This window comes from Anaerorhabdus furcosa (assembly GCF_900167375.1).
Classification (GTDB): domain Bacteria; phylum Bacillota_I; class Bacilli_A; order Erysipelotrichales; family Erysipelotrichaceae; genus Anaerorhabdus; species Anaerorhabdus furcosa.
In genome coordinates this window covers 1-115343 of the sequence record NZ_FUWY01000005.1, presented here as the reverse complement: position 1 = coordinate 115343, position 115343 = coordinate 1, and the positions used below count along the sequence as shown (strand labels likewise).

The following is a 115343-nucleotide window of genomic DNA, read 5'->3' as shown; positions in this document are numbered from 1 at the left end:
ATGGTACAAAAGAAGTTGATCAAGATTATGAGTCGAAACGTATTGTACCTGGTTTCTTAGATATCCATTGTCATGGAGCATATGGTTTTGATACCAATGATGCAACTGAAGAAGGATTAAGAAACTGGCTTAAGAATATACCTAATGAAGGTGTAACTGGACTATGTCCAACTACAATTACACAAAGTGTTGATGTTTTAACTGGTGCTGTAGCAAATGTAGCCAAAGTCAATGATGAAGGTTATGAAGGAGCAGAAATCTTAGGAATCCACTTTGAAGGACCTTATCTTGATATGGTATACAAAGGAGCTCAACCTGAACAATACATTGTTCCACCAACTGTAGAACAATTCAAGGAGTATCAAAAAGCGGCAAAAGGTCTTATTAAAATTATGACACTTGCAACAGAAACAGATGAAGATTTTGCATTAACTCATTATTGCAATGAAAATGATGTTGTGGTAAGTATTGGACACAGTGCTGCAACCTATGAACAAGCAGTTCTTGCAGTTGCTAATGGTGCTAAATCAATGACTCATATCTACAATGGTATGTCACCTTTCAACCATAGAAACAATGGATTAATTGGTGCTGCATTTAGATTTAGAGATGTATTTGGTGAAGTTATTTGTGATGGTAACCACTCAACACCTGCTGCATTAAATATCTTATTCAATTCTAAAGGAAGAGATTATACCATCATGGTATCTGATGCTTTAATGGCAAAAGGATCACCTGCTGGTAGTAAATTTATCTTTGGTGGTAACGAAATTGAAATTTATCCAGATGGAAGTGCTCACTTAACATCAACTAAAAACTTAGCAGGTAGTACATTACGTATTAACGAAGGCTTGAGAATTCTAGTTGAAGAAGCACAAGTTCCATTTGATGCTGCATTAAATGCTTGTACGCTAAATCCTGCACGTTTATTAAAAATTGATCATCGTAAAGGAAAGATTGGTGCCGGTTATGATGCTGACTTAGTTGTATTAAATGATGACTACTCAGTTGTACAAACATATTGTAGAGGTAAAGAAAGCATCTAGCCCCTTTTCAATTCAATAAATTTAAAGTATGATATTGGGGTACGGAGGGAATCAAATGTCTACAAATAAGAAATCTAGTATTGTCTCAGGGAGAAATATTTATCAAGATGAAAAAGGTAGAAACATTCTTTACAACAAAAACACAGGTATCGGATACTTGATACAAGCCAAAGATGAGAAATCATTTAGTCTTTATAAGAATCGTTATCTATATATCATCATTGGTATTATTCTAGCAGTAAATTTTCTAGCTAATTTATGGGTATGCCTTGGTGTTGGAGCATTATTTGCGATTTTCTTGGAATATAGATATCGTGCTAAATTCATTCCTTCACTGGTTCAAATCACTAATTTTAAGCCTTATGAAAACCTAACATTCATTGATCAAATGGTAAAAAATGGTAACCCAAATAAAATACTTTTATCTGGAATACTCTATATCGCATTTGCAATCTTATTGGTAATCAATGGTTTACAAATGGAATTATCAAATATATTAATGATTGCTAACATTGCATTAGCCTGTGGCGCATTAGTTTTCTCAGGGATTCACTTCATTGCTTATGCAAAAATGAAAAAAAAATAACATAAAAAAATGGTATCTCACTTAAATTGAGATACCATTTTTATTTATTCATTTTCGTGTGCTAAGTTACTAGACCATTTTCCAATAATTGGTAAACGATAAGAAACCCATCCATATGCCTTTACTGCTGCAATAATTTCTAGAATTGCGATGATGATTGAAATAACTCCAACTACCAAGATAATACCCATTCCAGAAACAACTCCTCCAGCACTTCCAGCAATAATTGAAGTAATTGAAACTGTTGTTCCTACTACTGTTGTAATTACACCTAATGCACCATAGAATAATGTCATTAATAATGCTTGCCAAGCATGGAATTTAACTAATTTACTATCTTTTTCAAAGATTAATGCAAGCAAAGGAATAATCCAAGTAAAGTTACCCCAGATACCTCCATATGAGAAAACTCCAATTAAAAATGGTACTAAGTAAATTAATAAACTTACTACATTTGCTTCTAATCCTAAGATTGATGATTTGTGTTCATCGTATTTTTTATTCATATCCTTCTCCTTATAGTTTAATCAAGCTTAATTGAACTTTTTGGCGTTCTGTATCAATAGCACTTACCCATACTTGAACAATATCACCAACTGATACGATTTCACTTGGATGAGATATACGTTCTGTACTCATCTTTGAAATGTGTACTAAGCCATCTTCATGAAGTCCAATATCTACAAAGGCACCGAAATCAACTACATTTCTTACAACGCCTTCTAATTGATCACCAACATGCAAATGTTCAATTTCAAGAACATCATTTCTAAGTAATGGTCCATCATATTTTTCACGATAATCACGTAATGGTTGACGAATTGAATCAACAATATCTTGTAAAGTGTATTCATCAATTCCAAATGTTTTCGCTTCTTCAATGATGTCAATGTTCAAGTTTTCTGCTTGACCTAACTCATTTATATTATATTTCTCCATAAGCTTTTGTGCAACTAAATAACTTTCAGGGTGTATTCCGGTTTGGTCTAACGGGTTATTTCCTCCTTGTACTCGTAAGAATCCAGCACATTGTTGGAATGTTTTATCTCCCATTTTCTTAACATCTTTAATTTGCTCTCTGGTGTTAAATCTACCATTTTGATTACGGTATTCAACAATTGCTTTTGCGCTTGTTTTATTAAGACCTGAAATATGCATCAACAATTCTTGACTAGCTGTATTGATATCAACTCCAACTCGATTTACTGATTTTAAAATCGCAAAATCCAAACGTTCAGTTAATTGTTTTTGTGGTAAATCATGTTGATATTGACCAACCCCAATACTTTTTGGATCAATCTTAATTAATTCAGAGAGTGGATCGAGAATACGACGACCAATTGATACAGCAGAGCGTTGTTCAACATGCAAATCAGGAAATTCTGCACGTGCAAGTTCACTAGCACTATAAACAGAAGCTCCTGCTTCACTTACAAGAGTGTATTGTACATTTAATTTATTCTTACTGATTACATCTGCTACAAAACTTTCAGATTCTCTTGATGCTGTACCATTCCCAATCGCTACAATCTCAATTGGGAATTCTTTAAATAACGCTAACAATGTTTTCTCTGCTTCTTCTTTTTTATTGACAGGAGCATGAGGATAGATAACAGATATCTTTAATAATTTTCCAGTATTATCTAATACAGCAAGCTTACAACCAGTCCTAAATGCTGGGTCAAAACCAAGTACCATTTTTCCAATTAAAGGTGGTTGCATTAATAATTTTTCAACATTCATAGAAAAAATTTCAATGGATTGATTTTGTGCTTTTTCACTTAACTCATTTCTAATTTCACGTTCAACACTTGGGAATAATAAACGCTTGCATCCATCAGCAGTTGCATCTTCTATTATCTCTTGCACAACTGTTGCTTTATCGCGAGTAATACCACGAATCGCATATTTAATTAAATAGTTTTGATCATAATCCATAGAAACTGTAATTACTTTTTCTTTTTCTGCACGATCTATTGCCATGATACGATGACTTGCAATATATCCTACTCGATCCGTGAATTCATAATACATTTTATATACTTTATTCTCATCGCCATGTTTCTTTTTCGCCTTTGTTACAATTTTTCCATAACGATTAACTGAATCTTGAACTTTCCAACGCAACTTTGCATTATCACTCACACGCTCAGCTATTATATCTTTAGCACCTTGAATCGCTTCCTCAACAGTGTCTACTTTATCATTGATATACTTTTGCGCTTCTTCAAGTACATTCCCTTGCGTAGGACATTTATAAATCCAATCCGCAAGTGGTTCTAATCCCTTAGCGATTGCATCAGTAGCACGTGTCTTACGTTTTTGTTGATATGGACGATAAATATCTTCTACTTGAGATAATTTGGTACACGCTAATACTTCTTTTTTAATTTCTTCAGTTAACTTACCTTGTGTTTCAATAATACGTAATACATCTTCTTTACGTTTTTCTAAGTTTACTTGATAATCATATTGTTTTTGAATGTATTGAATTTGTTCTTCATCCAATCCTTTAGTCATTTCTTTTCTGTATCGTGCAATAAAGGGAACAGTACTTCCCTCTTCAAGAAGTTTCAATGTATTTTTTATTTGATCTACTCCTATATTTAATTCTTGCGCGATCGGTGTTATTAAATGTTCCATTTTTTTGTCTCCTTTAGCCACGTATTATCATACCATATCTTCCTCTAAATTTGGTTTTAAATTTATTGAACTATGCTATAATTAAATTGAGGTGAACATATGAACATAAATTTCAGAGATAAGAAAACTATCGGCCTTATGGTTGCAGCCGGAATACTAATATTATTAACGATTGCCATTGTTGCAATATTCTTTTTATTCCCTACAAAAAAGATTGAGATACCTGACTTTACTAATAAAACAAAAATTGATGTAGATGCTTGGGTAGTAGAGAACGATTTAACAACCGATCAAGTTTTATTCAATTATGAATTCAATGAATCAATCATTAAAGATCAAGTTACTTCACAAAGTATTGTTGGAGGAGAAACTTTAAAGAAAGATGATGTTCTTACAATCACATTATCAAATGGACCAGATCCTGATTTAATCGTAACCCTACCTGATTTCAAAGATATGACTCACGATCAAATCGAAGCATGGTTCCTTGAAAATAAATTCACAGATGTTACTTATGAATATATTCCAGATCCTAAAATCAAAAAAGATTATTTCATTAAGAGTAATATAACAGAAAAAGAAGTTCGTAGAAGCACCCCAGTATTAATTTCTATCTCAGTTGGAACAGAATCAGTTGGCATTGAAGTAACAATGCCAGACTTCAAAGACTATACAAAAGCAAACATTCAAGCTTGGGGTAAAACAAACAACATAACCGTTACATTTAAAGAAGAAGCAAGTGAAACAATCGCTTCTGGTAAAGTAATATCACAAGATCCAAAAGCTGGAGCAACTACAAAGACTGGTGGCAAAATTACAGTAACAATGTCAACTGGTAAAGGTACTGCTGCTGTGAAGTTTGATGGAAAAACTAAGAAAGATGTTGATGCTTGGGCAAAAACAAACAACATAAAAATTTCATACGAAGAAACTTATGACAATAAAATCGCAAATGGTACTGTAATTTCTAATACTCCTAATTCAGGCAATATGAAATCTGGTGCTACAATGACAGTTAAACTTTCTATTGGCAAACCTATCATAGAGAACTATACAAATAAATCTAAAGATAGTTTCAATGCACACATTGATTCATTAAATAAAAAATCAGCAAATTTAAAAGTCACTGTCACTGAAGTAGATAGTGATAAAACACCTGGAACAATTATTGAACAAATCATCAATAGCAAAACTGTATCTAGTGCAACAACTGTTGATACAGGAACTACAATAACAATTAAAGTAGCACGCCTTAAATCAGTAAATGTTGAGAGTAAGGCTGGTGCATCATATGATGATTTCAAAAAATATGTTGAAGGCTTAGGCATGAAAGTTGGTTCTAAAGGAACTGATCGATATAGCGATTATACATCAGGATATATTGTATCAAATGATACTGGATCTAAAACAGTTGGAACATCTATTAATTATGTATTATCAAGAGGAAAATATGATCCTGATGTTTCTACATTTGATGGTAAATCAACAGCTGATGCTAAAGCAATTATAGATACTGCAAATGGTATTGGAGCAGGATGGTCAATTACTTTCTCTGCACCTGAACAAAATACTTCTGTAAAGAGTGGCTTAACATTTGGATGTACTAAAGGTTCTAAAACAGTAACATGTAAAGTTTCAAAAGGTAGTCCAATTACTGTTGAACTCAAAGAAAATATGAGTGAAACAGACTTCATTAACTATATTAAGGGACTTGGCTTAACAGCTAGCAAAGTTGGCTCTGAATATTCTGAAACGGTAGGTAACGGTAATATTATTCGTAACCAAACAGGTTCTAACTTCTGGCCAGGCCAAACAATTGAATATGTAACATCAAAAGGAAATGATCCCGCTAATGCAAAAGCAACATTCCCTAATTACAGTCTTTCAACATTGAATGGCTCAACACTTGATGAAACTAAATCAAAAGTTAAAACAGCACTAAGTCCATTCGCAAATATTTCATTTGTAACAGAATCTACCACGACTGAAGATCCAAGACCAAATTTCATGGTTCTTGAAATCAGTATTGCTGCAAATACACCAGACGTATTAATTTCTACTCAAGTCACTGTAAAAATTTTAGTTAAAGAATAAAATAAAAAGTTGGAATTTAAATTCCAACTTTTTTATTGCTTCTCTTCACCTATAAATACTGGTGCACTCATAGGTAACATTTCATCATTTGGAACATCTTTTATTTCTTCAGCGCTATCTGGATTGTCTGTGATAACAGGTGTACTGTTTTCATCAGAAATAGTAAGTGTTAAACGACAACGAATAGATGATACTTTAATTTCATAAACTTTTCCATTATATGTGACTTTTTGGTTAGCTCTATTGTAATAATCATACATTTCAATAATATCTCGATAACTACTTGCAGATAAATCTAACATGATTGTGTATGTTCCATTAGCAAGTTTACTTAAATCGTATTCACCACTGAAACATGCATCTGCTGTGCTATATTTATATTTCAATGTTTTGCCATAATCAACTGCACAAGCTTTGTTTGTAAGTGCGTTTTCAACGATTGCTCCACTCTCGTCAACAAGTAATAATTTATATGCAGGATTATTTGTTTTAATGGTATCCACTCCACTAATCCACGATACACCTTCAACACTTAATTTTGAATCTGTTAATTTCAAATTTGTAAAATCAAATACTGTAGGATTAATTGTTGGTTTCTTAATTATTGAAGCGTCAATCTTGATATTATCATTACGCATTTCGTATCGGAAATTAAATGAAGGGCTAATTAAGAATCTAATATTCTTATTATCCGTAGTAATATTTTCTGGTACTACCGATGTATAATAATTCACCACTTCCGCTTTTTTCTCAATGTTATTCTCAGTTACCTTAACGTAAAGAACAAAATTTCCAGTTGGTAATGTTGATGTATCAAATGTTCCACTAAATCCAATCTTCGAATAAGTATAGCCATCACCAAGTGCAATAGGTGTACTTAATGTCTTCGTTTCTGTAACAAATGGCAATACTTCTTTTGTTTCTAAATTCATGAAATAAACTTCATGTTTAATATTTACCTTATCGTCTGCATTAATACCAGTAATAAATGCAAATCCTTCAATCTGTAAATTATTATCTACACGATTGAACTTACTTATATCATGTTTTAAAACATTAGGAACTTCTGCTGGTATGGTTGGTGTAGGATCTGGGGATGTAGAAGATTGTCCTACAGATAATTTCACCATATCACCAAATGCATACAATTTATACTTAACATTGTTAAATGTAAATTCTTCTGGATAAGTGCTTAGTTTTTCAATACCAATTTCTTGATTGTATTCAGTAAGTGTTGAATACTCAGTTCGAATTTTAAAGTAATAATCTCCTTTAGTTAATTTTGATAAATCAATCGTTGCACTGTACTTAACTTTATCATTATCTGTTACAGTTGAAGTCAATGCCATCTCCGTTTTATTAAACAAATTGTCATTAACAATCAATGTTTGTTTAACTGTATTTTTATCAGTAACATAAATACCTGGACGATACGCATTACCCTCTAACACTAATGTTCCATCTTTAAATGTTGCTGTATTTATTGCATTTACAAAATCTCCAGTCGGCGTTGTTCCACTAGGTTGAACTGGAGCACTGTTTCCTGTCATGCTTAAATAATTTGTTGGAAGATATCCAACACTACTATTCCAATCATAAGTAACTAAACCTTTTGTTGAACCAGTTACAATATTTCCACCCGATACAGGATTGGTTGATTGTATCTTATAATGATTCGATTCATTACCCAAAATTGCTACAGTAAAGTTTTCTTGATATGTTGCACCATATGCTGAGTTAAATAGTGTTGCACCTCCTGGTGATTTTAAAATATTGACACCATATGTATTGATAACACCAATCGAATATTTATTTAAATCCGCAAATCCTGCTGCTTTATCAATACTATATGCAATCGCTGCTATTTTATATCCCCAGTATGGATCTGCTGCATATTTAACATTAAATCCAGAACCTTTGTTTCCAACATGAGAACCAAAGAATCTTGAATCTTCAATATTTGTATAACCCCTTAAATTAATCCCCATATGCTCATTAATTGCCGCTTCAACTGAAGGAAAGCTTGAAGCACTTCCAGGACTACTATCAAACGCATTCCAACCAAACAAATTATTTCTATCCATCGCAAAATTACTAGTTCCATATGCTGATTCTAAACATGCAAGTGAATATATAAGTAACGCATTCATTCCATATGTATTTTGCGCATTAATGAATGTTTGACCTTGGTTCTTCATTTTACTGTTAGTTCCAGAGCCCTTTACTGAAATCAAGAAGTTGTCAAAAACAGATGCAGGAATATTAGATTTTGTTCTACTTGGTAAAAATTGATAATAATTATAATAGGTTCCTACTTTATTTCTATACTTTGCATCTGAATAGAAATTATAACCATCGTAGCTATAGTACGTAGTTCCATCAGTCATCCAATCTGCAGCTAAACCAACAGTCATCACATATTTTTCTGGCCATCCATTACCTGACCACCCGCTATGAGCTATAAAAGTTAATTCTTTGTTAGATACTGTATAATGCGTTTGATAAATACGCGTCCAAAAAGGTTGCTCATTAGCTGCAGTCGTATCATTCCCACCCAAAGGAATTGTAATATTTCCACCTAAAAATGCATATGGAACAAGATCTACATTAATTAAATCAGCTAAACCACTAAATCCAGTAAGATTAACCTTAATCGTACCATTTCCAGAACCATTGTAGCTGTATGTTCCTTCATATCGCATTTCTCTATGTTTCGTCACATAAGAAACCTTACGATATTGATGATTTACATCTTGTGTAATGTTCATTGTTGAACTTCCAGAACGCATTGGATATGTAATTGCAACTCCAGTACTCATTGCTACAATTTTCATTGGGCTCTTGCTTGCATGATGTCTAACTACTGCATCATCACCATAACCCCACATTGTGTTTTGGGCATCAGAGAAAGAATTATGACAAGACATTTTAGTAAATGTTCCATTAGTATTTGCTACTGCAACTTCATATTGTGTGCCACACGCAAGACTTGTAACATCTGCTTGAACTTCAACTGGTGTTATAATTGGACTTTGTAGCATAACTAAAGAAGAAAACGCTAATGTCATGCTAAGAATATACTTTGCTAATTTATTCATGTTCTATCCCCCTTAGTTAAGATCTACATTGATTGTAATCCAAGAATCTTGTCCTTGAACTTTTAGTTTTAATACACCTTTATATGTAACAGGACTCTCAATTGGACTATATGCCACAAAGAATAAGTCGCCGCTATCCTTTTCATTAATTTCTTTGCCTATGATATTTGAATACTTCATTGATTGAATCGAACTATCTAAGGCTGTAAATGTTTCTTTTGAATCTGTAGGTATATATTGTGCTTCTTCAATCACAATTTTATCTCCCCATAAAGATACTGCTTCAATATTGAATGAGTATACCTCTACAGTAGATGGTAATAAGAACTCTTGTCCATTTTGAGTCATTGTATCTCCTGTGATTGGATATGCACTTGATACTGTCATTTGATATGTTCTACCATCCGTGATGATATCATCTGCTTTGTATTGAAGCATCTCAGCGGTACCTTTAGCAGTTGATAAATTAATTGTAATTTCATCTGCACCTAAATCATTTTTAAGAATGATTTCTTTTGCATTTTTATCTTTTACTGGAATGAAGATATTTACCATTGTTGTAGGTTCATTGGATAATATTTCGAACCATACATTTTGTTTTCCTAAGAACAAAGATTTATCTTCAAGTGTTTTAATGTAAGAATCTACTTGATCTAACGCAATTCCTTCACTTGTTGTAAAGTGATTTAATTTTAAGTTGATAGCATTACTTGATTGAACTCTTATTTTGGCAATCACAAATTTAAAATCAGTATCTTTTAAATTAAATACCACTGAATTCATTAAATCGATTTTGTATTCACCATCTGTTATTTCACCTGGTTTATTTTGACTACCCTCTGCCATAGTAACATCACCAATTAACTGATTATTTGGTTTTGTAGGTTTACTATTTAATTGAATTATAAAAAACGCGCTAATTGCGATAATAAGTATTGCAATGCCGATACATAGGTATAGTTTTGATTTATTGAATTTATTATTTTCCATAAACATACCTCCACACAATAATTATATCATAATCCTTATTAAGTATACTGAAATTTATGTGAATTTTATTCAAAAAAAAGTAAGAGATTTTACTCTCTTACTCAATACCGTTTGGATTCTTTAGTGTGAAGTTCCAACCATCTTGACACATTTCATCAATACCATATTGTGCTGTCCATCCAAGAACTTCTTTCGCTTTTTCTGTATCAGCATAACATGTAGCAATATCACCAGGTCTTCTTTCCATAATTTGATATGGAATTTCTTTACCACTTGCTTTTGCAAATGCATCTTTTACTTGAAGAACTGAATAACCAATACCTGTTCCTAAATTAACTTTTTCAACACCTTTGTGTTCTAATGCATATTCAACAGCTTTAATATGGCCCAAAGCTAAATCAACAACATGGATGTAATCACGTACACCTGTTCCATCCACCGTATTATAATCATTACCCCATACACGTAAGTATTCACGTTGCCCTGTTGCTACTTGTGCAACATAAGGAACTAAATTATTTGGGATACCATTTGGTGTTTCTCCAAGCAATCCTGTTTTATGTGCACCAATTGGATTAAAGTAACGAAGTAACATAACACTCCATTCTTCATCAGAAGTTGATACATCTTCTAGAATTCTTTCATTGTATAACTTCGTTGTACCATATGGATTTGTAGTACTTAATGGAAAATCTTCCTTAATTGGAACAGAAGCAGGATCACCATATACTGTTGCACTTGAACTAAATACAACTGTCATAACTCCAGCATCTTTCATTGCTTCATAAAGATTTACACTACCTGAAATATTGTTTTTATAATAAGTAAGTGGAATAACACATGATTCTCCCACTGCTTTGTATCCTGCAAAGTGGATTACTGCATCAATTTTATTTTCTTTAAATACTTTATCTAACCCAGCTCTATCTAAAATATCAACTTCATAAAATTTTGGTTTCTTTCCTGTAATTGTTTCAATTCTATCTAGAACTACTTTTTTAGAATTGTATAAGTTATCTAACACAACAACATCATAGCCAGCATTAATTAATTCAACACATGTATGGCTTCCAATATATCCTGTACCACCTGTAACTAAAATTGTTTTCATATAAGAATCCTCCTTGTATTAGTTTAGCACATTGAAGTTTAGTTAAAAACTAAATTCAAGTTAAAACTATATCATTTTCTTGTATTAGTAAAATTAGCCATGCAATCCTCTTGATTGCCTATCCATATCTTCTACAACAATATCGTAGATTTCTCCTAAAGTACTGCAATATTCTAAAACAAGCCATGGTTCATTTGTATGAAAATGAATTTTGATTAACTCTTCATCGCCTACTGCAAGTAAGCAATCGCCTTTAAAATTATTATTAAAATAATCATTGATACCATCTTCATTTAAATCATTACCTTCAATTAATAATTGTACATCATAACGAAATTCTAACATTGTTTCGCCTCCTAATACTTCCATTATAAACGAAAAAACACATGTTTACACACGTGCTTTATATATTTATTTAGTTGTAGCTTCTTCTAACCTATCTCTTTTCATTTCTTGTGATGAGAACCAGTAGATAATTGTAAATGTGATTACTGCAACAACAAGTGAAACAATTAGTGTTGTATTGATTTCAAGTACAATGCCACTTAACATATACAATTGTACAAATGAGCCTAGTAATAAACCTAGAATAGCCATATAAGTTAATTGTTCATATTTGCTAAGTAAGTATCGAACTACTTTAGCACCACCCAGTATCCCTACTACAGCACCTAATCCACAAGGAATTAATAATGGGATATTAAATTCAGCAATTGCGAAACCATAAATAGTTCCATACATTCCCATAATAATTAGAATTAATGAGCCACTAATACCTGGAATAATCATTGTAACTGTTGCGATAGCCATGGCACCAAAACAAACAATGAATGATTCAAAATTCAATGTTGTATATCTCACTAATGCTTTAGCAGATTCTTTATCACCATTCATAAATGCTAGATAAATCATTAAACCAAGTGCTATAACAAATGGAATCCAGTTTGCTGGTTTAATTTTCTTTGTAGGACCTTTTGCTTTATAAAAAATTAAAGGTAAACTTCCAAGGACAATTCCAATAAAACCAAAATAGGTTTGTGTTGTAAAGTTATTTAATAAATAAGACATAATTTTACTTAATCCAACGATACCAATCGCAAGACCTAATGCTAGCGGAATCAAGAATGGTAAATTTCTCTTAATAACTTTAAAGTTTAGTGTAATAGATTCCATTAGACGATCATAAAAGTTTAATATGATTGCAATCGTACCTCCACTTACACCTGGAATTACATTTGCAATCCCCATCAAAATCCCAAAAACTACATATTTGATTGTTTCCATGTTCTCTCCTAATTAAATATTCTTAAAATATCTTGCCAAGTTGCAAAAATCATCAACCCGAACAATAATACCATACTTGCTGTCATAATTCCAATTTCAAATTTCTTGTTTAGTGGCTTACCTATAACAATTTCAACAAGCACTAGAAGAATTCTACCTCCATCAAGTACTGGCAAAGGTAATAGGTTAAATATTCCCACATTTAATGATAATAGTGCAATAAGAAGCAATAAATTAGGTAGCCCTTGTGAAGCTTGCTGAGCAGTTACCTGATAGATTCCAACAGGTCCTGATAATTGATCCAGACCATTTCCTTGCACTAGACGTGATAAAGATTTGAAAATGTCTTGTGTCATACTCACCATATAATCAAAACTATATTGCCCCGCATTAAGTAGATTGATTTTTACAACTTCTGATGTTGGAGCTCCAATGCCGACTATATATAGTCCCATTTCATTTGGTACTCCTTGTACTTCAAAATCCATTAATTCACCATTTCTATCAATTGTGTATGTCATTTTTCCTGAATACATTTGTGTAAAAACAGTCAAATCACTAAATTCTTTTGGTTTAATCACAGTTCCATCATCAAATACAACTTTTTTAATAATGTCACCAGATTCAATTCCAGCTATTTCAGCAGGACTATCTGCTACAACTGAATCAACAATTGGTTTTGGCGATATAGCATAAGCACCATTGTTCAATAAGATTCCACTCACGATAATCCAACAAAGAAAGAAATTCATGACCACTCCCGCAATCATAACGATAATTCGTTTCCAATGAGCAATGCCTTTGATTGAACGATTTCTCGGTACATCGATATTTGGATATAATTCCATGTCGTCTTCTTGTTCACCAGCCATGGCAACATAACCACCAATTGGTATTAAACGAAGTGTATATTTTGTTTCCTTACCTTGAATCGAAAATAATTTAGGCCCCATGCCTAATGAAAATTCATAACAGTAAACACCAAATGCTTTTGCAGCAAGTAAGTGTCCTAGTTCATGAATGATAATAATTACTGATAATACAAGGATAAAATAAATTATTCCCATTAAATGATCAACTCCTTTAAAGTATTCTACATAAGTTTAACATAACCACAAAACGAGAACAAATGAAAAACAAAATCACACAAAATTCCCATAAGAAAAGAAATAGAGCTGTGCGTGTAATTACATATTATATTTGAAAATAGCTAGATAGACATGATGAGTAGCGATGAGCCTAAATGAAAAGGCAAGAGCGCGTACTCTTGCCTTTTCTAGTACGATGAAGTTCGTACACTATTATTTTACATTATTTGTATTTCAACTCAACAGACAAAATTTATTTTCCTTGTCCATATCGCTCAAAAACTTCTACAGCAGTTTGAATTTGTTCATCATTCATTAATGCCATTTCTTTGCTGCAAGACTTAGCAGCAATAATAGTTTTACATGCTTCCTCTAAGTAAATACATGCATATAATGCTTGTTTAAGTGTATCTCCTACAGCAATTACGCCATGATGTTTTAAGACTACAGCTAATTTACCATTTAAATTATCTACTGCTTTAATACCCATATCCAAGCTAGCAGCAGAACTATATGGTGCTACGGTAACTGTACCTCTAGTTGCATTAGCAAGCGTTGTTAAATTGCATACAATTTCATCTTGAACTAAACCAAGTGCTGTAGCATAGGGTTGATGGGTATGAATTACTGCATTAACTTCTGGCATTTGTTTAAACACATACAACAATGCTTCTGTATCGACACTAGGCTTGCGGTTACCTTCAATGATATGTCCATCAATATCCATAACAAGTACATCATCTTCAACCATATCTTCATAAATCATTCCACTTGGTGTAACTAAAATTTTACCATCTGGTAAACGATGACTTACATTACCACCAGATAGTGCGATCAGACCATAACGATCTAATTTCATACCCGCTTTAATGACTTCTCTTTTTTCTTTATCTAGCATGGTTCTCTCCAATTCTATTTTCCAAGGATGCATTTTGTTTTGCTTCTTTCTTCGCTAACTCTTTTTGATGCTTAACACGAATGTATTCTGTATTTACTGTTCTAGCGCGAGACTTAAGCGTTTCTGGAAATAATTTATATTCCAAGTCAATTAACTTTAAGAATAATTCTTTTCCATCATTAAATTGTGCTGTTTGAATCCAATAACGTCCTTTTATCGCATTGTAATCATTGATTCTTAAATACATCTTTCCAGAAGATGGGAATTCACGTATTTTAAAAACTTTTAAATCTTGTATTGGATAAGTTACTACTTTTCCAAAAGTTTCGAACTGGATTTCATTTTCACCCATTCTTACTATTTCCACAGTGCTTCTTGAAATAAATGTATTCCAAGCGGTGTAAAGGGCTACTAGACTTAGAAAAATCATAAGCGGTGCATATGTTCCAGTTAAACCAAATACAAGTGTTGTTACAGCTATAGCAATACAAAACCAACCTGTAAACTTTACTTGTATAAAAAATGATTGACGATTATAACGATATTCTTTCATGAACTTTCTCCTTGAAAAATAGACTCGCACAATGACTGCACGAGTCTAAATGTGTTTTAATTTATTCAGCGTGCATTTCAGCAGCTTCTTTTTTAATTCTAATACGGTTCCAGAATGCCAATGCAAGAGCTCCTGCAGCAGCAATTACAGTACCAATCATACCAAAATCATGTAGACGAACAAGAATCCATGTTAATGGGTTTGCACCATCACAAATTGATGAGATCATGCTTGCACCCTCTGGCATTGCAAAGTTTACATTTAATGCAGCTGTAGTGATTAATGGTGCTAAGTTAGTAGCAATTAATAGACCAACAGCTAAAACGATGATACCAATAATAATCCCTCTAAATCCATTACCACGAACGATTGGTGTTATTAATACAAACATCCAAGGAACTACTGCTAAGTCAGCAAATGGTAATACTTGGTTTCCAGGAATGATAACTGCTAAGAAAATCATCATTGGAACTAATACGAATGAAATTGCTAATGTAACTGGGTGACCAACCCCTACTGCTGAGTCAAGACCAATATAGATCTTTCCACGGTTTTTAAATTTCTTTGAAACGAAATCACTTGCAGCATCACTAATTGGAATTAAACCTTCCATTAGTAAAGCAGCCATCTTAGGAATAAGAACAAGAACTGCTCCTAAAGAAACACCTAATACAAGTAATTTAGAAATATCATATCCAGCAAGAGCACCAATGATAAATCCTAAAGCTGTACCAATTAAAATTGGTTCACCAAATACACCGAAACGTTTTTGAACATTATCCATGTTGATATCAATATCACGAATACCAGGAATCATGTCAAATATTTTGTTAAAAAGCATAGCAATTGGAGCATAAGCTGTTGTAAATCCATGAGGTAGAGAAACGCCTGGTAAACCAAGTGATTCTTCAACCATTGGTGCTGTGTAATCTCCAAGAACCATGATTATAATCATGTTGATAACAGCTGCAATAATTCCAAGCCCTAAATTATCTGTTAAGATAGCAACTAAAGCACCTGTAAAAGCAAAGTGCCAGTAATCCCAAATATCAACGTCAACTGTTTGTGTTGTATTTGTAAGAAGCATCACAATGTTTACAACTAATCCCAACGGAATAATGATCATACCTACTGTTGATCCCATTGCAATTGCTGCTGAAGCTGGCCATCCAACGTCAATTACGTTAAGATTTAAACCAAAGTTTGCTACCATTTGTTGAACTGCTGGAGCTAAGCTTGTCCCTAATAAGTTATTAATTACTAGGTTTAAACCAATAAAACCCACACCCACTGTTAAACCAGCACGTAAGCTTTTACCAAATCCTGATCCTAGCGCCATCCCTAGTATTGTGATCACGATTGGCATTACTACAGATACCCCTAGGCCTTGTATAAAGCCGAAAAAATCAAGAATAATATCCATATATACCCTCCTTATTTGTTAATGGAATTATTGTTTCATCAGATCAAGAATTGCATCAATACTCGCTTGAGTATTAACACCAGTAAGGAAACATACCCCAGGAACAAATGGGCACTTTAAATTTTGTGGTGCCATTGTTGTTGCGATTAGGAAATCATAATTCACTGACATCGCTGCTGCTTCCCCTACTTTACATTGGTTAATTTTATACTTGCCAGCATATCCGCTTTCATCAAGAATTTTTTCAATTTTTCCACGAACTGCTGTTGAAGTACAAATACCAGATCCGCATGCTAATAAAATATTTTTCATGTGTTTTCTCCTTTCCTTTTATAACTCCTCAAAAAAGCCTTTAAAACATTCTGCAACTTCTTGAGTTGTTTTACATTTTGCAAGTGTGCTTAGTTTGTCTTTTGACATAAACGCAAACATCAATGCTTGTAAGAAATCCATTTGTTTGTGTGGTTCTTTAATAGCTAACATGAACATCACTTTTACATCAACCATGTCACTCTCTGTCCCCATTTGAACAAATTGTACTGGTTCTTTTAGAATCGCAATCGCAATTGCTTGCTTATTTACATGTTCAGCATCAGTGTGAGGAATTGCTACTGCTAGCTCTTCACACATTAAACCTGTAGGATACTCTTTTTCTCTTTTTAGAATTGCAGGTGTAAATGAATCTTTAGCTACACCTTTCTCTTGGAGTACTGATGCAAGTTTAGTTAATGCTTCTTCACTCTTCTTTGCTTCTAAATCCAACACAACTAAACTTTCATCAAAGTACATATCATTTAGTAAATTACTCATGTAACTACTCACCCATTACCATGACATGACATTTACGATCACGTACTCTATTTTGGTCCCAGTCTATGAAATAAATGTAGCCAACCGCACCTGTTAACATTTTTTGATTTTCAATAATGAATGTTTCACTAGCTCCAAAGAAAGAGGCACGTATGTGGGCATCTCCATTAAGAATAGTTCCTGGATCTTTTGGAAATGTTGGATCTTCAAAATCAATTAAGAATTGTAGATGTTCTGGACCTGGATAACGATAATCCATATTGTCAGTTAGTTCTCTTGGGATAATACGATCTAGAATACGGTTCAAATCAACTTGTAAGTATTCATCACCGTTATAATCTTTATCATGAACATATTCTTCAAAGATAACTGAACATGTCGTATGTTGAGATTGAACAACTACAATTCCATTTTGAACACCACTTTTCTTTACAATTTCTTTTACTTGATCTGTAATGTTGTGATACGTTACCCTTTGACCATTTGATGTTAATATGACTGTCTCTTTATAAGTTTTCATTTTTTACTCCTTAATATCTGTACGAGCTTTATCCAAAGCTTCAAACATTTCATCTAATGTTTTAAATGGATCATCTGCGGCAACAATACCACTTGTTCCACCCGTGCCATCAGCACCAATCACAATTGCATCATATACATTTTGTCCTGTGCTAATTCCTGCTGCTTGAAGAACTTGGGTTGTTGGGGAAACACTTTTAACTGCTTCATTTGTTGATTTCATGTAGTTGGCATCACTTACTTGTCCTGTACCAATAAGGCTTGTAGGTTCACACACCATGACATTTGGATTTAATTTTGCTATTGCCTTTGCTTCCTCTACACTATCTGCACAAACTATCGTTAATAATTCAAGTTCATCCAAACGATGCATCGCAAGTGCTAACTCGTGCATTGTCATTGGATGCTCAGCATGGTTTAGAAAGCTTCCTTTTGCACCAGCAGCAATACAACCCTCTGGTAGAATGTGCCCCATACCTTTACCTGCTTTAATTCCATCCATGTGTTGCGCAATTACAATCAACTTTGACGTGTTTTCACTAATTAATCTCAAATCTGCGTGCTGTGCAGTAAATAGAACATCAAAGTCATACTTTGCAGCCAATTGATCTGCATACTTTGCAAGTTCTAAAATTTTGTCACCATACAAATATGATTTAGGATTAATCACAAAGAATGGTCTACGTAATTGAACTTTACTCATTTCATCTCTCCTCCTATTTAGAAAAAACCTTGAAGTAGTGCTCAAGAACTTTTTTCATTCCATCATTCGCACATACTTTTAAATCAAAATACTCAGTTGGTTTCTTTTCATTGATTTCATTCATTGCTCCAACTAAGAAATCGGTAAAGATATTAATTTTACTTATACCGTTATGAGCACAACGCTTTAGGTTGTCATCTCCTGAACCAGATCCTCCATGAAGTACAAGAGGAACACTTACTGCATCTTTTAATTCATTTAATCTTTCAAAATTAATTTGAGGAATTCCTTTATATTTACCATGAGCAGTTCCAATAGATACCGCCAAAGAATCAACATCTGTTAATCCAACAAATTTAATCGCTTCATGTACCTCTGTATAAATTGAATCAGTATGATCATGATTTTCATAATTGTCACCACTACCTACATGTCCAATCTCTGCTTCAACTGTTACATTTCTTGGATGAGCATAAGCAACAACTTCTTTTGTTTTACGAACATTTTCATCAAATGTATCCATTGATGCATCAATCATGACTGAGGTAAAACCTAAATCAATTCCTTTTTTTATAAACTCAATATCCGTTCCATGATCTAAATGCAATACAATTGGTACAACTGAATTCTCAGCAATATATTTACCAATTAATGCAGCTTCTTCTAAAGAAATTACATTACTATGTGCTTGTGCAAAAGATAGAATGATTGGTTTTCCTTCTTTCTCTGCACCTTGTACATAACTGCGTGCACTATCTAAATCAATAAAATCTGGTGCTGGTACTGCATAACCTTCTTGTTTCGCTTTACTTAAGATTTCTTTTGAATTAACTAACATGTCTACCTCCCATTTAAAGATTCTTCAAGTATTTCAACTAATATCTCCTTATTAGACGCATGAACCATTTTTTCAATCGTTTGAGTTGATTCCAATATATCTAATAACTTTGATAAAACATTTTTAATACGATCCATATCATCTTTTGCTACTGCAATAAAGACAATTAAGTTCACATCTTGACTTCCCCATTTGATTTTATCTTTCAGCGTTACAACTGATATTTGTGATTTAAGTACTGTCTCTGGTGAAGCATGAGGAATTGCAGCTCCAGTGTACATACTTGTATCACCCATTTTTTCTCGCTCATAAATACTTTCAGCAAATTCTTCATTAACGTATTTTCTCTTTTGATAAATCTTGATTAAGTAATCAAGACATTCATTTTTCGTTTTAAACTTCTTGTTGTGAAAAATGAAATCTGGGTGGAAGAAATGAGCTAGCTCTATTTGATGGAAAGGGGATATGTTTTTTAACTCTCGCTCTTTCTTCACACTCGAATAGATTTCATTAATCAAATTTAAATCGTGTTCTGTTAGTAATGGTGAAACATAAACTACTGGTACATTTATATCCGGAAGTTTTACTGTTGATATAATCAAATCAATGTTCTTTAATTCCGTTTTTAGTAACTCTTCAACATTCATTGTTAGGATGTTATCTTGTGGTTGAACGTTTTGTCTAATTCTTGTAAAGATCAATTCACTAGTTGCAAGTCCTATGGGACATACAATTACAATATTTTTAAATTGAATTCCATGCCGTTTCTCCAATGATATTTGGAAGTAAATAAATAAGAATGAAATCTCATCATCGTCAAAGTGAACATCAAATTCTTTTTCTAATTCACTCGCAACAAACCAAGTAAGTGAGAACAACACAATGTATTGTTTCTTAATTTCTTGAAGTAGTGGATTACTTACTTTTATTCCACGTTTTAATCGATAAAGCATTGGTGGTAAATGGAATAGCAAGGAATCTCTTAATCGCTCATCATTGTTTAAATCTGTTTGTAAGCAACGTGACATCATCTTCATCATTCGATTGACAACATCGACGTATTGATCTTTCAAATACTTTTCTCTTGCTTGTGGTTCAATACGATGAGCATACATTTGTTGACTTAAATACTTCGTATCACTTTCTAACAAAGTTAAGCCATATTTTTTCTCGAAATATTCTTGCATCTCTATGACAATCATGTAGGGTTCCAAATAACTTAAATCATCGATAACAACATCATTCAATTGAATGTGGTGATTGTTTTTGGTTCTTGCAACCATAATGAGAATAGTCAATGTAATTGAACGTACATAATAATCTGATAATGCATTGGTAGAAATAATATAGGTTGTCACTGCTTCTTTCACTATATTGACTAACTCTTCTCCAAAGAGTTGATTCATAATATTTAAAACAGGATCAAAACTTGTTAATGTATCATAACTATCATCAATTTTGCTTATGTTTTGTACAAAATCTTTGATTGCTCTTTGAATATAGATTTCAGATCCCTTCACTTTTAATATTGACTTCGAAGTTGTACAAGTTATTTTGTAATCTCCAAATATATTTTGAAGATAATCAATATCTTTTCTTAATGCTGCTTGACTTATAAAAAATCTAGTTTCTAAATCTTCTAAACTGCATTTTTCATCATCAATTAAAAGCCATTTAATCAATTGAATTCTTCGATGTGTTGGATAATGGTTCTCTTGATGATCACTCGACATTAATTGGAGTTCTTCTTCAAATCGAACTATATTTTTTCCTAATCCAACCAGTTTTAATCCATGTCTTGGCTGTTTATCAATATATAAATCATAAGTACTCATTTGATCATTCAATGTATTTACATCGTTATAGATTGTTTTATCCGATACTCTGAAATTTACACTGAAAAAACTAGTTGGTTTGTAGTCTTTCATCTGAGATAATAATTTAAATAAATTACGTTGACGTTGCTTAATTTGCACCATAAATATCTCCATTCTTTATCTCTTTATTTGTATTATATGAGATAATTTTCACTAATTATACGTATTCAAATTTCCATATTAATGTGGAAATTTTCAATTTGGAATAAAAAAAACTGTCATTTGACAGTCTCTCTTGCTTCATACATTTGCCTTACAAATTCTCTCGAATCTAAGTCACTCGCTATTAATTCTTCTAATGAAGGGTTCTCAATAAAACGGCATTGCCTAACTGCTTGAATAACATAGTCTTCTATTTCTAAGAACTTAATTTTATCTTCAAGGAATAAGGAAACGGCTTCTTCATCAGCACCATTCATAATAGCACCTAAGTTACCACCTTTCTTGCCTACTTCGTAAGCTAATGCAAGTAAGGGGAATCTTTCGAAATCAGGTATTTGGAAGTGTAATTCTGGGTAGTCCATGAAATTAAAGGGTTTATCACCATACATCTTTAATCGTCTTGGATAAGAGAGTGCATATTGAATTGGTATCTTCATATCTGCAGATCCCATTTGAGCAATCACAGAATGGTCACGATATTGTACAAGTGAGTGCACAACACTTTCCGAATGAATAACGACTTCAATTTTATCAAAAGGTATATCGAATAAATAATGGGCTTCAATAACTTCAAATCCTTTGTTTGCCATTGTTGCACTATCAATTGTTATTCGACCACCCATTTTCCAGTTTGGATGTTTTAATGCTTGCTCTTTTGTTACATTAGTAAGTTCTGCTCTAGTTTTATCTCTAAAACTACCACCACTAGCAGTAACTATCAATCGATCAATTTCAGAAATATTATTACCTTGTAAACATTGCAATATTGCAGAATGCTCTGAATCAATTGGCAACAACATTACATTGTAATCATTCAGTGCCTTTTTAATTAATGGACCTCCTGCTACTAAACTTTCCTTGTTTGCCAAAGCAATGTATTTTACTTTTTTAATTGCTTCTAACAAAGGTTCAAGTCCTCGAAATCCAACAATAGCACTAATGAATGTATCATAACCATCAAGATTTGCTAATTGGCAAAGTCCCTTATCACCAAAATAAAATTCTATGCTTGCATATTGTTTCTTCAGTTCTATAGCATCTTTTTCATCTGCAACACCAATGTGTTGAATCATCGGAAATTTTTCTAATATTTCATGAACTTTATTTATATTATGTCCCACACTAAATGCGACCAAATCAAATTCTTCAGGATGTGATACTATCACATCTATTGTTTGTGAGCCAATGGAACCACTAGCTCCTAAAAGTACTATTTTTTTCATATAATCACCACAACCTCAATAAATAATAGAATTGCATGGAAGTACATTAAGCAGAATAATAAGCTATCTACTCTATCCAATACTCCTCCATGACCTGGAAATATTGAACCAAAATCTTTTACATGATATTGTCTTTTCACTGCACTAAAAGATAAATCACCAATTTGGGCAACAATCGGTAGTGTTAGCGATGAAAACAAGATTACACTTGGATCAAACATATTGGGTATAAAAATCATTGCGAAGGCATAAGAAGCAACAGCACCAGTTAACCAGCCACCAATTGCACCTTCCCATGTTTTCTTCGGTGATATTCTTTCAATCAATTTGTGCTTTCCAAAAAATACCCCAAAGAAATAAGCACCTGTATCACATCCAAAACAAGCCAGTGCTACATAAATCATGACTAGACCACCATAATTATAGATGTGGATAATTCCCTTAACAGCGAGTGTTAAAATCATTGTCATGACAAATACATAACTTAAATCTTCGATACTGATTTCTTTTGTGAAAATATGAATTACAAACAAGACGATAAGAAATGCAATAATTGCTGGGATATAAAAATCGATGGGTACTAGGTACATGACTAACGTACTTGCGAATAAAAACGACACCAACCCCCAACTAATTTTACCTCCTCGCACCGCCAATATCTCATAGGATGCAAGTCCACTAACTGCAAACACAAGTAAAAGTAATGGAAAACCACCAAGCACTAAAGGAGGAACTGCAATGAGCGCAATAATTAATCCAGTAACTAACCTTTGCTTCATTTCTTAAGACCTCCGAATCGTCGATCGCGTTGTTTAAAATCATCTAAACAACGATTAAACTCTTCTGGAGTAAATTCTGGCCAAGTCTCATCCACAAAAATAAGTTCACTATAGGCAATTTGCCATAATAAAAAATTTGAAATTCGATATTCGCCACTTGTACGTATTAAAAAATCAATCGGTGGATAATCTTTTGTCATTAAATATTGTTCAAAGTCTTTTTCATCAATATCCAATGTTTGTTTACCCGATTGTACATCTTGTGCAAATGCTTTAGCTGCAAGTAGAATTTCTCTTTGTGATCCATAATTCATCGCAAAGCACAATATCATACCTGTATTATTTTTTGTATCTTCAATTGCTTTTTGAAACAATTTAGCTGTTTCTTTTGGAATTCCTTCCATTTGTCCTATCATTTGAATTCGAATATTTTTTTCCATTAATTCTTTTAAGAATTTTTGAAAAAAGACTGCGGGTAATTTCATCAAATAATTCACTTCTTCTTCAGGTCGTTTCCAATTCTCAGTAGAAAAAGCAAACAACGTTAAAACTTCTATTCCGTCATCGTTTGCTGCAATCGCAATATTTCTAACATTCTCTGATCCTTGATAATGTCCTTGGGTACGCATTTTATTTTGACGTTTAGCCCATCGCCCATTTCCATCCATGATGATAGCGACATGTCTTATTTTATCCATAACATCACCTTACTCATGAAAATATTCTAGCATATTTCACAAATGAATGATAGTTCTACTGTCACCAAATTCAAAATACCTGTTTTGAAATGAATGATTGGTAATTCACAAAAAAAACGCGAAAATGCCTTTGAAAAACTTTCAAGTGTTTCATAACCATATTTGTAAGCAATATCCTTGTAATTAATACTCTCTAAAAGATGTTCTTTAATATAATTTATTGCATTTTGTAAAAGTTGTATTTGCTCCATATTCTATCCTCTTTGTCATAACTAAGCATCAAATTTTTGCAAATAAAAAAATAGTTCACATTAATGAACTATTCTTTAATCTAGATTGTCATTACTTCTTTTTCTTTTGTTACAGCGATATCATCAATCTTTTTGATTGCTTCATCAGTTGCTTTTTGAATTCTATCCAAGCAATCTTTTTCAAGATCTTCAGTTAATGTTTCATCTTTTTTAGCTGCTTCATTAGCATCACGACGTACATTTCTTACTTGAACTTTTGCTTCTTCTGCAAACTTAGATACTTTTTTACACATTTCTTTTCTTGTTTCTTCTGTAAGTGCTGGTACAGTTAAACGGACTACTGTTCCATCGTTTTGTGGTGCAATTCCTAAATCTGCTTCATTACAAGCTTTTTCAATATTTTTTAAACTTGAAGCATCATAAGGTTTAATAACTAGAGTTCTTCCTTCCACAACAGTAATGCCTGCGATTTGATTTACTGGTGTTGGAGACCCATAGTAGTCAACTTCTACATGATCTAACATTGTTGTATTAGCACGACCAGTACGAATTGTATTTAAACTTTCAGAATAGTGTGCAATTACTTTTTCCATTTTTTCTTTTGCTGTATCTAGTACGATATAAGCCATTATTTTATCTCCTTCTTAATTACTGTTCCAATTTTTTCTTGCATGACTGCTTTCTTAATATTACCACGTTCATTCATATTGAAGACAACCAAATCTACTTTATTGTCCATACACATGCTTGTCGCAGTTGTATCCATTACTTGTAATTCTTGTTGGATTAAATCCATATAAGTCAATTGTTCAAATTTAATTGCTGTTTTATCTAATTTAGGATCTGCACTATAAACACCATCAACACCATTTTTAGCCATTAAAATAACATCTGCTTTAATTTCTGATGCACGAAGTGCTGCTGTTGTATCAGTTGAGAAATATGGATTTCCTGTTCCTCCACCAAAAATAACTACACGACCCTTTTCTAGATGTCGAAGAGCACGACGAACAATGAATGGTTCTGCAACCTTATTCATTTCAATCGCTGTTTGTACTCGTGTAGGAACTCCTGCTTGTTCTAATGCTCCTTGAATTGCTAAAGCATTAATCACAGTAGCTAACATTCCCATATAATCACCTTGTACACGGTCAATGCCAAGATTTGATGCCATTTTACCACGAATGAAGTTTCCTCCACCCACAACAATCGCTAAATCAACACCTTGTTCATGAATTTCTTTTATTTCTTCAGCTAAACTTTTTAGAATCTCTGGATCAAAATTGTTTCCATTGCCTGATAAAGCCTCACCACTTAACTTCAATAATACTCTACGATACATTGAAATAACCGCCTCTCTTTCGCAAAGAAAAGGTTTCACTCATCGCAAATATATGATCAAGTAATACCTTAAATTTCCGTTGTAATTATACCTTACTTTTAGACCCTATGCAAGAAGTCAAGAATGTAAAAAGAACTGAATATTACTTCAGTTCTCTACAATAACTCTTTAATATCTCTTTCAATTGTTAAGAAATCAATTGTTGGTTCATATCTCATAATTACCTCACCATCACGGTTTAGTAAGAATTTAGTGAAATTATATTCAATTTCATCATCGAATAATCCACCTCTTTGTGTCTTTAATAATTCATATAATGGTGCTTGATTTTCACCATTGACCTCAATTTTTTCAAATTGAGGAAACTCAATGTTATATTCCTTTACGCAAAAATCGTGAATTTCAGAATTAGTTCCAGGTGCTTTACCATTTAATTGGTCAGATGGGAAATCCAATATTTCCAATCCTTGGTCATGAAACTTATCATATATTTCTTTCAAATATACGTATTGAGGAGTATGTTGACAATGAGTTGCAGTATTCACAACGAGTAGTACTTTACCTTCATAATCTTTCAAAGATACTTCTTTCCCATCATGACTCTTAACTTTTAAATCATATATTTTCATACTATTTCTCCTTTAATTTTATTATAGTCCTATCTTCTTGTTTGTCACTTGAAGTACTCTTTCAAATAAAAAGTCCTATCTAAATTGATAGGACACTCTGTTATTTATTCAACTTTATACCTAATTCTTTTAATTGTTTCTCATCCACTGAATTTGGTGCTTCACTCATTAAGTCAGAAGCACTTGCAGTTTTAGGGAATGCAACTACATCACGAATGTTATCAGTACCAGATAGAATCATAATAAGACGTTCTAATCCAATCCCTACTCCACCATGAGGAGGTGTACCATATTTAAATGCTTCAATAAACCACCCGAATTTATCTTTTGCTTCCTCTTGTGACATACCAATTGCTTCAAATACTTTCGCTTGTACCTTTTGGTCATGAATACGAATTGATCCACTCAATAATTCATATCCGTTTAATACAAGGTCATAAGCACGTGAATAACAATTTTCTTGATTACTCATTAATTTATCAACATCTTCTAAGTTAGGTGATGTAAATGGATGATGAGCTGCCACATAACGATTTTCTTCTTCATTGTACTCAAACATTGGGAAATTAGTTACCCATAAGAAATTATATAATGATTCATCAATTAAACCTAAATCATGTCCAAGTTTAGTACGCAAAGCACCTAATGCAGTTTGAGCAACTTTCTTTTTATCAGCAATAAATAATAACAAATCATTTTCCGCTAATTCAAATTTACGAATTAATTCCGCTTTTTCATCATCACTTACAACTTTAGCAATTGATCCACTTAACTCTTGATTACTATATTTTAGATAAGATAGCGCTTTTGCACCATATACTTTTGCATAATCTTGTAATTTATCTAAATCTTTACGAGAGAATTTATCGCCCCCATTTTTCAAGCAGATTGCATTAATAATTCCCTTCGCATCGATAATGTTCTTAAAGATTTCAAATGAAGTATTCTTAAACACTTCTGTTACATCATTTAGTTCTAACCCAAAACGAGTATCTGGTTTATCACTACCATAACGACTCATACATTCAACATAAGTTAAACGCTTAAATTCAGGTAAGTTTACTCCTTTTACTTGCGTAAATATTTCACGCATTAAACTTTCAACTACACTCCATACATCTTCTTCATCCACAAAACTCATCTCAATATCAATTTGAGTAAATTCCGGTTGGCGATCTGCACGTAAATCTTCATCACGGAAACAACGTGCGATTTGAAAATATCTTTCCATTCCCCCTACCATCAACAATTGTTTATAGAGTTGAGGTGATTGAGGCAACGCATAAAATTTACCATTGCTAATACGACTTGGCACTAAATAGTCACGTGCTCCCTCAGGAGTACTTTTACATAGAATTGGTGTTTCAATTTCCACAAAGCCTAACTTTGATAGAAAGTTTCTCACTAGTAAACATACCTCATGACGTAGTATTAAATTATTTTTTATTTGATTACGACGAATATCTAAATAACGATATTTTAAACGTGTATCTTCTAAAGCATCTGTTTCATCTGCAACAATGATTGGTGTTGTCTCTGCAGTATTGATAATTTTAATGGATTCAACTTTAATTTCAATTTCACCAGTTGCGAGTTTTGGATTCTTATCTTTTCTTTCAGAAACAATCCCTTCTACTTGAAGTACATATTCATTTCGTACATCTTTTACTGATTCTTCCATTGTTTCATCAAATACAAGTTGTACAATACCTGAGCGATCTCTTAAATCAATGAAGACAAGTGATCCTAGATTTCTTCTTTTTGCTACCCACCCAACAAGGGTTACTTTTTCATTTGCATGACTTAAGCGTAATTCGCCATTTTGATGTGTTCTTTTCATTTCTTATTCTCCTGTACACTCGTGACATGTGCAATCATGTTCTTCATTTAAATAATGATCCAATGTATCTACTATTTCATCTAAACTTACTATTTTTTGATTTTGTGAAGCAATGTGTTTTAATGTAACTTGTTTATTTTTAACTTCATCTTCACCAATAATGATGCACACTTTAGCAGCTTTACGATCCACTGATTTAAATTGACTCTTCATAGAACGTTCGATGAAATTCAAATCTGTAATATAACCTGCTGCTCTACAAATAGACGCTACTTGAAGTGGCATGGTACCAACTTCACCTAAACTCATCACGTATACATCTAAACTTGGTTCTGATTCAAACTCACAGTTTTCTGCCTCTGCCATTAAGAGCAAACGTTCAAGTCCAATTGCAAAACCAACACCTGACATTTCTGGTCCGCCAAAATATTGAACTAAACCATCATAACGTCCACCAGCAAAAATTGTTGATTGACTACCTGCTTCTTCATGCGTTGATACAACCTCAAAAACAGTATGTGTATAATAATCCAATCCTCTTACAAGTCTTTGGTCTACTTCATATGGAATCTCTAAAGCATCTAGCCCAGCACAAACTTGTTCGAAGTATTCTTTTGATTCTTTCGTTAAATAATCTTTCAATTGTGGTACATCTTTCATTGAAGGATGATCTTTATCCACTTTACAATCTAGTAAACGAAGTGGGTTTTGGTCATAGCGACGTTTGCAATCACCGCACAATTCATCAACATGATCCTTAAAATGCTCTCTTAGTGCTTCGCGGTAAGCTTTTCTACTTTCATCATCACCCAATGTATTTAACAAAACTTTGATTGATGATAAGCCGATTGTCTTAACTAAGGTATATCCTAGGGCAATTGTTTCCACATCTGCCATTGGACTTTTAATACCAATGTTCTCTATTCCAAATTGATTGAATTGACGTTGTCTTCCCTTTTGTGGTCTTTCGTAACGAAACATTGGTCCAACATAATAAAACTTTGCAGGCATTTCCATACTACCAAATAATTTATGTTGCACAAAACTACGCACAACTCCGGCAGTTCCCTCTGGTCTTAATGTTAGTGAATCACTACTTATTTGAAATGAATACATTTCTTTGTTCACCATATCAGAACTATCATTTTCTCTTTTAAATACACTTGTATCCTCAAAGATAGGTGTACGTATTTCTTTGTAATCATATAGTGTACAAAGCGTTTGAATTAAATCTTCAACTTGATGCCAACGATTTACCTCACTTGGTAATACATCATAAGTTCCTCTTGCTGTTTGATAACCCATATCTTCTCCTCCTTCTTTTTTGAATATAAAAAGCGCCCTAGTCTAAGGACGCTTAATTACGTGGTACCACCTTAGTTCATGTTTCCATGCACTTCAATCCTTAACGCGGAATACGATATTTCCTACTTTAGTTCAGAAATACTTCTCAAAAGTGTCAATTATTATTCAGTCTATAGAAACTTTCACCAATTGTTTCTTTCTCTACAATAGCCTTTAAATAACCTCTTTATCTTAGAATTTATATTACTATATCATGCAGTATGTCACGATACAAGATTTATTTTGTTGTACATTCAATTCCGATATTTTTGTATGTTTCAGTGATTTTATCAATGTTGAATTTTCCATCAACTTTCATATCATCTGTGAAACCAAATCCAAGTAATGTTTCATCACTCATTTTAGTAATGTCATATTTCACAGTAATTGTTGCACTTGTATCTGTAATTGAGTATTCATAAGAAGCACCATCAATTGCATTGATTTGTTCTTTAGAAGCATCTAAAGCTGTAGTTAATGCAGCAACTGCTTCTGCTTGTCCCTCAGGAATTGTGATTACTGTTACTTGTTCAAGTTTTGTTAATGCACCATCAGTGAATACAAATGTAGAATCCATTGTTGCATCAGTAGATGCTTGGTTACAAGCTAATGTTTGTGTTTTTGATCCGCTTGAGCAACCTGCAAGAACAAGTGCTACTAAAGCAACTGCTAATAATTTTTTCATAAATTTCTCTCCTATAATATTTGTCTTTCCACAGAAATGACACTATTTACCTTTTTTAGGTTTGCAATGACATTTTGTAGATGATCAATATCATCTACTAGTATATTCATTTTTGTCGTTGCGGTCAAATCTTCACTGTTTACGACTGAATTAATACCCATTAAATTGGCTTTACATTGCGATACAACTGTCACAATATCCGTAATTAAGAAATTACGATCATGTGATAAACAAGTTAAATTAGCCTCATATTGTTGTTTTGAGATATTATCATCCCATTCAACCTCAATAAGCCTACTCTTTGTACCTTGGATGTTAGGACAATCTTTACGGTGAACTTTAACTCCTTGTCCCTTTGTTATATAGCCAATGATTTCATCACCATAAACAGGATTACAACAACCCGCCAAAGACATCATCATAGAATCAACACCCGATACCTTTAAGCCAGATTTAGATGTTGTTTTCTTTGGTGTATGTTCTTTGTTCAATAATCTTGATAAAGCATTTGTTTCAAGTACGCTTCGTTTTTGATTCGTCAGTTTCTCAACAACATTTTGTGGGGAAATTGACTTCACTGCTACTGCATACATGAAATCGATATAATTACTTACTTGGAAGTGTTGGAAGATACCTTCAATCTTCTTCTTCTCCATGTATTCTTTATCATCAAAGCCACGTTTTCTTAATTCATCACGAATAATTCCTTCACCAATATCAACTTTTTCTTGGCGTCGTTCCACCTCTTTTCGCATCAAGTAGGATTTAATCTTACTTTTTGCTTGATTGGTTTTAACTACCTTTAACCAGTCTTCACTTGGTCCAGGGAATTGTTTTGAAGTTCGAATTTGAACTACATCCCCTGTTTTTAATACCGTATTCAATGGAACTAATGTTTCATTTACAATTGCTCCCACACAGGCATGTCCCACCTCTGTATGAACCCGATAAGCAAAATCGATTGGAGTAGAACCATTTGGCAAATCAATAACCCGACCATTGGGTGTCATGACATAAACATTGGCTTCAAAGACATCTTTTTGCAGACGATCCATGTATTCAACTGGATTATCATCTTCTTGATCACTTGTTAAATTTGCAAAGTCTTTAAACCAAGTTAACTTTTGTTCGATTTCTTTTTGTTCGCGTTTTGAATCATATTTTGAACCTTCTTTATAACGCCAGTGAGCCGCAACCCCTTGCTCAGCAATGGAATCCATATTTTCAGTACGAATTTGTACTTCAAAGATTCTTCCCTCATCACCCACTATTGTTGTATGCAGTGATTGGTACATGTTCATCTTAGGCATCGCCACATAGTCTTTTAAGCGACCTGGAATTGGACGATATGTTGCATGAATATGACCTAATATTTCATAACAGTTTAATTCTGTCTTCGTTACTATACGAATCGCAAGTAAATCTAGGATTTCTTCAAATCGTTTACCTTTTGTTTTCATTTTTTTATAAATGCTATACAAGTGTTTACTTCGACCGAAGATTCTAAATTCAATTTTGTTCAATGTTAATAATTCCGATATTTCTTGAATCATATGCTTAACTTGTTCATCACGTTCAGCTTTCTTCGCTTCAACAAGGTGGGCAATTTGATAATACATATCACGATCAAGATAAAAGAAACTCAAATCTTCTAATTCATTTTTAATCTCACTAATACCCAAGCGATGGGCAATCGGTGCATATACTTCTAGTGTCTCAGCTGCTATGCGTTTTTGCTTCTCCTCTGGCATGTATTGAAGTGTACGCATATTGTGTAGACGATCGACAAGTTTAATTAAAATAACACGTATATCGCGAGCCATCGCAATAAAGATTTTTCGATGGTTTGCAGCTAAATATTCTTTTTCATCTTTGAATTGAATATTACCAATCTTTGTAACACTTTCAACAAGACCTGTAACTTCTTCATCAAATTGCTTTACTAATTCTTCACGAGGAACATCACAATCTTCAAGTACATCATGAAGCAAACCTGCCGCTATCGTTCTAGGCCCGCAATGAAGTATTGCTAAAATATAACCAACATTCAACGCATGAATAATATAAGGTTCTCCACTTTTACGAAATTGACCTTCATGTTTTTCAGTTGCATAATCAATTGATTTAGAGATAATCTTCAAACTATCTTCATTATGAATATATTCTTTTGAGGCAGTTAGGATATCATCTTTTGTAATTATTTTCGTTGTGTTTGTTGCCATATTTGTTCCTCCTTTCTTGTAAAAAAACCGAAGATTCCTCTTCGATTATTTATTCATAAGACATGACCGTAAAGACATTATAATTACCCAATGCCTTACGACCTTCTAATCCTAATAGTTCAATTAAGAATGCACAACCAACTACTTCTCCACCCATTTCTTCAACAAGTTTAATTGTTGCTTCCACTGTGCCTCCAGTAGCCAATAAATCATCGACAATAAGAACTTTTTGTCCTTTCTTAATCGAATCAGCATGCATATGCAATTCATTTGAACCATATTCTAGATCATATTTATAGCTAATCGTTTTACGAGGAAGTTTACCTGGTTTACGTACAGGTACAAATCCAATTTTCATATTTACCGCAACAGGGCATCCAAAGATAAATCCTCTTGATTCAGGTCCTACAATAATTTCAGCACCACATGTTTCTGCAAATTCTTGAATACGACGAGTAGCTTCAAAAAAAGCTTCTCCATCATTCATTAATGGTGTGATATCACGAAATAGAACTCCTTCAATTGGAAAATCTTGAATCTCTGCAATGTAATTCTTTAAATTCATCGGTGTAGCCTCCTAATTAACAGTACAATTATACACTATTCTATTTACTTATTCTATTGTTTTAACAATTAACGAGCACTTTTTACGTCCTAGAAATTCATTGATTGTAACCTCGGCGTAGACAGTTTTACATTCTTCTACTTTGATACTTGGATCTACATCAAACCAGATTGCCTCAATATTATTTTCAAATTTTATTTTCAGGAATTTTTGTTTAATTAATTGTGTACTAACCACTTTCAAATCATCAACTGCAAAGATAACTTCGGCAAAGCCTTGTCCAAATGGTGCTAAATCTAAGTATTCATGAACAGCTGATAAAGATAGATCATTTGCACTAATAGTGCATGCTTCTTCAAGGATTTCTTGTTGAGGCTCAATATGAGCAAATTTTTCTTTTACTTTGTCTTTGAATTGCTCAAACTTTTCTTTTTTGATTGAACATCCAATGGCACCACTATGCCCACCAAAATTTACAAACTCATCTTCAAAACCAACAGCAAAGAAACTATACAAGTCAAATCCATTCGCTGTTCTTCCACTCCCTTTTATTAGTTCATCTGTTTCACAAAAAACAAGTGATGGTTTCTTATACTTCCCTGCAAGTTTCCCCGCAAGAAGTCCTACTAACCCTTCGTGGAAGCGCTCATCTTGAACAATGATAAAATCATCATCCAAATTCTTTTTCTCAGCTAGTACATTCATTTGAAGTGTCATCTGTTTTCTTTGGTTGTTTAATTCATTCATCTGTAGCGCAAATTGTTTTATTTCATTGGGATTGTTTTGCAAGAAAAACTTCACTACATTGTTTGGATTTGCCATTTCTTGAAGACGTCCTACGGCATTAAGTTTAGGTACAATTTGAAACGCAACGTCTTTTTCAGTAACTTTTGAATTTGTATCCAATAAAGCATCCATATGTGGTACAAGATGCTGATTGATAATATCCAAACCCAAACGAACAATCGTACGGTTTTCACCCCAAAGATTCATGATATCGCCCATTGTTGCAACACATGCTAAAGCAATATGTTTGTGATTTCTACCTACTAATTCATTTGCAACTTGCAGCGTAACTCCCGCCCCAGATAAACCTTTAAAAGGTTCTTCAAATAAATCAGGATGTAAAAGATAAGCACATTCTGGATTTTCTTCAATTTCATGATGATCTAAAATAATCACTTCGATTCCCAATTCTTTTGCAAGTTTCAATGCATCAAATGCCTTAACACCATTATCTACTGTAATAATGATTTGATATCCTTTGTCATATGCAAGTTGCACGATATTGGGATGTAACCCATAACCTTCTTTAAAACGATTGGGTATATAATAGCCATTTTCAATCTCAAGCAAATTTAGTGTATCCACCATGATGGATGTAGCACAAATTCCATCCGCATCATAATCACCACCTACAAATACTTTTTCTTTGTTCTCCTTAGCAAGAAGTAATCTTTGACATACTTCCTTTAAGGCATGCGAAGGATTCTTTGTCAAAGTTGGTTGATGGGTAAGCAATTGATTGATTTGATCATCAGTGCACTTACGAAAAGCAACCACTTTGCTTACCAAAGTGCTAGTATTTAGTCTTTGTTCGATCTCATTTGAATCGACTTCAATTTTCTTATATTTCATCATTCAATACCAATTCTTTAAATACATCCCCACGCTCTTCAAAGTTCTTAAAATAGCCATAACTTGCTGATGCAGGAGATAATAAACAAGACTTTCCTTTTGTTGTAATTTGTTTCGCTAAAGCAACAGCGCTTTGTAAATCTTTTACCCAAATTGCTTCTCTTTCTGTTTTATCTGTCCAAATACCAAACATTCTTTCACCTGAAGCATACATAAAAATAACATGAGGCACTTGTTTTTCTATCAAGAAATCAATTAATTCAACATAATCAATCCCACGATCTAACCCGCCTACTAAAACTGTATCCACATCATGAAGTGAAGTAATTGCTTGGATTGTTGATTGACATATCGTAGAAATTGAATCATCAATATAACGCACACCATGGATAGTTCCAATATTTTCTAGACGATGATGCAAAGTTTTAAATGTTGCAATCGCATCTAAAAAATCTTGATTACTCACATGATAATAATTTGATGCAATGGCATAAACAATTGCCATATTGTAATAATTGTGATGCCCTATTAGTGCTACCTTGTTTGGATCAATTTCAATTGTACCCTTTGGATTCACTAGTTTTGTACCTTCTGCATAAATATCACCAGAGGAATTAATCGATGCAAGAATTGCATGTGAACAGGTTGGCACTAAATTTAAACAATCTTGGTTTATGATTGCAATATCACTATCCTCTTGATGCCTATATACATTGGATTTGGCATGACAATATTTTTCAAAAGTACCATAATGATCTAAATGCTCTTCGAATAAATTCAATAGAACACCAATGTGTGGTGAGTCTTTTGCATATTCAAGTTGATGACATGAAATTTCAAATACAACGATTGAATCTTCATTTAATTCTGGGATGATATTAAAACATGGCACACCGATATTTCCCACTAAAAAAACTGAAGGATGAGTAAGGCTCAATACATGATAAAGTAATGAACTTGTTGTACTCTTTCCCTTAGTACCTGTAATACCAATGACTTGTTTCTTATAATACTTCAAAAACAATTGGGATTGACTAACACATTTATCAAGTGGAAATTTCTTGTCATGAATCACAATACCTGGACTTTTCATAATGATATCAAAATCATTAAAATCCGTGTTATTAGTAAGTTGTGTGACGCAATGCGGTCCATCAAATTCAATTTCATTATCATCTACTATTGTTATAAATAGATTGGGAAGATATTTTCGAATAAAAGAAAATGTTGATTTGCCTTCAAGGCCAAATCCCCAAATCGCAATTTTCTTATTTTCAAATTCTTGAATAATTCCACTCTTAATCATAGAATGCTTCCTCAACTTTTTCTTTTACTAAATTCAATAAGTGATTTGGAATTTGATGTTCATCATTCCATTCACCTTTAATTTCATCAAGTGAAATTAATTCTAGTGTTCCAACTTGATTCAAATACTTTTGATACAAAATACCTAGTGGTTTATTTTGTTTAACACGTTTTTCAATGCCAAGCGAAATAGCTGCAACTACTTCTTCTCTTGTACCTACACACTCAAAAGGTTTATTCTCACTTAATCCACATAATTCCATGAGGATTGGATAGAGTTCTTCATTATTTAGCATATCCTGACCAAAAATAGATACGCAATCTTCATCTTCTAAATAAGCAGCCATAAGTAAATAAACAAATAAACACTTAGCACAATGACAACACCAAATCTCTTGTTTACTTCCTACATTACAACTTTTGAATACCGAATGATATTGCACCGATTTAGAGAAGATTTTAGCGATTTGAAGTTCTGATAAAGGACGTAGTAAACTGAAATATTCAATTTCTGGCACTAAATATTGTTGGCTATATTCATTAAAATCTTTTTCAAACTCATAACTCTTTGAATACTGATGATTTACTGTATCATTTAAGACAGTTGATTCATTAGCACTTGCTTCATTGGATAAACAAATGTATTTCTTTTGATTTAATACTGCAGCAAGCGTCGATGCAAAAGCAACCATTGCAGAAAATGGTGTATGCCCATTTAAATAACCTTTCTTATTCAACTCTAACATTCTTGCATCTAATGAACGGCTTACATAAACCAACTTTTCTTCATATCCAGCAGCAATACTTGCATGAATCGCAGACATTACTTTATTGATAACAAACGCATCATTTTCCTCAAATAATGGTTTTAATATTTCCAAAGAAACAAAAGAATCCTTACCTCCACCAACAGGGATTAATTGTCCCACATACTCTTGTACTAGTATGTCACCTTCAATTTCTTTTCCAACACAATTCAATGTAATAAAATCATCGAAGTTTGGTTGAATTTGATTAATATAAAAGAATTCTCCTAAACCATGAAAATAAAGTTTCTTCCACCATGCAATTTGATTATCATTTAGCTTCCCACATTCAATTATTAAATGAGGGGAGCATGTGATTTTCCAATAACTAATGCATTCAACTAGACCAAGTGAAAAAACAAGTTCTCGTACTATTTTCTTATTACTAAAAACTTGGTTTCCTCTTTTTTTAAATAAGTAAGTTGGATTGAATAATTCCAAGCCTGCTATTTCAAAATCATATGTAATTCTAAATTCACTATCATTCTCTTCAATATGAAAGTCATGATAAATAAAATTAGGATATTGTTGTCTTAATTCAGTATAATTCATAGGCATACCTCTCGTACTATAGTATACCTCATAATGCTTCAAATTTAAAAATAAATACACAAAAAGTAAGTAGTTTATCGCGATTCTAACTCGATTTACTTTAAACCTACTTAGCATGTAGAATGACAAAAAAAACTATATTCATCACGAATATAGTTCTTATTATTTTATGCGTTAATACCTTTGATTGTATATTCTTCAAGTTCTTCTTTTTTGTTATTCTTCTTTTTCTTTGGTTTATCTTTCATGTGTGTACGAATATAGAACCAAATTTGCGGAGCAATAAAGATACTTGATAATGTACCAGCAATAAGTCCAATGAACATTGCAAATGTGAATGTAAAGATAGCATTTGATCCAAGTATTAATAAACAAACAATTGGAAGTATCGTAGTGATTGAACTATAGACTGAACGAACAATCGTATTATCCAATGCTTCATTTACAATTCCACGATAGAAATCAGGTGTTAATTTTGCAGTTTTTGCGTTATTTAAATCTTCACGTACGCGATCAAACACAACGATTGAGTTATTAATTGAGTATCCAATAATCGCAAGAATTACAGAAATAAGCTCAGTGTTAAATTCTAAACGGAAGATAACGAAGACTGCAATAACAATACCTACGTCATGAAGTAAAGCAACAATACAGCTTACAGCATAGTCCCATTTAAATCGTAATGTAATATAAACTAACATCGCTACCCAAGCCAATAAGCTAAGCATAATCGCATTTTTAACTAAATCTCTTCCAACAACTGGAGTAACCACGTTATCACCTGGTTCCTCACCATAGATATCCATGAATGTTGATTTGATTTCATCTAGTTGTTCTGTATTTAGGGCATCTTTGATTGTTGCATAAACTGCATTATCTCCAGATGCTTGGAATTTTACTTTATCATAACCTAAATCTTTAAATGTAGCTTCAACATCAGCCATATTCATTTTTTCAGGTGATGTTACAGTAATCTTTGTCCCACTTGAGAAATCAATTCCTAGATTAAGTGGTCCATTTCCTGATGCTGTATTAATTCCAGCCATAACAACTGCTACTGATAATATTGCACAACTTACAAGAATCATCTTCTTAGCATGCTTTAAGAAATCAATTTTATCAAATGGCCCAAAATAAGTTTGTTTTTCATTCTTAGTTACATCTGGAATCTTACTAACCTTAACTCCAAACCAACCTTTTTTATTATCTAAAACACCTGAATTAACAAGTTGATTCATTAAGAAACGAGATACTGCTACGTTAATAACCAATGTACAAATAACTGTAATCATCAACATGGTTGCGAAACCTTTAACTGCACCATTTCCAAACACATACATGATTAATCCTGCAAGCAATGTAGTAAATTGAGCATCAAAGATTGTCGAGAATGATAAATTTTGACCTTCTTTTACAGCTTTTTGTAAACTTCTACCTTTGTACAATTCATCACGAATACGCTCAAATGTAATGATATTTGCATCTACAGTCATTCCTACTCCAAGAACTAAAGCTGCAATTCCTGGAAGTGTAAATACTGCACCCATTGCACTATAAATCGCAAATACAGCGAAAATATAAACTGTTAACATAATACTTGCGATAACTCCTGGTAGGCGATAAATGAAAATCATGAATGCAAAGACTAAAGCAATACCCACAATACCAGCGAAACTAGTTGATGCTAAAGCTCCTAATCCATAATCAGCACTAACAACATTACTTGAAATTTCAGTCATTTTTACAGGCAATGAACCAGAACTAATTAAATCAGCTAATTCTCTAGCTTCTGCTTCCGTAAAGTTTCCCGAAATGATCGCATCACTATCTAAGCGTTGAGTAACACTTGCAGCACTAATGTATTTAGCTTCTCCACCATTTTGAAGCTTAATTGCTTCTTCTTTGTATGAATCACCATCTTCATAATCCAACCATGTAACAATTAGATTATTACCAGAACCCATAGTAGATACTTTTTCTGTTAAATCACCAAATTTAGTTGTATCAGCAATTTTTAGTGAAACAACAGGTTTTCCATCTTGGAATGCCAGCGTTGCACCACCCTCTTGGATGATAGAAGCATCACCAAGTAGTTCATCATTCACATCTCTAAATGTAAGATTTGCAGTTGCTGAAATCATACGACGTGCTTGATCTTGGTTTTCTACACCCGCAAGTTGTACACGAATACGGTTATCACCTTCAATAATAATTTGAGGTTCACTTACACCTAAAACATTGACACGTTTGCTGACACTTTTAGCAACAGCTGACATATCAGGTAATGTTCCACCTTCTTCTAAAGGACTTACTTCATATAAAATTTCAAAACCACCTTGTAGGTCTAACCCCAAAGTAAGATGCTTTGAAATCCCATTTGAAAAGCCCAAGATAACAGCTGCAATGACTGCAATTGTTACAAAAAATACAACTAAGCGTTTTGTCTTTGTATTTTTATTCATGACTCTTTCCTCCTATTAAATCAGTATAATCTGATAAATTCTTGTTATAACCCTCTATAATTGCCATTTTTGACAAGTATCTTACAATTTTATCTGCCGTTAAAGATAATATATCATTTACAGCATCATGTAAAGACCTTGGGGGATGATGGACCCATTTGTATTGATACAGAACATCTTCTATATTTTTATAAGTTAAATTTGGTAATTCTTCACGTTGAATTTGCTGTAATTTTAATACAATAGCTAATTCTATTTGAGAATTATGGATATCAAAATCTTGCATATTCCCCTCCTTTAACTTCATGCAATCAAAGTCTATTTATATCATTATCTTAATACTTTCCATTAGATTACCGCAATAATAAATCCTAAAGTTGCACAGATTAGTGAAAGAATCCAAAATGAGCGAACTACCTTCACTTCTTTCATCCCTTGAAGAACGAAACTATAGTGAATTGGTGTATAGCGGAATACACGTTTACCTCTTAGCTTAACTGAACCAATTTGAATGATGACACACAGAGTTTCCCAAACAAAGACACCGCCAATAAATAATAAGGCAACTTCTTGTTTTAAAACCATTGCAACAGCAGCAAGTGCACCACCTAACGCAAGTGAACCTGTATCACCCATAAAGATTCTTGCTGGATGCATATTATAACGTAAGTAACCAACTAAAGCTCCTAGTAATGATGCAACGAAGACAACAATACCAATATTTCTTGTTTGCAGTGCAAAGATTAAGAATGGAATAAAAGCAATTACACTACACCCTGCTGCTAAACCATCCATCCCATCCGTTAAATTAACTGCATTACTTCCACCCACAAACATAAAGAAGATAAGAACACCATACAATCCTCCCAATGGAACAACTGTATGAATAATAGGAATCATAATATCAAGTGATGTATGACTTTGATAAACAATAAAGAAAATAACTGCCAAGATTACTTGAAGTAAAAATTTATGTCGTGCTAATAAACCTTGATTATCTTGTTTAATAACAATGATATAGTCATCAATAAACCCGATTGCGCCATACCCAACAAACGCCAATAAGATAATCGCAACATCTAAATCAAAAATTGCACTTGGCATAAACAAGAAGGTAACAACAACAGGTACAATCACAAATAAAACACCACCCATGGTTGGTGTTTTAGCTTTCTGTTGATATTCTTCTAAGCTATATTCACTTACAGCTTGATTGAAACTTATTTTTTTTAAGAAATTTATATAGTAAGGCATTAAGATTAAAACGATTCCTGTGCTTACAAGAAATGCGCCTAGCATACTGATTATCATTTTTCTTAACCCCCTTAATTTAAAGCCTATTTATTATATCAAGAACACTATTGAAGTTCAACTTCAATTTCCGTGTCCCTTGTTACAAAAGCATCCAGAGGAACATTTTGATAAACTACTTGCCCACTTCCTGTTATTTTAAAGCCAAAATCAGTGATTTCCCATAGAGCGGTTACATCTTTCTTAGTCCATCCAGCTAAATCTGGCATGTAAAAGCCTCCTGTGTCCGTTAAGATAAAAACTTTTTGTCCAGTTGACACACTTTCTCCAGCTTTTGGAAACTGATCAATGATTGTATCGCTTGTACCCAATACATAGGTAGGTACATCCATTCCTTCAAGTTTTGATTTTGCATAATCATAAGAATGATTTACCAAATTTGGCATGGTATATGTTTGAATATCTTTCTTTTGATATTCACCTTCTTCAGGATACTCAGTCGATTCTGTAGTAGCTGCTGTTGCTGTTAAGTTTGTTAACATCGCTACTTTTCTCAACAATGTTTTAATTGGTTCTGTTTTATAGTGAGCATTACGATCATATGCTGCTTCAAATGCATAATAAACAATGTATTGTGGATCATTTGCAGGCATTCCCATCATTACTGAGGCAATGGTCCTTCCTGATGCATAAGATCCCGATACAAGTACTTGTGTTGTTCCTGTTTTACCACAAATTTCAATTTCAGGAATCATGTAATGTTTTCCTGTACCTTGAGTATCATAAACAACTCGATACAAGATATCTCTTAATTGTGAAGCCGTTTCAGCTGTTATTGGCTCTCCCACAATCGTTGGTTCTGCTTGATAAATAATTTTTTGACTATCATAGGAATCTTTTATTGTTTCTACAAAATAGGGTTTCACCATCTTACCATCACCAAAAATCGCTGAATACGCTTGTAATAGTTGAAGCATTGTAACAGTCGATCCTTGTCCATAGGAAGCTGTTACTTTTTCAGCTGGCCACTCATAATGTTTAATACCAATTTCCTCTCTTATTCCATCCGTATCAACCGCTTGGAAAAAGTGGAAACGATTCAAATAATCTTCATAAATATCTGGATTAATTACTTCTGTTAATAAATCAGCTGTAACGGAGTTACTTGATAAAATGAGTCCATAATCATATCCTACCATGCCCCAGTTTTTATAACTTGCATTGGTAATGCATTGAATTCCTCCTGATTGAACACGATATGGATTTTTATCTCTAGAGTTATAACAATAAGGACCTGAATACACTTGTGCTTCACCATCATACATACCTTCGTTAATCGCTGCTGCCCATACAAATGATTTCATGGTTGATCCAGGTTCATATGGAAGTTGTGCTCCATAGTTATTGTAATCCGTGATATTAAGGGTATTTGGATCAAATGAAGGTGATTGACCCCACGCAAGTATTTTACCTGTGTCAACTTCCATGACAGCTCCCCAAACACGATCTGCATTAAACATTTCATTGGTTTGTAAAAATGCTTGTTCAAGTGATTCTTGGATTTCTTTATCTAAGGTTAAGGTTACATCATTTCCATTAATTGAACTCACTTCTGTTACTTTCATTCCTGGTAATACGAATCCATTTTTATCTGCTTGATATGTACGATACCCATCAGTTCCCGATAAAATTTCATCATATATTAATTCGATTCCCATTTTCCCAACCGTACTACCTGATTCATCTGATTGTGCAAAGCCAACTAGACTAGATGCAAATGTACCCAGTGGATAAGAACGCTTAATTGAAGAAGTAAACTCAATCCCATTAAGTCCATAACTTTCTATTTCTTCCTTCTTTTCCTTTGATAAATTTCGTCCAATTGTACCAAGTTCAGTTTGGTAAACATCTTTTGATAATAAATTGTAGATTGTTTCTTTATCGCCACCTAAAAGAACAGACAAAACATCTGCAGTTTTGCTTGGATCATCAACATAAGCAACTTGACCTTTTTTAGCAGGCCTATTTTTATCTAGAATACAAACAATATTATAAGTCTTGTTATCTTGAGCAATGATGTTGCCATTGCGATCATAAATATAACCACGTGTTGCCTTTTTAATTTCTGTACGCATGTTTGCACTATTTGCGTACTCATTTAAATCTGTATTACTTACTGCATGTACCTTAACAACAGATACTAAAAAAACATTAGAAGCAATCAAAAGAGACACTACTAATGTAATGGTAAATATAAACAGAAGCATTCGATTGCTTCTTTTCATGCTATTCTCCGTTTGCGATGGTAACGATATTATTTTGGTCTAAACCAAGACCTGCATCATTCGCAATTGATTCTACACGGTCACGAGAACTTAAAGTTTGAATTTCAACTTTAACCGCTTCATTTTCAGTTTGATAAGAAGCAATTTCTACGTCTATTTTTTGTTTAGCCACACTCAAAGAATTGTTGTAAGAGCGTAAAAACAAGCTAGATCCAAGTGATGATAAAGCTGCAAACAAAAACAATACAACAGTAAAATTTTGTAAACGTAATTTTTTGACTTTTTTCTTTTTAACAATCTTTGCCATTATTCTTTTACCCTCTCTAATACCCTTAATTTTGCACTATGTGATCGATTATTCATCGCTAATTCATCTTCACTTGCACAAATTGGTTTTTTATTGATTAACTTGAACGCAGGAGTTTCCATTTGTTCTGGTAGTAACGGAATTCGTTTATCAACTTGTTCTACAGTTGACAATTCATTGAATAATTCTTTTACAATTCGATCCTCTAAAGAATGAAATGTAATGATAGAACATCTTCCACCAATCGCTAACATGCTTGTTGCATCTCTTAATCCCTGTTTTAGTGATTCAAGCTCTCCATTTACTTCTAAACGTAATGCTTGAAATGTTTGTTTAGCAGGATGTCCTTTCTTACTAAGCACTTTCATTGGTAGCGCTTGCTTGATTACATCCACAAGTTCAAATGTCGTTTCAATTGGTTTAACTTGTCTATTTCTTTCAATACTTCTTGCGATTTGCTTCGCAAATTTCTCTTCACCATATTGGTAGAGGATTCTTACTAAATCATGAAAGTCATACGTATTGACAACCTCATATGCACTTAACATTTGACTTTGATCCATTCTCATATCCAATTTGGCATCAAATCGATAACTGAAGCCTCGTGATGCATCATCGAACTGTGGAGATGAAACTCCCAAGTCCATCATGATTCCATCAACTTTATCTATTCCCAATTCTTCTAAATCGTTCTTCATATTTTTGAAATCATCATGAATGAAGGTTACATGATCTAGATAATCTTTTAATCTAATCTTTGATTCATCAATCGCCCTTTGATCTTTATCAAATGCAAATAGATGACCTTGTTTAAGTTGCTTAACTACCTCTAGGCTGTGTCCACCTCTGCCAAGTGTTCCATCAATGTAAATGCCATTTTCCTTAACAGCTAATCCATCAACAGTTTCTTGTAGTAATACGCTAATGTGTTCCATTATAGTAAGAAATCTGTCAATTGTTCAGCGACATCTTCAAATGATTCACTTTCCTCTTGATAGCCTTCCCAGCGTGTTTGTGACCAAATTTCCACATGATCTGCAACGCCCACGATAACACATTCTTTTTCAATAGCCGCTTCACTAATTAAGTAACTTGGTAATTGAATTCTTCCCTGTCCATCACATTCACACTCTGTTGCTTTCGATGTAATGCTACGAACATATAGTCGAGTTTCTTTTTTTGTAGATGGTAGTTTCTTTAATTGTTCAAGTAGAAGAGTCCATTGTTCCATCGTGTATACTGTTAAACATCCATCAAGTCCACGTGTCACAATAAAAAGTTCTCCTAATTCCTCACGGAACTTAGCAGGAATGATCACTCGTTTCTTCGAGTCTAGATTGTGTCTGAATTCACCGATGAACACAAATACACCCCACTATCTACCACTTTTCACCACTTACCACCACATTATAACCTACTCATAACCATTTGTTAACACCTTTTTGTGCAAAATGTTAATTTTTTCACTTACTTGAAAATCATTCAACTTCTTTGTGTGGAAAAGCATAAAAAAAGACCCTTTACCAAGGGTCAAAATACCATAAAAAAAATAGTAAGAATCTTACTATTTATTTCCACAAGCGCACATGAAGTGAGGTTTCTTAAGTTCCCCACATGAAGGACATTTTACTAGAGTTGGAGCATCTAGTTTAAAATGAGTTCTACGTTTGTTTTTTCTAGTTTTAGAATTTCTTCTTTGTTGTACAGCCATTTTGGCACCTCCTAATCATTTTCGATTTTGAAATCTTTCAGTTTTGCTAATCGAGGGTCAATCTGACTGCCCTTCGACTTTTCATAATCTTCTTCACTCATTATTTGCCAACCATTACCTTTTGGATAATCAATTGGACCATCTTTCACTACCTTTAGCGGCACTTCAAGATTAATCAGTTGGAAGATAACAGGAATCAATTCAATGATTTCATTCTTAACAACATGGACATCTACATCATCTGTATCGACAAATGAGAAGACTTCATGGCAACAGGTATCAAACGGTACATCCACTGACTCATTGGTAATGGCACACGGACATTCCATAATCCCAGTAATCTCTAATTCTACTTCAAACTCATTTGAACTAGGACCAAAGTATCCAACCCCGCTTACATGTATATCGTGTAAATCTCTTAAACGCGCATTCATTTTGAATGTATCTTTATCAAATTCTACGTCCTCATCAAATTGAATTTGGCCCTGTAAATTTAACAATTCAGTTTTAGTCCATTTCACACAACATACTCCTATTCGTTAACGCATTAATTATAGAGAAAGACACCTCTAAAGTCAATCATTTTAGCCATTCTTCTTTAAGCAATGCTTACAAATCCATCGATATATATCTTCATAAATAATATCTTGTTCTTTTTCATTAAGAATTTCATGGCGTAATTCAGGATAGACTAACTGTGCTAAATTGGTATAGCCTACCTTTTTTAGCCGATTTATCGAGTTTAGTAAACCTTTGTTTCCACCTGTGCAAGGATCATCTTCTCCAGCAATGAAGAAAATTGGTAATTCTTTATTTGTGCAATTCCATCCTTTTATTTTATGCATGTCACACATTAAGCGGAATAAATCTTCATACCCCTTATTTGTAAATGGAAATCCACACAATGGGTCATTGATATAAGCTTCTACATTCTCTGGATTCTTGCTTAACCAATCAAATTTAGTCTTGCCGCCTTCGAATTTTTTCGCAAATTGACCTGTGGCTAATTCCTCTAGAATCGGTGTTCTTGCTTTTTCACCATGTTTCTTTGCTAAGTGTTTTGCAAGCATGATTCCCAAAGGTGCAGCACCTTGATAATTTGGAGCACCACTAAGAATTAATCCGTCTAATTCATAATCATATCGTTTCAAGTAACTGCGAGCCACAAGTGATCCCATACTATGACCAAAGATGATAAAAGGTACATCGGGTGGATATTCTTTTTTAACGACATCCGTAATAAAGTGAGCATCTTCTATTAGTTTTATCCATCCATCTTCAGAGTCAAAAAATCCAAGATCTTCTTCACTTGAACAAGTTGAGCCATGACCGCGATGATCATAAGTAATAACGACAAACCCCTTTTTACATAAGTATTGAGCAAACTTCTCATATCGTTGTCCATATTCACTCATTCCATGAATAATTTGAATAATACCTAAAGCATACTCTTGAGGACGGTATATGTTGTATGATAATTCAACTTTCACTATCTTCACCTCGCTAAACTATCATACCATATTTTTATTAAACATTGGCATTATTATGATAGAATAAAGCAGGTGATAGAATGAAAATATGTGGAATCGTTGTAGAATATAATCCATTTCATAATGGGCATGCCCATCACATACAAAAAGCAAGAGAGCTTAGCCAATGTGATGTTTTAGTTGCGGTTATGTCAGGAAATTTTGTACAACGTGGAGAACCTGCAATTCTTGATAAATGGCAAAGAGCTAGAAAAGCAATTGAATATGGAGTAGATTGTGTTATTGAACTTCCTTATATTTACGCTACTCAAAGTGCTTCTCACTTCGCTAAGGGTGCAATTGACTGCTTAAAACTCGCACAAATTGATACATTAGTCTTTGGCAGTGAATCAAATAATCTGATTGAACTTCAAGAAATGGCTCAATCTTGTATTCACGTTGATCACTTGAAAGAATCTCTTCAAAGTGGCAACAGTTTTCCAAAGGCATACGGCTTATTAGCCAAGGAAATGGAACCCAATGATATTTTAGGTGTCGCTTACTTAAAAGAGCTTTTAAACACCCCAATTACTCCTTATACGATACAACGTACAGTTCATTACCACGACCAAGAAATTCATCAAGAAATCGCAAGTGCTTCTGCAATACGCAAGGCTTTCTTTGACAAGAATTCTTACGAGAACACAACCCCAATGGGAAATGAATTAACTACGTCACCCGTTGTCCGTCTAAAAGATTTTTATCCTTATTTACGTACAATATTACTCACAAGTAATCCTCAAGAATTATCAAATATCTTCTTATTCAACGAAGGCATTGAAAATCACCTTGTAAATATAGCCATGCATTGTGCAACATTTGAAGAATTCATGAATCAAGCCACAACAAGACGTTACACAACCTCAAGGATTCAACGTTCTTGTATTCAATTATTAAATCGCGTTACAAAGGAAGAAGTAAAAAAATTACCACCTCTTGATACAATCAGAATTCTCGCTTTTAATGAGCAAGGAAGAGAATTCCTCAAACATCTTTCTACATTGGAAGTAAAGGTTGCTAGTAAGTTTGCTCAAATACCTGCACCTTATCGCAAACTCGAATTTAGAACTACCCTTCTTTATACATCTATGATGAACGAAGAACATCGAAATCAAATCATCAAAAAAGAAATTGGTGGACCACAATACATAAAAAGCGCTACTCAGTAGTGCTTTCTAAATCATGCTTAATTTTAGTTGTTGATATGCCATCGGTACGTGGTAAGTAAACAATCTCACAGTATTCTTTTAAATCATCAAACTTACCTTCCCAATCATCCCCCATAACAAGGGCGTCAGCAAAATAATTTTGTATGTCGTCTTTTTTTTGTTCCCATGTATTTTCTGGAATAACCAAATCAACATAGCGAATTGCTTCTAACATCATTTTTCTTTCTTCATATGGATGGTATGCTTTTTTACCTTTTATCGCATTAAATTCATCTGTTGATAAGGCAACAATTAGATAATCTCCCATCTCTTTTGCACGCTTTAATAAACGGATATGTCCCCAATGTAATAAATCATATGTTCCATAAGTTAAAATTCTTTTCATGGTTAGCTCCTTATTCATGTATAATTATTATATCAAAATAAATTGATTGTGGAAAAAATATGAAGATAAGAAAGATTTTAGTGATTTTATGTTTATTACTGGTAGGTTGTGCAAGTAAACCATCAACACCCGATGGGACAATGCATGCTTTTTTTAGTGCCTTTAAATCATTTAATTTCAACAAAATGAATGATTTTCTTGAACAACCCATAGACGAAATAACACAAGATGATTTCAAAGCATTTATCGATTATACAAATAGCACCAAAACAACAAAAGAAGTCATGTCGATCCTAAAAAATATGGAGATTGATTGGACTGCAATTGACTCACAGATAGATACTGTCATGTATGAAGTATCCATTACTTATTACAATACGATTGAATTAAAGGAAAATTATTTAGAATATTTTATCCAGGCATTTGAAGATCATACTAACCCTGAAATATATGACCAGCGTATTCAAGAAGCCTATCATCAAGCATACATGCGAGCTAAGCCAAGTCTAACTAAAACTTTTGAAGTTACATGTGTAAAAAACGGAAACACTTGGGTTCTTCTTGATGGTTCAAACTTATTTACCTCATTTACTAAATCCATTAAAACCCAAATCTATTTATTAGGATATTAAAAAAGAGCATTCAATTGAATGTTCTTTTGTTTAGTTTTGTACGTTATGATAAATAGATTGAACATCTTCACATTCATTCAACATGTTGTTTAAACGTTCCCAAAGTTCTTTATCTTCATCGCTTGTTAATTGCACATATTCTTGAGGTAATAGTGTAATTTCACATACATCAAATTTTACATCAGGAATTAAATCTTCAATTGCTTTTTGAGCTTTACCAAAGTCTGTAGGTATCGTATAAACTGACATAACACCTTCTTCAATTTCCAAATCAGTTACTTCAACATCAGCACTAATCAAAGCATCCAACATTCCTTCTTCATCTTCATAAGGGAATGAGAACAAACCGACTGTATCATAGCTATGAGAAACACATCCAGCAACACCCATTTTTGCATGAGCTTTATTGAAACATGTTTTTACAGCACTAACTGTACGGTTTACGTTATCTGTTAGGCAATCAATTACAATTGTACTAGCTCCAGGACCAAATCCTTCATAGCGTACAGGATCATAGTTTTCATTAGAAGATCCTTTCGCTTTGTCGATTGCACGTTTAATTACATCAGCAGGAACTTGATTTGCTTTTGCTTCTGCAATTTTACGTTTAAGTCCTTGATTCATATCAGGATCTGGAACCCCCGCTTTTGCTGCCATATACAATTCTTTACCAAATCTTGAATATACTTTCGTTTTTAATGCTGCAGTTTTCGCCATTGATGCAGCTCGCACTTCATGTGCACGACCCATAATTTACGCCACCCTTCGTTTTTTAACTTGTTTATTATATCAAAAACTATCCAGAAATAAAAGAATATCTATAGATAACTGTTTTTCATGAAGTTAATATAAAATTTAAAGAATATCATAATTAATCATTTAATAATTAGCAATCTATACAAAAAATATGTCATAAAACCTCAGTAATCCCTATTAACTTAAGTATTATCGACATCTATAGAACAATCCATCATCAAAATATATTGATAAATTCCAATGAAATTATCTCCCTTTTTAATTATTGAATTCACCTTTTATCATCGTATACCTTTCAAAAGCATCTTTCCAATGAGGTAATTTACCAAATCCATTTTCTTCTAACTTAGAAGTACTTAACCTTGAATTTTTTGGTCTTTTCGCTAAACTTTTAAAATTCTCAGATGAAATAGGTAATAACTTCACTTGATTTTCCATTCTAGCAAGTATCTCAGTAGCAAAATCATACCAACTACAATAACCACTATTAACACAATGATAAATCCCATACTTCTCACTCTCTAGCATTTTCTGTACAATATTTGCAACATCTACTGTATAGGTAGGAGATCCTATTTGATCATCAATCACTGTTAATTCTTTGTGCTCCTGGACAAGTTTTATTATCTTTGTTACAAAAGAAATGCCATTATTACCAAAAAGCCATGAAATTCGAAGAATAAAGTACTTCTTTAGCTCACTTTGAATTATTTGTTCAGCAAGCAATTTGGTGTACCCATAATAATTACATGGAGATGTTGAATCATTTTCTTTCCATGGTTTATTTCCACTACCATCAAAAACATAATCTGTGCTAAAAAAAATCAATGGTATATTAAGCAACAAACAAATATCAACAATATTTTTCGTGCCTTCAACATTTATTCTATATGCCTTTTCTTTCTCTAACTCACTTTGGTCAACTTTTGTATAAGCAGCACAATGTATAATGATATCTGGCTTAATAGAATTTGCTTTATCTTGTATACTATCTTTGTTTGTAATATCAAATTCACTTTTAGCTAAAGCGAATATTTCATGTTTTGTGGATTTTAAGCACTCACTAATATCTGTAGCAAGTAATCCATTTGAACCTGTAATAAGAATTTTCATTTTCAGTCCCCTTAAACCCTATCAAAATCAATGTCACTCTCATTTAAGAAGGAGGCATTCATATCTTTTTCACTCAATATTGGAGTGAAATCTTCTAGAAAACTATTCCAATCAATTTTTATAGTTGGATCATCATACCTTATCGTTCTTTCACATTCTTTACAGTAGTTATTATTTACTTTGTATTCAATGATTACATCATCAACTAAACTAATAAACGCATGCCCAAAACCATCAGGAATAAGCACCTGCGTTCTATTGCTCTCACTTAAATCAATGCTAATCCATTCGCCAAATGTTTGACTATTTCTTCTCAAATCTACTACTATATCTTTGATTTCTCCCTTTATACACTGAACAAGTTTAGTTTGTGCATACGGTTCATTTTGCCAATGAATTCCTCTAATTGTTCCTTTTTTATATGAACTAGATAAATTGGATTGCACAAATGTGTAGCAAATTCCTAATTCACTGTATCTATCTTTTTGATAAGTTTCCATAAAAAATCCTCGATTATCAACAAAACTATTTGGTTTTATGATTAAAACACCTTCAAAACAAGTTTTAATTATTTCCATTTTATAATCTCCCTGTTATTTTTAATATTTGATTTTTAACTCTCTTTAAAGTCATATAAATTGTCATCCTTATATCACCATAAGCAAATGAATTCGATTTTATTATGTAACTAGTATTATTTATATAAGAAGAAACATTATCTTCATTCGTAATCGTACCCCATGAAACATTACATTCTTTGCAAAGTATAATTGGAAGCGAAATTTTAGCTTCAAAATCGCTTAACTTGGACAGCTGATTATAAGCATTCTTCAGTTCTAAGAAACACTTCATATCTATCCAAAATCCAAATTGTATTGGAATTGTTGCATAGTCAGCATCATCTTCCACACTAAAACCTATTTTATGCATACATGCCTTTATTTCATTTTGTAAAATTAACTTGGCAAATCGTTCACTTTCAGTACTTATATAATCAAATTGATCAATTGTGGTTACCAGCTTAAGTTTATATTCTTTTTGTAATAACTCGATTATATTATCAACATAACCTTCACACTGAAACAAATTACTAAATCTTGTATTCAACACACTATTTCTATATGAATAGCGACTTCCTTTTGTCGTGATAATTGTATCGTCTACATAGCAAAGATAATCATATTTTTTTAATTTATCTTCAAGCTTAATTAATTCAAGAATAATATTGTTATGAGTAGATTCAATAATAAAAATATCCTTTAAATTAAGTTCTTCGGCACATTTACAAACATCTTCATTTTTAGTTATAAGAAACACATCACATTTTAATCCAGTTGTATATTCATTAAATAATTCCAACGAACGAATATCATTACAATAAAACACGATTAATTTCTTAACTTTCCTTGAATTACAAGATTCTGTTTTAATTATAAAATCCAAACACAAATTATTATGTACATCAATAGCATTGTTGTTTCTAATGATGTCATCCATTATCATATCAATGTTATAATCGTAGTTTTTCTTAATATAATTTATGCTTTGAATGAGTTGAGTACTATCACACACCTCCATACTTTCACTTTTTTTTAACGAAAATATTTTTCGTTTTAATATTGGACAATTATCTTTCAATAAATCCTGCGCAGAATAAGCATAAGGATTATAATTTAATCTTATATCTGAATCACTGTACTTCTTTGTATCAACAATAGTTCCCCAACTAAATCCTAAATTTTCGAAGTAATCAGTTAATACTATTTCATGTTTATAAACAATATCGAAGTAATTATTTGTTTTGGTATTGAGGTTTCTCCAATAATCATAAAAAGCATTATCGATCAAAATTGAATTTTTAAAACACATAAAATATGTTTGAATATGTGTCTTAAAAATTTTCTTTCCATCAGTAGATTCATAATTTGCTGTTATTCCCCAAAAATCTTTATCCTTTATCCGTTCATTGTTAAACATATCTTCAAAATGATAAAAAGGTCCATAAAAAGTGTCATTAAATAAAACTAACTCTTCTACAGTTCGCAATTCTTTCTCACCAACCATATTTATGCCAAATTGAAATCCACCTGCATCTAGACCAATATTTTCTCTTACATAAACAGTTTGAGTTAATTTCTTAAAATACTCCATTCCATCATTATTAACTTTACCATTTACAACAATAATAAAATTAGTAAAACATTGCGTAATATCATTCAGCAAATACCTAAGATATTCACGCACAATTCCCTCTTTATCATAAAACACAAAAATTCCTAAACGTTTATTATTCATCCGTTGCTCTCCCATCAACTACTAAATTTTACTGATTCATCATATTTCATTGAAACATCAACTGCATTCCCATCAAGTTTTATACTTCCATCACTTATCCATATTGCTCGCGAACAAAACTCTTTAACAATTCCCGAATCATGCGTTACCAAAATAATTGTTACACCTTTATTTTTTAATTCACGAAGCTTTGTAAGACATTTTTTTTGGAAGTTAGCATCACCTACAGCAAAAACTTCATCTATCAATAAAATATCTGCTTTAACATTTATAGCAATTGCAAATGCAAGTCTAATATACATCCCTGATGAATACACTCGAACTGGAGCGTCAATATAGTCTTTAAGTTCAGAAAAATCTATGATTTCATTTAGAATCGAATCTATATCTTTCTTAGATAATCCCCAAATTGATGCATTTATATAAATGTTTTCTCTTCCTGTAAAATCAGGATGAAATCCTGCTCCTAACTCTAATATTCCTGCAACTTTTCCCTGAATATCAATTGTTCCACTAGTGGGATAAATAATATTAGTTAAAATCTTAAGCAATGTACTTTTCCCACTTCCATTAGAACCAATAATTGCTGTTATTTCACCTTTGGAAATTTCTAATGAAATATTTTTTAAAATCTCAACTACTTTTTTTTCGCCTTTCTTCATTCTTAAAATTCTTTCTTTTAACATCATCGGTTTATCATAGTAGTTCACAAAGCTTTTAAATAAATTTTCTATTTTAATTACAGTGATATTCTTCATAATTCCTCCGCAAATGTTTTATTCAACTTATGAAATACATAAAGTCCCAAAATGAGAAGTATAATAGAAACGAACAGTGAGTACATGATATTTATATTTGGCATTTCGCCATATAGCAGAATAGCCCGATACGCTTCAATTATTTCTGTCAGTGGATTCAATGATAGAAGCAATTGTATATCACTTGAAAAACTAACAGCAGAATAAACAATTGGAGTCAAGTAAAATCCCATCATGGTTACTATATTCACGATATATGAAATATCTCTCATCGAAACATATAAAGAACAAAGAATAAACGCTAAACCACATTGCAATATCGTTTGAATAATTAAAATAAGTGGAAAGTAAATTAGTGTAATTCCAATTTGATTACCCATAAGGATAAAAACTATCAACAGAATTGCAAACCCCATTAGAAAATCTATAAAATAAGTAATAACATTTGATAGTGGCAAGACAAGTCGAGGAAAGTATATTTTTTTCACTAAATTACTATTTCCAACAATGGAATCCACAGACGTTGTAATCGACGAAATAAAATAATTCCAAGGTAGCAATCCACACAGTAAAAAAAACGAAAAATTATCTATCTCATTTGGAAATAAGACCGAAAATACAAAACCATATATCACAAGTTGCAGTAATGGTGTAAGCAAAGTCCACAAAAAACCTAAAAATGATCCCTTATATCTAGAACGCAAATTTCTTTTAACCAGATAATAAAGCATCGTTTTATATTTATATATTTCTGTTATATCGTTCAATATGTTTTTCATTTTTCTCCCCTACTAAAGAAGTATAATTATGACTACTGATTCTAAAAAATAATTTGTGTAAAAATGATTTCTAATTAGAAAGTTTATCTTTGCAATAATATTTGAATTATCTAATTGAGAAAATTTTACGAGAAGCTGATTATCACTTTGATTTAAATCATCTTCATAGATATTGCAAAATAAACCAGCTTGATTCTTAATACTATCAAGTAAATCACGATAATATTTCATTTCCTTTTTCAAATCAAAACATATGACTGAAGATAAAATGTTAGACAAAGTAGTTTTTCTCTTTTTAGCACCAATAGCATTTGTTTCGTGCTGTCTATATAAAATTGTAGATTCATCTATAAACCCTATTTCTCCAAACTTACTTGCTATAAGAGCTACCCACCAATCATGAATAATAACCTTATCCCAATGATTTTTTGATTTTATAACTTTCTCTTTTAAATAATTATTCATCATTATAGTGCAGCCCGTTACTACATTTTTTAATAGCAGCTTATTAAAGCTCACATTTTTAGAACATAACCCTTGAAATTTCATAAAAGAATTTGATATAACATTTAAATTTTTATCAACAACAGTTAAATCTGTAAAAATCAAAATTGGATTACCCTGTTTGTTCGCTTCATATTCTTTCATTTTATGATAACTTTTCATTACTTTATTTTTATCCCAAACATCATCTTGATCTGAAAACATACAGTATTTTTCAACGCTATTTTCAAGTAAATAAAGAAAATTTTTACATGAACTATGATTATTATTTTTAGGAAGTAATTTAATCATATTGGGATATAATTTCATATATTTTTCAATTATATCCAAAGTACAATCAGTAGAACCATCATCACTTATTGTAATCGTTATATCTGAATATGATTGATTAATTAATGATAGAAGCTGTTCTTCTAAATATTTATCACCATTAAATGTCGCAAGTAATATTTCTATTTTATCCATAGTTAACCTCTATATCTCAATTCGCTTAATCTTAAAAGTTTTGCAAGAAATCGAGAAACATGTTCTCCCCAATACATTCTATATATGGAATAATTCTCTTTTTCTCGTATCTTCGATTCAATATTTTTAATTGAAGTTGAGTTATTATGAATTCTATGTGTCACTAAATATTTAGGAATATGAATCAATTCTGCATTGATTTTACTAATTCTTACCCACGCTTCCCAATCCAAGTTATTTACAAATGAATTATCGAATAAATTCGTGGAATAAATACGATTGAATGTAACCGTAGGACAACATATTGCGTCTGCAAACATCAATGAAAACTTACGAGCAAAATATGTTTTCTTAATATATGGAATTGTAAGAGGAATATTCAAAATATTTTTAATGATTAACTCTGGTATATACTTCATTTCTTTTCCGTTTTTTAACACTGAACCTCTTGTGCATATAATAGAAAAATTTTTATTCTTATTAATTGATTTCTTGATATAAACAGAATAATTCTTGTTATATATATCATCCTGATGGCACAAAGTTATATAATCAAAATTTGTACATTTTAATGCATAATTCCAATCATTTGCAATTGAAGTTTCATCTTTGCTTACAAATAACTCTAAATTATATTTATCAGCTAAATTTTTGATATGATTATTAATTGTTGATGTTGACATATAGATAGGAGACGGATTATTTTGATTTACTAATGATAGGATACATTCTTCTAAATATTTGCTGTCTTTATACGCACATATAACAAATGCATGATTCATAGCCTTCTCCTCCTTCAAAATTCGCATTCGGTAAATATCAAATTATACTTAAATAAAGAAACACAACTATTATACTATCCTCCCTCACCCCAATTTCAACCACATTGGAATCAACACACACTTAAAATTCACTAAAACTTAAATTCTTGTCAAAAACAAAAAAAAGAACTGATCAATTTAGAGATTCATCAGTTCTTATCTTCTTACTATTCACATTAATTCAATCACTTAAGTTATTTATAAATCCTTCAATCGTATTCCCAAAAGTACCCATTTTTATAGCCGGTTTATTTTTACCATGGAAATCACTACCACTTGTCATAATCAACTGTCTATCCTTAGCTACTTTGTAGTAATATTGGGTTTGTTCTGGTGTATGGTAATTACTTTCTACTTCAATTCCTTGAATTCCAAGATCAAGTAATTGAGTAAATATTTCATCATTACCTTTAAAATTCAACCCAGGATGGGCAACAACTGTTGTTCCATGTGTTTCTTTTACAATGTTCAACACATGCTCAACAGTAAGTAACTCTCCTGCTACAAAGGCTGGTTTCCCTTGCGAAAAGAAATCCAAATAGATATTTAAGAATGGATTATCACTACGATTTCCATTTTCACGATACGGTAATAAAAATTCACTTTCCATAAATTCTGGAAGTTTAAGCAATAATTCGCCGATATCTTCTGGAACAAGTACACCATTTTTCTCAATCTTCTTAAGTTCATCACGGTTGATATGAATTTTTAAATAATCTTCAAGCAATTCAACTTGTTTCATCGCTGCTTTTTGATTTTCCTTTAAGTAATAAGACTTTATTTCTTCATATCGCTGATCTTGATAATCCATATTATAGACTAACAAATGAAAGTTAATTCCTTTAAAAGTACAATCAACTTCAATACCAGGAAGTACCTTTAAACCTAGCTTTGTTCCCTCTTCAATCATTTCGCTTACACCATGAACAGAATCATGGTCTGTTAATGCTATTTGGCTAATACCGGATGCTTTAGCAATTTCACATAGTTCTTTCGGTGAATACTCACCATCATCACTATAATGTGAATGCATATGAAAATCTTTAATCATAAAAGCCCTCCTACTAAGTGATATAATTATACCATGTTAGGAGAATACAAATGAAGACAAAATCAATGAAACGCACTGAATGGTGGCGATTAAAAGAATGTAAATTTACATATAAAACAATAAATCCAACAATCGAAGCTGGGCTAATCCAAATGCAAAAGCTAGCAGAGCCTTTGTATGTTACATATCCACATACCACCACGCCTAAGTGCATAGCCGCTAATGGTTATTCCTGGCTACAACTCGCTTTTAAGAATTACAATTTATGGTGTACCGCAATGTTTGATGAACAAGACACTTTACTAGAATGCTATTTTGATGTTACTGCAAACAATTATCTTCATACAGAAGGAAATTCCTATTTTGAAGATTTATACTTAGATATTATCTTTTTTCCCGATGGCACAATTAATTTGCTTGATGAAGATGAATTATTAGATGCTTTGAATAAAAAGATTATTACTCCAGATCAAGTTGAACAAGCCTACACAACAGCAAAACAATGCATTGCTTGGTTAGAAGTAAAAGAAAATCAAACAAATCTTATTTCTTTTTGTTATCACACCTTCAATCAATTAAAGCACTCTCAAAAATAATTCTTGACTAAAACAAGGATTATTTTTTTTACTCGATTATGTCACCTATTCAAAAAAAAATGTAACTCATTACATCTAGACTCGCTAAATGTAACCAGTCTATCTAAATTTGTAACAAAAATAGTAACAAAAAATTCTTTCATTCCTCGATATTTGCTATCATTAATATAGGACGTGATTTGAATGAGTTTAAATATCGCAATATGTGACAATAACCCGTATCATCTAAACGAAACGCTTTCAGAAGTAATGAAATTTTGTAAATCGATTGATATTAAACCTACAGTTAGTACATACAGAGAAACAACACAAATACTAAAAGATTTCATTAAGACCGAATTTCAAATTTTAATTACATCAACCGAGTTAGAAAGAACTAACGGTATTGAATTTGCGCATAAAATTAATATACTCTATCCTAAAACCAGGATAATTTTTGTGATTGATCCGCAACAATATACAACTGATTTATATACAGTAAATCATTTATACACCGTATTTAAAAATGACTTATGCAAACTAACAAATGCCTTACAAAAATATATAGATGATTTGAACTCAAGTATTGATACATTAGTCTTATCATTTAAAGGAAAAACATCCATTATTCCTTTTAGAAACATTGTTTACATTGAGAAATCATTACGTAAAGCTTTGTTTTATACAACTCAAGGAAATTATGAAACATATCGTTCCACGGATGAAATATTAGAAATACTCCCTTCTACAATTTTTGTTCAATGCCATCGTGCTTTTTTAGTTAATATGTTGTTTATCAAAGATTTAAACTCCAATGAAATTAGTTTATATAATGGGCATCTTATTCCTGTCGGTAGAAATTATTTATCCTGCGTTAAACAATCACTAAATAAAATAGAGCATGTTGATTTATAGACAGTATAAACTGTCTTTTTTAGTTATCTTACATGCAAATTTAGTCATCTTACTTATTTTTAATTGAAGGTTATCCTTTGAATTGTTAAACTTTAATCAAGGATGGAAATAGAAATGAAACTATTAATAGAACAGTCTACCGACATACAAGAAACTGAAATAAAAATTGTATGTGGTTATATGGATGATCGTTTAAAAAGATTAATTGAACAGATTAAATTGTATACTTTCTCTTTTGTTGGCTATAGTGATGGCATATCAACACCTATCGCATTAGAAAACATATACTATTTTGATACTGTTGATAACACTGTCTTCATTTACACAAAAGATAAAGTATATTCTTCTGATAAAAAGTTATATGAGTTAGAAGAATATTTAAGTAACTCTCCTTTCACTCGAATTAGTAAGAGTTGTATTATTAACACAAGTGTCGTTGCATCGGTTCGGGCACATTTTAATGGTCGTATTGAAGCAACACTTACCAACGAAGAAAAACTTATTGTTTCAAAACATTATATTCAAGAATTCAAAAGAAAGTTTATATTTTAAGGTGATGACAATGAAAAAAATATTAAATATTACATTCGGTAGTTTTACAATCATGATGATCTTGTTTACATTCTTTCGCCAATTTGATTTAGCACCAGAAATAAATAATGAAACTGTTCTTCTTGTCTTAATCATATCAACTAGTATTGCGTTATTAATGGAACTCTCTGATAAAATACAAAATCATTATGATATCTCATCAATTTGGATTGATTTGGTAGTTCGTATCTCAATTTGCTATGTTGTCGTATTTATCGCTTGTGCTTCATTCGGGGTTGTCTCTTTCTCACTTTTTGGTCTTTGGGAAATAACACCTACATTAATATTATGTTTTCCACTCACCTACTTCTATACAGTTTATATGAATAATGAATTAGCAGAATCAATTAATCAAGCAATACAGAAAAGAAATAAGATTGAATAGCAATCTTATTTTTATTTTTAGTCATCTTATTTTCTTATTTAGTCACTATACCATTTTGTTACTTGTAACTGTATTTTATTTATCTTAGACTACTCTCGAGGTGATAGAAATGGAAAAAATTATTGAAATACAAAATCTAAAAAAATCATTTAAGGATATTCATGCGGTAAATGATATTAACTTCTATGTTGAAAAAGGAAAACTATTTTCTTTTCTTGGAACAAATGGTGCAGGTAAATCAACTACCATTAACATCTTATGTACATTACTCGAAAAAGATACAGGTACAGTACTTATTGATCATTGTACTTTAGGTAAAGATAACAATGAAATACGTTCCAAGATTGGTGTTGTTTTTCAAGATAATGCCTTAGACCCATTATTAAGTGTAAAAGAAAATATCCTTACAAGAGGTAAACTTTATAATTTAAAAGGAAAAGAGTTGATGGATTCTCTAGAATTCGTTATTAATGCAACTGATATTGGTGAGTTTGTAAATCGTCCTTATGGTAAATTATCAGGTGGCCAAAAACGTCGTGTAGATATTGCGCGAGCACTAATTCATAAGCCAAGTATTCTTTTTTTGGATGAACCTACAACAGGGCTTGATCCTTCAACAAGAGAACTTGTTTGGAATACAATAGCTAATTTACAAAAAGAGTATCAAATGACAATTTTCTTAACCACACACTACATGGAAGAAGCTGCTACATCAGATTACATTGTAATCATAAATCACGGACAAATTGTTGCACAAGGAACTCCTTATGATTTAAAAGAAAAATTTAGCCAAGATGCATTACGACTAAAGCCCCTTGATGATATCAAAGTAAAAAATATATTAGATAAGTCGGATTATTCTTACATGATAAAAAACGATTTGATTATATCTACAATTAAAGAATCAAAATCAGTAATAACTCTTCTTCAAGAATTAGAGCCTTTCATTGAGAGTTTTGAAGTTATCCACGGCTCTATGAATGATGCATTTATCGAAATCACAAAAGGAGAATTAAACAATGATTAATTTAGCAATTAGAAATTGTAAAATATATTTTAGACAAAAGAGTACTGTCTTCTTTTCATTAATGGGTGTCTTCATCATTATTCTACTCTACGCCGTATTTTTAGGTGATCAATTCAAGCGTGGTTTGGATGTAGTCGAAGTAGATATTCTTATGTATAGTTGGGTTATTGCTGGAATCGTTGCCGTTACTTCCATCACAACCACCATGGGTGCATTTGAACTGTTTGTAGAAGATCGTGCTCACAACATCAGCAAAGACTTTAACATCTCGCCTGTTGCACCTTATAAACTTGTAGGCGGCTATATTCTTTGCGCATTTATTGTAGGAAGTTTGATGAGTCTAGTTGCCTTTATCGTTGGAGAAATATTTTTGCTTATGCAAGGCGCAACACTTCTTTCTGTTTCGATCATCATTCAAATAATTCTTGTAATTTTATTATCTAGTTTGATGTCGAGCACTATTATCTTCTTTATTGTTAGCTTCTTTAATAATTTAAGTGCAATGTCAACGGCAAGTACAATTCTAGGTACTTTGATTGGTTTTTTAACTGGTGTTTATTTACCCATTGGCTCTGTACCAGAATATGTACAAATGATGATTAAATGTTTCCCTACATCGCACACTGCAGTGCTTTTACGTCAACTCTTCTTACAGGAACCACTAAAAGTAAGTTTTAATAACTTACCTGTTGAATATTTAAATGGATTTAATGAAAGTGTTGGTGTTGTATTTAAATTTGGTAGTTTTACAGTTGAACCTATTCATCATATTCTCTTTATGATTGCAGTTACCATTCTTTTCTTTTTTCTTGCTATTCTTAACTTATCACGCAAAAACAAATAACTTACTTTTGTATTTCTTTATAGACAAAGCAATCGGTAGTATGTGCATTAACCATACCCACAGCTTGCATAAACGCATACACAATCGTTGATCCTGCAAACTTAAAGCCCATTTTCTTTAAATCTTTGCTAATTTGATCAGACAACGGGGTTGTTGCTGGCATTTCTTCAATTGTTTTATAATTCTCCATTCGTGGTTTTCCATCAACATAATTCCATAAAAAATCATTAAAACTTCCATATTTTTCTTGAATCTCTAAATATAATTTCGCATTTGAAATCACTGAATTTATTTTAAGTCGGTTTCGAATGATTCCTTCATTTTGCATCAGTTCTTCTATTTTAACGGCATCATAACGAATAATTTTAGAGGCATCAAAAAAATCAAAAGCTTCACGATAAGATTCTCTTTTCTTTAAAATTGTAATCCAGGATAAACCCGCTTGCATTGTTTCCAATATAAACATTTCAAATAAGAGTTGATCATCATGAACTGGCTTTCCCCACTCATAATCATGATAATCACGATATATTTGCAAGTCCCCTGCCCATTTACATCTCACTTTATCCATCATTTTCATCTCCTTTTTAAGATCATGTGTTGTATTTCTTTCTATCATACCACATGCGATAAAACAAAAAGCCACAGAAGTGGCTTTTATTTTTCCATCCAGCTTTCATCGCTTGGATTATCTCTAAATTTTAATAATCTTTCTGAATCCTCTGCTTGAATGTAACCAGTTTCTACCGCAACTTCAACAAGTGCATTAAAGTTACTAGCACTTACATTCTTTACATTTGCTTCAGCTAAACGATCCAATCCTTTTTTCATACCATAAGTAAAGATAGATGCAATCCCTAGAACTTCAATACCATTTTCTTGTAGCACTTTCACTACATCAATACTTGAGCCAGCTGTTGAAATTAAATCTTCAACAACAACGACTTTTGTACCTGGTTCGCATTTTCCTTCAATTTGATTTGTTCGTCCATGATCTTTCGCACTAGCACGAACATAACCCATTGGTAAGTCAAGAATTTCTGAAACAAGTGCTGCATGTGCTATGCCCGCTGTTGCAGTACCCATAACTGCTTCACATTCTGGATAGTGTTTTTTAATGATTTCAGCTAATGCATTTTCTACATCTCTTCTTACTTTTGGATTAGATAGAGTAAGACGATTATCACAATATATTGGAGATTTTATTCCACTAGCCCATGTAAATGGATCATTTGGTTTTAAAAATACTGCTTGAATATCTAATAAATCTTTCGCAATTAACTTTTCCATCATTATTCTCCTTTTACAAATTCTCTAACACAACGGCGGTATGCTTCAACTGGGTCACTAGCACCCGTAATTGGTCTTCCTACCACAATATAATCACTTCCAATTTCACGAGCTTGTGAAGGTGTTGTAACACGTACTTGATCCCCTTTTGTTTCATCATTGAAACGAATACCTGGGGTTACTGTAATAAATTTATCACCACAAGCTTCACGAATAAGCCCAGCTTCAAGTGGACTACATACCACACCCGCAAGTCCTGCCTTCTCAGCATTTTTAGCATAGTGTACCACCGTATCATTCAAACTATGGTCAATCCATAATTCTTCTTTCATTCTTTCTTCCGATGTACTTGTAAGTTGTGTTACTGCGATTAGTTTAATATTCGGATTCACTTCATCAACTGCTTTTTGAGCAGCTGCCATCATTTCGATTGTACCTGCTGCATGCACATTTAGCATATCTGTTCCTAAATTTGCTAAGTTTTTAATCGCTTTATACACTGTGTTTGGAATATCATGTTGTTTTAAATCCAAGAAAATCTTATGTCCACGACGTTTAATTTCATGAACAATGCTAGGTCCTTCTGAATAAAATAATTCTTGACCAATCTTAACAAATGGCTTTTCTTCCTTAAATAAATCAAGGAAATTTAATGTTTCTTCCTTACTTGAAAAATCACACGCGATAATGACATCTCTTTCTCTCATTGATGAGCCCTCCCAATTATGTCTTCTAGTTTTTCTATGCCTAACTTATCCATTAATATGGGTAAGTTATCAATAATTTCTTTGCATGCATACGGATTACGACAATTCTCTGCACCTACTTGAATTGCGGTAGCTCCTGCAATCATCATTTCAATTACATCCTCTGCAGTTGCGATTCCTCCAATTCCAATGATAGGAATGCGTACTGCTTTATAAACTTGATATACCATTCGAAGAGCGATTGGTTTAATTGCAGGTCCACTAAACCCACCCATTATGTTAGCGATAATTGGTTTCCCTGTTTTTAAATCAAATCTTGCCCCAAGAAGTGTATTAATCATACAAATTCCATCTGCACCAGCTTCTTCCACCGCCTTAGCAATTTCAACAATATCTGTTACATTAGGTGATAACTTAATATATACTGGTTTGGTTGTCACTGCCTTAACTGCTTTTGTAATCTCTGCCGCAATTTTTGGATCTGTTCCAAAACTCATTCCACCATGTTTAACATTTGGACAAGAAATATTAATTTCAAGTATACCTACGATATCTTCCTTATCCATTTTTTTAGCACATTCTACATATTCTTCTAAAGCAAATCCAGAAATATTTGCGACTACTTTTTTATGATAAACTTCTTTTAACTTTTTAAATTCTGTTTGAATTACTTCATCAATACCAGGATTTTGAAGTCCTACTGCATTAATCATCCCTCGATCACATTCTGCAATTCTTGGCGTAGGATTTCCAAATCGTGCTTCTTTCGTAGTTCCTTTTGTCGCAATACTTCCTAACTCGTTGATGTCATAAAATTGTGCAAATTCATAACCAAACCCAAAGGTTCCACTTGCTGGTATTACAGGATTATCCAATTTCCACCCTGAGAGTGTTACGCTTAATCTTTTGTCCATAAGATTTCCTCACTTTTCATGACTGGTCCTTCAACACAAATACGTTTATAGCCTGTCAGTGTCTTACAACTACATCCCATACAAGCACCAAATCCACAACCCATTCTTTCTTCAAATGATAATTGTCCTTGGGTGTTTGATGCATCAAATACAGCCTTTAACATTGGAAGTGGTCCACAACTATAATAAGGATAATTTTTTAAGTCTCCTTGAATAACTTCTGATACAAACCCTTTTGTTCCATAACTTCCATCTACCGTACATACTGTAACAGAGGCACCAAGAAGCTTAAATTCATTTTCATAGAAACATTCACTTTTTGTATTAAATCCCAATACTACTTCTACCTCTACACCTTTTTCAATTAGATCTTTGCATAACCGATATAGTGGTGGAACTCCTACACCTCCACCCACAAGCAATGCATGTTTACTCTGTTGTGGTGTAAAGCCATTTCCAAGTCCTACTAACACTTCTATTTCTTTTCCTACTTCTTGTTTAGCCATCCAACTAGTTCCAGCACCGACTACTTTATAAATAATAGTAAGAGTTGAATCATCATAGTCACATAGGCTAATTGGTCTTTTTAAATATTCTGTGTCAATTGTAATATTAATAAACTGTCCTGGATTTGTTACCCAACTTGTATCCCCTTCAAGAATCATTTTGTAGACATTTTGTGTTAATGGTTCATTTTGTAGAATCTTATAGGTTTGTATAGATTTCATAATTAAATACCCTTTCTATAAACAATGTCACCATCTTTGATGGTCATGTAGCATTTACTTTGTAACCATTGTCCCTCAAACGGTGTACTCTTACCTTTTGATTCAAATTCTCTTGAGCGTACTTGTTGGCGATCATTCAAATTGAATATAGTAATATTCGCTTTTTCAAAACTTACAATCTCGCCACCATCTACTCCAAATATATCTGCTGCATGTCCACTCATCCACTCCATGACATCTTCAAGCGAACATTTTTTCTCTTTTACAAGTTTTGTATAAACTAGAGGAAAGGCAATTTCATTTCCAACAATTCCCATGCTAGCTTTGTCCATTGTGCAATTTTTTTCTTCATCACTGTGTGGTGCTTGATCTGTTGAGATACAATCGATTGTTCCATCAAGTAATCCTTGTAGAAGTGCTTCTTGATCTTCTTTTGTTCTTAGTGGTGGATTCATCTTAAATCTTCCATGATTTTCAACGATATCATCTTCACATAAGAATAAATGATGAGGTGTAACTTCACCACTTACAGGATATCCCTCTTTTTTTGCTTGTCTTAAATATGCTACTGATTCTTTTGTTGAAATATGACAAATATGATATTGGCAATTGGTTTCTCTTACTAAATCAAGATCACGCTTAACTTGAGCATATTCAGATTCACTTGAAATACCTACCAAATTAAATTCCTTTGCTTTTTTACCATCATGTATACATCCATGTTCCTTTAGCAGTGCTTCATCCTCACAATGAGCAATAATGATTGCATTATTTCTTTGACAACTCTCCATTGCTTTCTTCATCATTGATGCCTCTTGCACACCTTTTCCATCATCTGAAAACAAATAAGTATGTGGTAGTAACTCATCAAAATCAACAAGTTTCCCTACTCCTTTTTGACCTTGTGTTATTGAGGCAATCGGTAAGACATGAATGCATGCATCTTGATCAATCAATTTTCCTAACTGTTCAATATGTTGGGCTGAATCTGGAACTGGATTCACATTGGGCATTGCAAACACTGTTGTATATCCCCCATGTGCTGCTGCTTTTGTTCCTGATTTCATCGTTTCTTTGTACGAATAACCTGGTTCTCTTAAATGAACATGTGGATCAATAAAACCTGGGAAGACATGCAATCCTGCACAATCAATCACTTCCTCGACCTCATCCACATCTATTTTATCGGCAATGACAATACAGCCTTCATCATCAATCATAAAATCTTTTTCTTGAAATTTACCCTTGATATAAACATTACCATTTTGAAATAATTTGCTCATATTTCCTCCATAAAAAAACCTTCAAAACATGAGTTCGAAGGTCATCAGTAGTTACTATAAAAAATTTGATTTCTTCGAAACGTCACGCATTTCATTAAAGCCATTGTCATTATATCATATCAAATTTTATTTAATAGATATTTTCTAGTTTTTTTCCATAAAATCTTCTATCAGCTTGATAAAAGACTCCGTATTACTCACAAGTGGTTTTGGAGTAAATGTTTTACTCTTTTCTATATATTCACTAAATTGATTTAAATCCCTAGCATAGATGAGGTATCCTTGTTCATCAAAACTTTCCAGAATTTGTGTTTGATGATCATTGTGATGTTCACCAAATTCACTTAATCGCGCCGCTCCAATTACCTTCTTACCACTTTTTAATGCTGTCATAATTGTCCCTACACCACCATGAGTAAGTATCAAATCAGCCTCTTGTAATAATTTTGCAAATTCGTCACGATCAATATAATCAAAAACCTCCATGTTGTTTGAATGATAAGTTGTGTATCCTGCTTGTACAACAACACGATCTAAAATGACTCCCGCTTCAATTTGTTTATCAATTGCTTCTAACAAGCGCTTGAATGACTTATCTTGCGTCCCAAGTGTAACTAATATCATTAGAAAATCCACCCCCCATAGACTGCTTTAGGATATACCTCTAACATACTCTCCCATTGAACAATAAATAAATCCGCAATTGGATAAATCATTTGTCCAGCTTGAGTCGGTGTTTTAGAATTCGCAAAAGTTTCAATATAGATGACCTTCTTCTTAAATAGATGCGCTATTTTGCACATGGGTACAGCAGTATGTGTTCCTGTTGTAATAATATAATCTGGTCTTATCTTAATAAATAGAACAAATGATTTTAATATATTAAATGCGAAGATAAATAAGTATGAAAACAAATGTTGTTTCGTTCCATAAACAAGTGTATGAAATTTGCTCCCATACTTATCTTTTAACGAGCTATTTGAAGCTGTATTTTCAGTAATAAGAGTTGCATCAACTCCATCAAACATCGGAGCAAGCTGCATTAATTCCGTTAGATGTCCCCCAGTACTTGAGATAAAGATTACTTTTTTCATTTTATATCTCCTCAAAAAGAAAGAGTGTGAACACTCACACTCTTATTTTAACTTATTTTAAACTATTTTTCACTAATTCGATGACATCTTCCATAGTTTCGCTTGCAAGTGCTTTATTTGCTAGTTCTTCCATATCCGATTTTTTAAGTGAACGAATCATTTTACGAGCACGTAAGATACTTGAAGCGCTCATTGAGAATTCATCAAGTCCAAGTCCTAGTAATACTGGAGCAGCTAATTCATCACCAGCCATTTCTCCACACATTCCACACCATTTACCTTCTTTATGAGCACCATCAATTGCCATTTTAATTAAACGTAATAAAGATGGGTTCATTGGTTGGTATAGATAGGATACTTTTTCACTCATTCTATCTGCAGCCATTGAATATTGAACTAAGTCATTTGTACCAATTGAGAAGAAATCTGCTTCTTTAGCGAATTGATCAGCAAGAACAGCAGCAGCAGGAATTTCAACCATGATACCTACTTCAATCTTATCTCCAATTTTTACACCTTCACGAATTAAATTTTCTTTTTCTTCATTGAATAATGCTTTAGCAGCTCTAAATTCTTTTAATGTAGCAATCATAGGGAACATGATACATAAGTGTCCATATGCACTAGCACGAATTAAAGCACGTAATTGAGTTCTAAAAATATCTGTACGGTCTAAGCAAAGACGAATTGCACGATACCCTAAGAATGGATTCATTTCTTCTGGGAATGTGAAGTAACTTAATTTCTTATCGCCACCAATATCTAATGTACGAATAACAACTTTTTTATTACCCATTGCTTCAAGAACTGTCTTGTAAGCTTCAAATTGTTCATCTTCTGTTGGGAAGTTATCTGAATCCATATATAAGAATTCTGTACGGTATAACCCTACACCTTCACCACCATTTGCAAGAACACCTTCAACATCTTTTGGAGTTCCAATATTTCCTGCAAGTTCAACTTCATGACCATCAAGAGTAACACTCTTTTCGCTAATAAGAATCTTAAGAGCTTCTTTTTCTTCAATAAATTTAGCACGTTTTGCACCAAATTCATTAATTTGATCTTCTGTTGGATTTAAAATTACTACACCATCAATTGCATCTAAAACAAGAACATCACCTTGTTTAGCTTCTTCCATAATTGCTGCACAACCAACAACTGCAGGAATTTCTAAACTTCTTGCCATGATTGCAGAGTGAGATGTTCTACCACCAATTGCAGTAGCAAATCCAAGTGTATATTTTTTATTTAATTGAGCTGTGTCAGAAGGTGTTAAATCTTCTGCAACAATGATTACTTCTTCATTAATTGTTGTTAAATCAGGAATGATTGCTCCTGCAAGATTGCATTGTAAACGGAAAGTAACGTCTTTTACATCAGCGGCTCTTTCTTTGAAGTATGCATCATCCATACTTTCAAACATACCTACCATCATGTTAGCAACTTGTTCAGTAGCATATTCTGCATTGATGCCATCATTTTTAATCATTTCTTCAATTTGGCCTTTTAATTCAGGGTCATTTGCCATCATTAAGTGAGCGTCAAAAATAGCTAATTCTTCTTCTGATAAATTACCAGATGCTCTTTCCTTAATAACTTCAATGTCAGCAATTGTTTTCTCAAATGCTTTTTCTAGCTTTGCAATTTCTTCTTCAGAAGAACTTTGTACTTTTTCAATTTTAAGTTCTGGTTGTTGTAATTTATAAACCTTTGCAATTGCAACTCCCGATGATGCTGCTATACCTTTCAACATAGATATCCCTCCTTAAATTATATGGCGATTCAAAACATCTACCATATCTTTGATAGTGTTAATATCATGTAATTCTTCATCAAAAAAAGTAATCCCAAACTTTTCTTCTAACCCAAGTGCAAAATCAACAACCCCGAAAGAATCTAGCCCTAATTCTTCAAATGTTGTTTCTTCCATGACTTCGCATTTTTTATTGATTGATTGCTCAAGGTAACCTTTTATTGTGTTGAACGTTTCCATGTCTACACCTCACGGAGATTTTATCATTTTTTAGATGTTAAGACAATCAATAAATTCGTCAATCGCTTGCTTTTTTAGTCGATAATAGCTACTTCTAGAATAATACTCTATATACCAATTGGGGTTTGGATAACTAAAAAACTCATTTTTTAAAATAAACTGACTTGTTGGACTACACAACAAAATTGTTGAATTTACTAAGTAAACAGTACTTAATTCACTTGAATAGTAAGATTTATTCTCTTCAACGCTTAAGAATTTATACATTTGTATTCTTCGCTTTGATCTCATATAAGCCTTTGCTAAGATCATTATAAATGATTTTTTATCTTTATCACTTAATGGTTTTGTTAACATAAATCCCCCTCCTAATCCATTTATATGATAAAAATTAATGAATGAGTACCCTTTTCTCGTAATTGTAGATACTATTTTTTTCTCCATCTAATAGCACTTGCTTTTTATTGCTTTCTTGATATAATTTTCAAGTAAACTCGAAGGGGGTTAGATGATGAGTAATGAATCTACAACTTTGCCCTATAGCCGTATTATTTTATCAATATGTTACTTTCTAATCGTTCCAGTTTTTTCTCCACTCATTAATATGATTATTCAAAATTCATTAATATCATATACATTTGCTGTGAGTTTATCTGGACTATTATTAATGATTCAAAATTGGGACTTACTTGCAATTCACGGGAATCGTTTTAAGGATGATTATAAAGAAGCTATCTTCTTTACTATTATTGGTATACTTATCATGTCATTTTTAGTTTGGGCTAATACGAACTATTTAAACGCATTCCTGCCACTTATTGCAAAAGAATCACTCCAAGCTTTTTCTTGGTTCATTGTTCCAATACTGATTATTAATACATTTGTCTTCGCTATGAATTATGTTATCGTCTTCAAATGTGTTACTGATCGATTGAAATTAAAACACGCTGAAGCTGTTGTTATTCTCTTATCTGGATTCATATTTGCTTTATTATTCACAGTTACCTACATTCCATTTGATATGATTGCTTGGTTAAAGGGTTATCTGTTCTATTTTGTAATCACAATTATTATTTCTTATTTATATAATCAGACTCATTCATTTCTTCCAGGAATGTTCAGTCTTGGATTTGTTTTACTCTTATTCAATCTACTTAATTACTTTGTTGCATAAGAAATGGAAGTTCACTACTTGTGAACTTCCATTTTTAATTTATTCTGTTTCGATCAATCCATAACCACCATTGTTACGGCGATATACAACACTGATTGTTTCAGTTTCAGCATCCGTGTAGATAAAGAAACTATGTCCTAACATTTCCATTTGAAGAATTGCTTCCTCTAAATCCATTGTTTTAGCTTGGATTGTTTTTGTTTTAACAGGAATGTCTCCTTCATTTAATTTTTCTTCATCAACTTCGATGAAATTCATTGCTAATTTATCTTTATGTTTACGCGATAATCTCGTTTTTTGACGGCGAATTTGATCTTCTAATTTGTCAATTGCTAAATCAATTGCAGCATATAAATCTTCATGTTCAACTTCTGCACGCAATAAACCAATTTTGCTTGGAATTGTCACCTCTATCTTTTGAGTTGTTGGGTAAATTTTCACAACAACACGAGCAATAGTGTCTTCATCAATTAAGAAATACTTATCAAGGAAGGATAGTTTATTCTCTATTTTAGTTCTCATTCCTTCAGTGATACTAACATGTTGTCCAACGATTTCAAATCTCATATATGAAACCTCCTATTCTTACTTATATTATAAATGATTCAGAATAAGTTTGATACACCAATACATCAAACTTCAGTTATTTTTCATATTCGCTCATGTACTAAACTCATTAACCACTTGTACACAACTACCATTGCATATGTGTCCATACTACAATACTCAATAAGATGTGTTCTGATTTCTTCTGAATCAACCTCATCATCTTCTCTATCCAATAATCGCCATTGGAAAACTGCATCCATTCCTTGATGAATATCTAAATCTTGATATCCACTTTGGTTCTCCATAAGAGACATTAACACTTTTAGTGAATAGTAACCTCTCATACGAACATCATAGACAGCACCAATCACAAACGGAAATGCCAAGTCAACAAGACGACTATATAAATTCATTAAATCTTTTGCATGCTCAGGAAACTGAGCTGCCATTTCCTTTAAACGTATTTTTTCAGCACCTTCAGCATTATAGGCAACAATTGTCCCCTCATTTGGTATATCTTGAATTAGATTTTCTACAACATGACGTCGACAATCACGAGTTCCTAAATATTCTTTATGCTCAATTGTGCCATCTTCATGCAAAATATGAATTGAGTATTCAAACGGTAGTACATCATACGGTTTCATCCCTTTAAATGGTGGTATTGCATAAGTTTCCCATTCAAAATCTAAAAACGTAATTGGATATTTAATTTCTTCTATCCAAGTTTTTAGTGAATAATAATCCACATATAATCCATCATTTTGACTTGCTCGAATTTGCGCAAATTGTTGTCTTGAACCTTCAATACGATCTAAATCTACATCCTTAAGTTTTAATCTACCTTCATGATGCATAGCATATTTATGTTGAGAAGACACTAATGTCAAAATAGAATCAGCATCTACTTCTAATTCATTTGGAAAACACTTATCATAAAAACGACATTTGTTTTTCTTTGTACATTTATTTTGACGCGTACACTCCACGACATCACGTTTTAATATTTCATCCATGCCATTGAGTGTATCTTCTAAATTACGTAGACGTTTAAATACGGTATCTTTTATATTTTTACTTGGGTTTCCTTTATCATTAAAAAACTCTTCCGTAATTTGAAATAATTGGTGAGGATCTAATTCATCACCACGTACATAGTTTTCATCAAAATGTAAGATGTATATGTTATGAATATCAATTTCATTTTCTTCCAATACCCAAATACTACTACAATAAAAATTCATGTCATCATCTTTTGGACGATTGCCACAGAATAGAAAATAAACATCCCATCCTTGTTCAGTTTTATGTAGAAAAGGAATTTTAACTCTTAATTGTTTTGCTTCAAAGCGTCCTTTTACAATCCATTCATTATTTTCCATTGCCTTTAATGCTAAACTAGCCTCATCACCACGTGCACCTAAAAAACAATCTGTAATACCTAGTTTTTCACACGCAAGTGTTGTTACAGCTTCATCTAGTCGCACAAAAGAATTAAACGGTAATGGTTCCTCATAATGACTTAACCAGAATAATTTTGGACATCTTAAATATTTTTTTACATCAGATATATGATACATTGTAATCACCTTCATTCATTATACATCACATTATAGAATAGCTAAAGTAAATCCAAAAATCAAATAAAAACCTCATCATGAGGTTTTAGATACAAAAATCACCATGTTTAAATAGTTGAATTTCTTGATTATCATAAGTAATTCCTACAATATCCATATCAGCGCTTCCAAACATAAAGTCTGAATGAGCCATTGAAACATTGCATCCGTGTTGAATAAGCTCTTCTTTACTCATTTTTTCGCCATCTTTGATGTTGTTTGGATATGCTGCACCTAATGCTAGATGGCAGGATGCATTCTCATCAAACAAAGTATCATAGAATAAAATATTCATATTGGATATAGGAGAATTATGCGAAATAAGCGCTACTTCTCCTAAATAACATGATCCTTCATCCAGGTTGATTAAATTAGCTAAAGCATCTTCTTGCTTTTCTGCATGAAACTCAACCGCTTTTCCATCTTTAAATTTAATCCAAAAGTTTTCAATTAATTTACCTTGATAGTTAAGTGGTTTTGTACCATACACAATTCCATTAACACTTGTACGAAGAGGTGTTGTAAATGTTTCTTCAGTTGGCATATTTGGGTTAAACATAATACCACCTTGAGTTGTATCATATCCTCCAGCCCAAATGTGATTTTCTACAAGTCCAACAACTAAATCTGTACCTATTCCATTTTTAAAATGAAGTGATTTAAAATTGTATTTGTTTAATAAATCATTGTGTTGATGTAATGATTCATTGTGGTTGTCCCACTCATGTACTGGATCATTATCTTCACTGATACGAACTGATTTAAAAATTGCATCCCACAAAGCATTGACTGCATCTTCACCCTTTAAATCTTTGAAGATTGTTTCTGCCCATGCAACATTAGGTAAGGCTACGATTGACCATTGTCCAACATTTGCCATTGTATAATAGCGATAAGGTTCCATTGCTTTAGATGCTTCAAGACTTACAGCTTGTAACTTTGATGGATCAATGTGCTTCAAGTTTCCTGGAATGCTACTACGAATACTTAAAAAAGCACATTTTGATTCAACTTCTTCTTTGCGTTGTTCAATTTTATAAGCAGGTACTTTTTTCAAAATATCAGTTTCAACATTTTCATAATGAAGTTTTGTGATTAAATCATCACTCCATACAACATCCACTTTAGATGCTTTTGCTTTATATGCTTCTGCTACGCATAAACGTACAAATTCAACACATTCAACGGGCGCATTGATGACAAGTGGTTGTCCTACTTGGATATTAACCCCTTGTTTTATTGCAAGTTCTGCATATTTTTTTAAACGATTATCCATGGATTCACCTATAGTCCATTGGAAATAGGTAGCATTGCAGCTCCTAAAATTCCAGGTTCACTACATTCAGCTTCTGTAAAAATAACATCTCTCATTCCTGAATGAACTAGTTTTTTGAATTTTTCTTGCATGATTGGTAACCAAATATCTTTGGATTTCATTACCCCACCACCAATAACAAAAATATGTGGATCTACAATATGTGCAATATGGCTGTACATAACAGCTAAATCAGTTGTAACTTGATCAACAAGTTTCTTTGCTTCTTCATCACCTTGAACATATAAATCAAAGACATCTTTAGCACTTTCGATTTTATCACCAAAAATAGCTTGTCCTTTACGTGTGATCGCACGACCACTAGCTTCACTCTCAGATGCTCCTGGATTTAAATTATTAAATGGTTCGCGGTATGGATCAACAATTAGATTTCCAACTTCACCTGCATATCCTGATTTTCCTGAAACAAGCTTCCCATTCACTATCAAAGCACCACCGATTCCTGTAGAAACCGTTGTGTAATATACAATTGGATATAATTTTCCTGCTCCAATGATTGCTTCTGCAAGTCCTGCACAGTTTGCGTCATTATCAAGGAACGTTGGTAATCCTGTAGCCTCTTCAATCATCTTAGCCATTGGATAGTCAGTAAATCCTGTTAAATTACTAGATAGTTTCATTACTTTATTAACTGTATCAACTGGTCCTGGTACACCAATACCAACTCCAATACAATCCTTGTAGCCATCAATTTGTTTGATTAATGAAATAATATTGGGTACAACCTTTTCTGGACCTTCTAGCCCATAAGAAGGACTTTTTAATTCTTGTAATACTTCCCCTGAATCCGTAACTTTAGCAACACGTACATTCGTGCCCCCTAGATCAATACCGATAATTGTCTTCATGCTTGTCTCCTTTTTTATTATCTATTCATTATTATAGAGTTTTTGTCGCAAAAAGAAAAGGCTTACATGTGGATTAGACAAAAGAAAAACTTTGATTTCTCAAAGTTTAATTTACACGATTGCCATAAAAATCATGAGCCTTGATTCGTGTGATAGTTACTGGAACAAACGAACCAAATTCTATTGGTTCCTCACTCTTAAAGATTACCTCACCATCTATGCCATCAGGTGCACTAAATACACTGCGACCACGGTAGAAACCAGTTAAGCCATCTTGTTTTTCAACAAGCACTTCCAATGTTTTTCCTATCAACTCTTGATTCTTCGCTTCAACGATTTCTTCTTGAAGTTTCATCATTTCTTCATAGCGTCTATTTTTTTCTTCTTGGCTTAATTCATCTAGCAAGTCATATGATGGTGTATCCTCTTCTTTTGAGTAAGTAAAACCACCTAAACGATCCCATTTTACTCTTTTCATGAATTCCAAATTCAATTGAACATCTTCTAATGTTTCTGTAGGAAATCCTACAATCATTGTTGTACGAAGAGCTGGTGTAGGATATGTCTCTCTTATTTTATCTACAAGTCGAATAATACTCTCTACTGAACCACGACGATTCATTATTTGCAACATACGGTCAGATCCATGTTGAACCGGAATATCAAAGTAAGGTAATACTTTATCTAACTTTGCCATTCCTTCAATCAATTCATCATCAATTTCATCTGGATACATATAAAGAACACGAATCCAATGAAGTCCCTCAATTTCATTACAACGACCTAATAATTCCAATAATCGACGTTTTCCATAATTATCTAAACCATAACGTGTAGTGTCTTGAGCAATCAGATTTAATTCTTTTACACCACGCTTCGCCAATTCCTTTGCTTGATCAACAAGGGCATCAATATCAAATGAACGATAACCACCACGAATTAGTGGAATTGCACAATATGAACAACGATTATCACAACCATCAGCTATTTTCAAATAAGCCATCCATGGCTTACCTGTTAATACTTGTGGACACTTCCCATAATCATTCGCTATTTTTTCTCCTAATACTTCAGTTAAGATAGGACCAAATTGATTGTATTGTTTCAGCGTTATAAAACAATCCACCTCTGGCAATTCTTCAGCTAACTGATCTAAATATCGTTCAGCCAAACATCCCATTACAATCAATTTCTTACAGTTTTTTTCTTTATATTCAGCCATTTCTAAAATTGTATTAATACCTTCTTCCTTTGCAGGATCAATAAAACCACAGGTATTTACAATAATAGCATCTGCTTCATTTAAGTTATATGTTATTTCTTGGTTAGATTGTTGTAGCATTCCAATCAAGTTTTCAGTATCAACTAAATTTTTACAACATCCTAGTGATATAATTCCAATTTTCATACAGTACCTACTTTCCGACAGTATTGTACCACAATCATCTCATCGTTGCAGTAATCTAGATTTTTTTCTTCACGATATGCTTTAAATATTATATAATTAAGCATTATGCGAGGTAATCACTATGAAATTATATATTCCAGAAAACTATGATCCTATTTTATCAGTAAGAGAAACACAAGAAGCTATCAAATATATTCGTGATACATTTCAAAAAGAACTTGGAAAAGTTCTTGGATTATCACGTATTTCAGCTCCATTATTTGTAGAAAAAAGTTCTGGGCTAAATGATAATTTAAATGGTATTGAACGCCCTGTTAGTTTTGATATGAAAGAATTACCAAACGATGAAATCGAAGTTGTACAATCGCTTGCGAAATGGAAAAGATTGGCTCTTAAAAAATATGGCTTTAAAATGCATGAAGGTCTATACACCAACATGAATGCAATTCGTCGAGATGAAGAAGTAGATAACACTCACTCTTGTTATGTTGATCAATGGGATTGGGAAAAAATTATTTCTAAAGAAGAACGAACCATTGATGTACTTAAACAAACAGTGCAAGATATCTTTAAAGTAATTAAACATATGGAACATGAAGTATGGTATAAATATCCAAATGCAGTAAATCATTTACCAAATAAAATTCATTTCATTACAACACAAGAACTAGAAGATAAATACCCTACTCTTACTCCAAAGGAAAGAGAAAATGCAATTTCAAAAGAACTAGGTTGTGTCTTCATCATGAAAATTGGTGAACCATTACATAGTGGTATCCCTCATGATGGTCGTGCACCTGACTATGATGATTGGTCACTCAATGGAGATATCTTCTTCTGGCATGAAACCCTTCAATGTGGACTAGAATTATCAAGCATGGGAATCCGTGTTGATGAAAATGCAATCGTTGAGCAATGCAAGAAATCAGATTGCTTAAATCGCTTAGAACTTCCATATCATAAAATGGTTGTTAACAAAGAATTACCTTATACAATTGGTGGTGGTATTGGTCAATCAAGATTATGTATGCTTTTGTTAAACAAAGCTCACGTTGGTGAGGTTCAAGCAAGCATTTGGCCACAAGAAATGATTGATGAATGCGAGAAACACAAAATTCATATTTTATAAACGAAAGGGTTAAACGATAAATCGTTCAACCCTTTTCTACTTATAATGCCTCAAACGGATAATTATCTGCTGGATTGGTTGGTTCTAATAATTTATAACTATCCAAGTCACTTGGTAGTTCAACTTTGGTTGTACCATAATCCTTAACATTTAAATTCATATCCATTTTAAATCCTGTTGAAAATGTTGGATCACTCATATCCATATCCATCATCATTGTAAGATTCGTAATTAATTTATCCTTGTTGATATCAATTGTCATCGATAAATCATTGAATACAAAATCTGTTGGTATCTCTTGTCCTTGAAATTGACTCAGAATATCATTGACATCCTCTGGTTTAACAACAATAGTAATTCGAATTCCATCCTCGATTTCTACATAAGTGAAATCAAAATTACCACTCATATCAACTTTATCATTTTTGGCTGCAACACTTAATAATGGAAGCGTTGCTTTTAATTGATAAAATATATTATCTTCAGGACTTACTACTTCTTTGGTTTTCATGTTCATTGTATTTGTATAAACATAATCATTTGCATAGATCGTTTCAGCTGTTGTCTCTAGTCCAAACATTGATGTCGATATTTGCATCAACATTTTTCCATCATCTAAATCCGTTCCATCAATTAATGTAAGAACGCCCATATCCATAGATAGAGATGCCCCTTCATCACCAAGTGAAATTTTAATTGTACCATCTACTGTGAAATTCATTGTTTGCGCCATATTCACTAGAGCATCACGATACATTAATCCAACATCTTCTTTACTGAGCTTCTTTTGACATCCAAATATGCCAAATGCTAATCCCACACACAATAATCCCTTTATTATCTTTTTCATATTCTATCCTCGCTACCTTCATTCTAACAAGAAAAAGAGATGCAATCAATTGCATCCCTTTCTATAGCCATGTCCTTTTTGACATTTACTTTGTATTTCATTCAATTCTTTCATTGAACAATGCTCTAACTGTTCAAAGGTATATTCATCTGATGATTCAAGAATATTTGATATTTTAGCGTATTTACCCACGCCCATATTTCGCTTTCTTGCACCTTCCCATGTTTCTTTATCCACTTGTTGACTATGACAATTTCTGCCATCAAGATTTTCCTGTAAAACCACATCAACTAATTGATTAAGCGAACTTGAAAGATTTTGATTTTTTGAATAAATACTAACTTCCAGATAATTGTTTGCATACTTTGCTTGATATATTTGAGAATCAAGTATTTGACTCATAGCCTCTTGAACATCTTCTCCAATAACATTTACTTCTTGAAGTAACTCCATAGCATCACCACTTTGATCTACAACTTCTATTACTTTATTATTTGAATCTAAATTCAAAATAATCGTAGGATTTACTTCCATTGCAATTGAGCTTACCACAAGCGATGTTGGCGATTTACTAAATAACGATAATGAAGTTACTAATAAAACGACTACCATTGCAAAAGCAACACCATACTTCATCTTGTTTGAGTGTTTAGGTTTCATGACATGTTGTAAGATTTCTCGCTTTTTACTTTTGGTTATTTCAATTTTATCTAATTGCTTCATTCTCTTCATTTAGTATTTCACCTCCTAATCTTTTCTTTAATTCTTTTCTTGCTCGTTGAAGTCTTGACGAAATTGTATTAATACTCGCATTACAAATCGCTGCAATTTCTTTTAAACTGTACTCTTCATAATAATAAAGATAAATAACTGTAGCATATTCTTTTCTTAACTTCCTTACCTCTAGAATCAATTCACCATCACTGTCCTTTGGATCAATTGAGAATTGGCTAAAATCATCAGTGAGTTCTGCATTTTTACGAAACCAAGATTTGAACAAGTCCTTACAGGCATTAATTGTTACTCGTAATATCCATGCTTTTTCATATGTTGGATCAGTAAAAGGTTCATCTAATTTATAATACTTAATGAAGACATTCTGAAAAATATCATCGACATCCGCCTCTGACTTGCAATAAATGAAACATAATCTTCGCACGTCATTTGCGTACAAATCGATAGCTCTTTCTACCTGTTCTTCACTTAGCATATTTACCTTCTATTAGTTATGACAATTTCTTCCTTGCATCATTCTACCATTTTTAACTTGATTTGTTGTCTTTACACTTCTTGTTTGTTTTGTGGTATAACTTCTTTCTATATTCATTGGACAATCTTCTTGATTTTTCAAACATTCTTCACTTGTTTTAGGGCAATCTTCGTAACCTTTATGACAATTCGATGTGTCTTGTGCTGCAAATACATTAGTTGCTGTTAATGCTAACATTCCTGTAATTGCTAATACTGAGAGTAACTTTTTCATATTCATTTCCTCCTTCTCTCACTTATAAAACGATTGCGAAATAACTTATCGTGCAAAAATGATGACTTTTTTAAATATTAGCACTCATCACTTGACAGTGCTAATATTTGTGCTATACTATAGTTGAAGTTAAGGAAACTTCTTCTAGAATTTCATAGATGATAAGAAAAGAGGCGATATTATGAAATTAGTACCTAGAAATGTAAGTTTGTTTGACGAGATGTTCGATGACATGTTTAAAGATCCATTCAATTTTAGAGGTTCAACAAACGTGATGAAAACTGACATCAAAGAAAAAGATGGTAATTATCTATTAGATATTGAATTACCTGGATTTAGTAAAGAGGATATTCATATTGAACTAGATAAAGGTACCCTCACCATTAGTGCGACAAAAGAACGTAGTGAAGAAGAAAAAGATGAGCATGGTCATATGATTCGTCAAGAAAGATTCTCAGGTCATTGCTCACGTAGTTATTATGTAGGCGATAACATCAAAGAAGAAGATATCAAAGCGAAGTTTGAAAATGGTGAACTTAAATTATTCTTACCTAACATGTCCGAAAAACAAATCGAAACAAAAAAACAAATTCCAATCGAATAAGGCTGAGTCCTTATTCTTTTTTTGTGTTCTATTGTATAATAGGAAAAAGTGGAGGTACACTATGAAACAAATTTATAATTTTTCTGCAGGCCCTGCTGTTCTACCAAAAGAAGTTTTAATACAGGCAAAAGATGAACTACTAAACTATGCAAACTCTGGCATGTCGGTTATGGAGATGTCACATCGCTCCAAAGTGTATGAAACTATCTTGCAAGAAGCTAAGCAAGATTTAAGAGACATTGCTAACATTCCAGATAACTATGAAATTCTATTTATTCAAGGAGGAGCTTCCTTGCAATTTTCAATGGTTCCTATGAATCTTATTAAAAATGGAAAAGCTGATTATTTTGTAACTGGTCAATTTGCAAAGAAAGCGTATGAAGAAGCTAAACTATTTCTAGATGCTAAAGTTGTTGCTTCTTCCAAAGAGCAAAACTTCACAACAATTCCTGATGTAGCTAATGTTGAAATCAGAGAAGATGCTGATTATGTTTATATTTGCGAAAACAATACAATCTATGGCACAAAGTTTAAAGAACTTCCAAATACCAAAGATATTCCTTTAGTTGCAGATGTTTCTTCTTGTTTCTTATCTGAACCGATTGATATTACTAAATACGGACTTCTCTTTGCAGGAGCTCAAAAAAACATTGGTCCCTCTGGTGTCTGTGTTGTCATTATTCGAAAAGACTTAATTCGTGAAGAAACATTTAATCCAACACCCACAATGCTAAAATACAAAACTTATGCAGATCATGATTCCATGTATAATACTCCCCCTACCTACACAATTTATATGTGTGGCAAAGTATTCAAATGGATTAAAGAACAAGGTGGACTTGTAGCCTTACAAAAAAGAAATAGTGATAAAGCAAAACTACTCTATGATGCAATCGAACAAAGTAATTTGTTTAAATGTCCAGTTGATCCAAACTATCGTTCCATCATGAATGTTCCTTTTGTAACAGGTAATGAAGAGCTTGATGCAAAGTTTATTAAAGAGGCAAAAGAAGCAGGACTTGAAAATATCAAAGGACATCGCTCTGTTGGTGGAATGCGTGCAAGTATTTACAACGCGATGCCTCTTGATGGTATCCAAACTCTTGTTGCATTCATGCATGATTTTGAAGAAAGAGAAGGTAAAATACATGTTTAAAGTTCATTGTCTTAATTCAATTTCAAACTTCGGTTTAAAAGAACTAAATACTCGCTATAGTCTTACTGATTCACTCGTAGATGCTGATGCCTTTTTAGTTAGAAGTGCTTCTTTACATGAGCAAGAATTTAATCCTCAACTTCAATGTATCGCCCGAGCTGGAGCTGGAGTTAATAATATTCCTTTGGAGCGATGTAGCGAAAAAGGAATTGTAGTCTTCAACACCCCTGGTGCCAACGCTAATGGTGTTAAAGAGCTAGTACTTGCTGGACTATTGTTATCTTGTCGTGATTTAGTTGGAGGTATTGAGTGGTGCAAGAAGAACGCTAATGATGAAGCAATTGCAAAAACAGTTGAAAAAGAAAAAAAGAATTTTTCAGGCATTGAAATTCAAGGTAAAACCTTGGGTGTCATTGGTTTGGGAGCAATTGGTGCAAAAGTCGCTAACGCAGCTACTTCTTTGGCTATGAAAGTAATCGGCTATGATCCTTACATTTCTATTCACGCAGCTTGGAGTCTTTCATCGAAAGTTGAACACGCAACTGAAATTCAAACTTTATTGGAAAAGGCCGACTTTATTACCTTACACTTGCCTTTAACAAACGATACGAAAGAGATGATTAATGAATCTCTATTCAATATAATGAAACATGGCACTGTCCTTCTTAATTTTTCTAGAGATACATTGGTCAATGAAATTGACTTAAAGAATGCCATTGAACAGGGAATCATAAAAAAATACATCACAGATTTCCCTAATCCGACTGTCATGCATTTAGATAATACGCTTGTTCTTCCTCATCTAGGTGCATCAACAGAAGAGGCAGAGGACAATTGTGCTCAAATGGCAGTTCTAGAAATGATGGAATATTTGGAACATGGTAATATCAAAAATTCTGTAAACTATCCAAACTGTGATATGGGCCATTGTGAAGCAACATCACGTATAGCACTTTTACATCAAAACATCCCGAATATGATTGGGCAGATAACTCAAGTCCTTGCGAAAGAAGGAATTAATATCGCAAATCTTATAAATAATTCAAAAGGACAAGTAGCTTATACCTTAATTGATTTGGAAAATAAGATTAAGGACACAACAAAAAATGAACTTGAATCAATTCAAGGTGTATCTAAAGTAAGAATAATAAAAATGTAGGTTGCCCTACATTTTTTATGTTTTACGATCAAATTTTGTTTTGCATGAGGGACAGGTAAGTTCTATTTTACCCTTCCCTTTTGGTACTCTTACAATTTGTTTGCAATTTGGACACAGGAAATAGGTATGATCTTTATCTTTTAATTGCTTTTGCATACAAATAAAATATCGTCTTATTCCCTTTGTTAGATTAAGATAAATAGCATTCTCATTTTGTCTCTTAATCCAATTCTTTGAAAACATACGAAAGATAACCAAAATTAACATCGCTTGTGAAATCAAAGAAACAAAGAAATTTTTAATGAAGAAAATATCAAGAATATAGATGACTATAGATCCATATAATAGAAAGTTGTTTAAACTATCTGTACCATATCTTCCTTGCATAAATCGAAGTAAAGCATATTTAAGTTTTCCCATAATTTATCACCGATACTCATTATATCATCTTTGCAGTAAAATAATAGTTATATGAAATATGTTAATTTTTTGTTAAATCAAAGAAGGATGATTGAAGTTAGTGCTCAAAACACGTAAACTATGGGTAGGTGATGATATGATCTATTGTATAGAAGATGAACAAAACATTCAGGAACTGATTGTTTATACCCTAAACAACACTGGTTTTCAAGCCAGAGGGTTTAGTGATGCCAAGACTTTTTATCCAGCTATTGCTGATGAAAAACCCGAATTAATACTACTTGATGTAATGCTCCCAGGAGAAAGTGGTCTATCCATTTTAAAACAACTGAAATCTTCGATTACAACAAAGAATATTCCAGTCATTTTATTGACTGCTAAAAATAGTGAATATGATAAAGTTCAAGGTTTAGACTTAGGTGCTGATGACTATATCACGAAGCCTTTTGGTATTATGGAATTAGTAGCAAGAGTGAAAGCGGTGCTTAGAAGAACAGATAAACCTGCTCCATCTAAGACCATCACATTTAAAGATTTGACAATTGATACACAACGTCATTTTGTACTCCTTGCAGATCAAAGAATTGTTTTAACACTAAAAGAATTTGAATTACTAAAACTCTTGATGGAAAATCAAGGCATTGTTTTAACTCGTGATCAACTACTTGAACAGATTTGGGGTTACGATTATTATGGTGAAACAAGAACAGTTGATGTTCATATACGTACCTTGCGTTCCAAACTTGAACACGCAAGTGACTATATTGAAACAATTCGTGGTGTTGGTTACAAAATGGTGGATAAAGAATGAAAAAAAAGATATTTCAAAGTATCGCAATAACTTCAATCGTTCTAGTAGCGATTTCTTACTTTTTGTGTACTTTCATTATCTACAATGATTTAGAAAACGCTACGAAACAAACCCTTATTCGAGAAACTGAAGATTTAGCTTCCTATTATAATCAAGATCCACTTACTTTCATGGAAACTAAGTTTTATTCTGAATCAAGAATTACACTTATTAAAAATGATGGGACTGTCATCTTGGATTCTAGATACACTCCAACTAGTTTGACTAATCATTCAACACGTCCTGAATTTATAAATGCACTTGAAAATGGTCACGCTGGATCTTCAAGATATTCTGATACATTGAATGAATCAACGTACTATTATGCAATCAAGTTGAGTGATGGCAATATCCTTCGCCTATCAACAACTTCAGAAACTTTATTAAGTACTTTAGGTTCATCATTGATGCCCATTTTACTAATGTTTGCTTGTGTCATCATTATTAGTCTTATTATCGCAAGAATACTAACACAGAAAATTGTTGATCCTATAAATCATCTCAATTTGGATGTCCCTCTTGCAAACAAAACATATCCCGAATTACAGCCTTTACTTGAAAACATGAATTATCACAACAAAATAAGAAAAGAGTTCAGTGCTAATGTTTCTCACGAACTAAAAACACCACTTACAAGTATTTCAGGATATGCTGAAATAATGGCCAATAATCTCCAAGGTGATAATACACAAGGTTTCTCACAAAAGATCGTTGATGAGTCGAAACAATTACTACGAATCATCGAAGACATTATCAAGTTATCCAAACTTGACGAAGGAAATGTACAACTTGATTTCGAAACCATTAACTATCAAGAAGTTATTCAAAATGTATTGCGAAACTTAGAAGATTACGCTGCAAAAGCCAAAGTATCCTTAATTGATGAAACACTCCCTGTAAAAGGATTAGCTGTTCGTCAAATCATCTATGAAATTATTTATAATTTAATACAAAATGCGATTAAGTATAACTACGAAAATGGTCACGTATGGATAAGCGTACGTGATTATCCTCGCTACATTGAAATCATTGTAAAAGATGATGGTATTGGTATTCATGATAAAGATAAAGAACGTGTATTCGAACGATTCTATCGCAGTGATAAATCCCATAGTAAACAAATTGAAGGAACTGGATTAGGATTAGCAATAGTAAAACATGGTGTTGATTTCCACAATGGTACAATTGAAGTATTTGATTATCTTAATCATGGTACAAAGTTTGTCATTAAAATAAACAAGTAGGTCAATTTGACCTACTTGTTTTATAATAATCGACTGTATTTCTTGATATAGAAATACTTAACACATGACGTAAGAATATTATAGAAAATAATTATAACAATAAGAATGGCAAAGAATAAAGCAGGTACACTTGTCATATCCAATATCTTCCCTACAAAAGTCATTGGAATTAACGTTCCAACTACAATACCAAATAAAGTTCCACCTATTAATTTTAGTGAGGCTCTACTTTGTATAAATGGTATTTTTTGAGTACGTAACATGTGGATAACAAATGTTTGTGTCCATAAACTTTCAATAAACCATCCTGTTTGAAACATACTAATAAATAAGATCTTCATTTCTGGTGACAAACTTCCATAACTTCCACCAAATACAAGTGGACAAATTCCAAAAAATAAAATTAAGTAAGTAATTATATCAAATATAGAACTTGTTGGTCCAAAATAAACCATAAATTTGGAAATTCCTTTTGCATCCCATTGACGTGGTTCTTTCAAATATTCTTCATCCACATTATCCCAAGGAATTGCAGTACATGAAATATCATAAATCAAATTCAAGATAAGTATTTGAAGAGGCATCATTGGTAAGAATGGTAAAAATACACTTGCAGCTAATACTGAAAACATATTTCCAAAATTAGAGCTTGCTGTAATTTTAATGTATTTCAAGATGTTGGTAAATGTCTTTCTTCCTTCTACTACACCCTTTTCAAGAACCATCAAATCTTTCTCAAGTAAAATAATGGATGCACTTTCTTTTGCAATATCAACCGCTGAATCTACAGAAATACCCACATCAGCAACTTTCATTGCTGATGCATCATTGATTCCATCCCCCATAAACCCTACAGTATGTCCATTTTTATGGAGTTGTTGAACAATTCTTGTTTTTTGTGCTGGCGAGAGTTTTGCAAATACATCCACATCTTCCACAACGAGTTGTAACTCTTCATCATTTAAGGCTTCAACTTGTTCACCTAACATAAAGTTTTGTACATTTAAACCTACTTCATTGCAAATGTACTTAGTTACCGCATCATTGTCCCCTGTTAACACTTTAACTCTTACACCATATTCATTAAGAATTTGAAGTGCATCTTTTGTACTTTCTTTAGGTGGATCAAAGAACGCAAGAAATCCTAGTAGAACCATCTCTCTCTCATCTTCAACTGAAATTAGTGGTGATGTAAAATCTAATTTTTTGTGTGCAATACCTAAAACTCGAAATCCTTTTTCATTATATTCATAACATCGATTCAATATTTCTTGTTTTAAATTATCATTTAATTCTTCAACCACTTCATTGTACTCAGCATGGCTACAAATAGAAATCATTTCCTCTATTGCGCCTTTTGTAATTAATTGATACTTCTCAGTATTTATATTTTCTACCACGACACTCATTCTTCTACGATTAAAATCAAAAGGTATCTCATCAATTTTGCGATAGTTGTTAAACAAATCTTTTTGTTCTAGTTCATCAACATGAGAAATAATCGCAAGATCCATTAGATTCTTAAGTCCAGTTTGATAATAGCTATTTAGAAATCCATGTCTTAAAATACGATCATCTGCATCACCATGAATATTTAAATAATACTTAAGAGTAACTTTATCTTGGGTAATTGTCCCTGTTTTATCTGTACATAAAATATCCATTGCACCAAAATTTTGAATAGCATTTAATTTTTTAACAATTACTTTTTTCTTTGACATTTCCATCGCACCTTTTGCAAGGTTTACAGAAACAATCATTGGTAACATTTCAGGTGTTAAACCCACTGCAATCGAAATTGCAAATAAGAATGCTTCCAACCAATTTCCTTTTGTAATACCATTCATTACAAAGACAATCGGTGCCATAATTAGCATAAATCGAACAAAAACCATAGAAACAGAATTAATTCCTTTTTCAAAGTTTGTAACAGTTGATTTTTCTTGAAGTGACTTTGCAATATTACCAAACATTGTTTCATTACCAACCGCTAGGACAATACCTGTCGCACTTCCTGATACAACATTTGATCCCATGAAAACAAGATTATTTGCTTCTAAGATTTGTTTTACTTCTTCATTTAATGCATCTCCATATTTTTCAATTGGTTCACTTTCTCCAGTTAAACTTGATTGTGTAACAAAGAAATCCTTTGTTTGAATTAAACGAACATCTGCTGGAATTATATCTCCTGCAGATAAATACAAAATATCTCCCACAACAAGTTCATCCATTGGTATTTCTTGGCGAGATGATACTTCTAAATCTTCTTTTCTTTGAACAGTTACTGTTGTTTCAACCATTTCTGTAAGTTGTTCAACAGCTTTAGTGCTTTTTAATTCTTGCGTAATCCCAAGTATACTACTCAATGTAACCATCAATACAATGATTGTCACTGCTGCATAATCTTTTGTGAAAAATGAAATGACTGCAAGAGTCAACAATACAAGTGAAAAAGGATTTTTAATTGATTCAAAAATCAGTTGTGCAATAGACGCCTCTTTTTTATGTATGAGTACATTTTCACCAAAACGTTCTCTTTGTGTTTCTACTTCGTTGCTTGTATAACCATTTAATGTATTGCCAACTTCACGCAATAAATCACTTGTAGCTAACTTTGTTGATTGGCGAATCTTTTCTTCAACAACAAAAGCTTGTTGCATAAATAAACCTAGTATTTTCTTTACCATAATAATTCCTCCTTTTTTGAGGCACCATTATTAAAAATATCTAGTTTCTAGAATTCAAAAATGAGTTGTATAAGAAACATATTTTATTATAATCATGCCTGGTTTTACTCGGTTTCGGATCACCTGTACTCATACAACTCACCTCCTTAAAATATAAAAGTCCCTATCAGTAGATAAGGACTCGAAAAAACGATCTGTTCTTTATCATTCAAGCTTTAGCTTCTTAGGGCAATGTTATTACATTATTCTATGCCTTGATGCGACATAGACTGTTGACCAACTCATCGTGTCTCCACAATTTTGCGGCAGCAATCCGTATCCCTAAGGTAGCCTCACCTACTGATACTAACTTCTTTATACCTCTATTTTACAATCAAGTCAAGTTATGTACATAAACTAAAAGATACCTTACGGTATCTTAGTTAAATTCAATATGTTGTCCTTTTACTTCAAAAATAGTGTGTTCACAAATATTCTTTGTATGTTCTCCAGCACGTTTTAGATTACGCAACATACTTAGTATTGGAATGATATCATCTGCCATTTCTTGCTTTCTGATTTTATCTTGAAGATACTTAACAATCTCATCATAAATTTTATCAATTTGGGCATCTTCTTCTGGAATGCTCATTGCCCATACTGCATCTGATTTATTATAACTGTCCATTGCATGATCAATCATTGCAAGGAATGCATCTCCTAAATCTTTAGCCATACTTGCAAGTTCGCTATTTAATTTACCATTTCTCACAACAAAGCCTGCAATACTCTTTGCATAGTCACCTATTCGTTCTAAATCTGAAGCAATCTTAATTCCAGTAATTACTTTTCTTAAATCACTTGCTACTGGTGATAATAGGCATAGTGCTTCAATTGCTAGATCATTAATTTCTTCTTCCGCACTATTCACAAAGCTATCCATTTCAATTACTTTTAAAGCTGCTTCAGTATTTCCTGTTTCCATGATTTCTAAAGAAATAGAATACATATCTTCTACTCGTTTAGCCATCTTCATTACACACTCTTTAATTAAACTACATTTTTCATCAAGTTTTGTCATTATCCGAATCTCCCTGTAATATAATCTTCTGTTCTTTTATCTTTTGGAGTACTAAATACTAGTTTTGTATTATCGAACTCTACAACTTCTCCCAACAGGAAGAAAGCTGTGTAGTCACTAATACGAGATGCTTGTTGCATACTGTGTGTTACGATAATGATTGTATAATCATTTTTTAATTCTTCAATTAACTCTTCTATCTTTGCTGTTGCAATTGGATCTAGTGCCGAGGTTGGCTCATCCATTAGAATAACTTCTGGTTCCATTGCAATACAACGAGCGATACACAGACGTTGTTGTTGACCTCCTGATAATCCAAGAGCGGATTCATTAAGACGATCTTTAACTTCTTCATATAGCGCTGCTTGTTTCAATGCTTTTGTAACTATCTCTTCTAAGTGTTTTTTATCTTTTAATCCTTGGCAACGTGGTCCATAGGCAACATTATCAAAGATACTCATTGGAAATGGATTTGGTTTTTGGAATACCATTCCAACCTTTGTACGCAAATCAACAATATCTGTTTTTGATGAATAAATATTAACACCATCTTTTTCAATTGTTCCTACAATTTTACAGCCTTCTATCAAATCATTCATACGATTTAAGCAACGCAAGAAAGTTGATTTACCACATCCTGAAGGGCCAATAAATGCAGTTACTTTATTTTTATATAATTCCATGTTGATTTTCTTTAAAGCTTGTTTATCACCATAGAATAAATCTAAATCTTTTACAATAAAACTTGTTTCCATAAGTTTCCTTTCTAGGCAAAATTCTTAGTGAACTTCTTTGCGATTGCTTTAACGATAAAGTTCAATACCAATACAATGACTAATATGATAATCGATATTGCACTTGCTAATTCAAAGTTTGGTTGTTCACCTGACATGAATGACCAAATCATTAATGATAAAGTGGTTCCTTGCGATAAGAGTTTTGGAGAGTCATTAATAAATGTTCCCATAGTATAGATAAGAGCTGCCGATTCACCAATTACTCTACCTATCGATAATAATACGCCAGTTAAAATTCCATTAACAGCACAAGGTAATACTACTTTGAATATAGTTTGTGATTTTGTAGCACCTAATGATAAACTTCCATCTCTTAAACTTTGTGGTACAACAATCAATGCTTCTTCAGTAGATTTCATGATGGTAGGGAGTAAAATGATTGACATAGTTAATCCACCTAAAAGAATACTGGTTGTTGTTGCACCAAATAATTGTGTTACTGGAAAGAGAACGGTAACTCCCATTAATCCATAAACTATACTTGGTACACCAGTTAAAGTTTCGATTCCTTGACGTATTAGTTTATTTAGTTTTGATTTTGATGCGTATTCATGCAAATAGATTGCACTACATACACCTATTGGTAAAGCTATAACTAATGAAATTACAATTAGATACAATGTGGTAATCAAACTACTACGAATACCTCCACCTGTTGTTTTATAGTAAATACTTGTAATTTTTTGCGCCGAGTCAATGTTGCTAATAACAGTTGCTGCATCTTGTGACATAATCTTGCCTGTAAAGGTAGGAATTCCATCACTAGTAACAATATCAATTTTTTGAATTGTATAGCCATCTTCTAGAGTAATTTCTTTGTTGTTATCCCCCGCTGATGAGCTAAGCATTGTTTTTAATGGTGATTCTGGATGAATATATGTTACTTCAATTACTTTTTCTTTTTGAGAATTCACATTATCTTTTAATGCAATACCCCAACGTGCTGAATAGATACCATCAACTTCTTCTGAAATTGTATAGTCTCCACCAACTGAATCAACAGTTCCAAGAAGATTTTGACTCCAATAGTTATTTACAATTAAATCCCAATTTAACGTTGAAAATCCTTTTGAAAATAAGAATACAAGAACTGCACCTAATACAAACACACTTATTCCGCTTGCAAAATAGGTAATTGTATTTAATATTTTGTCTTTAATTTTTGTACTCATTACATATTACCTACTTTCTTTTTCACAAGATTTAAGATGTAATTACTTACAAAGATAACAACCATCAATACTAAACCCACCGAGAAACGAATATCATAATCTAATCCTGATGTTTCTTTTAATCCCGCAAGCATTGTTGTCGTTAGCGTACGCGTAATATCAAAAGGGTTAAACGTAGGACCAAATAACTTATTCCCCGCTACCATTGCAACTGCAGTTGCTTCACCAAAGGCACGTCCTATCCCCAAAATTGCTCCTGCAAATATTCCTGATTTCGCTGCAATTAATACAATCTTGAAATTAGTTTGTGTTTTTGTAGCACCTAAAGCTAATGAAGCTTGTTCTAAATCTTTGTCGACTGCTTGGATAGCTGAAATTGAAAGTGATGTAATTGTTGGAAATATCATAATTGCTAATAAAATGACTACCGCTAATAAGCTTGATCCACCTGCTGTTGAAACACCAAAAAGTAGTGCTAAATCTTTAACAATTCCCGTAATAACACCTCCTGCAAATACCCCATAAACAATACTTGGAATACTCGCAAGCAATTCAACAATGGTTTGCATGACTTTACTTAAATTCTTTGGTGCTATTTTTACGATAAATAAAGCTGTTAATACGGATATTGGAAACGAAATAATTAATGCTGCAAAGGCACTAATGAATGTATTGATAATAATGAAACCAACACCATAAATCCCTTTATCTTGACGATACGTTAACCCGAACAGGAAATCAAAGAAGTTAACTTGTCCATATTCATATCCACTTAAAAATGGCGAAATTCCCTTTGTGAAAACAAAGAGAACTAGTAATACTATGAAACTACTCGCTAGAATAGCCATCGCCATAAAGAAGTATTTATAAATTGAATCTATCGTTTTATTTTTTTTGATATACTTCTTATTTACTTGCATGAGATTCTACTTAACGTCAGTGAATGATGTTACAGTTCCTGCAAAGATGTCGTTTAAATTTTGTCCTGTTACGTTTGTTAATGAATTTGCTTTGTTTACAACAGCTACTACTGCATCAATACAGTAAACACCAGTTGTCATTGCATTTGTTACATCTTCTTCAGTTTTGAAATTTCTAGATGCAAATCCAATATCTGCTGCATTTGCTCCATCTTTTTCATCACCAAGTACACGTTTGTAACCATCACCTGAACCAGTTTGATTCATAGAAATTTGGAAGTTACCAGCCATTGGTTGGAATGCTTCTAATGCTGCTTGTAATGTTTTACTAACTGATGTTGAGCCTGCTGTTACAAGTGTAATTGCTGAGTTATCTTGTGTAACAATTGGATGATTTTTAGCTAATTCTGCCCAAGGTGTTCCTTTTGTCATATCAACAATACCATGAGCACTTTCTACGATTGCCATACCTTCAGTTGAGTTTTGTAAGAAATCGATAAATGCTGCAACTAATTGTTCTTTTTCATCTGATCCAAAATCACCTGCTGCACGAGTTACGAATGCAAATGGACGTTGCATTGTATATGTACCATCAAGTACTGTTTCAACTGTTGGTACAACACCTTCAAATGATAATGCTTTAATATTATTTGCTTCAAAATCTGTAGATAGTGAAACATAACCAATACCAGCAGTGTCATTACCTACTTTAGTAGCCATGTCACCATTAGAACTAACTTCAATTGCATTTTGTGTTAATTCTTCTAAACCTATAGCACCTTCGAAAGCTTCTCTAGTTCCACTGCTTCCATCACGAGTGTAAACATTAATTACAGATGCTGATGTATTTGGCTTAGCTGTTTCTCCCCCATTTTCATTATTTGTTGGAGTTGATGAGCATCCAGCTATCAATAACCCCGCTAGTAATAAACTTAATAATTTTTTCATAAATTTCCTCCCATACCATCTTGGTACAGTTATAGAATAAATAAGATTTATTAAGTTTTTATGCAAGATATGTTAAATCTATGTAAAATCGCTCAGATTAGTATCCGAGCGACTTGATTAACCATTGAAAAATTGCCTTAAATCCTTTTACAAGGACAATTGAGAATAAAGAGTAAACAACTATCGCAATAATCAAAGGCAATGACAAAGTAGTTAAACCTAGGAAATTAGCACCAAATAAGAATGATAGTGCTAGTAAAGTTTGCATTGTAAGAATTACAAACAATCGATACTTACTTAATGGTGAATACACCATATAAAGCGTAAAGGTATAAATAATTCCTGTTTGAATTGCATTAAATGTAGAAACCATGGATGCAGGAAAACGGAAATAAGCATTTAATATCATACCCAATAAGATACCAAATACAATTGCCATCGCTGATGGAATCGCATTTCTAAATGCCACACGTAAGAATTTTCCATCTACTCGTTGGAAATTTGGTTCGAATTGAAGTAAGAATGTTGGTATACCAATAGAGAATATACCAATGATTGTAAGTTGTATTGGTTGGAATGGGTAAGCTTGTGATAATAATACCGTTAGAATTGATAGAACAACTGAGAATGCTGTTTTGATTAAAAACATTGAGGATGCACTACGTATATTATTAATTACACGTCTTCCTTCATTAACAACAGAAGGTAAACTACTAAAATCAGAATCAAGTAAAACAATATTTGAAGCATTCTTCGCTGCATCACTTCCTGAGGCCATAGCAATAGAAGCATTGGCTTTTTTTAGTGCTGGAACATCATTGACACCATCCCCCGTCATTGCCACTACATGCCCTGCATTTTGTAATGCTTCAACAAACAATTTCTTTTGATATGGTGTAACACGCCCAAAAATAGTTTTTTCTAATATAAGTTTTGATAGTTCTTCATCACTATATTGCGAAGCATCTACATACTCATCGGTATTTCGAACACCCACACTTTTCGCAATGTTACTCACTGTTAATGGATCATCTCCCGAAATGATTTTACATGTAACATCTTGTTTATAGAAATATTCAATTGTTGCTTTTGCAGTTGGTCGAATTTGATCACGAATCAACATGTATGCCAGTGGAATCGCATCCACTATTTTATTATCAATGATTCCCTTTTCTGATTTACCTAAGAAAATGACACGATATCCATCTACTGCATATTTTTGTGCAAGTTCTATCACATCTTTATGATTAGGAAATAAAAATTGTGCTGCACCTAAACAATAAGTACCTTTATCAGTAAATGTAATTGCACTATATTTTCGATCTGATGAAAAATCTAACTTATCCTTAATAGAATAATTTTGTAATAATTTAAATGAAGCACTTAATGCTAATGAAGTTGCATTGCCATCTGGAAAAACTGTGCAATAATTTCCCATGATTTCATCTAAGTCTATCTCTTGCATTTTAAATGATTCAATTACTTTCATTTTTCCTTCAGTAAGTGTTCCCGTTTTATCCAAGCACAATGTATCAACACGCGCTAAAGTTTCAACACAATATAAATCTTGTACTAATGTCTTTTTTTGTGCCAGTCGCATTACACTAATTGCTAGGGCTACACTTGTTAAGAAAACTAATCCCTCAGGAATCATTCCTATTAAAGCAGCAACTGTTTTTACAACTGCTTCCTTCAATGAGAAATGAAGCATAAAGTATTGATTTGTAAAAAGTAAGATTCCTAATGGAATAATAATGAAACTGATTATCTTTAAAATTGTATCTATGCTCTTCTTTAAATCTGATGTAATTCCTTTGTATTTCTTAGCTTCTTGTATAATTTTAGAAGAGTAGTTATCTTTTCCAACATGAATAATTTTACAAACAGCTTCACCTGATGTGACAACACTTCCACTAAATAATTCATTATCTCTCTCTTTGAGTTGAGGAACACTTTCGCCTGTTAATAGAGACTCATTCACTTCTAACTTACCCTCTAGTATGACAGCATCACTTGGAACTTGCATACCTGCTCTTATGACGACAACATCATCTAATACCAACTGATCAATCGGTAAAATAATTTTATCTTTATCACGATAGACTTCGATTTTATTCATGGTAACAATCGCAAGTTTATCCAATACTTTCTTAGATCGAATTTCTTGGAATATTCCAACACATGTATTTGCGATAATTGTAAGAAAAAACAAGCCATTTCGATATGACTTAACAAATAAAATTAATATGAATAAAACAACATTCATTAAATTAAAAAAAGTAAAAATGTTTGATTTAAATATTTCCTTGTATGTACGAGTAATTTTAATCTCTATTGTATTAATCTTACCTTCTTGAATTCTTTGTTGAACTTCTTCTTTTGATAACCCAGCAAACATAGTATCACCTCAAAAAAATTATATCATGAGTACCTTGCCTAATTCTTAAGTTTCTCTTAATGTTGATGATTTTTCCTTTTTAGCAGGTATTATTTCACCATTTTTCTTTTGCAAACTGACTGTTTTTCTAAATGCACCAGGTGTCATTTTACGTATATTAGTAAAAATTCTTGTAAATGTTTTAGTTGTATTGTAACCTACTTCAATTGCAATATCTGTTATCGCTAAATCAGTACTTATCAACAACTCACTAGCTCGTGAGATTCGTAACCAATCAACATAGTCATCAAATGTTTTTTCAACTTGAAAGACCATGATATGATTTAATTCCATCATTGTAATTCCAAATTTTTTCGATACAATAGCACCGCTTATCTTATCACTCAAATAGTTTTCATCAATGTAATTTAATACTTTATATATTACTTCATTCTCTTTTCGTTTTAATACTTCTTCATCTGTTTGATAGCTTTTACGATATTCGTTGGGTGTACATCCCACTTTAGTCGTGAAAGCTTTAATAAAATGAGAAGCATCTGTATAACCAATTAATTGTGCAATGATATTTAAACTTAAATCTGAGTAGAGTAAAAGATCATACGATTTTGAGATGCGAATTTCAGTTAGCATCTCAGAGAAAGAGTAACCAATGTTCTCTTGTAAATACTTAGCAATCGTTGATTCACTAATATAAAATATTTTAGATAACTTATCTAAAGTTATTTTCGATTGTAGATGTGTACTTATATATTTAAGAATTTGATTTGTTATTTCAACTTCATTGCTACTCATTTTTTTGATTTCATTTGTTTTATGACAAAAGCGATTAAAAAGAACTAAAATACCTACTAGCATGCTTGTAACATAAGCATCCGATAATTCTGGAAGTTTAGCGTAATCTGGATTCAAACTATCATCCCCTAATTCCATTTGCAATCGTTCTATAAATGTTTGAAAACGATGATGCATATCATGATCACAATAGAGGACTGGATTTTCTTTTATTGTTTCGTGTAAATTAATAACAATATTTTTAGGATTATAAATTGTTCTTAAATATCCATTTATAAAATCAGAATTGTATACAATTTTTTGAAATGTTAATGGTTCTTTTACATCTTTAATTAAAGTAATATCCCAAGGCATGATTGCTACAAGTGTATTTGAAACAATTTCATAGTCAATACCATTGAGTAATAGTGTGCATTTACCCTCTAAAAAATATAAAAACCTCGCCGCGCTATGAATAAGAGGTGAGGTTTGGTTGTCAACGAATTCAATATCAAAAGAGCAAACTTGTCGTCGGTCAAGTGCTGATGCGAATTTATCTTGTATTGTTGTTATATCGTTGGTCATTTTCGTTTAAATTCCTTCTTTAACATTATAGCACTTTTTATTTCAGTTAAAAGAAGTTTACTATTCTTTTCTTACACTTTAGTAAAAGACCTCACAAATTGTGAGGTCTTTAAACTAAATTATTATATTTTTATAGAATCATCATTGCGACAGTAAGAATGACGCAAGATACAACAGCTAAGATTAAGATAAGTTTTCCAGCCCATTTTAGCCAAGTTGAATATTCAACTTTCGCAATAGCTAGACCACCCATTACTACACCAGAAGTTGGTGTGAATAAGTTTACGATACCACTTGCAGCAGAGAAGATCATAACCATAACAGCTGGGTTGTAACCCAAGTTTGCAGTTAATGGTCCCATGATTGGCATTGTAACTGTAGCACATCCACTTGTAGATGGAATTAAGAATGATAAACCAATGTAGATAACATAAGCTAATGGAGCAAATATTGTAGCACTTAATCCATTCAATGCATTAGCAGCAGCAGTTAATAGATAAATGTCTAAACCAGTTTGAGTCATTAATACAGATGCTCCACGAGCTACTGCGATAACAAGTACTACTGATACGATATCTGCAGCACCATTTAAGAATGAATCAACGATAACTTTTTCGTGTAATCCACCAATGATACCAACGATAATTGTAGCTAAGAAGAACCACATTGCAAGTTCTCCAAACCACCATCCACCAAGAGGTACTCCATTTAAGAATGAGCTCCATCCAAAGATTGAGTTAGCAGCAGCTTCACCTATCAAATCACTCCAAGGCATAACTGACATAACCATGATGATAAATGTAAATGCGAATAAAACTAATACAAATTTTTGTTTTCCAGAAAAACTAATTTTTTCATGATCACCTTGAGCATAGTGTTCCATCATTGCAGCTTTTTCAGAAGTAGATAGAATAGAACCTTTTTCATTTTTAACTTTCTTAGCGTAATTCATTACAAATAGAATTGCGATAACTAAGTTAACTACTAATAAAATAAGTCCTAATACAATTACAACTGATTGGTCAACTGGAATTCCTAAGCTAACGATAGCATCAGATGCGATACCTGTAGCAAATGGATTAACTGTTGAACCTAAGCAACCAATACCAGCTCCTAGTAAAATTGTTGCAGCAGCTACTACTGTATCGAATCCAGCAGCAACCATTGTTGCACTAATTAGTGCATAGAAAGCCACTGTTTCTTCACACATACCATATGTAGTACCACCTAAAGCAAATACTGTCATAAGGATTGGGATTAAGATAAGTTCTTTACCATTAAGTTTTTTTACTAATGTTTTGATTCCTGCATCAAGAGCTCCAGTTTTAGTAACTACCCCTAGGAATCCACCTAATACCAATACGAATACACAAACATCAAGCGCGTCAACGAATCCATTATATGGAGCCATAACGATTGTCGCTAAAGTTGCTTTTTCAACTCCTGGTACAAACCATGTAATTGCAGCTAGTGCAATGATGATAAGTAATAGGATGGAATAAGCGGATAGCGATCTTTTTTTCTTTTCTGTCATTTTATCCTCCTTGTTTAACCAGTTCTATTTTTTAATAATAGTTCCTGTCTCTCCTTTTAAAGCATATTTTGCTTTTTCTAATGATGTAATGAGAGCAACACCGTTTGTTGTAGCCTTAACAAAGTCTAGGCAAGCTTCTACTTTTGGTAACATTGATCCTGGAGCAAAATGTCCTTCTTTAATGTACTCATCAGCTTCTGCAATTGTCATTTCTGCTAATTCTTTTTGGTTTGGTTTATTATAGTTGATGCATACACGGTCAACTGCTGTAAGAATAACAAGCATATCTGCTTTAGCATCTAATGCAAGTTTAGCACTTGAGCGATCTTTGTCGATTACTGCTGCAACACCTTTCAAACCATCCTTTGTTTCAACTACTGGGATTCCTCCCCCACCAACAGTGATAACAATATCACCAGCTTGAATTAATTGTTCTACAACATTTAATTCAACAATGCGTGTTGGAATTGGGCTTGGAACAACCCTTCTATATCCACGTCCTGCGTCTTCAACAAATACAAAACCTTTATCTGCTGCGATTTGATCAGCTTCTTCTTTTGTGTAGAATGAACCAATCGGTTTTGTTGGTTTGTCAAATGCTGGGTCGTTAGGATCTACTACAACTTGAGTAATGATGCATGCAACATCTTTCTTCACGCTTCTTCTTTCAAGTTCTGCTTCAATTGATTGTGTTAGATGATACCCAATATATCCTTGTGACATTGCACCACATTCAGGAAATGGCATATAAGGAGTTTTTCCACCTTCTTTTGATGAAAATTCCATTGCATTATTAATCATTCCTACTTGTGGTCCATTACCATGACCAATGATGACATCATAATCTTCAGCTAAATCAACAATTGTTTTCGCTGTTTCTTTTACTAAATCTAATTGTTCTTCAGGAGAATTACCTAAAGCGTTTCCTCCCAATGCAATTACTAATCTTTTTTTACTCATAGATTACCTTTCTTAAATTTATTCAACCAATGCTTAGAACTAGGAAGTTAATTCCTAGTTTCTAAACATAGAAGGATATTATTTTAGTGTAGCAAGCATAACAGCTTTAATTGTATGCATGCGGTTTTCAGCTTCATCAAATACTACAGATTGTTTTGATTCAAATACTTCATCAGAAACTTCCATTTCATTTAAGCCAAATTTCTTAGCAATTTCAGATCCAATTGTTGTATTTGTATCATGGAAACTAGGTAAGCAGTGCATGAAGATAGCATCATGTTTAGCCATAGCCATAACATCTTTATTCACTTGATATTTGCTTAATAATTTAATTCTTGTATCCCAAACATCATCTGGTTCTCCCATAGAAACCCAAATATCAGTATAGATAACATCTGCATTAGTAGCACCTTCTTTAACATCTTCAGTTAAAGTAACTGTGCATTCATGTTCTTTAGCTAATTCTTTACAAGTTTCAACAAGTGCTTCATCTGGCCATAATTCTTTTGGTGCACAAGCTGTAAAATTAAGACCCATCTTAGCACAAGCAACCATCAATGAATTACCCATGTTATTGCGAGCATCACCAAAGAATGTAAAGTTAATTCCTTTTAGATGTCCAAATTTTTCTTCGATTGTTAACATATCAGCTAACATTTGAGTTGGATGGAATTCAGTAGTTAAACCATTCCATACTGGAACACCTGCATATTTAGCTAATTCTTCAACTAATTCTTGAGCATAGCCACGGTATTCAATACCATCATACATTCTTCCAAGAACGCGTGCAGTATCTGCAATACTCTCTTTTTTACCCATTTGACTTGAACCTGGATCAAGATAAGTAACACCCATACCTAAATCCATTCCGCCTACTTCAAATGCGCAACGTGTACGAGTTGATGTTTTTTCAAACAACAATACGATATTTTTTCCTTCAAGGTAACGATGAGGAATACCTGCAAGTTTCATTTTCTTTAATTCTTTTGATAAATCGATTAAATATCTGATTTCTTCAGATGAGAAATCTAATAGTTTTAGGAAATTTCTTCCTCTTAAGTTAACTGCCATAAATTTTATTTTCTCCTTCTATGTAATTTATGTTTTTTTAGTCTTCGCGTACAAGTGGCATTGACATACATCTTGGTCCACCACGTCCTCTTGATAATTCGGCACTTGGCATTTCAAGAACTGTTAAGCCTTGTTCGCGTAAGATTTTATTTGTTACATCATTGCGGTCATAAACAACGATAACTCCTGGTGCGATACATAATGTATTTGAACCATCATTCCATTGTTCACGTTCACTTGCAATTCGATCACCACCAGCACATGGAATTAGTGTTACTGGGTGTCCTAAATACTTAGCTAAGATATTTTCTAATTTGTCATTGATTTCTTTAACTAAGATATCATCTCCCTTAGGAGTAACTTCAAATACTTGTAATTCACCATAAATTCCTGGGTGAACTGTAAATTTATCTGTATCAATTTGAGTAAATACAGTATCTAAATGCATCATTGCACGGTTATTTGGAATGTTAACAGCTAAGATTCTTTCAATCTTGCTCTTTGGGTTTTTAAAGATACGGTGTGCTAATCCATCAATTGCTTCAGGACAAGTACGTTGAGAAATTCCAACTGCTAATGTAGTTTCATTGATGTTAAGAACATCTCCACCTTCAATATGGAATTCATCATATCTGTCATACCATTTTTCAACTTGTCCTTTGTATTCAGGGTGGAAGTTGAAGATATATTCAGCATAAATTGTTTCACGATTTCTTGTAATAGAATACATTTTGTTTAAAGTTACACCATCACCTACTGAAGCAAATGGATCACGTGTAAAGTATAAGTTTGGCATTGGATCGATAATTAATTTATCTGATTCAGATACAAGGTCAACTAATGAATTTTCTGGAGAAACATGTACTTCTTTTAAGTTCAAGCCTTCCATTGTTTTCAATACTAATTCTTTAGGATCTTTAATTGAATCGAAATAATCAAATAAGATTTTCTTCCAACGTTCTGTGTGAATATTTGCCTCAACAATATATTGCTTAATGAATTTCTCGCGAATCTCAGGAGAAACTGAAATTGTTTCAGCCATTAAATCTTCCAAGTAAACAACTTCAACGCCATTTTCTTTTAAGATTTCTGCAAAGCGGTCATGCTCCTTTTGAGCAACAGGTAGGAATGGAATATCATCAAACAATAATCTTTCCAAAGTATCTGGAGTTAAATTTAATAATTCCTTTCCTGGTCTATGTAATAGTACTTTTTTAAGTGGTTTAATTTCACTTGTAACATGAATTGCTACCATTTCAAATCTCCTTTTCTTATGTTTTTTCTGATAATTTCTAGCTCTTTCAACAACGGGACGTCCAAATCAAAATTATTGAAATCGCTTTCTTTATGTTTTCAGTTTAGCCCCTTATTCACCCCTATGTGGGTCAAAAAAAATGAATTTTATAGTAAAATTAGTTTTTCAAAATTTACATTTTTATGAAAATTTCTTTGAAAATTATGTATGAAACAAAAAGAAAAGCCCCTTTTGAAAGGGCTTTCTACAATGTAACAAATTTTATTTTCTTGATTTTATAGTATTTTTCTTGTATCTACATTTTTTTAAGATATATCATTTTAATCACCACAGTTACGGTTAATTGGAAATAAACTACACCCACAAGTGTGAAGAAAACTGTTGTATTGTAATAACCTGCAATAATTGCTGCAAATAACAATATACTGGATAGTATCAAAACCATGGGTTGCCCTGCTTTTGCCTTGATATATACTTTTCTTTCATCATGCTCAGCATTGTACATGAGTTGTATTTTTCTTTCATCCATAAGTGTTCGTGTGATTTTGATTACCATAAAAATTGCGATTCCCTCCAATCCTACTAATAATCCAAATTGAAACCCATGAACAGTTGGATTGGTTATCGTTTCTTCTAAGTACAGTTGATTAAACAACAGTACTATACTTGAAAATAATACAAATGTTACTAGTGCAAGTCTTCTTCTATTCAATATTTTTTTATACTCTTCCATCATTATCTCCTTATAATTGATCATCTAGATAAAATACATCTTCAATAGCACGATTAAAATACTTAGATATTTTATAGGCAAGGGGCAGTGAAGCAATATATTTTTCTGATTCAATTGATATAATCGTTTGTCTGGTTGTGCCTACTGCCAAAGCCAAATCTTCTTGTGACAGCTTATTTTCTTTTCTTAATTCTTTTATTTTTGTCCTCATTAACCCTCCTATAAAATGTATAGTTAACTTTACATATCCATTATTGCGTTTTTCCACAAATATGTCAAGTAGACTTTACATATTTTTTCAAAATAAAAGCTGATATTTTCATACCAGCTTTTCCCCTACATCTTTTCAGGTGCGCTTATTCCAATTAAATCCAATGCATTAGCTAATGTTTGTTTTGTAGCTAATAATAATCCAAGACGTTGATTTGTTAGTTCAGGATTTGAATCATCAATGATTTTGTGAGCACCATAGAAACTATGGAAATAACCCGCAAGCTTTTGAACATAGTTACAAATCTTGTTTGGAGAACGTGTCGCTGCAGCATCTGCAACAACACTTGTAAATTCTGCAATGTATTTAAGTAAGTCTACTTCTTTTTCACTTACTAATAAATCATAGTTGTCTTCTTTCTTAAATTCAGGTGCATTACGTAAGATTGAACACATACGAGCATGAGCATATTGAGCATAATATACTGGATTTTCATTTGTTTTCTTACGAGCTAATCCTAAATCAAAGTCCAAATGTGTATCCACAGCACGACTTACAAAGAAGTAACGTGCAGCATCGACACCAATATCGTCACAAAGTTCACGAATTGTAATCGCATTCCCTGTACGTTTACTCATCTTCACTTCTTGTCCTTCATCAACAAGACGTACCATTTGAATAATATCTACTTCTAAATCTGTAGGTCCATATCCCATAGCTTGTATTGCGGCAACCATACGAGGAATGTATCCATGGTGATCAGCTCCCCATAAATTTACTAGTTTTGTATAGCCACGAGCGAATTTATCCATATGATTAGCAATATCTGGTGTTAGGTAGGTTAGCGTTCCATCACTCTTACGAAGTACACGATCTTTGTCATCGCCCCATTTTGTAGACTTAAACCAAAGAGCACCATCTTCTTCAAATGTAAGACCCATGTCTTTCATCTTTTCAATGCATTCATCTACACTACCATTATCATATAATGATTGTTCAGAAATCCATGAATCAAATTCACAACCATAATATTGCAAATCTTTTTTAATCTTTTCTAATTCTTTTTCACGACCTTTTTCTTTGAAGAATTCAATACGTCCTTCTTCTTTATTAAGCCATTGATCACCTAACTCTTCAGCAAGTTCTTTCCCAATTTGAGCTACATCAGGTCCTTGATAACCATCTTCAGGAATATCTACTTTCACACCAAAGGTTTCAGCATAACGTGAATACACTGATTTACCTAAGTTAATCATTTGTGCTCCTGCATCATTTATATAGTATTCACGCAAGCAATTGTATCCACTCTTATTTAATAATCGACAAATACAATCTCCCCATGCAGCACCTCGAGCATGCCCTAAATGAAGATCACCAGTAGGATTTGCACTTACATATTCAACTAAAATATGTAAATCATCACCACTTGTATTTTCACCATATTTTTCACCTTTGTCTAAAACAACATTGATGATATCTGCTAAAACACTTTTCTTCATCCAAAAGTTAATAAACCCAGGACCAGCAATTTCGATTTTATCAGCATCTTTTACTGTTTCTTTTAATCCTTCTACAACTTCTCGCGCAATCATAGCAGGCGCTTTTTTAGCAACTTTAGCTAAACGCATTGCAATGTTTGTCGAATAATCTCCATTTGTATTATCCTTTGGAATTTCAATCATAATCAAAGAATCATCAATTTCCCCATAAAGTTTTGTTACTACATCTTTAATTGCAGTTGTTAAGTTTTGTTCAATTTTATTCATACACATCTCCTCTTTATAAAATTAAAACTGATACGTTTGTATCAGCTTTGTTTGTTAATGGCGCGCCCAGTAGGAATCGAACCCGCAACCTTTTGATCCGTAGTCAAACGCTCTATCCAGTTGAGCTATGGGCGCATTTACTTGCTCATTCATCTTAACAAACAAAATTCTTTTTTTCAATACCCTTTTCAAGTTTAAATAAAAAACGCCTCTTCATATGAAGAGACGATATTAAACCGCGGTACCACTCAAATTGCTAAATAGTTTACCTACTTAACCTCTTTCCTTTAATGCAGGAATACATTATCCTTACTGTCATACGGATAAATCTCCAAAGCTCGTTTCATCCATTTTCCACTGCTCAATTCCACCATCATGAGCTCTCTTTGAGTTTCCAATGAGTTACTACTCTTTTTCATCGACACAGTAAGCATATCAAATTCAAAAATTTTGTCAACCCATTCATCAGGATAACTCAAGTACTTCAGTCTTTTACTTCTTTTATTTTATCAGCAAATTTAATAATTTCATGATCCTTGATGATAAGTTCACCCTCATCACCCTCTTCCAATACTTGATATTCAAAAATGCTACATGTACAATCGATAATTTCATTGGATGGTGTTTGAAATAAAATTTCATACTCATTGGATGGAAACGGTAAGTCTCCTGGAATAGAGAAATAATCATAAGCCACTTTTTTAATTACCTTGGCATGTTCAATAATTCTAGTTTCCATGTGTTTCATCCTCCTCTAAAGTTGGCATTTTTGCACCTTTAGGTAAAGGGTTCTTTTTGCGCATAATTTGATAAATGATAAAGGGTACAAAAACAACGAGGATAAAACTCACAATTAAAATCATAAAATACTCTCGTTGGGCAGTACTCGAATGAAGTTGAGATGGTGGAATAAATGATATGAAGAAAACGATAATTGAGAAAACCAAACCTGAAATTCCAAAGAAATATTGAACAATTTTTGATTTAGAAATTCTAAATGCTCTTTCAATTGAATCGTGTTTTGTAACTAAAACTAGATAAGCCACAAAGAAAATAATATAAGCAAGCGCATAAATAATAACCGTTAGTGACATTCCTGCAAAGAATGATAGGTTGCTATTGCCATTACCACCAAATGTAAGAATAGCTGCCCAAATTGTAACAATCACTCCTTGAAGAATTAAGAATTGTGTTGGTACACCATCTTTATTTGTTTTTGATAAACTCTTTGGCAATAATCCTGTTTTCCCTGCTACTTGCATACCCCAAGATGGACCAACAATCCATGCTGTTGTTTCAGCAAGTACACCCATTGAAATTAATATAGCAATGACTCGAACAATCCACTCAAAGTTAGTACCAAAATGTGCTAACAGTCCTTTAAATCCTTGAAGAACACCCGTTGATAATCCTAATTTATCCGCAGGTACAACTGAACCAATTGAAAGTCCACCCATTGTATTGAGTAGTATTGCTAGAATAACTAAACCAATTACTGCAATTGGATAATCTCTTTTTACATTTTTCATTTCATTTGCATGACTGGCTGACGCTTCAATTCCAGCATACGCTAAAATAAAGGAAACAAACACAACGAGTGTATTCACTTTACTAAAATCAGGTATAAATGTTTTAAAATCAAATGTTAATAAACTTTTCCCACCTGTTAGAAAGTAAGCAATTGTTAATCCAAATAAAACTAGGGCAGGAATTAAAATACCAATAATAAATCCATAACGTGATATTTTAGCACTGATTTTTGTTCCCTTAAATTGAGATAATGTAACTATCCAAAAAATAAGTACTACACCTAAGAAACGAACCATTGGATTTGAATTTAATGGTTCAAAGTTGAAGACATAGGATAAAGCACTTAAGATGAAATAAATCATTGTAACAAACCCAACAGTACCTTGAAACCATTGGAAGAAGATATTCGCAAATCCCCATTTTTCTCCCAACAAATTACCAGACCATGCATAAACTCCTCCAGTATCCCAACCTTTAACAGTTGCCATTTCAGCAGCACATAATGCTACTGGTAAAAACCAAAAGAATCCCCCGACAATCAAGTAAAATACGAGTGAAAAACCAGATGATGCAAAACTTGGATACTCATAAACTGTCATAACCATTGTGGCAGTTAATGCAAAAAATCCAAATAAAGTTAAATTTTTTTTATTAGACATAAGCTAGGCCCCTTCGTAGTGATAACTACATTTTCATCCTAGCATTGTCTTTTCTAATACTCAACGAATGTGATTTAAAAACAAAAGACCTCTTTAAGAGATCTTTAATTGAAATATTCACTTATTTTAGCTTTAACTTTTTCACTACATGCAGCAACATCCAATGACTTTTTGTTAAATCGAATAATGTCTTCATCCGTATAGCCAAAAGTTGATTTTAAAATTTCATATTCTTCATCCAATGTGGTATTTGAGAACATCATGTTATCCGTATTAATTGTAATAACAACCCCCGAATCTTGTAATGTTTTAATAGGGTGATTTTTAAAACTATCAAAGACAAAACAATCAATATTACTTGAAATACAAACTTCTATTGGTGTCTTTGACATAGCAAGTTCTTTAACAACTTCTACATCTTCAATACTTCTTACCCCATGACCAATACGTTTAGCACCCATTTCTAAAGCTAAGTGTACATTGTTGGCATCACCTGCTTCTCCAGCGTGGATGATGTATGGAATATTTCTTGATTTTGCATTTTCGAAGAATTTTCTAAAATCATTCATGTTTTTTCCTTCAGCACCTGCAATATCAAGTAAAACAACTCCCTTACCTAAATACTTTTCTACTAAATCAATTGTTTCCCAATTGGCTTTTTCATTTAGTGTTACATCACCAAAGTTCATTAGGCAACAAATGACTTCTATGTGGATTTGGCAATCCTTCTTCTTATTTTCAATTGCTTTTAATATCGCAAGTAACGCTTGTTCTTGTGTTAATCCTTTGTGTGTAGAAAACTGTGGTGCAAATCGTATTTCGGCATAGACTAATCCTTGCTTATCTAATAGTTCAATCAATGCTTCCATACATCGAATAATAGCTTCTTCATCTTGAAGTATAGAAATTGGAAAATCAAAACGATCTAAATATTCAACTAAACTTTTACAGTTCTTCGTATCTTTTAAATAAGCCTTATAGCCTTCTAATGATTCACCCGGTATTGCTACATTTCTTTGATTTGCTAATTCACATAAAACTTCTGGTGGAATACTTCCATCAAAGTGTAGATGTAAATCTATCTTTGGTATTTTATTCATTTCCTTTTCCCCTATTTACTAAATCTTTTTAATCAAAATAAATGGTGTTAATTCATCACTTTGTCCTGCTGGATTATCACGGATGATTTGTAAGAATTGTTCATCACTTACTGGTAACTTAGAACTTTTACCTAGTATTTCTCTAGAGATATCATTTGCATCAACAATGACACAAATAACACCAGTTTTATTATAAATTTCTTCACATACACCATTTGGATTCTTTGGATTTAATACTGCTGTATCTTTGTAAATATCAAATGATGAATTTGGATAAAAACCATCAATTCCTGCAATACCATTTCCAACGATTTCATAGAAAACACCTCGTTTACCAAATAGCTTGCCAATTACCGAACAAAAAGATGCATACAGAATTTTAGGTAATCCAACAATATTAATAGCTAATTGTAACTTATATGGTTCATCCATACCAATACCTGCGCTTGAACGGTGAGCAAATTTACTTAGAAACTTAGCCCAAAATCCTAAACGAACATCAGCTTTATCAACACAATTGTTTTGACACATTGAAATTACTTTCTCACTAATCGAAACAATATTTCCTTCTTCATATAATGGCTTAACATACTTTTCAATATTTTCTACATAGGATTCACCACGTGCAATAAAATGTGTATGAATTGCTAGGCGTTCATAATGATCTCCCTGTACTTCAATATCATCACGCTTATAATAAGTTATATCTTTTACTACATGCTTTCTGTCTTCTTTATTTCTATTCATCTTCTATTCTCCAAATTCTATAGTTTTATTTTACCATTATCGTATTTAACATCAACCTTATTTTGTTTCTGTATAAAGCAGTGGATACATTTTCTTGTCTAATTTTAATTGGATTGTTGCCAGTGTTATACCCAAGACTCCCATTATACAAACAAAACCCCAAACAACTGGCATCGAATAAGAATCTGCTAAGAACCCTACTCCTTTTTGCATAAATGCTTGGAAGATGGATGCAAACAACATACTTATACTTACTATTCTCCCTCGATGACTTGCAGGAATTCTTCTTGTAAGATAAGGAGATTTACCCAATGTACTAAATATCTCGCCAATTGTAAAAATAAATATTGAAACAAAGTACATTGGAATTAAACCTTGAATAAAGATATACATCGCTAAACCCGTTACAATCAGAATTTCACCAATTACTAACTTGGATACATCTCTAACTTTTGGAAAATACTTAGTCAGTAGTGGTGTTCCAATGATAACAATGCACGCATTAACACTTGTAATTAATCCAAAGATAATTGCTCCTTTAGCACCATACAATCTTTCTAAATTAAGTGGCATAAGAAAATTAAATTGTGAATACACTAATCCAGATATTGCCGCAAATAACAAATAAACCATGATCATTTTTCTCTCTTTAATGACTTTGAATATAGAATCATGACTTGCACTTTCTTCATAAGAACCAGTTTGAACTTCTTCATGAATTTTTCTTACATCTTTGATGTAAATGTATATTAAAATTGTACTTGATAAAGTTGAAATTGCATTAACGACAAATGCAATATTCAAATAGTTTTCAAATAGAAACCCACCAATTGTTGGTGCTAAAACCAACCCAATATTTGCTCCTAAATAATTTAAACTGTAAGCTTTTTCACGATCCTTTGATGTACTTAAATCAGCTACTAAAGCATCGTAGCAAGGCCATTCAATTGATGCAAATAAACCTGCTACAAAGAATAAAACAACAAATGCAAAGGACACTTCAATAAATCCTAAAATAAAATAACAAGTCACCGTTATTAAGTCACAGAAAATAATAATATTTCGTTTATTGAAATGATCCGCAAGTTTTCCACCAATCAAAGTAAATGGTATTTGGATTAGTGTCATAACCAACATGATCGTTGCAACCTGACTTGCTGAATATCCTAATTTATTTGTTAGAATAAGTGTTAACATCGGCCATATTAATGCACCCATATTTGTTACAATTCTTCCAAAGAAAAGGACATACATTTCTCTTCTTAACCCCTTATAATGGCTAAACATTATGTTCTCCTTTTTATCCTACATAACTCAAAACATCTCTGATTGCGCAAATTTTCTTCTATTACATCACGAATAAATCCCTTAAAGAATTTTGCATCTTTCTCTTGTGTTTTAAGTGAAGGATAACGTGCACCACGCTGCAAATAATCATCAATCATAATTGAATATTCTTGATTATCATCTAGTTCTTTTCCATCAATAAATAATTGATTATTTATGATTTTAACATTTGAACTAAAACCTAATGTACCTAGTTTATCTCCCCTAAAACCAGGTCCTCTGCCAGATTGCATACAATAATCTACATCTAAACTTAATTCGAATGCATCACGAATTTGTTTACCTTTTGCTTTTATAAATGTTGGATTTAATTTTGATGGTGAACATTCAATTAAATCCATTTTTGATATATCACCTACTAATTGATGACTTACAATGCCATGATAGATGAGTGATAAATCACATGGATACATTTCTTTTAATGCATCACAAATAAAATTAACAAGATGACATTCATGAATTAAATCAAAATCTAAACACTCAATATGTGCTACTGGTAAGTTCAATTGTTTTATAGCTTCTTCATTGCATAATTCAACTTGTTCTTTAAATGCTTTATCTTTTTCTTCACCTTCTAAAGATATCAATTGATAAGATAGATCTGTTATTTTATTTTCAACATATTCGAACTCTAAACATCCAATATATTCTGCATAGCTTTTCGCTTGTACAATAATTGTATTATCAACCATGAGTGGTTCATTTAATTGCGTATGTGAATGACCTCCTATGATAATATCAATGGTATCAATTGATTTTGCAAGGTATTCATCAGTTTCAATACCTGAATGACTTACAAGAATACAGATATCATACTGTCCTTTATATTTATCTATTTCTTGTTGTATTTGTTGAATTGGCTCCAATGTTTTTAATCCATCAAGTTCTAAAAAGAAATTATAGACACCCTCTTTCAAGTCTGCTCCATAAAATGGTGAAGTTCCCACAATTAGAAATCGAATTTTATTTTTAGTAAGGATTACACTGCTTTTTAATCCAATTAAATCTTCACCTGCAAGGTTTTTTAAATTACATGATAGGAGTGGCATTTTTGAAGCCATTAATTCCACCCACTCTTGTCCCAACTCAGATTCATTATTTCCAACTGTCATTGCATCAACGTGAAGATAGTTCATTAGTGTTGCACTCACCTCACCCTTTGATCCAATCACAGTTAAACTTTTTAAATCACCCACATCTCCTGAATCAAGATATAAATCATGTTCAGTTTTACTTCTCTTTAAAAACGTACTTAAACGTTCCATATTTTCATATTCACTATGAATATCATTCGTATGAAATATTCTCATCCTCTACACCTCATAGTCGTTATTATACTTCATATTAGTCGAGATTTACATAAGAAAAGGTGGTATGACCACCTAATTTATAGAATTTGTTTATCCGTTAAAACACCATTAATCTTTTCATAGTATTTTAGTACATCTTCTTTTGTCATTGATTTTCTTTGTTCGCCTTCAATGATATCTAAAATACGTCCTTCATTCATGATAATTGTTTTATTACCATAGTGTAGTGCATGATCAATATTGTGTGTAATCATGAGTGTCGTAATGTGATACTCTTGTATGATATCATTTGTAATCTTCATAATATTTTCAGCTGTTTTTGGATCAAGTGCAGCTGTGTGCTCATCCAACAACAAGCATTGTGGAGGTATCATTGTTGCCATTAACAAAGTCAATGCTTGGCGTTGCCCTCCCGATAAAAATCCAACTTCTGTTTTCATTCGATCTTCTAAACCCAAATTAAGTTTAGCACATTGATTATGAAACAATTCTTTTTCTTCTTTGCTTATTGAAAATCTAAGTTTTCGTTTTGTTCCTCTTCCATATGCCAATAAACAATTCTCTTCAATTGTCATATGAGGAGCAGTTCCTTTTAAAGGATCTTGTGATAATCTTCCAATACAATTAGCACGTTTATGTTCTTTGAATTTTGTGATATTTTGATTATCAATAAATACTTCACCTGACTCAGTTTCGATATTTCCACAAATAACATTTAGTAATGTTGATTTTCCTGCACCATTTGAGCCAATAACGGTAACAAAATCACCATCTTCAAGTCTTAAATTAATATCCTTTAGTGCATGATTTTCATTCACCGTATTTTTATTAAAAATAACATTGCAATTTTTTATTTCTATCATCTATTTTTCCTCCTCAATTTAATTTGAGGCAATACCATTGCAAAGACAACGATAAGTGCTGAGAATAGTTTTAAATCACTTGCGGGTAATCCTAAAACAAATGCATACGATAGTAGCAAACGATACAATATAGCACCTAGTACAATAGATACTATATGATGAAGCATTCCTCTTCGCTTACCAAATACTGTTTCACCAATGATGATACTTGCGCAACATAAGACAAGTGTTCCTACTCCCGCCCCATGTGCTGCTGTTTGCGTGTATTGTGCATATAAACCTCCACCCAACGCAACAATGGCATTCGTCATTGCAAATCCCAATATTTTCATTGTGTCTGTATTGATTGATGAACTACGTACCATTGCTTCATTATCACCTGTAGCTCTTAGTGCTAATCCAGTCAACGTTTTAAAGAAGAAAACTAGAATCACAATCAGCAACATCGCAATACACAATAAGACGAGTAAATAACCAAAATCTACACCTTGTATCACCAATTTGTTTGTAAATGGTGTAAAGATTGTATCGATACCATATAAGAAAATACTTGGTTGATCATTCATTATTTTAAGATTAATTGAATACAATCCTGTCATTGTTAAAATACCTGCAAGTATTTCTTGTATCTTAAATTTTGTATGCAAAACTCCAGTAACAATACCTGCAAGTGTTCCACCTACAATACCCAGAATAATTCCAAGCAGTGGTTGACCTTGCATTGAAAACACCGCACTAAATGCCAGTCCTGTTACAAAACTTCCGTCAACCGTTAAATCTGGTAAATTTAACACACGAAATGCAATGAATAATCCAAGCGAACATATTCCAAATATGATCCCTAATTCAATTGCTCCTACTACTAAACTCAAAGACATCTAATCACCTTACTTTACTAACATGAGTTTTGGATTGTTTGCTACTTCTTCTGGTAATGTAATTCCTAATGCGTTCATTGTATCTTCATTTACTGTAATGTATAAATCATCTTTGAATACATAGACAGGAATCTCAGATGTTGGTTTTCCTTCTAAAACTTCAACTACCATTTGTGCAGTCTTTTTTCCTAACTCTACATAATCAATACCAATTGTAGCAAATCCACCATCCATAACCATTGAATCAGCACCAGTGAATACTGGAATTTTTGCATCTTTAGCAAGTTTTGAAAGAGCTGGCATCGCTTCAGCTACTGTATTATCATTTGGTACAAAGATTGCATCAACTTTAGGAAGTAATGCACTTGTAGCAGTTTGTAGATCAATTGACGTTGATATGGAAGCAGTTTCTATTTTAATGCCACGTTCTTCACATACCGCTTGAAGTTTTTCATAGTTTGATACTGAATTTGTTTCTGATGGATTATAAATAAATCCAATTGTTTTAATCTCAGGTTTAATCGTTAAGGCTAAATCAATGATTTCATCAATTTGAACCATATCGCTTGTTCCAGTTATATTTCCTTCTGGTTTTTCTAAATCTTTAACAACATTTGCAGCAATTGGATCAGTAACTGCAGCAAATACTACAGGTGTATTTTTAGTTAATGACATTGCACCTTGAGCAACTGGAGTTGTAATCGTTACAACTACATCTTGTTTGTTAGCATCAAAATATTGAACAATTGTTGGAATATTTGACATTTCGTTTTGTGCATTCTTGAAATCAATTGTTGCTTTCTCTGCACCATAACCTAAATTTTCTAATTCAGCTACAAAACTATCATAAATCATATTAAGTGAAGTATGTTCTGTTAATTGGATAACACCAATCTTTTTTGTACCTGTACTTGAGTTTGAACCTTCTTCATTTTTTGGTGCAGGTTGACTTGAGCAACCTACCAGTGCCATACATGCTAATGCAATTAAAACTTTTCTAATCTTTTTCATCTTTCTTCTCTCCTTTTCAATTGTGCGTTTGACTGAAGTGAAGGATTTCCCCTTATAAACAAAAAACGCCTATCCAAATAAAGGACAAGCGTTAACCTGCGGTACCACCTTTGTTGATAAATAGAATCTATTTATCCTCTCAATCAAAATGCAATCACATTTCTGTCTAATAACGGAAGACTACCGTCTAAAGATACTCGATTTCTCTTTCACTTAGCCCTCATGAGTCCATTTGTCAAATCGTATTCTCTATCAGGATTCCACCATCCCTGACTCTCTTTAAGTAACTAATTTGTTTTATCTCTCAATCTTAGGGTTGATTAGACTATACGCTTCCCTTAATTAAAAGTCAATAATATCTATCATGAAAACTGAAAATTATTTCATATTTTTTATTTATTAAAACACTAAACAACTTCACAAGTTTGTAATAAAATACAAATCTCGTTATACTAATAAAGATATAGGGAGGGTATTATGAAAAAGTTTTTCCAAGAATTTAAAGAGTTTGCAATGCGTGGAAATGTAGTCGATATGGCTGTCGGGGTTATGATTGGGGCTGCATTTAAATCCATTGTTGATTCATTTATTAATGACATCATCTCACCAGTAATTGGTCTGTTTATGAATGATTCATTGCACACATTAAGTGTAACAATTGGTATGGTTACCATTAACTATGGTGCATTTATAACTGCAATTATGAATTTTGTTATCATGGCATTTATTTTATTCATTGTTATTAAACTCATGAATAAAATGAAAAAACAACCTGAACAAGTTGAAATTGTTGCTGAACCAAGTGATGAAGTAAAACTATTAACTGAAATACGTGATGCATTAAAAAAATAAACATATAAAAAGTAATCTTATCCAACAAGTAAACTATACCCCTTGTCAAGGACACAAGAATAAAAGATATGAAGCAGGTGAATAAAAATCATCTGCTTTTACTATAAATAAATGATTGATTG

116 protein-coding genes, 1 tRNA gene, 1 riboswitch and 3 other annotated features (1 of these 121 running past the window's edge) are annotated in these 115343 nt (G+C 32.6%); of the genes, 19 read left to right on the top strand and 98 right to left on the bottom strand.

Annotated elements, in window-relative coordinates; genetic code table 11:
• Positions 1 to 1046, top strand: the 3' portion of a protein-coding gene (gene nagA, locus B5D14_RS08795; RefSeq protein WP_078712258.1) for an N-acetylglucosamine-6-phosphate deacetylase. 94 nt of this gene lie to the left of the window's left edge; 1046 of the gene's 1140 nt are visible here — the last part of the coding sequence; its start codon lies beyond the left edge, outside the window; it ends in the stop codon at positions 1044 to 1046.
• A 55-nt stretch (positions 1047 to 1101) separates the two neighbouring features.
• Complete coding sequence (locus B5D14_RS08790) at positions 1102 to 1632, top strand: hypothetical protein (protein ID WP_078712257.1); 531 nt, start codon at positions 1102 to 1104, stop codon at positions 1630 to 1632.
• A 44-nt stretch (positions 1633 to 1676) separates the two neighbouring features.
• Here B5D14_RS08790 and B5D14_RS08785 read toward each other — a convergent pair whose 3' ends face one another.
• The gene (locus B5D14_RS08785; RefSeq protein ID WP_078712256.1) at positions 1677 to 2138 is read right to left on the bottom strand and encodes a magnetosome magnetite crystal formation protein family; all 462 of its coding nucleotides are present in this window, start codon (positions 2136 to 2138) and stop codon (positions 1677 to 1679) included.
• A 10-nt stretch (positions 2139 to 2148) separates the two neighbouring features.
• Entirely contained in the window at positions 2149 to 4275 is a 2127-nt protein-coding gene (locus tag B5D14_RS08780) for a Tex family protein (RefSeq protein ID WP_078712255.1), read from the bottom strand.
• A gap of 99 nt (positions 4276 to 4374) precedes the next feature.
• On the opposite strand from B5D14_RS08780, the gene B5D14_RS08775 reads away from it, so the two are divergent.
• Complete coding sequence (locus tag B5D14_RS08775; protein WP_078712254.1) at positions 4375 to 6369, top strand: PASTA domain-containing protein; 1995 nt, start codon at positions 4375 to 4377, stop codon at positions 6367 to 6369.
• 32 nt (positions 6370 to 6401) lie between these two features.
• Here the strand turns inward: B5D14_RS08775 and B5D14_RS08770 are convergent, their stop codons facing one another.
• From B5D14_RS08770 to B5D14_RS08575, 40 genes are all read right to left on the bottom strand, one after another.
• Positions 6402 to 9467, bottom strand: coding sequence for an N-acetylglucosaminidase (locus B5D14_RS08770; protein WP_078712253.1), 3066 nt, complete (start codon positions 9465 to 9467; stop codon positions 6402 to 6404).
• Between the two features lie 12 nt (positions 9468 to 9479).
• Positions 9480 to 10457, bottom strand: a complete 978-nt coding sequence (locus B5D14_RS08765) for a hypothetical protein (protein WP_078712252.1) — start codon at positions 10455 to 10457, stop codon at positions 9480 to 9482.
• A gap of 97 nt (positions 10458 to 10554) precedes the next feature.
• Complete coding sequence (gene galE / locus B5D14_RS08760; RefSeq protein ID WP_078712251.1) at positions 10555 to 11568, bottom strand: UDP-glucose 4-epimerase GalE; 1014 nt, start codon at positions 11566 to 11568, stop codon at positions 10555 to 10557.
• A 93-nt stretch (positions 11569 to 11661) separates the two neighbouring features.
• Positions 11662 to 11913: a kinase to dihydroxyacetone kinase gene (locus B5D14_RS08755; RefSeq protein WP_078712250.1), complete on the bottom strand. Its 252-nt coding sequence runs from the start codon at positions 11911 to 11913 to the stop codon at positions 11662 to 11664.
• 66 nt (positions 11914 to 11979) lie between these two features.
• Positions 11980 to 12852, bottom strand: a complete 873-nt coding sequence (locus B5D14_RS08750) for a DUF368 domain-containing protein (protein WP_078712249.1) — start codon at positions 12850 to 12852, stop codon at positions 11980 to 11982.
• A gap of 8 nt (positions 12853 to 12860) precedes the next feature.
• Entirely contained in the window at positions 12861 to 13919 is a 1059-nt protein-coding gene (rseP, locus tag B5D14_RS08745; RefSeq protein WP_078712248.1) for an RIP metalloprotease RseP, read from the bottom strand.
• 274 nt (positions 13920 to 14193) lie between these two features.
• Positions 14194 to 14838: a class II aldolase/adducin family protein gene (locus B5D14_RS08740; protein WP_078712247.1), complete on the bottom strand. Its 645-nt coding sequence runs from the start codon at positions 14836 to 14838 to the stop codon at positions 14194 to 14196.
• Positions 14828 to 15391 carry a hypothetical protein gene (locus B5D14_RS08735; protein ID WP_078712246.1) on the bottom strand — a complete coding sequence of 188 codons (564 nt, stop codon included), beginning with the start codon at positions 15389 to 15391 and terminating at the stop codon, positions 14828 to 14830. Before B5D14_RS08735 ends, B5D14_RS08740 begins: the two co-directional genes overlap by 11 nt.
• Before the next feature lie 61 nt (positions 15392 to 15452).
• Positions 15453 to 16814, bottom strand: coding sequence for a PTS galactitol transporter subunit IIC (locus B5D14_RS08730; protein WP_078712245.1), 1362 nt, complete (start codon positions 16812 to 16814; stop codon positions 15453 to 15455).
• Between the two features lie 27 nt (positions 16815 to 16841).
• Positions 16842 to 17126 (bottom strand): PTS sugar transporter subunit IIB, encoded by a 285-nt coding sequence (locus B5D14_RS08725; protein ID WP_078712244.1) that lies wholly within the window; start codon positions 17124 to 17126, stop codon positions 16842 to 16844.
• Between the two features lie 18 nt (positions 17127 to 17144).
• Positions 17145 to 17624 carry a PTS sugar transporter subunit IIA gene (locus B5D14_RS08720; protein ID WP_078712243.1) on the bottom strand — a complete coding sequence of 160 codons (480 nt, stop codon included), beginning with the start codon at positions 17622 to 17624 and terminating at the stop codon, positions 17145 to 17147.
• A 4-nt stretch (positions 17625 to 17628) separates the two neighbouring features.
• Positions 17629 to 18144, bottom strand: coding sequence for a YjbQ family protein (locus B5D14_RS08715; RefSeq protein ID WP_078712242.1), 516 nt, complete (start codon positions 18142 to 18144; stop codon positions 17629 to 17631).
• 3 nt (positions 18145 to 18147) lie between these two features.
• A complete protein-coding gene (locus tag B5D14_RS08710; protein WP_078712241.1) occupies positions 18148 to 18846 on the bottom strand; it encodes a triose-phosphate isomerase in 699 nt (232 codons plus the stop codon).
• A 13-nt stretch (positions 18847 to 18859) separates the two neighbouring features.
• Positions 18860 to 19684 carry a class II fructose-bisphosphate aldolase gene (locus B5D14_RS08705; RefSeq protein ID WP_078712240.1) on the bottom strand — a complete coding sequence of 275 codons (825 nt, stop codon included), beginning with the start codon at positions 19682 to 19684 and terminating at the stop codon, positions 18860 to 18862.
• Between the two features lie 2 nt (positions 19685 to 19686).
• Entirely contained in the window at positions 19687 to 21675 is a 1989-nt protein-coding gene (locus B5D14_RS08700; protein WP_078712239.1) for a BglG family transcription antiterminator, read from the bottom strand.
• Positions 21676 to 21779: 104 nt separating this feature from the next.
• Positions 21780 to 22946 (bottom strand): 1-deoxy-D-xylulose-5-phosphate reductoisomerase, encoded by a 1167-nt coding sequence (dxr, locus tag B5D14_RS08695; protein ID WP_078712238.1) that lies wholly within the window; start codon positions 22944 to 22946, stop codon positions 21780 to 21782.
• Positions 22943 to 23725, bottom strand: coding sequence for a phosphatidate cytidylyltransferase (locus B5D14_RS08690; protein ID WP_078712237.1), 783 nt, complete (start codon positions 23723 to 23725; stop codon positions 22943 to 22945). Before B5D14_RS08690 ends, dxr begins: the two co-directional genes overlap by 4 nt.
• Complete coding sequence (locus tag B5D14_RS08685; RefSeq protein WP_078712236.1) at positions 23722 to 24423, bottom strand: undecaprenyl pyrophosphate synthase; 702 nt, start codon at positions 24421 to 24423, stop codon at positions 23722 to 23724. The genes B5D14_RS08690 and B5D14_RS08685 overlap by 4 nt, the downstream gene beginning before the upstream one ends.
• A 26-nt stretch (positions 24424 to 24449) precedes the next feature.
• A complete protein-coding gene (locus B5D14_RS12260; protein WP_078712235.1) occupies positions 24450 to 24674 on the bottom strand; it encodes a helix-turn-helix domain-containing protein in 225 nt (74 codons plus the stop codon).
• Positions 24675 to 24754: 80 nt separating this feature from the next.
• The gene (gene frr / locus B5D14_RS08675) at positions 24755 to 25303 is read right to left on the bottom strand and encodes a ribosome recycling factor (protein ID WP_078712234.1); all 549 of its coding nucleotides are present in this window, start codon (positions 25301 to 25303) and stop codon (positions 24755 to 24757) included.
• Entirely contained in the window at positions 25303 to 26016 is a 714-nt protein-coding gene (gene pyrH / locus B5D14_RS08670; RefSeq protein WP_078712233.1) for a UMP kinase, read from the bottom strand. Before pyrH ends, frr begins: the two co-directional genes overlap by 1 nt.
• A gap of 155 nt (positions 26017 to 26171) precedes the next feature.
• Entirely contained in the window at positions 26172 to 26645 is a 474-nt protein-coding gene (locus B5D14_RS08665; RefSeq protein ID WP_078712232.1) for a glutathione peroxidase, read from the bottom strand.
• Positions 26646 to 26745: 100 nt separating this feature from the next.
• Positions 26746 to 28485 (bottom strand): aspartate--tRNA ligase, encoded by a 1740-nt coding sequence (gene aspS / locus B5D14_RS08660; RefSeq protein ID WP_078712231.1) that lies wholly within the window; start codon positions 28483 to 28485, stop codon positions 26746 to 26748.
• A gap of 3 nt (positions 28486 to 28488) precedes the next feature.
• A complete protein-coding gene (gene hisS / locus B5D14_RS08655; RefSeq protein ID WP_078712230.1) occupies positions 28489 to 29790 on the bottom strand; it encodes a histidine--tRNA ligase in 1302 nt (433 codons plus the stop codon).
• Positions 29791 to 29831: 41 nt separating this feature from the next.
• Positions 29832 to 30032 (bottom strand) — a binding site (T-box leader).
• Positions 30033 to 30067: 35 nt separating this feature from the next.
• Positions 30068 to 30514, bottom strand: coding sequence for a DUF1307 domain-containing protein (locus B5D14_RS08650; RefSeq protein WP_078712229.1), 447 nt, complete (start codon positions 30512 to 30514; stop codon positions 30068 to 30070).
• An 11-nt stretch (positions 30515 to 30525) separates the two neighbouring features.
• On the bottom strand, positions 30526 to 32736 hold the full coding sequence (locus tag B5D14_RS08645; RefSeq protein WP_078712228.1) for a RelA/SpoT family protein: 2211 nt from the start codon (positions 32734 to 32736) through the stop codon (positions 30526 to 30528).
• A gap of 49 nt (positions 32737 to 32785) precedes the next feature.
• Complete coding sequence (locus B5D14_RS08640) at positions 32786 to 33301, bottom strand: adenine phosphoribosyltransferase (RefSeq protein ID WP_078712227.1); 516 nt, start codon at positions 33299 to 33301, stop codon at positions 32786 to 32788.
• 48 nt (positions 33302 to 33349) lie between these two features.
• Positions 33350 to 34939: a single-stranded-DNA-specific exonuclease RecJ gene (locus tag B5D14_RS08635; RefSeq protein ID WP_159443769.1), complete on the bottom strand. Its 1590-nt coding sequence runs from the start codon at positions 34937 to 34939 to the stop codon at positions 33350 to 33352.
• Complete coding sequence (gene murD, locus B5D14_RS08630; protein ID WP_078712225.1) at positions 34929 to 36245, bottom strand: UDP-N-acetylmuramoyl-L-alanine--D-glutamate ligase; 1317 nt, start codon at positions 36243 to 36245, stop codon at positions 34929 to 34931. Before murD ends, B5D14_RS08635 begins: the two co-directional genes overlap by 11 nt.
• Complete coding sequence (locus B5D14_RS08625; protein WP_078712224.1) at positions 36238 to 37602, bottom strand: MurL-like N-terminal domain-containing; 1365 nt, start codon at positions 37600 to 37602, stop codon at positions 36238 to 36240. Before B5D14_RS08625 ends, murD begins: the two co-directional genes overlap by 8 nt.
• Positions 37603 to 37769: 167 nt before the next feature.
• Complete coding sequence (gene secD / locus B5D14_RS08620; protein ID WP_078712223.1) at positions 37770 to 40064, bottom strand: protein translocase subunit SecD; 2295 nt, start codon at positions 40062 to 40064, stop codon at positions 37770 to 37772.
• Entirely contained in the window at positions 40057 to 40350 is a 294-nt protein-coding gene (locus tag B5D14_RS08615; protein ID WP_159443768.1) for a post-transcriptional regulator, read from the bottom strand. Before B5D14_RS08615 ends, secD begins: the two co-directional genes overlap by 8 nt.
• Positions 40351 to 40412: 62 nt before the next feature.
• Entirely contained in the window at positions 40413 to 41375 is a 963-nt protein-coding gene (gene mraY, locus B5D14_RS08610) for a phospho-N-acetylmuramoyl-pentapeptide-transferase (protein ID WP_078712221.1), read from the bottom strand.
• Positions 41376 to 41422: 47 nt separating this feature from the next.
• A complete protein-coding gene (locus B5D14_RS08605) occupies positions 41423 to 43600 on the bottom strand; it encodes a penicillin-binding protein (protein ID WP_078712220.1) in 2178 nt (725 codons plus the stop codon).
• A 1-nt stretch (position 43601) separates the two neighbouring features.
• A complete protein-coding gene (locus tag B5D14_RS08600) occupies positions 43602 to 43907 on the bottom strand; it encodes a hypothetical protein (RefSeq protein ID WP_078712219.1) in 306 nt (101 codons plus the stop codon).
• Positions 43907 to 44845 (bottom strand): 16S rRNA (cytosine(1402)-N(4))-methyltransferase RsmH, encoded by a 939-nt coding sequence (gene rsmH, locus B5D14_RS08595; protein WP_078712218.1) that lies wholly within the window; start codon positions 44843 to 44845, stop codon positions 43907 to 43909. Before rsmH ends, B5D14_RS08600 begins: the two co-directional genes overlap by 1 nt.
• Positions 44842 to 45270 carry a division/cell wall cluster transcriptional repressor MraZ gene (gene mraZ, locus B5D14_RS08590; protein ID WP_078712217.1) on the bottom strand — a complete coding sequence of 143 codons (429 nt, stop codon included), beginning with the start codon at positions 45268 to 45270 and terminating at the stop codon, positions 44842 to 44844. The genes rsmH and mraZ overlap by 4 nt, the downstream gene beginning before the upstream one ends.
• 201 nt (positions 45271 to 45471) lie before the next feature.
• A complete protein-coding gene (gene rpmF / locus B5D14_RS08585) occupies positions 45472 to 45618 on the bottom strand; it encodes a 50S ribosomal protein L32 (protein ID WP_078712216.1) in 147 nt (48 codons plus the stop codon).
• A gap of 11 nt (positions 45619 to 45629) precedes the next feature.
• A complete protein-coding gene (locus B5D14_RS08580) occupies positions 45630 to 46139 on the bottom strand; it encodes a YceD family protein (protein ID WP_078712215.1) in 510 nt (169 codons plus the stop codon).
• A gap of 63 nt (positions 46140 to 46202) precedes the next feature.
• The gene (locus B5D14_RS08575; RefSeq protein ID WP_078712214.1) at positions 46203 to 47108 is read right to left on the bottom strand and encodes an alpha/beta fold hydrolase; all 906 of its coding nucleotides are present in this window, start codon (positions 47106 to 47108) and stop codon (positions 46203 to 46205) included.
• Positions 47109 to 47188: 80 nt separating this feature from the next.
• Between B5D14_RS08575 and B5D14_RS08570 the strand changes: the two genes are divergently transcribed.
• A complete protein-coding gene (locus B5D14_RS08570) occupies positions 47189 to 48316 on the top strand; it encodes a nucleotidyltransferase (RefSeq protein ID WP_078712213.1) in 1128 nt (375 codons plus the stop codon).
• Here the strand turns inward: B5D14_RS08570 and tagD are convergent.
• Entirely contained in the window at positions 48306 to 48701 is a 396-nt protein-coding gene (tagD, locus tag B5D14_RS08565; RefSeq protein ID WP_078712212.1) for a glycerol-3-phosphate cytidylyltransferase, read from the bottom strand. The genes B5D14_RS08570 and tagD overlap by 11 nt on opposite strands.
• A 59-nt stretch (positions 48702 to 48760) precedes the next feature.
• On the opposite strand from tagD, the gene B5D14_RS08560 reads away from it, so the two are divergent.
• A complete protein-coding gene (locus B5D14_RS08560; protein ID WP_078712211.1) occupies positions 48761 to 49333 on the top strand; it encodes a hypothetical protein in 573 nt (190 codons plus the stop codon).
• 30 nt (positions 49334 to 49363) lie between these two features.
• On the opposite strand, the gene B5D14_RS08555 is transcribed toward B5D14_RS08560, so the two are convergent.
• The 9 genes from B5D14_RS08555 to B5D14_RS08515 form a co-directional block, all read right to left on the bottom strand.
• Entirely contained in the window at positions 49364 to 50083 is a 720-nt protein-coding gene (locus B5D14_RS08555; RefSeq protein ID WP_078712210.1) for a YebC/PmpR family DNA-binding transcriptional regulator, read from the bottom strand.
• Positions 50084 to 50347: 264 nt separating this feature from the next.
• Positions 50348 to 51202, bottom strand: a complete 855-nt coding sequence (gene rfbD / locus B5D14_RS08550; protein WP_078712209.1) for a dTDP-4-dehydrorhamnose reductase — start codon at positions 51200 to 51202, stop codon at positions 50348 to 50350.
• Between the two features lie 11 nt (positions 51203 to 51213).
• Positions 51214 to 51780: a dTDP-4-dehydrorhamnose 3,5-epimerase gene (rfbC, locus tag B5D14_RS08545; protein ID WP_078712208.1), complete on the bottom strand. Its 567-nt coding sequence runs from the start codon at positions 51778 to 51780 to the stop codon at positions 51214 to 51216.
• Position 51781: 1 nt separating this feature from the next.
• Positions 51782 to 53497 carry a rhamnan synthesis F family protein gene (locus tag B5D14_RS08540; protein WP_159443767.1) on the bottom strand — a complete coding sequence of 572 codons (1716 nt, stop codon included), beginning with the start codon at positions 53495 to 53497 and terminating at the stop codon, positions 51782 to 51784.
• Between the two features lie 14 nt (positions 53498 to 53511).
• Complete coding sequence (locus tag B5D14_RS08535) at positions 53512 to 54255, bottom strand: ABC transporter ATP-binding protein (protein ID WP_078712206.1); 744 nt, start codon at positions 54253 to 54255, stop codon at positions 53512 to 53514.
• Positions 54252 to 55034: an ABC transporter permease gene (locus tag B5D14_RS08530; protein WP_078712205.1), complete on the bottom strand. Its 783-nt coding sequence runs from the start codon at positions 55032 to 55034 to the stop codon at positions 54252 to 54254. The genes B5D14_RS08535 and B5D14_RS08530 overlap by 4 nt, the downstream gene beginning before the upstream one ends.
• Positions 55035 to 55046: 12 nt before the next feature.
• Positions 55047 to 56003, bottom strand: a complete 957-nt coding sequence (locus B5D14_RS08525; protein WP_078712204.1) for a glycosyltransferase family 2 protein — start codon at positions 56001 to 56003, stop codon at positions 55047 to 55049.
• Between the two features lie 2 nt (positions 56004 to 56005).
• A complete protein-coding gene (locus B5D14_RS08520) occupies positions 56006 to 56785 on the bottom strand; it encodes a glycosyltransferase (RefSeq protein ID WP_078712203.1) in 780 nt (259 codons plus the stop codon).
• A gap of 220 nt (positions 56786 to 57005) precedes the next feature.
• The gene (locus B5D14_RS08515; RefSeq protein ID WP_078712202.1) at positions 57006 to 57875 is read right to left on the bottom strand and encodes a PHP domain-containing protein; all 870 of its coding nucleotides are present in this window, start codon (positions 57873 to 57875) and stop codon (positions 57006 to 57008) included.
• Between the two features lie 50 nt (positions 57876 to 57925).
• Between B5D14_RS08515 and B5D14_RS08510 the strand changes: the two genes are divergently transcribed.
• From B5D14_RS08510 to B5D14_RS08485, 6 genes are all read left to right on the top strand, one after another.
• Positions 57926 to 58471, top strand: a complete 546-nt coding sequence (locus B5D14_RS08510; RefSeq protein WP_078712201.1) for a ribonuclease FAU-1 family protein — start codon at positions 57926 to 57928, stop codon at positions 58469 to 58471.
• Positions 58472 to 58654: 183 nt separating this feature from the next.
• Positions 58655 to 59365 carry a LytR/AlgR family response regulator transcription factor gene (locus tag B5D14_RS08505; protein WP_078712200.1) on the top strand — a complete coding sequence of 237 codons (711 nt, stop codon included), beginning with the start codon at positions 58655 to 58657 and terminating at the stop codon, positions 59363 to 59365.
• A 114-nt stretch (positions 59366 to 59479) separates the two neighbouring features.
• Positions 59480 to 59917, top strand: a complete 438-nt coding sequence (locus tag B5D14_RS08500) for a LytTR family DNA-binding domain-containing protein (RefSeq protein ID WP_078712199.1) — start codon at positions 59480 to 59482, stop codon at positions 59915 to 59917.
• 10 nt (positions 59918 to 59927) lie between these two features.
• On the top strand, positions 59928 to 60341 hold the full coding sequence (locus tag B5D14_RS08495) for a hypothetical protein (protein WP_078712198.1): 414 nt from the start codon (positions 59928 to 59930) through the stop codon (positions 60339 to 60341).
• A gap of 109 nt (positions 60342 to 60450) precedes the next feature.
• Positions 60451 to 61368: an ABC transporter ATP-binding protein gene (locus B5D14_RS08490; protein ID WP_078712197.1), complete on the top strand. Its 918-nt coding sequence runs from the start codon at positions 60451 to 60453 to the stop codon at positions 61366 to 61368.
• Positions 61361 to 62212, top strand: coding sequence for an ABC transporter permease (locus tag B5D14_RS08485; protein WP_078712196.1), 852 nt, complete (start codon positions 61361 to 61363; stop codon positions 62210 to 62212). The genes B5D14_RS08490 and B5D14_RS08485 overlap by 8 nt, the downstream gene beginning before the upstream one ends.
• A 1-nt stretch (position 62213) precedes the next feature.
• Here the strand turns inward: B5D14_RS08485 and B5D14_RS08480 are convergent, their stop codons facing one another.
• From B5D14_RS08480 to B5D14_RS08430, 11 genes are all read right to left on the bottom strand, one after another.
• A complete protein-coding gene (locus tag B5D14_RS08480; RefSeq protein ID WP_078712195.1) occupies positions 62214 to 62783 on the bottom strand; it encodes a DNA-3-methyladenine glycosylase I in 570 nt (189 codons plus the stop codon).
• 86 nt (positions 62784 to 62869) lie between these two features.
• Positions 62870 to 63502: an orotate phosphoribosyltransferase gene (pyrE, locus tag B5D14_RS08475; protein WP_078712194.1), complete on the bottom strand. Its 633-nt coding sequence runs from the start codon at positions 63500 to 63502 to the stop codon at positions 62870 to 62872.
• A gap of 2 nt (positions 63503 to 63504) precedes the next feature.
• Positions 63505 to 64209 carry an orotidine-5'-phosphate decarboxylase gene (gene pyrF / locus B5D14_RS08470; protein ID WP_078712193.1) on the bottom strand — a complete coding sequence of 235 codons (705 nt, stop codon included), beginning with the start codon at positions 64207 to 64209 and terminating at the stop codon, positions 63505 to 63507.
• Positions 64206 to 65123 carry a dihydroorotate dehydrogenase gene (locus tag B5D14_RS08465; protein ID WP_078712192.1) on the bottom strand — a complete coding sequence of 306 codons (918 nt, stop codon included), beginning with the start codon at positions 65121 to 65123 and terminating at the stop codon, positions 64206 to 64208. Before B5D14_RS08465 ends, pyrF begins: the two co-directional genes overlap by 4 nt.
• A complete protein-coding gene (locus B5D14_RS08460) occupies positions 65108 to 65851 on the bottom strand; it encodes a dihydroorotate dehydrogenase electron transfer subunit (protein WP_078712191.1) in 744 nt (247 codons plus the stop codon). Before B5D14_RS08460 ends, B5D14_RS08465 begins: the two co-directional genes overlap by 16 nt.
• 2 nt (positions 65852 to 65853) lie before the next feature.
• Positions 65854 to 67134: a dihydroorotase gene (locus B5D14_RS08455; protein WP_078712190.1), complete on the bottom strand. Its 1281-nt coding sequence runs from the start codon at positions 67132 to 67134 to the stop codon at positions 65854 to 65856.
• A gap of 144 nt (positions 67135 to 67278) precedes the next feature.
• Positions 67279 to 67758 carry a PssE/Cps14G family polysaccharide biosynthesis glycosyltransferase gene (gene pssE / locus B5D14_RS08450; RefSeq protein ID WP_078712189.1) on the bottom strand — a complete coding sequence of 160 codons (480 nt, stop codon included), beginning with the start codon at positions 67756 to 67758 and terminating at the stop codon, positions 67279 to 67281.
• Positions 67758 to 68228, bottom strand: coding sequence for a PssD/Cps14F family polysaccharide biosynthesis glycosyltransferase (pssD, locus tag B5D14_RS08445; protein ID WP_078712188.1), 471 nt, complete (start codon positions 68226 to 68228; stop codon positions 67758 to 67760). Before pssD ends, pssE begins: the two co-directional genes overlap by 1 nt.
• A 52-nt stretch (positions 68229 to 68280) precedes the next feature.
• Complete coding sequence (ptsP, locus tag B5D14_RS08440; protein ID WP_078712187.1) at positions 68281 to 69984, bottom strand: phosphoenolpyruvate--protein phosphotransferase; 1704 nt, start codon at positions 69982 to 69984, stop codon at positions 68281 to 68283.
• A 12-nt stretch (positions 69985 to 69996) separates the two neighbouring features.
• Complete coding sequence (locus tag B5D14_RS08435; protein ID WP_078712186.1) at positions 69997 to 70224, bottom strand: acyl carrier protein; 228 nt, start codon at positions 70222 to 70224, stop codon at positions 69997 to 69999.
• A gap of 30 nt (positions 70225 to 70254) precedes the next feature.
• On the bottom strand, positions 70255 to 70581 hold the full coding sequence (locus B5D14_RS08430; RefSeq protein WP_078712185.1) for an MG284/MPN403 family protein: 327 nt from the start codon (positions 70579 to 70581) through the stop codon (positions 70255 to 70257).
• 154 nt (positions 70582 to 70735) lie between these two features.
• Here B5D14_RS08430 and B5D14_RS08425 point away from each other — a divergent pair, with 154 nt between their 5' ends.
• Positions 70736 to 71398, top strand: coding sequence for a hypothetical protein (locus B5D14_RS08425; protein ID WP_078712184.1), 663 nt, complete (start codon positions 70736 to 70738; stop codon positions 71396 to 71398).
• Between the two features lie 39 nt (positions 71399 to 71437).
• On the opposite strand, the gene hpf is transcribed toward B5D14_RS08425, so the two are convergent.
• The 5 genes from hpf to rimO form a co-directional block, all read right to left on the bottom strand.
• Positions 71438 to 71965 carry a ribosome hibernation-promoting factor, HPF/YfiA family gene (gene hpf / locus B5D14_RS08420; protein WP_078712183.1) on the bottom strand — a complete coding sequence of 176 codons (528 nt, stop codon included), beginning with the start codon at positions 71963 to 71965 and terminating at the stop codon, positions 71438 to 71440.
• Between the two features lie 83 nt (positions 71966 to 72048).
• Positions 72049 to 73527: a DUF2779 domain-containing protein gene (locus B5D14_RS08415; protein WP_078712182.1), complete on the bottom strand. Its 1479-nt coding sequence runs from the start codon at positions 73525 to 73527 to the stop codon at positions 72049 to 72051.
• An 85-nt stretch (positions 73528 to 73612) separates the two neighbouring features.
• Complete coding sequence (locus tag B5D14_RS08410) at positions 73613 to 74842, bottom strand: aminopeptidase (RefSeq protein WP_078712181.1); 1230 nt, start codon at positions 74840 to 74842, stop codon at positions 73613 to 73615.
• A gap of 8 nt (positions 74843 to 74850) precedes the next feature.
• Positions 74851 to 75750, bottom strand: coding sequence for an ROK family protein (locus B5D14_RS08405; RefSeq protein WP_078712180.1), 900 nt, complete (start codon positions 75748 to 75750; stop codon positions 74851 to 74853).
• Between the two features lie 106 nt (positions 75751 to 75856).
• Positions 75857 to 77158: a 30S ribosomal protein S12 methylthiotransferase RimO gene (gene rimO / locus B5D14_RS08400; RefSeq protein ID WP_078712179.1), complete on the bottom strand. Its 1302-nt coding sequence runs from the start codon at positions 77156 to 77158 to the stop codon at positions 75857 to 75859.
• A gap of 121 nt (positions 77159 to 77279) precedes the next feature.
• Here rimO and asnA point away from each other — a divergent pair, with 121 nt between their 5' ends.
• On the top strand, positions 77280 to 78287 hold the full coding sequence (asnA, locus tag B5D14_RS08395; RefSeq protein WP_078712178.1) for an aspartate--ammonia ligase: 1008 nt from the start codon (positions 77280 to 77282) through the stop codon (positions 78285 to 78287).
• Between the two features lie 40 nt (positions 78288 to 78327).
• Here the strand turns inward: asnA and B5D14_RS08390 are convergent, their stop codons facing one another.
• From B5D14_RS08390 to B5D14_RS08375, 4 genes are read right to left on the bottom strand one after another with little or no spacing between them, the layout of a single operon-like run.
• A complete protein-coding gene (locus B5D14_RS08390; protein ID WP_078712177.1) occupies positions 78328 to 79137 on the bottom strand; it encodes a hypothetical protein in 810 nt (269 codons plus the stop codon).
• Between the two features lie 45 nt (positions 79138 to 79182).
• The gene (locus tag B5D14_RS08385) at positions 79183 to 79869 is read right to left on the bottom strand and encodes an anti-sigma-I factor RsgI family protein (protein WP_078712176.1); all 687 of its coding nucleotides are present in this window, start codon (positions 79867 to 79869) and stop codon (positions 79183 to 79185) included.
• A complete protein-coding gene (locus B5D14_RS08380) occupies positions 79844 to 80347 on the bottom strand; it encodes an RNA polymerase sigma factor (RefSeq protein ID WP_078712175.1) in 504 nt (167 codons plus the stop codon). The genes B5D14_RS08385 and B5D14_RS08380 overlap by 26 nt, the downstream gene beginning before the upstream one ends.
• Before the next feature lie 12 nt (positions 80348 to 80359).
• The gene (locus B5D14_RS08375; protein ID WP_078712174.1) at positions 80360 to 80620 is read right to left on the bottom strand and encodes a hypothetical protein; all 261 of its coding nucleotides are present in this window, start codon (positions 80618 to 80620) and stop codon (positions 80360 to 80362) included.
• Between the two features lie 181 nt (positions 80621 to 80801).
• Here B5D14_RS08375 and B5D14_RS08370 point away from each other — a divergent pair, with 181 nt between their 5' ends.
• From B5D14_RS08370 to B5D14_RS08360, 3 genes are all read left to right on the top strand, one after another.
• Positions 80802 to 81224: an Hsp20/alpha crystallin family protein gene (locus tag B5D14_RS08370; protein ID WP_078712173.1), complete on the top strand. Its 423-nt coding sequence runs from the start codon at positions 80802 to 80804 to the stop codon at positions 81222 to 81224.
• 61 nt (positions 81225 to 81285) lie between these two features.
• Positions 81286 to 82380, top strand: coding sequence for a 3-phosphoserine/phosphohydroxythreonine transaminase (gene serC / locus B5D14_RS08365; protein WP_078712172.1), 1095 nt, complete (start codon positions 81286 to 81288; stop codon positions 82378 to 82380).
• Positions 82373 to 83539 (top strand): phosphoglycerate dehydrogenase, encoded by a 1167-nt coding sequence (locus B5D14_RS08360; RefSeq protein WP_078712171.1) that lies wholly within the window; start codon positions 82373 to 82375, stop codon positions 83537 to 83539. The genes serC and B5D14_RS08360 overlap by 8 nt, the downstream gene beginning before the upstream one ends.
• A 15-nt stretch (positions 83540 to 83554) precedes the next feature.
• Here the strand turns inward: B5D14_RS08360 and B5D14_RS08355 are convergent, their stop codons facing one another.
• The gene (locus B5D14_RS08355; RefSeq protein WP_078712170.1) at positions 83555 to 83959 is read right to left on the bottom strand and encodes a BRcat domain-containing protein; all 405 of its coding nucleotides are present in this window, start codon (positions 83957 to 83959) and stop codon (positions 83555 to 83557) included.
• 136 nt (positions 83960 to 84095) lie between these two features.
• On the opposite strand from B5D14_RS08355, the gene B5D14_RS08350 reads away from it, so the two are divergent.
• Together B5D14_RS08350 and B5D14_RS08345 are read left to right on the top strand one after the other, a co-directional pair.
• A complete protein-coding gene (locus B5D14_RS08350) occupies positions 84096 to 84770 on the top strand; it encodes a winged helix-turn-helix domain-containing protein (protein WP_078712169.1) in 675 nt (224 codons plus the stop codon).
• Positions 84767 to 86053, top strand: coding sequence for a sensor histidine kinase (locus B5D14_RS08345; protein WP_078712168.1), 1287 nt, complete (start codon positions 84767 to 84769; stop codon positions 86051 to 86053). The genes B5D14_RS08350 and B5D14_RS08345 overlap by 4 nt, the downstream gene beginning before the upstream one ends.
• 20 nt (positions 86054 to 86073) lie before the next feature.
• Here the strand turns inward: B5D14_RS08345 and mgtA are convergent, their stop codons facing one another.
• From mgtA to B5D14_RS08220, 25 genes are all read right to left on the bottom strand, one after another.
• Complete coding sequence (gene mgtA, locus B5D14_RS08340) at positions 86074 to 88743, bottom strand: magnesium-translocating P-type ATPase (RefSeq protein ID WP_078712167.1); 2670 nt, start codon at positions 88741 to 88743, stop codon at positions 86074 to 86076.
• A 192-nt stretch (positions 88744 to 88935) separates the two neighbouring features.
• Positions 88936 to 89094, bottom strand: a riboswitch (M-box (ykoK) riboswitch).
• 67 nt (positions 89095 to 89161) lie between these two features.
• Complete coding sequence (phoU, locus tag B5D14_RS08335) at positions 89162 to 89803, bottom strand: phosphate signaling complex protein PhoU (protein WP_078712166.1); 642 nt, start codon at positions 89801 to 89803, stop codon at positions 89162 to 89164.
• Positions 89803 to 90558 (bottom strand): phosphate ABC transporter ATP-binding protein PstB, encoded by a 756-nt coding sequence (gene pstB, locus B5D14_RS08330; protein WP_078712165.1) that lies wholly within the window; start codon positions 90556 to 90558, stop codon positions 89803 to 89805. The genes phoU and pstB overlap by 1 nt, the downstream gene beginning before the upstream one ends.
• 11 nt (positions 90559 to 90569) lie before the next feature.
• Complete coding sequence (pstA, locus tag B5D14_RS08325) at positions 90570 to 91772, bottom strand: phosphate ABC transporter permease PstA (RefSeq protein WP_078712164.1); 1203 nt, start codon at positions 91770 to 91772, stop codon at positions 90570 to 90572.
• Positions 91772 to 92692, bottom strand: coding sequence for a phosphate ABC transporter permease subunit PstC (gene pstC, locus B5D14_RS08320; protein ID WP_078712163.1), 921 nt, complete (start codon positions 92690 to 92692; stop codon positions 91772 to 91774). Before pstC ends, pstA begins: the two co-directional genes overlap by 1 nt.
• Positions 92693 to 92698: 6 nt before the next feature.
• Entirely contained in the window at positions 92699 to 93640 is a 942-nt protein-coding gene (locus B5D14_RS08315; protein WP_078712162.1) for a substrate-binding domain-containing protein, read from the bottom strand.
• A 97-nt stretch (positions 93641 to 93737) separates the two neighbouring features.
• Positions 93738 to 96038 (bottom strand): HAD-IC family P-type ATPase, encoded by a 2301-nt coding sequence (locus tag B5D14_RS08310; protein WP_078712161.1) that lies wholly within the window; start codon positions 96036 to 96038, stop codon positions 93738 to 93740.
• 45 nt (positions 96039 to 96083) lie between these two features.
• Positions 96084 to 97394 (bottom strand): helix-turn-helix domain-containing protein, encoded by a 1311-nt coding sequence (locus tag B5D14_RS08305; protein ID WP_078712159.1) that lies wholly within the window; start codon positions 97392 to 97394, stop codon positions 96084 to 96086.
• A gap of 130 nt (positions 97395 to 97524) precedes the next feature.
• Positions 97525 to 98928 carry a YfcC family protein gene (locus tag B5D14_RS08300; RefSeq protein WP_078712157.1) on the bottom strand — a complete coding sequence of 468 codons (1404 nt, stop codon included), beginning with the start codon at positions 98926 to 98928 and terminating at the stop codon, positions 97525 to 97527.
• Positions 98929 to 98952: 24 nt separating this feature from the next.
• Positions 98953 to 99888 (bottom strand): carbamate kinase, encoded by a 936-nt coding sequence (gene arcC / locus B5D14_RS08295; protein WP_078712155.1) that lies wholly within the window; start codon positions 99886 to 99888, stop codon positions 98953 to 98955.
• A 78-nt stretch (positions 99889 to 99966) separates the two neighbouring features.
• Positions 99967 to 100959 (bottom strand): ornithine carbamoyltransferase, encoded by a 993-nt coding sequence (argF, locus tag B5D14_RS08290; protein WP_078712153.1) that lies wholly within the window; start codon positions 100957 to 100959, stop codon positions 99967 to 99969.
• Between the two features lie 37 nt (positions 100960 to 100996).
• Positions 100997 to 102214: an arginine deiminase gene (gene arcA / locus B5D14_RS08285; RefSeq protein WP_078712151.1), complete on the bottom strand. Its 1218-nt coding sequence runs from the start codon at positions 102212 to 102214 to the stop codon at positions 100997 to 100999.
• Between the two features lie 295 nt (positions 102215 to 102509).
• A complete protein-coding gene (locus tag B5D14_RS08280; RefSeq protein WP_078712148.1) occupies positions 102510 to 102947 on the bottom strand; it encodes a hypothetical protein in 438 nt (145 codons plus the stop codon).
• 10 nt (positions 102948 to 102957) lie between these two features.
• On the bottom strand, positions 102958 to 103158 hold the full coding sequence (locus B5D14_RS08275) for a helix-turn-helix transcriptional regulator (protein ID WP_078712146.1): 201 nt from the start codon (positions 103156 to 103158) through the stop codon (positions 102958 to 102960).
• Positions 103159 to 103283: 125 nt separating this feature from the next.
• Complete coding sequence (gene argS, locus B5D14_RS08270) at positions 103284 to 104924, bottom strand: arginine--tRNA ligase (RefSeq protein WP_078712144.1); 1641 nt, start codon at positions 104922 to 104924, stop codon at positions 103284 to 103286.
• Between the two features lie 58 nt (positions 104925 to 104982).
• A tRNA-Arg gene (locus B5D14_RS08265) sits at positions 104983 to 105059 on the bottom strand.
• An 83-nt stretch (positions 105060 to 105142) separates the two neighbouring features.
• Positions 105143 to 105352: a binding site (T-box leader), on the bottom strand.
• Between the two features lie 56 nt (positions 105353 to 105408).
• The gene (locus B5D14_RS08260; protein WP_159443766.1) at positions 105409 to 105663 is read right to left on the bottom strand and encodes a DUF2500 domain-containing protein; all 255 of its coding nucleotides are present in this window, start codon (positions 105661 to 105663) and stop codon (positions 105409 to 105411) included.
• A complete protein-coding gene (locus B5D14_RS08255; protein ID WP_078712142.1) occupies positions 105653 to 107113 on the bottom strand; it encodes an amino acid permease in 1461 nt (486 codons plus the stop codon). The genes B5D14_RS08260 and B5D14_RS08255 overlap by 11 nt, the downstream gene beginning before the upstream one ends.
• 104 nt (positions 107114 to 107217) lie before the next feature.
• The gene (add, locus tag B5D14_RS08250) at positions 107218 to 108213 is read right to left on the bottom strand and encodes an adenosine deaminase (RefSeq protein ID WP_078712140.1); all 996 of its coding nucleotides are present in this window, start codon (positions 108211 to 108213) and stop codon (positions 107218 to 107220) included.
• 18 nt (positions 108214 to 108231) lie between these two features.
• Positions 108232 to 108960, bottom strand: coding sequence for a F420-0--gamma-glutamyl ligase (locus B5D14_RS08245; protein WP_078712138.1), 729 nt, complete (start codon positions 108958 to 108960; stop codon positions 108232 to 108234).
• 57 nt (positions 108961 to 109017) lie between these two features.
• Positions 109018 to 110247, bottom strand: a complete 1230-nt coding sequence (locus B5D14_RS08240; protein WP_200804792.1) for an MFS transporter — start codon at positions 110245 to 110247, stop codon at positions 109018 to 109020.
• Entirely contained in the window at positions 110247 to 111617 is a 1371-nt protein-coding gene (locus B5D14_RS08235; protein WP_078712136.1) for a bifunctional metallophosphatase/5'-nucleotidase, read from the bottom strand. Before B5D14_RS08235 ends, B5D14_RS08240 begins: the two co-directional genes overlap by 1 nt.
• A 77-nt stretch (positions 111618 to 111694) precedes the next feature.
• On the bottom strand, positions 111695 to 112480 hold the full coding sequence (locus B5D14_RS08230) for an ABC transporter ATP-binding protein (RefSeq protein WP_078712135.1): 786 nt from the start codon (positions 112478 to 112480) through the stop codon (positions 111695 to 111697).
• Positions 112477 to 113358, bottom strand: coding sequence for an ABC transporter permease (locus tag B5D14_RS08225; RefSeq protein WP_078712134.1), 882 nt, complete (start codon positions 113356 to 113358; stop codon positions 112477 to 112479). The genes B5D14_RS08230 and B5D14_RS08225 overlap by 4 nt, the downstream gene beginning before the upstream one ends.
• A 9-nt stretch (positions 113359 to 113367) precedes the next feature.
• Positions 113368 to 114369, bottom strand: a complete 1002-nt coding sequence (locus tag B5D14_RS08220; RefSeq protein WP_078712133.1) for an ABC transporter substrate-binding protein — start codon at positions 114367 to 114369, stop codon at positions 113368 to 113370.
• Between the two features lie 77 nt (positions 114370 to 114446).
• Positions 114447 to 114690: a binding site (T-box leader), on the bottom strand.
• Positions 114691 to 114846: 156 nt separating this feature from the next.
• On the opposite strand from B5D14_RS08220, the gene mscL reads away from it, so the two are divergent.
• Positions 114847 to 115221 carry a large conductance mechanosensitive channel protein MscL gene (mscL, locus tag B5D14_RS08215; RefSeq protein WP_078712131.1) on the top strand — a complete coding sequence of 125 codons (375 nt, stop codon included), beginning with the start codon at positions 114847 to 114849 and terminating at the stop codon, positions 115219 to 115221.
• Positions 115222 to 115343: the final 122 nt, after the last annotated feature.

Coding starts and splice junctions, on each gene's coding strand:
- serC (WP_078712172.1), top strand. CDS start 81,286: ATGAAACAAATTTATAATTTTTCTGCAGGCCCTGCTGTTCTACCAAAA.
- B5D14_RS08315 (WP_078712162.1), bottom strand. CDS start 93,640: ATGAAAAAATTATTAAGTTTATTACTAGCGGGGTTATTGATAGCTGGA.
- frr (WP_078712234.1), bottom strand. CDS start 25,303: ATGGCTTATATCGTACTAGATACAGCAAAAGAAAAAATGGAAAAAGTA.
- tagD (WP_078712212.1), bottom strand. CDS start 48,701: ATGAAAAGAATTTTAACTTATGGAACATATGATTTATTACATTGGGGA.
- rfbC (WP_078712208.1), bottom strand. CDS start 51,780: ATGGAAATAATTAAAACTTGTTTTGAAGGTGTTTTAATCATAAAACCA.
- B5D14_RS08225 (WP_078712134.1), bottom strand. CDS start 113,358: ATGTCTTTGAGTTTAGTAGTAGGAGCAATTGAATTAGGGATCATATTT.
- B5D14_RS08540 (WP_159443767.1), bottom strand. CDS start 53,497: ATGAATAATAAACGTTTAGGAATTTTTGTGTTTTATGATAAAGAGGGA.
- B5D14_RS08520 (WP_078712203.1), bottom strand. CDS start 56,785: ATGAATCATGCATTTGTTATATGTGCGTATAAAGACAGCAAATATTTA.
- B5D14_RS08280 (WP_078712148.1), bottom strand. CDS start 102,947: ATGGAAGAGTATAAAAAAATATTGAATAGAAGAAGACTTGCACTAGTA.
- B5D14_RS08750 (WP_078712249.1), bottom strand. CDS start 12,852: ATGGAAACAATCAAATATGTAGTTTTTGGGATTTTGATGGGGATTGCA.
- pstB (WP_078712165.1), bottom strand. CDS start 90,558: ATGGAAACAAGTTTTATTGTAAAAGATTTAGATTTATTCTATGGTGAT.
- add (WP_078712140.1), bottom strand. CDS start 108,213: ATGAATAAAATACCAAAGATAGATTTACATCTACACTTTGATGGAAGT.
- B5D14_RS08740 (WP_078712247.1), bottom strand. CDS start 14,838: ATGCTAGATAAAGAAAAAAGAGAAGTCATTAAAGCGGGTATGAAATTA.
- B5D14_RS08390 (WP_078712177.1), bottom strand. CDS start 79,137: ATGAAAAAGATAATAAAGGGATTATTGTGTGTGGGATTAGCATTTGGC.
- B5D14_RS08490 (WP_078712197.1), top strand. CDS start 60,451: ATGGAAAAAATTATTGAAATACAAAATCTAAAAAAATCATTTAAGGAT.
- arcC (WP_078712155.1), bottom strand. CDS start 99,888: ATGAGTAAAAAAAGATTAGTAATTGCATTGGGAGGAAACGCTTTAGGT.
- phoU (WP_078712166.1), bottom strand. CDS start 89,803: ATGACAAAACTTGATGAAAAATGTAGTTTAATTAAAGAGTGTGTAATG.
- arcA (WP_078712151.1), bottom strand. CDS start 102,214: ATGGTAGCAATTCATGTTACAAGTGAAATTAAACCACTTAAAAAAGTA.
- rimO (WP_078712179.1), bottom strand. CDS start 77,158: ATGAAAATTGGAATTATATCACTAGGATGTTGTAAAAATTTAGTTGAT.
- B5D14_RS08755 (WP_078712250.1), bottom strand. CDS start 11,913: ATGTTAGAATTTCGTTATGATGTACAATTATTAATTGAAGGTAATGAT.
- murD (WP_078712225.1), bottom strand. CDS start 36,245: ATGATTAAGAGTGGAATTATTCAAGAATTTGAAAATAAGAAAATTGCG.
- B5D14_RS08355 (WP_078712170.1), bottom strand. CDS start 83,959: ATGGGAAAACTTAAATATGCTTTACTTCGATTTATGCAAGGAAGATAT.
- B5D14_RS08555 (WP_078712210.1), bottom strand. CDS start 50,083: ATGGGTCGTGCACATGAAGTGCGAGCTGCATCAATGGCGAAAACTGCA.
- pyrF (WP_078712193.1), bottom strand. CDS start 64,209: ATGAGAGAAAGAGATGTCATTATCGCGTGTGATTTTTCAAGTAAGGAA.
- B5D14_RS08775 (WP_078712254.1), top strand. CDS start 4,375: ATGAACATAAATTTCAGAGATAAGAAAACTATCGGCCTTATGGTTGCA.
- B5D14_RS08645 (WP_078712228.1), bottom strand. CDS start 32,736: ATGGCAACAAACACAACGAAAATAATTACAAAAGATGATATCCTAACT.
- B5D14_RS08435 (WP_078712186.1), bottom strand. CDS start 70,224: ATGGAAACGTTCAACACAATAAAAGGTTACCTTGAGCAATCAATCAAT.
- B5D14_RS08535 (WP_078712206.1), bottom strand. CDS start 54,255: ATGAAGAATATCACTGTAATTAAAATAGAAAATTTATTTAAAAGCTTT.
- B5D14_RS08240 (WP_200804792.1), bottom strand. CDS start 110,247: ATGTTTAGCCATTATAAGGGGTTAAGAAGAGAAATGTATGTCCTTTTC.
- B5D14_RS08710 (WP_078712241.1), bottom strand. CDS start 18,846: ATGAGTAAAGTTCAATTACGTAGACCATTCTTTGTGATTAATCCTAAA.
- B5D14_RS08530 (WP_078712205.1), bottom strand. CDS start 55,034: ATGAAAAACATATTGAACGATATAACAGAAATATATAAATATAAAACG.
- B5D14_RS08785 (WP_078712256.1), bottom strand. CDS start 2,138: ATGAATAAAAAATACGATGAACACAAATCATCAATCTTAGGATTAGAA.
- B5D14_RS08275 (WP_078712146.1), bottom strand. CDS start 103,158: ATGAGGACAAAAATAAAAGAATTAAGAAAAGAAAATAAGCTGTCACAA.
- mraY (WP_078712221.1), bottom strand. CDS start 41,375: ATGATAATCAGTATGCTAGGCGCATTTCTTGTAAGCACAGGAATCGTT.
- B5D14_RS08380 (WP_078712175.1), bottom strand. CDS start 80,347: ATGCTAAGTGAAGAACAGGTAGAAAGAGCTATCGATTTGTACGCAAAT.
- mgtA (WP_078712167.1), bottom strand. CDS start 88,743: ATGGTAAAGAAAATACTAGGTTTATTTATGCAACAAGCTTTTGTTGTT.
- secD (WP_078712223.1), bottom strand. CDS start 40,064: ATGAATAAAAATACAAAGACAAAACGCTTAGTTGTATTTTTTGTAACA.
- B5D14_RS08405 (WP_078712180.1), bottom strand. CDS start 75,750: ATGAAGACAATTATCGGTATTGATCTAGGGGGCACGAATGTACGTGTT.
- dxr (WP_078712238.1), bottom strand. CDS start 22,946: ATGAAAAAAATAGTACTTTTAGGAGCTAGTGGTTCCATTGGCTCACAA.
- B5D14_RS08245 (WP_078712138.1), bottom strand. CDS start 108,960: ATGAATAGAAATAAAGAAGACAGAAAGCATGTAGTAAAAGATATAACT.
- B5D14_RS08770 (WP_078712253.1), bottom strand. CDS start 9,467: ATGAATAAATTAGCAAAGTATATTCTTAGCATGACATTAGCGTTTTCT.
- B5D14_RS08560 (WP_078712211.1), top strand. CDS start 48,761: ATGAAGATAAGAAAGATTTTAGTGATTTTATGTTTATTACTGGTAGGT.
- argF (WP_078712153.1), bottom strand. CDS start 100,959: ATGGCAGTTAACTTAAGAGGAAGAAATTTCCTAAAACTATTAGATTTC.
- B5D14_RS08515 (WP_078712202.1), bottom strand. CDS start 57,875: ATGATTAAAGATTTTCATATGCATTCACATTATAGTGATGATGGTGAG.
- pssD (WP_078712188.1), bottom strand. CDS start 68,228: ATGAAAAAAGTAATCTTTATCTCAAGTACTGGGGGACATCTAACGGAA.
- B5D14_RS08700 (WP_078712239.1), bottom strand. CDS start 21,675: ATGGAGATATTTATGGTGCAAATTAAGCAACGTCAACGTAATTTATTT.
- B5D14_RS08765 (WP_078712252.1), bottom strand. CDS start 10,457: ATGGAAAATAATAAATTCAATAAATCAAAACTATACCTATGTATCGGC.
- B5D14_RS08430 (WP_078712185.1), bottom strand. CDS start 70,581: ATGTTAACAAAACCATTAAGTGATAAAGATAAAAAATCATTTATAATG.
- B5D14_RS08570 (WP_078712213.1), top strand. CDS start 47,189: ATGAAAATATGTGGAATCGTTGTAGAATATAATCCATTTCATAATGGG.
- pssE (WP_078712189.1), bottom strand. CDS start 67,758: ATGATATTAGTTACACTTGGGACGCAAGATAAGTCATTCAAGCGCTTG.
- B5D14_RS08220 (WP_078712133.1), bottom strand. CDS start 114,369: ATGAAAAAGATTAGAAAAGTTTTAATTGCATTAGCATGTATGGCACTG.
- B5D14_RS08500 (WP_078712199.1), top strand. CDS start 59,480: ATGAAACTATTAATAGAACAGTCTACCGACATACAAGAAACTGAAATA.
- hisS (WP_078712230.1), bottom strand. CDS start 29,790: ATGGGTTATCAAACAGCAAGAGGAACTTATGATGTATTACCAAGTGAG.
- B5D14_RS08385 (WP_078712176.1), bottom strand. CDS start 79,869: ATGAAGAGAATGAAGCAATTAGATAAAATTGAAATAACCAAAAGTAAA.
- rseP (WP_078712248.1), bottom strand. CDS start 13,919: ATGGGAATAATTTATTTTATCCTTGTATTATCAGTAATTATTATCATT.
- B5D14_RS08790 (WP_078712257.1), top strand. CDS start 1,102: ATGTCTACAAATAAGAAATCTAGTATTGTCTCAGGGAGAAATATTTAT.
- argS (WP_078712144.1), bottom strand. CDS start 104,924: ATGAATAAAATTGAACAAAACTTAACAACTGCAATTAAAGATGTAGTA.
- pyrH (WP_078712233.1), bottom strand. CDS start 26,016: ATGTATCGTAGAGTATTATTGAAGTTAAGTGGTGAGGCTTTATCAGGC.
- B5D14_RS08230 (WP_078712135.1), bottom strand. CDS start 112,480: ATGATAGAAATAAAAAATTGCAATGTTATTTTTAATAAAAATACGGTG.
- B5D14_RS08705 (WP_078712240.1), bottom strand. CDS start 19,684: ATGTTAGTTAATTCAAAAGAAATCTTAAGTAAAGCGAAACAAGAAGGT.
- B5D14_RS08305 (WP_078712159.1), bottom strand. CDS start 97,394: ATGACCAACGATATAACAACAATACAAGATAAATTCGCATCAGCACTT.
- B5D14_RS08720 (WP_078712243.1), bottom strand. CDS start 17,624: ATGAGTAATTTACTAAATGATATGTACTTTGATGAAAGTTTAGTTGTG.
- B5D14_RS08685 (WP_078712236.1), bottom strand. CDS start 24,423: ATGGATAAAATAAGACATGTCGCTATCATCATGGATGGAAATGGGCGA.
- pstC (WP_078712163.1), bottom strand. CDS start 92,692: ATGCAAGTAAATAAGAAGTATATCAAAAAAAATAAAACGATAGATTCA.
- B5D14_RS08375 (WP_078712174.1), bottom strand. CDS start 80,620: ATGAAAAAGTTACTCTCAGTATTAGCAATTACAGGAATGTTAGCATTA.
- B5D14_RS08480 (WP_078712195.1), bottom strand. CDS start 62,783: ATGGATAAAGTGAGATGTAAATGGGCAGGGGACTTGCAAATATATCGT.
- pstA (WP_078712164.1), bottom strand. CDS start 91,772: ATGAGTACAAAAATTAAAGACAAAATATTAAATACAATTACCTATTTT.
- B5D14_RS08345 (WP_078712168.1), top strand. CDS start 84,767: ATGAAAAAAAAGATATTTCAAAGTATCGCAATAACTTCAATCGTTCTA.
- aspS (WP_078712231.1), bottom strand. CDS start 28,485: ATGAAAAGAACACATCAAAATGGCGAATTACGCTTAAGTCATGCAAAT.
- B5D14_RS08410 (WP_078712181.1), bottom strand. CDS start 74,842: ATGGATAATCGTTTAAAAAAATATGCAGAACTTGCAATAAAACAAGGG.
- B5D14_RS08460 (WP_078712191.1), bottom strand. CDS start 65,851: ATGAAATCTATACAAACCTATAAGATTCTACAAAATGAACCATTAACA.
- B5D14_RS08725 (WP_078712244.1), bottom strand. CDS start 17,126: ATGAAAAATATTTTATTAGCATGCGGATCTGGTATTTGTACTTCAACA.
- B5D14_RS08690 (WP_078712237.1), bottom strand. CDS start 23,725: ATGAAGCAAAGGTTAGTTACTGGATTAATTATTGCGCTCATTGCAGTT.
- B5D14_RS08605 (WP_078712220.1), bottom strand. CDS start 43,600: ATGAAAAGAAGCAATCGAATGCTTCTGTTTATATTTACCATTACATTA.
- asnA (WP_078712178.1), top strand. CDS start 77,280: ATGAAATTATATATTCCAGAAAACTATGATCCTATTTTATCAGTAAGA.
- B5D14_RS08350 (WP_078712169.1), top strand. CDS start 84,096: ATGATCTATTGTATAGAAGATGAACAAAACATTCAGGAACTGATTGTT.
- mscL (WP_078712131.1), top strand. CDS start 114,847: ATGAAAAAGTTTTTCCAAGAATTTAAAGAGTTTGCAATGCGTGGAAAT.
- B5D14_RS08255 (WP_078712142.1), bottom strand. CDS start 107,113: ATGTCTAATAAAAAAAATTTAACTTTATTTGGATTTTTTGCATTAACT.
- B5D14_RS08665 (WP_078712232.1), bottom strand. CDS start 26,645: ATGAAAATATATGATTTAAAAGTTAAGAGTCATGATGGGAAAGAAGTA.
- B5D14_RS08625 (WP_078712224.1), bottom strand. CDS start 37,602: ATGAATTATACTGAATTAAGACAACAATATCCTAATTTTATTTATCAT.
- B5D14_RS08370 (WP_078712173.1), top strand. CDS start 80,802: ATGAAATTAGTACCTAGAAATGTAAGTTTGTTTGACGAGATGTTCGAT.
- B5D14_RS08715 (WP_078712242.1), bottom strand. CDS start 18,144: ATGAAAACTTATAAAGAGACAGTCATATTAACATCAAATGGTCAAAGG.
- B5D14_RS08650 (WP_078712229.1), bottom strand. CDS start 30,514: ATGAAAAAATTATTAGCAGTTGCTTTAGTAGCACTTGTTCTTGCAGGT.
- B5D14_RS08735 (WP_078712246.1), bottom strand. CDS start 15,391: ATGAAAGAATATCGTTATAATCGTCAATCATTTTTTATACAAGTAAAG.
- B5D14_RS08415 (WP_078712182.1), bottom strand. CDS start 73,527: ATGTATCATATATCTGATGTAAAAAAATATTTAAGATGTCCAAAATTA.
- B5D14_RS08465 (WP_078712192.1), bottom strand. CDS start 65,123: ATGGACAAAAGATTAAGCGTAACACTCTCAGGGTGGAAATTGGATAAT.
- galE (WP_078712251.1), bottom strand. CDS start 11,568: ATGAAAACAATTTTAGTTACAGGTGGTACAGGATATATTGGAAGCCAT.
- B5D14_RS08505 (WP_078712200.1), top strand. CDS start 58,655: ATGAGTTTAAATATCGCAATATGTGACAATAACCCGTATCATCTAAAC.
- B5D14_RS08615 (WP_159443768.1), bottom strand. CDS start 40,350: ATGCAAGATTTTGATATCCATAATTCTCAAATAGAATTAGCTATTGTA.
- B5D14_RS08510 (WP_078712201.1), top strand. CDS start 57,926: ATGAAGACAAAATCAATGAAACGCACTGAATGGTGGCGATTAAAAGAA.
- B5D14_RS08495 (WP_078712198.1), top strand. CDS start 59,928: ATGAAAAAAATATTAAATATTACATTCGGTAGTTTTACAATCATGATG.
- B5D14_RS08730 (WP_078712245.1), bottom strand. CDS start 16,814: ATGGATATTATTCTTGATTTTTTCGGCTTTATACAAGGCCTAGGGGTA.
- B5D14_RS12260 (WP_078712235.1), bottom strand. CDS start 24,674: ATGGAGCAAATACAACTTTTACAAAATGCAATAAATTATATTAAAGAA.
- B5D14_RS08425 (WP_078712184.1), top strand. CDS start 70,736: ATGAGTAATGAATCTACAACTTTGCCCTATAGCCGTATTATTTTATCA.
- ptsP (WP_078712187.1), bottom strand. CDS start 69,984: ATGTTGAAAGGTATAGCAGCATCATCGGGAGTTGCAATTGCAAAGGTT.
- B5D14_RS08360 (WP_078712171.1), top strand. CDS start 82,373: ATGTTTAAAGTTCATTGTCTTAATTCAATTTCAAACTTCGGTTTAAAA.
- B5D14_RS08260 (WP_159443766.1), bottom strand. CDS start 105,663: ATGGAAACTAGAATTATTGAACATGCCAAGGTAATTAAAAAAGTGGCT.
- B5D14_RS08635 (WP_159443769.1), bottom strand. CDS start 34,939: ATGAAATATAAGAAAATTGAAGTCGATTCAAATGAGATCGAACAAAGA.
- hpf (WP_078712183.1), bottom strand. CDS start 71,965: ATGAGATTTGAAATCGTTGGACAACATGTTAGTATCACTGAAGGAATG.
- B5D14_RS08455 (WP_078712190.1), bottom strand. CDS start 67,134: ATGAGCAAATTATTTCAAAATGGTAATGTTTATATCAAGGGTAAATTT.
- rpmF (WP_078712216.1), bottom strand. CDS start 45,618: ATGGCTGTACAACAAAGAAGAAATTCTAAAACTAGAAAAAACAAACGT.
- rfbD (WP_078712209.1), bottom strand. CDS start 51,202: ATGAAAATTCTTATTACAGGTTCAAATGGATTACTTGCTACAGATATT.
- B5D14_RS08600 (WP_078712219.1), bottom strand. CDS start 43,907: ATGGCAAAGATTGTTAAAAAGAAAAAAGTCAAAAAATTACGTTTACAA.
- B5D14_RS08640 (WP_078712227.1), bottom strand. CDS start 33,301: ATGAATTTAAAGAATTACATTGCAGAGATTCAAGATTTTCCAATTGAA.
- B5D14_RS08235 (WP_078712136.1), bottom strand. CDS start 111,617: ATGAGAATATTTCATACGAATGATATTCATAGTGAATATGAAAATATG.
- B5D14_RS08310 (WP_078712161.1), bottom strand. CDS start 96,038: ATGTTTGCTGGGTTATCAAAAGAAGAAGTTCAACAAAGAATTCAAGAA.
- B5D14_RS08525 (WP_078712204.1), bottom strand. CDS start 56,003: ATGGATAAAATAGAAATATTACTTGCGACATTTAATGGTGATAAATAT.
- B5D14_RS08780 (WP_078712255.1), bottom strand. CDS start 4,275: ATGGAACATTTAATAACACCGATCGCGCAAGAATTAAATATAGGAGTA.
- pyrE (WP_078712194.1), bottom strand. CDS start 63,502: ATGGAAAAGTTAATTGCGAAAGATTTATTAGATATTCAAGCAGTATTT.
- B5D14_RS08485 (WP_078712196.1), top strand. CDS start 61,361: ATGATTAATTTAGCAATTAGAAATTGTAAAATATATTTTAGACAAAAG.
- B5D14_RS08300 (WP_078712157.1), bottom strand. CDS start 98,928: ATGACAGAAAAGAAAAAAAGATCGCTATCCGCTTATTCCATCCTATTA.